Here is a 115,343-nt window from a genome sequence, read left to right as displayed (position 1 = left end):
CAGTTCCAGATCGCTGACTTCATCGACCGTGCCGCCACGGTCTACGGCGACCGTGTCGGGGTCGTTGACGAACCCGACCAGCCCGCCCCTTCGCAGGGCACGCTCAGCTATGCGGAGATCGCGGCGCGCGCCAAGCGCCAGGCAGCGAAGCTCGACGAGCTGGGCATCGGTTTCGGTGACCGGGTCGCGGTGGTCTCCCACAACAGCGCCCGCCTGCTGACCTCGTTCTTCGGCGTGGCCGGCCACGGTCGCGTGCTGGTGCCGATCAACTTCCGGCTGCGGCCCGACGAGGTCTCCTACATCGTGGAGCACTCCGGTGCCCGCATGCTGCTGGTCGACCCCGAGCTGGAGGAGACCCTTGCCGACGTCAAGGCCGAGTTCAAGCTCGTGATCGGTGACGACGACGAGATCTATGCCGGCGAGGGCGTCGAGCCGAAGCCGTGGGAGCCCGACGAGAACGCCACCGCGTGCATCAACTACACGTCCGGCACCACGGCTCGGCCGAAGGGCGTGCAGATCACCCACCGCAACATCTGGGTCAACGCGGTGACCTTCGGGCTGCATGCCGGCGTGACCGACCGGGACGTCTATCTGCACACGCTCCCGATGTTCCACGCCAACGGCTGGGGCATGCCGTTCGCGATGGCCGGTCTCGGCGTGCCGCAGGTGGTGATCCGGAAGATCGACGGTGCCGAGATCCTGCGCCGGGTCGAGGAGCACGGCGTCACCGTGATGTGTGCCGCCCCGGCCGTCGTGGCCGCCGTCCTCGAGGCCGCGGCCGACTGGGAGGGCGAGATCCCCGGTCGCGACAAGGTGCGCATCATCGTGGCCGGCGCCCCGCCGCCCACCAAGACCGTCGCGCGGGTCGAGACCGAGCTGGGTTGGGAGTTCATCCAGATCTACGGCCTCACCGAGACCTCGCCCCTGCTCACCATCAACCGGACCCGCGCCGAGTGGGACGACCTGTCCACCGAGGAACGCGCCGGCAAGCTGGTGCGCGCCGGCGCGCCCGCGATCGGCGTACGCCTGTCGACCGACGACCAGGGCGAGGTGCTGGCCCGGTCGAACGTCGTGCTGCAGGGCTACTGGCAGAACCCCGAGGAGACCGAGCGGTGCCTGGCCGGGGACTGGTTCCACACCGGAGACGGGGGAGTGGTCGGTGACGACGGCTACCTCACCATCGCCGACCGGAAGAAGGACGTGATCATCACCGGCGGTGAGAACGTCAGCTCCATCGAGGTCGAGGACGTGCTCTTCTCCCACCCGGCCGTCGCCGAGGTCGCGGTGATCGGCGTGCCCAGCGAGAAGTGGGGCGAGACGATCAAGGCGCTCGTGGTGCTGGCCCCCGACACGGAGGCCACCGAGGCGGACCTGATCGCCTGGTGCAAGGACAAGGCCGCCGGCTACAAGGCCCCGACCTCCATCGAGTTCCGCGACGAGCTGGCCCGGACGGCGACCGGCAAGCTGCAGAAGTTCAAGCTGCGCGCGCCCTACTGGGAGGGCCAGGACCGCCAGGTCAACTGACCCGGCCGCGCAGGCCCGGATGAGACAGCCCGGATGAGACAGCCCGGGTGAGACAGCCCGGATGAGACAGCTCTCATCCGGGCCTCACGCCCGGCTCACCGGCGCCCGGCAACGTTCCTCTCGTCAACCGAAGCGGACTCTCGTTCCTCACCGGAGAGTCCTCGATGAGAGGAACAGCGATGAACGTCAAGAAGACCTTCTCCGTGACCGCAGCCGGCCTGGCGGGCGTGGTGGCCGGGGGCCTGATCGCGATGCAGGCGCCGGCGGTGTCGATGGGCTCCGACCAGCGCGACGACAAGGGTGGCGACAAGGGTGGCGACCAGGTCGTCGCCAAGCGCGACGACGACATGCCCGACCTGGTGCTCGTCTCCGACGACGATGACGACGACGACACCAACGACCGCGACACCCGCTCGCAGGTGTCGCGCCAGTCCCGCAACACGGGCCTCAGCCGCGCCACCAACGACAACACCCGCAGCAACTTCACCAGGATGAGCCGCGATCGCGACCACAGCCGCAGCGACAAGACCCGCGACTGGACGCGCGACGGCGTGAAGCAGGGCCAGGCGTCCGACCGTGACTGGTCGGCGAACCGCACCAACGACCGTTCGCGCCACGACAGCCGCCGCTGAGACGGGTGACGACGATGGATGAGCGACGCGACAGCTGGCACCTGGGCGAGGGCGAGCCGATCACCGAGGACCTGACCGCCATGCGGTTGCTCGGCGGCGGCGAGGCCTACGAGGCCTACCTCGCCTTCGACGAGATCACCTTCTCGCCGGTCGTGGTCAAGGTGCTGCGGCCGGGGCAGGTCGAGGACAGCTCGGCGCAGCGTGGCCTGCGCCGAGAGGTGGCCGCCCTGGCCCGCGTCAATCATCCGGTGGTGGTGCGGGGCCTGCGCCACGAGCACGAGGGGCCCCGCCCGCACGTCGTCCTGGAGCACATCGACGGACCAAGGCTCTCCAGCCTGATTCGTCGCTACGGCCCCTTGCAGGAGGCGCAGTACCTGCCGCTCGCGATCGACGTCGCCTCCGCCCTGCACTACCTGCGCCACATCGGCCATGTGCACCTCGACATCAAGCCGAGCAACATCATCATGGGGGCGCCGGCCCGCCTGATCGACCTCTCGGTGGCGCGCACGATCGATGCGGCCGCCGAGCTCGGACACCCCATCGGGACCGACGCCTACATGGCGCCCGAGCAGTGCACGCCGCGTGACGACGTACGCCCCGGACCGGACAGTGATGTCTGGGGCCTGGGTGCCACCCTGTTCGAGGCGGTCAGTGGGCGCCTGCCGTTCAGCCGGGGAGACCGACGCTCACCGGTGCCGGAGGAGACCTGGCCGCAGTTGGTCGAGGAACCGGGCGCCTTGCCCGAGCGGGTGCCCGACGAGCTGGCCAAGGTCGTGTACGCCGCCCTGGAGCGGCGTCCGCAGGACCGGCCGCTTCCGCACGAGATCGCCGAGACGTTGCAGCCGGTCCTCGAGCGCCAGCCGCGGGGGCACCTGGCTGGCTTCAGGGTCCGCTGACCGGGTGCGGTGCCCGGTTGCGCCGGCCAGTCGCGCTGGCCGGTGCGCTGACTTGTCGCGGTGCCCCGGTCGGCTGCGCGGTTCTCACGATCGTGCACGTGCGCCGGATGAGGTCGTGGCGTGGTCGCGACCCGGTGGCTGCACCGCGAGCGCTCAGGGGACGAGCCGGTAGCCCATCCCTCGCACCGTCGCGATGCGTGCAGCGCCGAGCTTCTTGCGCAGGTAGCCGACGTAGACGTCGACCACGTTGGAGCCGGGGTCGAAGTCGAAGCCCCACACGTGGTCCAGCAGCTGCTCGCGCGAGAGCACCTGCCCGGGGTTGAGCAGGAAGATCTCCAGCAGGGTGAACTCGCGTGCCGACAGCTCGATGTCGGTGTTGTCGACCGAGGCCCGTCGGGTGCGCAGGTCGAGGCGTACGCCGCCCGCCTCCAGCAGGTCCTCCAGACCGGGCCCCTGGTCGTTGCCCTGGCGCAGGCGCAGCCTGACCCGGGCCAGCAGCTCGGCGAAGCGGAACGGCTTCGGCATGTAGTCGTCGGCCCCGCCCTCGAGGGCGGAGACCGTGTCCGTCACCGAGTCCCGCGCGGTCAGCACGATCACCGGCACCCGGGATCCCTGCGACCGCAGCTGGTCGAGCACCTCGAAGCCGTCCAGGCCGGGCAGCCCGATGTCGAGCACGACGAGGTCGAAGTCGTCGCCGAGGGCCAGGTCCAGGCCGTGGTGGCCGTCCCCGGCAACCGTGGTCTGGTGTCCCTCGGCGGTGAGTCCCTTGGCGACGAAGGAGGCGATGCGCGCCTCGTCCTCGATGATCAGGATGCGGGCCATGCGTGGTCCTCCTGGACGACGGTGTGGGAGCTGGTCGGGAGCGTGATGACGAAGCGGGCGCCGCGGGGCTCCGCGTCCTCGACGTGGACCGTGCCGTGGTGGGCGTCGACCACGGCACGCACGATGGAGAGCCCGAGGCCGAAGCCCTCGTCGCCCGGGAGCACGGTGCCGCGGGTGAACCGGTCGAAGATCACCTCGCGGTCCTCGGGAGGCACACCGTGGCCGGTGTCGCGGACCCAGATCCGGACCCGGTCGCCGTCGTCGGAGGAGCCGATCGCCACGGTGTCCCCGGGACGGGTGTGCTTGACCGCGTTGTCGGCCAGCTGCAGGAGCACCTGGGTGATTCGCTGCTCGTCGAGGTCGACCGGCTGGACGGGGGTGGTCTCGTCGACCCATTCGCGCACCCCGAGGGCCCGGGCCTTGGCCAGCACCGTGCCGGCGAGGACGGCCACCTCCGCCGGCCGTGGGGTGACGAAGTCCGGACGGGCACTCTTGCTCAGCAGGATCAGGTCACCCACGAGGCGTGACATCCGGTCGATCTCGTCGAGCAGCAGCGCCCGGGTCTCGGCGACCTCGCTCGGGTTGTCGGTGTCGAGCAGCTCCAGGTGGCCTTGGAGGATCGTCAACGGTGTCTTCAGCTCGTGTCCCGCGGCGTCGAGGAACTTCCGCTGGTGCGTGAAGGACTCCTCCAGGCGGGCCAGCATGTCGTTGACGGTGCGGGTCAGGGCGGTGATGTCGTCGTTGCCCTTCTCAGCCAGCCGTCGGGTGAGGTCGGTGCCGCTGATCTCGCGGGCGGTCTCGTTCATCTCCCGCAACGGTGCCAGCAACCGGCCGGCCTGCCACGCCGCCAGTGCGGTGATCAGCCCGAGGGAGAGCAGCGAGACGATCAGGTAGGTGCGGATCAGCTGGTTCAGCTCGGCGCGGGAGTCCTCGAGGAACGTCACCACCACGAGAGCCCCCTCGGACTGCTGGCCCCGCACCGGCTGCACCGTGAGGAGGAGCTCGCCGAAGGTGGACTCCAGGTGCTCCACCCCGCCCGTGTCCAGGTTCCGGCGCACGGCCGCCGCGAACTCCTCCGTCGAGGCGAACGTGCGATGCCGCGAGGTGGAGACGTAGACCGACCGGTCGGAGCTCCAGGCCACGAACAGCTCGTTGTCACCCGGCACGTTGCGCTCCAGGAAGACCCGCAGGAGGTCGCGCACCGAGCGGAAGCCTTCCTGGCCCGGAGTCGGGGCCGACGATCCGGGGCCGGCCTCCTGGAGGGTGCGGAACTCGGCGACCTCCTGGTCGGCCTGGCTCTGGGCCGCGGCCTCGAGCCGCGCGGACTCCAGCGCATAGATGATGCCGCCGGCCGAGGCGAGCGCCAGGGCCACCAGCACGGCAACCGTGGCGGTGATGCGAACACGCACCGAGACGCCCGACGTTCGTCGGGCGTCTCGGGAGCGGAGCCGGGGTGTCGGTGTCATCCCACCTCACCGGGCACGGAGTCAGTCGTCATCGCCGTGGTCACCGTGGTCGTCGTCGTCATCGTCGCGATCACGGCCGCTGTCGTCGTCATCGTCGTCGAGGTCGTCGGGGCTGACGGTGATCGTGTCCGGCCCGTCGTCGTCATCGTCGTCGTCGTGCTCGGTCGGCTTCTGCGTCGGCTTCTGGCTCGGCCTCGGCTTCGTGGGCTCGCCGGACGGGGAGGGGCCGGTGGACTGCTCCACGATCCGGATCGGGGAGTGGTCGCCGGGCTCGTCGCCGGCCGCGACCAGCGACCCCGCGACGTACGCCACCATCGGCAGCGCCAGGGCCAGCCCGATGATCGCCATCCATGTCTTCCTCATGCGGACCAGCATTCCGCACGTGTGTGGGTGATCGATGAGACGGACATGAGAGAACCCTCATCCGGCCGTGGAGCGGGCGGTCTGCCACTCGTCGTAGAGGCGCGGCAGGGCCTGGACCATGAAGTCGAAGAAGTCGCGGGTCTCGTCGACCCGGTCGGCGGCGACGCCGGTGACGGCGCCGTCCGCCAGTGCCTTGTCGAGCACGCCGACCATCGCCGCATAGCCCTCGAGCTCCATCGTCACCGGGCCCAGCCACAGGTCGCTGCCCAAGGAGAACCGGTCGACTCGCTCGCCGGGCTCACGACGTCGGTGGATGAGCCGGATCCTGGCCAGGAAGTTGACCGCCCCGCTGATCGCGGCAGGGCTCACCTTGAGGCTGGTGGACAGATCGCGCGCGGTCAGGTCGTCGCTGTCGGCACACAGGAGCGCAGCGAACACCCGGGAGGGCATCCTCGGGAAGCCCATGCCGGTCAGCATGGCGGCAAGGTCCTCCACGAAGCGGGCCTTGGTCTCCTGGCTCATGGGGGCAGCATAGTCGAAGTTTCACAGATTTTGGAGAGTTCACGAATCTGTGAATTCGGAGTAGCGTCGGGAGCATGGGCAACGTCATCGACATCGCCGGCCTCGTGAAGAAGTTCGGCCACACCACGGCCCTCGACGGACTCGACCTGCAGGTGGCGGTCGGCGAGGTGCACGGCTTCCTCGGACCCAACGGGGCGGGCAAGTCGACCACGATCCGGGTGCTGCTCGGTCTGCTGCGCGCGGATGCCGGCTCGGTCTCGCTGCTGGGCGGAGACCCGTGGGGCCAGGCCGCCGAGCTCCACCGACGGCTGGCCTACGTCCCGGGCGACGTGAACCTCTGGCCGAACCTGACCGGTGGCGAGGTGATCGACCTGCTGGGCAGGCTGCGCGGGGGGCTCGACGAGAAGCGTCGCGCCGACCTCCTCGAGCGCTTCGAGCTCGACCCGACGAAGAAGGGGCGCACCTACTCCAAGGGCAACCGGCAGAAGGTCGCCCTGGTCGCAGCCCTGGCCTCCGACGTCGAGCTGCTCATGCTCGACGAGCCGACCTCCGGCCTGGACCCGATCATGGAGTCGGGCTTCCAGGCCTGCATCGACGAGTTCCGCGAGGAGGGCCGCAGTGTCCTGCTGTCGAGCCACATCCTCGCCGAGGTGGAGCGACTGTGCGACCGAGTCAGCATCATCCGCTCCGGGAGGGTGGTCGAGTCCGGGACGCTGGCCGACCTCAGGCACCTGACCCGGACGGCGGTCTCGGCCCAGCTCGCTGCCGAGCCCAAGGGGTTGGACCGACTCGACGGCATCCACGCACTGGTCGTGGAGGGCACCAGGGTCGAGTTCGAGGTCGACTCCGAGCGGCTCGGCGAGGCCCTGGCCAGGCTCGGCCAGTTCGGCATCCTCACCCTCACCAGCCAGCCACCCACCCTGGAGGAGCTGTTCCTGCGCCACTACGGCGACGAGGTCGACGTCTCGGAGGAGCCGGCGGAGGCAGACCAGTGAGAGCGGTCACCGGAGCAGCCGTCCTGGTGCGCACGTTCCTGGCCCGCGACCTGCTGACGATCGCCTGCTGGACCGCCGGGGTCACGCTGCTCTACTGGTCCCAGGCGATCAGCGTCGACGGGCTCTACTCCTCCCAGGCGGAGTTCGACAGGGCGGCGGCCAGCATGGAGCAGAACGCGGCCTTCGTGGCGATGGCCGGCCCGGCGCGGGCCCTGAACACCACCGGGGGCCAGGTCGCGTGGCAGGCGACCGCGTTCGGCGCGGTGCTCGTCGGACTGATGAGCATGTTCCTGGTCGGCCGCCACACCCGGGTCGAGGAGGAGACCGGGCGCGACGAGCTCGTTCGCTCCGCAGCGATCGGCCGCCACGCGCCGATGACCGCAGCGTTGGCCGTGACCCTGCTGGCCAACGCCGTCGTCGGTCTCGTCACCTCGGCCTCCCTGCTGGGCTACGGACTCCCGGCGGCCGGTTCGTGGGCCATCGGCGTCGGTCTGTTCCTGGTCGGTGCCTGCTTCACCGGAGTGGCACTGGTCGCCGCGCAGCTCACGCAGGGGGCCCGTGCGATGTACGGCATCGTCGGCGCCGTCCTCGGTGCGGCCTACGCGCTGCGTGCGATCGGTGACGTCGCCGGGAACGGGCTCTCGTGGCTCTCGCCGATCGGGTGGTACCAAGCCATGCGGCCCTACGCCGACGAACGCTGGTGGCCGGCGTCGGTGCTGCTGGTGGCGGCCGCAGTGACCGTCGGGGCGGCGTACGCCGTCTTCGGGCGCCGTGACGTGGGTTCCGGCGTGTGGGCCTCTCGACCGGGTCCGGCCCGGGCGTCGGGCGGCTTGGCCGGGTGGGGGGTCCCCGGCGCGCTCGGCCTGGCCTGGCGCCTCCACCGGGGCAGCCTCATCGGGTGGACCGTCGGGCTGTTCCTCGGAGGCCTCGGCTACGGCACCATCGGTGACGACATCGGCGACCTGATCGGTGACTCGGAGGCGACGCGTGAGGTGCTGGCCGCCGGCGCCGCCGACCTGGTCGACGGCTTCTACGGTGCGGCGGGGCTGATGCTGGCACTGATCGCGGGTGGGTACGCCGTCTCCGCGGCACTGCGGGCCCGGGGTGAGGAGGACGCCGGCCGGATCGAGGCGCTGCTGTCCACGGGGCTCTCGCGCACCGGTTGGATCCTGGCCCACATCCTCGTCACCGTGGCCGGCTCCGTGGTGGTCGTGATCGCGTCCGGGGCCGGGCTGGGCGCCGGCTATGGCCTCGTCACCGGGAAGTGGGACCAGTTCGCCCGGCTGGCGGTGGCACCGGCCTCCGCGGGTGCCGGGGTGCTCGTCCTGATCGGGTTGGGCGTCGTGCTGGTCGGCCTGGTGCCGCGCTGGGCGGGCCTGGCCTGGTTGGCGCTCGGCTTCTGCGCCGTGGTGATGATGTTCGGACAGCTGCTGGAGTTCCCCGACTGGCTGGTCGACCTGTCTCCCTTCTCCCACCTGGCCCTGGTTCCCGCCCAGCCCTTCGAGGCCGGTTCCTACGCCGGCGTCCTCGCGGTGGGGGCGCTCCTGCTGCTGGTCGGGGTGCTCGGGCTGCGCCGTCGCGACCTGCGCTGATCACGCGCGCCTCACTGAACTGCCCGTGGGTCGGGCCGGTGAGCCGGGCCGCCCGTGGGCCGTGGGCCGCCTCCCCACTAGCCTGAGCCCCATGACGACTCTGGGTGACGTGGTCAATCTCCTGCACGACTGGTATCCGCCGCACACGGCCGACGGCTGGGACGCCGTCGGACTCGTCCACGGGGATCCGACGGCGACCGTGAAGAAGGTGATGTTCGCGGTCGACCCCACCGAGGAGGTGGCCAAGGAGGCCGTCGCGTGGGGCGCCGACCTGCTCGTCTGCCACCACCCGTTGTTCCTCAAGCCGGTGCACGGCTTCCCGGCGACCACGGCCAAGGGCCGCACGCTGGCCACCCTGGTCAAGGGTGACTGTGCGCTGCTGACTGCGCACACCAACGCCGACCAGGCCGCGTCCGGGGTCTCCGAGGCCCTCGCGACCGTGCTCGGTCTGCAGGACCTCACCCCGATCCTGGCCGCGCCCGCGGAGCCGCTCGACAAGATCGTGGTCTTCGCTCCGGCCGACGGGGCGGCGCCGGTCCGGGCCGCGATGTCCGATGCCGGCGCGGGCGCCATCGGCAACTACGACCACTGCAACTTCACCACCACCGGCCAGGGTCGGTTCCGCCCGTTGGAGGGCGCCGAGCCCACCATCGGCACGATCGGTGACGTGACGATCGTCGACGAGCACCGCATCGAGGCCGTGCTGCCCCGCCACCGGCGCACGGCGGTGGTCGAGGCGATGTTGGCCAACCACCCCTACGAGACGCCCGCCTACGACGTGTTCGAGCTCGCCGACCCGGGCCACTCCGCCACCGGCACCGGTCGCATCGGCACCATCGACGAGACCACGCTGCGCGACTTCGCCCAAGTCGTCTCCGAGGCCCTGCCCGAGACCGAGCAGGGGGTGCGCGTGGGCGGTGACCCCGACCGCGTCGTACGCCGGGTCGCAGTCTGCGGGGGAGCCGGTGACTTCCTGCTCGACCGGATGGCGGGCGCCGACGTCGACGTCTACCTGACCAGCGACCTGCGCCACCACCCGGCCGCCGAGTTCCTCGAGAAGGACGGTCCGGCACTGATCGACGTCGCCCACTGGGCTGCGGAGTCGACGTGGCTTCCGGTGGTCCAGTCGCGACTGGCCGAGGCGTTGGGGGATACGGTGGACTCCCGTGTGAGCGAGATTCGCACGGATCCCTGGACCTTCCGCATCTGACCCAAACGCCGCCCACACCTGATCCACCTGCGATCCGCATTCGAGGAGCCCACGCTGAAAGCCGATCCGTCCGCCCAACTGCAGCTGCTCGACGTCGCCGAGCTCGACTCACGGGTCGCCCAGCTGCGCCACCAGCTGTCCTCGTTGCCGGAGATCCGTGAGATCGCTGCGATCGAGTCGACGCAGCGTGCCCTCAACGACCGGGTGCGCGACGCCCGGATCCTGGTCGACGACCTGACCCGTGAGCAGAAGAAGGCCGATCGCGACGTGGAGCAGGTCAGGACCCGTCGCGAGCGAGACCGTGGCCGGATCGAGCAGGGGCTGATCTCCAACCCCAAGGACCTGCAGCGGATGAACCACGAGCTGGAGTCGCTCGACCGACGCATCACCGACCTCGAGGACGCCGAGCTCGAAGTGATGGAGAAGCTCGAGGAGGCCCAGGCCGAGCTGGTCCGCTCCGAGGCCGAGGAGGCCGGTGTCGTGGAGAAGCTGGCCGCGCTGGCCGCGACGCGTGACGAGAAGGCGGGCGAGACGGGGGTCGCGTTGAAGGCGGCGATCGCCGCGCGTGAGGCCGCCGTCGTCGGGCTGCCCGAGGACCTGCTCGGTCTCTATGAACGCATCCGTGAGAAGCAGGGTGTCGGCGCCGCAGCGCTCCGCGCTCGTCAGTGCGGTGGTTGCAACATGCGTCTCAACGCTGCCGACCTCGGCGTGATCGCCAAGGCGCCGGTCGACGACGTGGTGCGCTGTGAGGAGTGCTCGCGGATCCTGGTCCGCACCAGCGAGTCCGGCCTGTGACCCAGCCGCCCGGCGCCCCGGAGTCGGGCCGTGCCGAGCCCACGGGAACGCAAGAGCCCGACTCGGTCATCGAGGAGGTCGAGGACCCGACACGGTCACCGGGGTCGACCCGGACCTCCGGTCAGCCAACAGCCCACGGTGAGTCGTCCGCAGGCACGAGCGCGACCACTGCCGATGCCGGACACCGCGGCTGGTCGGGCCCGGGCGGCCCACCCACCACGGTGATCCTGGTCCGTCACGGGGTCACGCCCCACACCAAGCACAAGCGCTTCTCCGGCGGACTGGCCAGCTCCAACCCCGGGCTGAGTGATGAGGGCCGCGAGCAGGTCAGCGCCGCCGCAGCCTGGCTGAAGCCGATCGCCGCCGACATCGACGCAGTGATCGCCTCACCCGTCCGCCGCACCCTCGAGTCCGCGGAGATCATCGCCGCCGAGCTGGGTCACGAGATCGAGGTCGAGCCCGGGTTCGCCGAGATGGAGTTCGGCACCTGGGACGGCCTGACCTTCAGCGAGGTCGCCGAGAAGTACCAGGACGACCTCGACGCCTGGTTGGGCTCGCTCGACGTGGCTGCAGGCGGTGGCGAGTCGTTCCGCGAGGTCCAGGTGCGCGTGCTGGCCGGCCTGGACCGGCTGCTGGACTCTCACGCCGGTCAGACCGTGGTGGTGGTCAGCCACGTCACCCCGATCAAGACGCTGGTCTCGCACGTGGTCGGTGCGCCGCTCGAAGCGGTCTACCGGATGGAGCTGACCCCCGCGTCGGTCACCGTGCTGTCGTTCTTCGCAGGCGGCCCCGCCGGTGATGAGCCGATGGGCTCGATGCGCCTCTACAACGCCCGCCCGGGGGCTGACGTCCTCCCACCCTCGCGGTCCTGACTGCCTGTTGCGGGCGTGGTCGGTGTCTGCTGACTGCCAGCTCCGACCGTGCATCGGGTGCCATCCCCGTCCGGCCGACCCCGTCCGGCCAACCCTCTCCGGCCAACCTCGCCCGGCAACCCCGCCCGGCTAACCCTCTCCGGCCGACCTTCTCCGGCCGACCGCTCGGCAGTCTGCTCAGAGCTCGTCGACGACCACGTCGAGCTGGACGCCCTTGGCCGTCTGCGCCGACTCCTCGACCTTCCAGCCGAGCTCGCGCAGGAGGTCGGCGAACTGCGCCGGGGTCCGCGGGTTCGCGCCGTTCTCGAGCACCTCGCGGACGATGCGGCCCTTGGTGGCCTTGTTGAAGTGACTGACCACCTTGCGGGTGCCGTTGTGCTCGTGCAGCACCCGCACCGTGGCGACGCGCGGGGCCAGGTCGCGCGCAGGGCGCCAGAACGCGGCGTACATGCCGGAGCGCAGGTCGACCAGCAGCCCGGAGCCGAGCGCCTCGAGGGCGGCGGTCTCGAGGTGCTCGCGCCAGAACCCGGCAACGGACCCGATCCGGGGCAGCACGGCGTCGCCGGAGAGCCGGTAGGCCGGGATCCGGTCCCCGGGGCCGACCAGGCCGAACAGCGACGACATGATGCCGACCCGTGAGGTGGCGCGGCGCTTGGCGGCCGCGGAGAGCGAGGCGAAGTCGAGGGCGTCGTAGAGGACACCGGTGTAGATGCGATCGGCGCGCGCCGTGGCCGCCGTCATGAGGCCGGCGTTCTGGGCGACCAGGTCGAGCTGGGTGCTGCCGAGGCCGAGCGTCGCAGCCGCACGCTCGACGATCATCGCGTCCTGGACCGGGGTGGTGGGGTCCTGGTCGCCGTGGCACAGCTCGACCAGGGCGCCGAGCATGAGCGCGCGGGCCGGGGACAGGCCGGGGGAGGAGAGACGACCGAGGTCCAGGGGGTTGCCGCGTCTCGGCGCGGCCTTGCCCTCACTGGGCGGGAGCAGGATCAACACGTGGACAGGGTAGGGACTGGTGGCGGTTTCCGCCGAACCCAGGGTCGCCGCGCGCCCGGCGACGCTCGACACGGTTAGGGTGGCGACATGCCGAGCAGAGTTGTCAGGGTCCGGTCCGATGAGGGCGTCGCTGCGGAGAGCCTGCGCACGGGGATCGCCAAGATCCAGCAGGAGCTGAACGTGACGGCGGACTTCCCGCCGGAGGTCGAGGAGGCGGCCGCCGCGGCCGCGGCCAACCCCCGGCTCCCCGAGCTGGATCGCACCGACATCCCCTTCGTGACGATCGACCCCGAGTCTGCGATGGACCTTGACCAGGCGCTCCACATCGAGCGCAACGGTGACGGCTACCGGGTCTTCTACGCGATCGCCGACCTCGCCGCCTTCATCACTCCCGGCGACCCGATCGACATCGAGGCCAACCGCCGCGGCGAGACGCTCTACGGTGCGGACTCCAAGATTCCGCTGCACCCCAAGGCGATCTCCGAGGACGCCGGTTCCTTGCTGCCCGACCAGGTGCGTCCGTCGCTGCTGTGGACCATCGAGGTCGACCGGACCGGGGAGGGGACCGAGGTCGACGTGAAGCGTGCGCTGGTCAAGTCGCGCGCCAAGCTCAACTACGCCGATGTCCAGGAGTCGATCGACAACGGCAGTGCCGACGAGGTCTTCACCCTGCTGCGGGAGGTGGGCGAGCTGCGGATGGAGCGCGAGGCCGCGCGTGGCGGTGTCTCGCTGCCGCTGCCCGAGCAGGAGATCGACATCAAGGGGGAGACCTGGCACCTCGCGTTCCGGGCCCAGCACCCGGTGGAGCAGTGGAACGCCCAGATCTCCCTGCTCACCGGCATGGCTGCCGCCTCCTTGATGGTCTACGCCCGCGTCGGGCTGCTGCGCACCCTGCCGCCGGCCGACCCGCGTGCCGTCAAGCGCCTGCACCGCACTGCCAAGGCGCTGGGCATCGAGTGGCCGGCCGAGCAGGACTACCCCCAGTTCATCCGCTCTCTCGACCCGACCCGGCCCAACCACGCCGCCATGGTGGTGGCGTGCACGTCGCTGCTGCGCGGCAGCGGCTACGTCGGGTTCAACGGCGAGCTTCCCGAGCAGCCGATGCACTCCGCGATCGCAGCCGAGTACGCCCACGTCACGGCGCCGCTGCGTCGCCTGGTCGACCGCTACGCCGGCGAGATCTGTGTCGCGTTGTGCGCCGACGAGGAGGTCCCGGACTGGGTGATCGCCAAGCTCACGGACGTGCCCGAGACGATGCGCGACACCGGCCGCCGGGCCAACCAGTACGAGAACGCCGTGCTCAACCTCGTCGAGGCCGCCGTGCTCCAGCCGCGGGTGGGAGAAGACTTCGAAGCGGTCGTGGTGGACATCGACGACAAGGACGACCACAAGGGCGACATCACCGTCCAGGACCCAGCGATCGAGTCGAGCGTCACCTCGACGTCCGGCCCGTTGCCGCTGGGTGAGCAGGTCACCGTCACGCTGGAGTCCGTGGACCTGGACACCCGCGCGATCCGGTTCACCGCCACCTGACGAACAGAGGATTCCCGACGGCGTACGTCGGTCGACGACACGCGGTCCGCGCGCCGAGAATCCCACGGTTCGTGGGGCGGACGGGCTGGCTCATAGGCCGGATTCTGTTCGCCGGGGTTCCTTGCGTTGCCCCGGTTGGCGACCATCCATCTAGGGTTGCCGTTGCCGACAACCTCGAGCGATCCACCCGCACACTCGGGCGAGCAGCCCTCGGACATGTGCGCACCGCTCCTCCGAAGAGGCACGGCTTCTTGATCTTGCTCCAGGTGGGGTTTACCTAGCCGCGCCGGTCACCCGGCACGCTGGTGGTCTCTTACACCACCGTTTCACCCTTACCTCCTCCGCCCGAGTGAACGGGTGGGGGAGGCGGTCTGTTTTCTGTGGCACTGTCCCGCGGGTCACCCCGGGTGGCTGTTGGCCACCACCTTGCTCTTCGGAGCCCGGACCTTCCTCGGCCGCCTCCGTGTGGAGACGAACGCGGTCGCCCGGCCAGCCCGTCCGCAGGCCCAGCGTAGTGGAATGTCCTGCCGATGGGAGATGTTGGGTTGGATGACGACCACGGATGAAGGAGGCAGTGCGATGAACGACCAGGAGATCCCGGTCCCGCCGATCGTCTTCCCGGGGCAGGTCGACCACCCCTCCGGTGCCTACCGACGGGCCTGGGAGCTGCTCGAGCAGCGCGCACCCAAGGAGGCGCTGGAGATCCTGGAACCGGCCGTCGAGGCCGAGCCGGAGGCCAACTCGCTGTTGTCGCTGCGTGCCTGGGCCTACTTCATGCGGGTGCAGCTGCAGAAGGCCGAGGCCGACCTGCGCCTGCTGGTCGAGCGCGACCCCTCCGACGTCTGGGCCCGCCACACCCTCGGACGGACGCTCGAACGCCAGTCTCGCACGGCAGACGCGTTGCCACACCTGAAGCTGGCTGCCGCGATGAGTGGCGACCCCGAGCACGAGGTCGCCGTGCTCCGCGTCGAACGACAGCTCGCCGAGGCCGGCGTGACGTCGTACGACGACCTGACCTGAGCGGACGGTCAGCACGCCACAGAGCGAGTCGGGGCCGCACGAGTCGGGGCCGCACGAGTCGGGGCAGCACGCACCAGACGACGCACGGTCGAGCCGGTCGGGCGTCCGGGGTTCAGGCTTCCCGCGCTCAGGGCAGGGTCAGCACCTCGGCGCCGTCCTCGGTGACCAGCAGGGTGTGCTCGAACTGGGCGCTGCGGCGGCGGTCCTTGGTCACCACGGTCCAGTCGTCCTCCCACATGTCCCACTCGTGGGTGCCGAGGTTGAGCATCGGCTCGATCGTGAACGTCATGCCGACCCGGATCTCGTCGTCGTAGCTCGGGTCGTCGTAGTGGGGCACCACCAGCCCACTGTGGAAGTGGGTGCCGATGCCGTGGCCGGTGAACTCGCGCACGACGCCGTAGCCGAAGCGGGCGGCGTAGGCCTCGATGACCCGGCCGATGATGTTGATCCGGCGACCGGGCTTGACGGCCTTGATGCCGCGCTCGAGGGCGGTCCTCGTGCGCTCGACCAGCAGCCGCGTCTCCTCGTCGGGCTCGCCGGCGAAGAAGGTGGCGTTGGTGTCGCCGTGCACGCCGTCGAGGTACGCGGTGATGTCGATGTTCACGATGTCGCCGTCCTGGACGACCGTGCTGTCGGGGATGCCGTGGCAGACCACCTCGTTGACGCTCGAGCACAACGACTTCGGGAAGCCGCGGTAGCCGAGCGTGGAGGGGTAGGCGCCGTGGTCGCAGAGGAACTCGTGTCCGATCCGGTCGAGCTCGTCGGTGGTCACACCCGGGACCACGTGCTCACCGACCAGCTCCCGGGCCTGCGCGGCCAGCTTTCCCGCGGCACGCATCCGCTCGATGGTGTCGGCGTCCTTGACCTCGCTGCCGGTGAACGGGCTCGGCGCCGGCTGGCCGACGTACTCCGGGCGGGTGATCGAGGCGGGCACGGGACGTCGGGGCGAAATGGTTCCAGGGGTTACAGCGGGCATGGCTGTGAGTGTAGTTTCGGCGTCATGAGCGACGAGTACTGGTTCTGCCTGAAGCACCACGCCGTCGAGGGCGAGGACGGTTGCCGCGCTGCGGACCGCCTCGGCCCCTACGCCTCCGCGGCCGAGGCCTCACGCGCCTTGGAGAAGGTCGAGGAGCGCAACGAGTCGTGGGACAACGACCCGAAGTGGAACGACGACGCGCTGGAGGACTGAGACCCCTCAGCTCGGTGGGGGAGCTCCGGCGCGGCCGCCGGGACTCCCACACACATCGCTTCGCAACAGGTAGGTTCTTCGCCGTGTCCCGCAACGTTCCTGCCTCGCCGTGGCCCTTCGTGGGGATGGGCGGCCTGGCCTGCGCCTTCTTCCTCTACGGCGCCAGCGCGTTGGTGGCTCCCTGGTGGGCGGTGGCACTGCTGATGCTGGTCTGGGTGGGCTTCCTGGTCACCGCGTGCCGGTGGTGGACGCCGTACCCGAAGCGGCTTCCGTGGCTGGCAGCCGGCGCCGTCGTTCTCTGGTTCGTCGCCCTGCTGGGCGGCAGCATCCTCTTCGACTGGTCCTGATCGCGCACGGGCGGGCCCGACGCTCCGGGCGGTGCGCCGTCGCGGTCCGGCGGTGCGCCGTCGCGGTCCGGCGGTGCGCCGTCGCGGTCCGGCGGTGCGGTCCGGCGATGCGTCAGTGGCGGAAGTCGATGACGAGTCGCTGGGGGCTGTGCAGGACGAAGATGCGGTACGCCGCTCGGTGCCGCAGTGCGAACGCGAAGTTGACCTGGCCCTCGAAGTCACCGGTCATCGCGAGAGCCTTGAGGGTGTCGAACCTCGGACGCGCAATGCGTGGGCCGGTGTAGACGTTCCGCCCCGCGCTGTCGTGCGCCGCTCCGCTCAGGGTGAGGGAGAGCCCGGACCGGGCGCGGATCGGCACCCGTGCACCGCTGCCCTCGTAGTGGAAGATGCGCTGGTAGCGGGTGCTCCAGTCAGGGATCACCCCGCGGACGTCGATCACCACACGGTCGAAGCTGGGGTGGGTGGCGTAGCGCAGGCCGACGACCCGCGTGGTGCCGTCGACCGGGTTCTGCCACGACGCACCCGAGTCGCGCCAAGCAGGAAGAGCGTGTGCAGTGGGTGTGCCGAGACCGGTGAGGACGAGGGCGAACATCGTGGCGAGCAGGGCTGACAAGCGAGCGGTCCGGCGTGCTGCGGACCGGTGGTGCGGGCGGGTGGGCGACATGGCGATCTCCAGAGTGGGTGGTGCTCATGGGACGCCCGAGCGGCTTGCCCGGTTGTCCCCTCCGCACACAGGAGTCCCTACGGCCCCGCCACGTACCGGTTCCAGCCCGGCAGTCGACGGGGCCGCCTCTCGGCAGGGTCGCGGCAGGGTCGCGGCAGCGTCGCGAACTGAATCGCGAACAGCGTCGCGGCGGCGCCCGCTGGAGGTCGCGTCAGAAGGTGTGGTCGGGACCCGGGAAGGTCGTGGCACGTACGTCGGCGACGTACTCCTGCGCCGCGGAGAGCAGGACGCCGTGGAGGTCGGCGTACTGCTTGACGAACTTGGCCATCCGGCCGGTGCGCAGGCCGAAGGCGTCCTGCCAGACCAGCACCTGGCCGTCACACTGGTTGCCGGCACCGATGCCGATCGTGGGGATGACCAGCTCCTTGCTGATCTGCCCGGCCACGTCGCCGGGCACCATCTCCATGACCACCGCGAACGCGCCCGCCTCCTGCACGGCGTGGGCGTCGGCGATCACCCGGTCGGAGCTCTCGCCGCGGCCCTGCACGCGGTAGCCGCCCAGTGTGTGCTCGCTCTGCGGGGTGAAGCCGATGTGTGCCATCACCGGGATGCCGCCCTGGGTGAGCTTCTCGATCACCGGCACCATCTCGGCGCCGCCCTCGAGCTTCACGGCGTGCGCGCCGGCCTCCTTCATGAAGCGGACGGCGGTGAGGTAGCCCTGCTCGGGGGAGGCCTGGTAGGACCCGAACGGCAGGTCACCGACCACCAGCGCACGCTTGACCGAGCGGCTGACCGCGCGGGTCAGGGGGAGCAGCTCGTCGACCGTGATCGGCAGCGAGGTCTCGTTGCCCAGCACGTTGTTGGAGGCCGAGTCGCCGACCAGCAGCAGCTCACAACCGGCCTCGTCGAAGGTCTGCGCGGTGTACATGTCGTAGGCGGTGAGCATCGAGATCTTCTCGCCGCGCTCCTTCATCTCCCGCAGGTGGTGGGTGCGGACCCGCTTGGCCGGCGCGCCCTGGCCGGCTGCCGGCTTGGCCTCCGTGGCCCCGCCGCCGTACGGCGCGGCGACTTCCTGGCCCTGCTCGGTCGCGTTCTGCTCGCTCATGGTGCAGCTCCTGTGTGCTCTCGAGGCTCCCTGGTGAAGTCCCCGGACCAGGACCAAGGCTAGTCCCGCACAGCAGTTCTGCACTGTGGTGCCAGTCACCCTCGATCCCACCCGGCTCCGAACCGGATGGCCGCGTCGCACCACGTGGCGGGAGACTCGGCACATGACACCTGTGCATGCCCTGGCCACGGCCTCCTACGCGGCGATCGGGGCGGTGGCGTTCGCCCGCCCGTCGATGGTTCCTGAGATCTTCGGCGGTTCGGCGCCGACCGCGGACTCGCGCAACGAGATCCGAGCGGTGTACGGCGGACTCACGTTCGCCATCGCCGCGGTCGGGCTGGCGTCGCCCGCCGCGGTCGGCGTACTCAGCGCAGGCATGGCCTCCGGCCGGGCGGCCTCCGCGCTGGTGGAGCCGGGGAGCGGTCCCGTGACCAAGGTGTTCGTCGGGGTGGAGCTGGCGCTGGCGGGCGCCTACTTCCTGGCTGCCCGGTCCCGGAGCCGCCGGGTCGGCTGAGCCCACCGGAGACCGCAGGAACACGCGGTTCGAAGCCCAAGAATCCACCGTTCGCGCATCAAGAATCCACCGTTCGCGGCGCAGGCCCGCCCCGCGCTTGGTCGCGGGACGGGCCTGGGTCGGTGGATCGGTCAGCTACTGGCAGCCGGCCTCCTTCAGGTCGAAGTCGCCGTTGGAGGTCTTGCCGTTGCGCAGCTTCACCCGCTTCGTGGCCGGGACGAAGCCGTCCTTGGCCGCGATCAGCTGCAGCGGGCTGTAGTAGGTGTCGAACCACCGTGCGTAGGTGCCGTCCGCGTCGGTCTCGAAGGTCCAGGCGAGACCGTCGGAGTTCGCCTGCACGGTGGCACCGGGAATCGCCGCGTCCTCGTCCTGGCACGACGTGCCCGTGACGGTGCCGGCCAGCTTGCCCCAGCGCCTCGGCGGGTCGACCACCATGGTCACCGCGACGGGCTCGACGGAGAACGGGGTGTCCTCCTTGATCCCGACGGATGCGGTGTACGTGCCCGGCTGGGCGACGTTCGGGTCCAGGGTGACCTTCAGGGTGACCGTCTGGCCGGGGGCCAGGGTGGCCGTGGCCGGCGAGATCGACAACCACTCGACGTCCGCGGCAGCAGCGCCACAGTCCTCCAGGCCGGGCAGCATCTCGCTGTCGGGCGCGGCGTTGAAGCTGCCGGAGGATCCACCCACCTTGTAGACGCCGCACGAGGCGGAGCCCCGGTAGCGCGGCGTGTTCGAGTTCGGCAGGTCGATCCAGGCTCCCTCGGCCGCGTCGAAGGCGAAGGTGCGGTTGCTGATCGCACCTGCCTGGACGCCACCGTTGACGACCAGGGTGCCGTTGGCCACGGCGTACTGGCTGGCCCAGGTGTCGATCGGAGCGTCACCGATCGCCGTCCAGGAGTCGGCCGCCGGGTCGTAGACGTAGCTGGCGGCCGTGCCGCCACCACCGTCGTTGCCACCCGTGCAGTAGACCTTGCCGTCGATCCCACCGCACGACGCGAACGCCACCGCGCTGGGGTAGCTGGCCAGGGTCTCCCAGCTGTCGCTGGCCGGGTCGTACGCCGCCACCGCGTCGGACATCGGCGTGCAGGCCGCGGTCGTGCAGCCACCGACGACGTAGAGCTTGCCGTCGACGACGGCCTGGCCGGACGCCGCCAGCTCGACCGGTGCGTCGGCCACCGCCGTCCACGCGTCAGCGCTCGGGTCGTAGGCCCAGGTCGACGGCGAGGGTCCCGCCGCAGCCCAACCACCGGTGACGATGACCTGTCCGCCCACCGCACCGGCTGCGACCGCGTTGCGGGCATCCGGCAGCGGGGCCTTCGAGGTCCAGGCCAGGGTGGCCGGGTCGTAGGCGTTGACCTCCGACGTCGACGCCGATCCGTCGCCACCGGCGATGGAGTAGGCGATCCCGTCGACGCGGACGGCGCGGTTGTCCATGATGTTGGACGGGTAGTCCGCGATGTCGGTCCACGGGTCGTCGTGCGGGCCGTTGACGGCGGGCGCCCGGTTGGTGCCCATCCGGGACTTCGGGGCCTGCTTGCCGAACGACGTGTCGACGGCGAGTCGGCGCAGCGGTGCTCCCTCGGCCGCCATCAGCTGCTTCTTCGTGGTGCGGGAGCCGTCGGCGGAGAGGATCTCGAAGCCACCCTTGCGCTCGAAGAACTCGAGCTGCACCGCACCGTCGCCGTCGTTGGTCACCTCGACGTTGCGCGTCACCGGGCTCTTGCCCAGCTGCCGGGTCGCCGACACCTCGCCGGGCGTCACGACCAGGTGGCCGGACCCGAGTGCGAAGTCCTGGCGGACCGTCCCGTTCGCCGCCACGGCCACGGTCGCGGTGCCGGTCTCGAAGCCGCTCGAGGCGGCTTGGAGCTCGACGTCGCCGACCTGAGGCGAGAACAGCGAGTAGAAGCCGTCGGCGAGGTTCTCGTCGTCGGGCGTCGGCCTCGTGGTCGTCTTGACCTCCGGGTCCTCCGTGCTGGAGATGGCGGCTCCGTTGATGCCCTCGCCGGTGTTCGTGGCGGTGACGTTGCCGACCACGAGCCCACCCTCGACGGGGTCGCAGGTGCGGCTGCCGAGGAACACGTCGTCGACCTGCCACCACCAGTCGTAGTCGGCCTCGTAGTAGTGGAACCGGACCTGCACCGCCGCCTGGCCGGCGGCCGTCGGCAGCTCGAGGATGTCCTCGCGCGGGCCGCGGACGTCGGTGGTCTGGCTGAGCACCGTCTCCCAGGTGGCGCCGCCGTCGATGCTGACGTCGACGTCGGCGACGTCGCCGAGGTTGTTGTAGTCCTGCTTGAAGCCGACCACGGGGCTGTCGACCGACGACATGTCGACCACGGGGCTCACCAGCGAGGTGTCCTGCGTGCCGCCGCTGCCGAAGTAGTCGCTGTCGGCGATGGCGAAGCCGTCGGTGCCGCCGGTCAGGTTGTCCCGACCGTCGGGGTTGTCGAAGAGCCAGGTCTGCTCGGTGCCGGCCTCGTCGGTGACCGTCCATCCGTCGGGAAGGCTGCCCGAGTCGAAGTCCTCGGTCGTCCCCTCGACGTTGAACGCATAGCCGCGCGCCTCGCAGGTGGAGGAGTTGACCTCCACCGCGAAGTCGGCGGTGGTGTCACTGCCGCCGACCTCGACGGCCCGGGTGGCACCCAGGTAGCCGGGGTACTGCGCCTCGACCGAGACGTCGTACGTCGCGTTGCCGGGCACGCTGATCTCGTAGGAGCCGGTCTCCGGGTCCGTGAAGACGGGCTCGGCACCGGGGACGGTGACCTTGGCGTGGAGCGGCCAGTCGTGACCGCTCCCGTCGGTGACCGTCCCGCTGAGGTTCACCGACGCGGCCGGGGTCAGCGCGAAGTCCTGCGTGGTGGTGGTCTCGGCGGTGATGGTGACGTCGGCGGTGGCGGTCTCGAAGCCGAACTTCGAGACCGTTGCGGTGTAGTCACCGGCCGTGAGTCGGGCGTTGTAGGTGCCGTCCGCGCCGGTGGTGATGGTGCGGCCGGTCTCACCGACCAGCTCGACGGTGGCGCCGTTGATGACGTCGCCGCTCGCGGAGTCGGTGACGGTGCCGGTCACGGTGCCGGTCTCGCCGACGGGTGCCGCCGCGATCAGGGCCAGGGCGTCCAGACGGCCCTCGCCGTAGACGTTGTTGTCGGCTTCGGTGCCACCGCACTGGGCATCGGCCCGGTCGGTGGCGGAGTCGTCGAGCAGGGCACGGGTGGCGTCGATGTCACCGACGAGCGACGGTGCCGCCGACCACAGCAACGCGATGGAGCCCGCGAGGTGCGGTGCGGCCATCGACGTGCCGTTGTAGGAGGCGTAGCCACCACCGGGCACGCTGGAGCGCACGTTCACGCCGGGTGCGGAGATGTTCGGCTTGATCTCGCCGTCCTGTCCGGCACCACGGCTGGAGAAGCCGGCGATGTCGTTGTTCACGTCGTAGGCGCCGACGGAGTAGTTCAGGATGCGGCTGCCCGGTGAGCCGGACGTCTCGCAACCACTGCCGTTGTTGCCGTTGGACCAGGTGCCGAAGATGCCGGAGGCGGCCCACGCCTCCTCGACGTCCTCCATGAACGGGTCGTTGCTGGGCGACTGGGTGCCCCACGAGTTGTTGATGATGTTGGGTCGCTTGGAGACGTCCGGGTTCTCCCCGTTCAGGTCCAGGGGCGCCAGCATCCACTGGCCGGACTCGATCAGCGCGGCGTCGGAGGGGCAGCAGCCGTTGGCCGCGATCCACGTCGCGCCCGGGGCGACTCCGATCTCGTTGTCGGCCCCGTCGCTGCCGACCATGGTGCCCATGGTGTGGCTGCCGTGGGCGTCGACATCACAGGGAGCATCGCCACACGTGCCGGCCGCGTCGAACCAGTTGTAGTTGTGGTCGAAGGTGCCGTCGCCGTTGTTGCCGCGGTACTGGTTGACCAACGCCGGGTGCTCGAAGTCGACACCGGTGTCGATGTTGGCGATCACCATGCCTTCACCGCGGTCGCCGTACTGGTCCCAGACGTCGTTGGCGTTGATGTTGTCCACGCCCCACTCGATGGACTGCTTGGCGTGGATGACCTTCCCCTTGGTCGGCTTCTCGAGGCGGTACTCGAAGGTGGGGTAGAGCCCCTTGACCTCCGTCATCGCCGAGAGGTCCGTGACCAGGGCCTCGTCGCCGGCCTGGACCCGGATCGCGTTGCTGGCCCAGAACGTCCGGTAGTCCGCGCCCTCCTGCTCGAGCAGGGCCACGGCGTCCTTCTGGCTGGACTCGGCGGCCCGGGTCAACGTGTCGTAGACCTCCTGACCGCGCTTGTCCCAGTCCTTGATCTTCGACGCCGCGCTCAGGTCCGGCATGGCGAAGCGGACCCAGAAGGTGGCCTCGCCCTTGTTGTCGAGCTGCTTGGAGAGCTTCGCGTTGATCTTGTCCTTGCCCGTGGACGGATCGGCCGAGACCGGTGATCCGGTGAGGCTCAGGGTGGTGGCAACCACGGCAATGGTCGCCAGCCCGGAGGCCAGGGCGCGGATCGATCCCTTCCGCCACAAGCGCGGAGAGCGGGATCGACGTCGTGTCGATGACATGTGCTTCCTCCCGAGAAGTGAACCGGGAGCATGAGCATGACCCCGGGTGCTGGTGCGCCGACGAAGATTGGTCGGTCCAAGTGACGGTAGGGACGTGCGAGGGTGCCCACAACGCGACGACGTGGGCAGGTCATGGTCAGATCCGGGCAGGACCTGGGCAATCCGCGGGCGACGACCGGATATCGGATGACCGGCCGACCTCCTTGACTTCCAGCGGGGCTGGGGCAAGGCTGAGCCAACACACCCGGGCCGACGCGCTCGGCGTGTGTGACGAACGAAAGGCTGGAGATGCCTCTCTCTCGGGGAGAAGGGCCGATCCGGGTGGAGGGGGCAGGTTCCTCGTCACCAGCTGGCGGTCCTGAGGTTCATGGCAATCAGGTTGGCGGTGCCCTCGACACGGGCGTGCCCGATGGTGCGCAAGCCGTCGTGATCGCGATCGCCGGCTCCATCGAGGAACGCCTGCGGATAGCCGAGATGGTCGGCAGCTCGGCCGCCGTGGTGATGGTCTCCTCCCGGGCGGAGGCGATGGACATCCTGGCCGGCAGCCCGGGTGTGCGTTCGGAGCCGGAACGACCGCGGCCCGGACTCGCTGTCGCCGAGCAGAGCTCGGGTCTCGAGGTGGACTCCGACTGGCGGGTGGCCACGGTGGGCGACCGTGAGGTCGGCCTGTCGCCGCTCGAGCACGACCTGCTGGTCTGCCTGCTCGCCGAGGTCGGCCACATCCACACCTTCGAGTCGATCCAGCGCAGTGTCTGGGGCAACGACCACCTCGGCGGTCGTTCCCACGTGCAGTCGGTGGTCAAGCGTCTGCGCCGCAAGCTGGGCGACCTCGACAGCCCCGTGCAGATCGACGCCGTCCGCGGGGTCGGCCTGCGCCTGGTCGACGTCGGTCGAACCCGCGCACCCGAGGGTGCCGCCGCGCCGCTGCCCGTCCCCGTCCCGCTGCCGCGGAAGCTGCCGCCCTCACCCACGGACCCTCGACTGGTACGCCGATCCGCCTCGCGCTGAGTCCTGGCCGTTGCCGCATGATTTCTCCGCGGACCAGCCAACCTTTCGTGTCGCTTCCGCGTTGATGGGTGCAGAGCGACGGAGGAGTCAACACGTGGATGACGCAGAGTTCACCCAGTGGGCGGCCGGCTGCCAACGGCAGCTGTTGGGCACCGCCTACCTGATCAGCGGCGACCTCCAACGTGCCGAGGACCTGGTCCAAGAAGCGCTCACCAAGGTGGCGCTGCGCTGGCACAGGCTGCGGCACACCAACCCGGACGCCTACGTGCGCACGATCCTGGTGCACGACAACATCTCGTGGTGGCGCCGCCACCGGCGGGAGTCCGTCGTCGGGTCGGTCCGGGAGTCGGGGGTGCGCCCGGCTGACACGGAGACCTCGTTGGTGGTCCGTTCCTCCTTGGCCCGCCTCACCGAGAAGCAACGCGCGGTCGTCGTGCTGCGCCACTTCGAGGACCGGTCCGAGCGCGAGACGGCCGAGATACTCGGGGTCTCCGTCGGCACCGTCAAGAGCCAGAACTCCGCCGCCCTGGCGCGGCTCCGTGAGGGCGCCCCCGAGCTCCTCGACCTGATCGGAAGGACCTGATGAGCGAGCAGCAGATCGGCGATCTCCTTCGCCGCGGCACCGAGCACCTGCCCGATCCGGACCTGGTCACGGTCGCCCTCGAGGGTGCGCATCGGCATCGCCGGCGCCGGACGGTGCTGGTCGGCGGTGTCGCCGCCCTCGCGGTGGCCGCCGCGATCGGCGTACCGCTGGCGTGGTCGGGTGCGGGCGGTCCGGGCGACCGGCCGCCTGCGGCTCCCGGGCCGGCGCCGGGCCCGGTTCCCGCGGCGGCCACGGGACGGCTCGTGGCGCCGGCGCCGGAGCAGTCGGTGGTGGCACCGGTCCTCGACCCGGAGGACATCGCCGCGTTGCCGGCGTACGACGCGGGGTTGCCGCAGGTGCTCGAGCCCGACGAGGAGTCGGCCGTGGACCTTGCCGACGACCCGATCGACCGCGCCGTGGCCGCGGTCAAGGCCGACGGGCTCTACCTCGACGACTTCGACCTCGAGCAGGACGTGTTCTTCGTGCTCGGCACCGACGGAGACTGGCGCCGGGTCCACGTCGACGCACCCGCCGACCTGACCGGCGACCGTGGCCCGGCCCTGTTGCCGGAGTCGCTGTCGCCCGACGGCACCAAGGTGGCGCTCAAGGGGAACACCGCGGTCTACGTCGTCGACCTGGACGACGGGTCGACGACCGAGGTCACCACCGGCCGCTGGGCAGGGATGACGGCCTGGCAGCCCGACAGCAAGCACCTCCTGGTCCCTCTGGGCAAGCAGGGCTTCGTCGTCGACGTGACCGACGGCACGCGCACCCCGGCTGGTTGGGCGGCCGACACCGGAGCCGGTCCGTTCACCGGCGCCTACGAGCCGGGCGGGCGCCTGGTCAGTGTCGCCGACGACAGCCATGGACAAGGCCTCGAGGACATCGTGGAGAGCAACGGAGGGAATCGGGCCCTGGAGGTGGAGGCCGACGACCTCGGTCAACCGCTCTACCTCCTGCCGAGCGCACACGACCTGGCGATGAGCACCTACCCGATGATCGCCACCGACCGGGGCCTGCGCGGCAAGCACGACGGACTGCTGGTCGTCGACCGGGAGTCGTACCGGACCGCGGCCTTCCTGCCGGTCGCCGGGATCGAGGGCTACTACACCAACATCGACGCCCTGCGACCGCGTGCCTGGCTCGACGAGCACACCCTCCTGTTCTCGATCCGGCCCTACGGCACGAAGCAGGACGAGTCCGACATCGGGCAGTACTTCCTGGTCTGGGACACCCGGACGGGACAGGTCAGTCGGGCCGCGCACACCACGCTGCTCTGGCGGTCGGTGAGCCTGCTCCCGGACCCCGCCGGGTAGCAGTCGGGGCAGCGGCCCTGCCCATCGGGCCTGCTGCCGGGGTGCCTGCCGTGCTTTCGCCGGGCCACAGGGTCCCCCCGCGCCGGCCACCGTCACCCTAGACTCACGAACGTGGACTTCTACTCGGCCTATGCCCATGGTTTCGCCCGTGTCGCTGCCTGCACGATCCCGGTGGCGATCGCAGATCCCGCTGCCAACGCCGCCTCGGTGCTTGCCGAGGCCCGCGCGTGTCACGACGACTGCGTGGCGGTCGCGGTGTTCCCGGAGCTGTGCCTGACCGGCTACTCGGTCGACGACCTGTTCCTCCAGGACGTGCTGCTCGACGCCACCCAGGAGGCGATCGAGGAGATCGTGGAGGCCAGCCTGGAGCTGCTGCCTGTGCTGGTCGTCGGTGCCCCGATCGTGCACGGCACCCGGGTGCTCAACTGCGCCGTCGTGATCCACCGCGGCTCGATCCTCGGTGTGGCGCCGAAGTCCTACCTGCCGACCTATCGCGAGTTCTACGAACGCCGTTGGTTCGCCCCAGGCGACGACCGCCGCGACCAGTGGATCAGCCTCGGCGGCGAGGACGTCCCGTTCGGGCCCGACCTGATCTTCAGTGCCCTCGACGTCCCCGGCCTCGACCTCCACGTCGAGGTCTGTGAGGACATGTGGGTGCCGATCCCACCGAGCGCGGAAGCTGCCCTGGCCGGTGCCACGGTCCTGGCCAACCTGTCCGGGTCGCCGATCACCATCGGGCGCGCCGAGGAGCGTCGGATGCTGGTCCGCTCGGCCAGCGCGCGCTGCTCGGCGGCGTACGTCTATGCCGCCGCAGGCGAGGGCGAGTCGACCACCGACCTCAGCTGGGACGGCCAGACGATGGTCTACGAGATGGGTGACCTGCTCGCCGAGTCCGAGCGGTTCCCGACGGGGTCGCGGCGGTCGGTGACCGACGTGGACCTCGACCGTCTGTCGCAGGAGCGACTGCGGCAGGGCACCTTCGACGACAACCGGCGCACGCACGACGGTCGGGCGCAGGACTTCCGCAGGGTCGAGTTCGTCCTGGAGGCCCCCGAGGGCGACATCGGCCTGCGTCGCAACGTCGACCGGTTCCCCTTCGTCCCCGACGATCCCGAGCGACTCGCCCTCGACTGCTACGAGGCCTACAACATCCAGGTCTCCGGCCTGGAGCAGCGGTTGCGTGCAATCGGCGGGGAGAGCTGGCAGCCCAAGGTGGTGATCGGGGTCTCCGGGGGGTTGGACTCCACGCATGCGCTCATCGTGGCGGCCAAGGCGATGGACCGGCTCGGTCGTCCCCGCAGCGACATCCATGCGATCACGATGCCCGGCTTCGCGACCGGCGACACCACCAAGTCCTACGCCACCAAGCTGGCCACCTCGCTGGGGACGACCTTCGAGGAGATCGACATCCGGCCCGCCGCCACCCAGATGCTCGACGACCTCGACCACCCCTTCGCCCAGGGTGAGAAGGTCTACGACGTCACCTTCGAGAACGTGCAGGCTGGGCTGCGCACCGACTACCTCTTCCGGCTGGCCAACCACCGCGGCGGCATCGTGCTCGGCACCGGTGACCTCTCCGAGCTCGCCCTGGGCTGGTGCACGTACGGCGTGGGTGACCAGATGTCGCACTACAACGTGAACCCGGGCGTTCCGAAGACCCTCGTGCAGCACCTGATCCGCTGGGTGATCGACTCCGGGCAGTTCGACTCCGACCAGGCCGCCGAGGGCATCAACGAGGTGCTCGGCCAGATCCTCGAGCAGGAGATCACCCCGGAGCTGATCCCCACCGAGGAGGGCGAGAAGCCCCAGTCCACCCAGGACTCGGTCGGGCCCTACTCGCTGCAGGACTTCACCCTCCACCACGTGATCCGGTTGGGCTACCGACCCAGCAAGATCGCCTTCCTGGCCTGGCACGCCTGGCGCGACGTCGAGGTGGGGGAGTGGCCTCCCGGTTTCCCCGAGGAGCGCCGTGCGGCCTACGACCTGGCCACCGTGCGCAGGTGGCTCGAGGTGTTCATCAAGCGGTTCTTCGCCTCGCAGTTCAAGCGCTCCGCGCTGCCCAACGGTCCCAAGGTGTCAGCGGGCGGAACCATGTCGCCGCGCGGGGACTGGCGGATGCCCTCCGATGCCGCACCGACCGCGTGGCTGGCCGAGCTGGAGAACGTTCCTCGCGACGACTCCTGACCCTGTGTCGGTGGTTTCGAGACAGGCGCTGGCGCGCCTTCCTCAACCACCGTCGGGTGCCGGTGGTTTCGAGACAGGCGCTGGCGCGCCTTCCTCAACCTCCGTCGGGGGTGCCGGTGGTTGAGGAGCGAGGTACGAGCGTCTCGAAACCAACCATCGTCGGGTGGCGGTGGTTTCGAGACAGGCGCTGGGGCGCCTTCCTCAACCTCCGTCGGGACAGGCGCTGGGGCGCCTTCCTCAACCACCGTCGGGTGGCGCTGGGGCGCCTTCCTCAACCACCGTCGGGTGGCGCTGGGGCGCCTTCCTCAACCACCGTCGGGTGTCGGTGGTTTCGAGACAGGCGCTGGCGCGCCTTCCTCAACCACCGTCGGGTGTCGGTGGTTTCGAGACAGGCGCTGGCGCGCCTTCCTCAACCACCGTCGGGTGTCGGTGGTTTCGAGACAGGCGCTGGCGCGCCTTCTTCAACCTCCGTCGGGTGGCGGTGGCGGGGCTTCCTCAACCACCGTGGGCATGGGCGCGTCACACGGATGTAACAGGACATGCGCCATAGTTGGGGCATGGGTAAGCAGGAAGACTTCGTGCTGCGCGCACTCGAAGAACGCGACGTCCGGTTCGTCCGACTCTGGTTCACCGACGTGCTCGGGTCCCTCAAGTCCGTGGCGGTCGCCCCGGCGGAGCTGGAGGGGGCCTTCACCGAGGGCATCGGGTTCGACGGCTCGGCGATCGAGGGCTTCGCCCGGGTCTATGAGGCCGACATGCTCGCCAAGCCGGACCCGTCGACCTTCCAGATCCTGCCCTGGCGTGGGGAGGGCCCGTCCACGGCCCGGATGTTCTGCGACATCGTGATGCCGGACGGCAGCCCGTCGTACGCCGATCCGCGCTTCGTGCTCAAGCGCACGCTGAGCGCCGCGGCCGACAAGGGATTCACTTTCTACACCCACCCCGAGATCGAGTTCTACCTCTTCAAGGACACCCCGAACTCCGGGGACGACCCGGTGCCGGTCGACCGCAGTGGCTACTTCGACCACACCGCCCAGTCCCACGGCTCCGACTTCCGACGCGAGGCGATCACGATGCTCGAGGCGATGGGCATCTCGGTGGAGTTCAGCCACCACGAGGGTGGGCCCGGCCAGCAGGAGATCGACCTGCGCTACGCCGATGCGCTGAGCACCGCCGACAACATCATGACCTTCCGCACCGTCGTGCGAGAGGTGGCGCTGAGCCAGGGGATCTGGGCGACCTTCATGCCGAAGCCGTTCACCACCCACCCCGGCTCGGGCATGCACACGCACGTGTCGCTCTTCGAGGGCGACCGCAACGCGTTCTTCGAGGCGGGGTCGGAGTACCAGCTGAGCAAGACCGGTCGACAGTTCATCGCCGGCATGCTCAAGCACGCCTCCGAGATCACCTGTGTGACCAACCAGTGGGTCAACTCCTACAAGCGGCTGATCGGCGGCGGTGAGGCCCCGTCCTACATCACCTGGGGTCACAACAACCGCTCCGCGATGGTGCGGGTGCCGATGTACAAGCCCAACAAGGGCCAGTCCACCCGCATCGAGCTGCGCACCATCGACGCGGCCTGCAACCCCTACCTGGCCTTCGCGGTGATCCTGGCCGCCGGCATGAAGGGCATCGAGGAGGACTACGAGCTGCCTCGCGAGGCCGAGGACGACGTGTGGTCGCTCAACGAGCGCGAACGCAACGCCCTGGGCATGGAGCCCCTGCCCAAGACGCTGGCCGAGGCGATCAAGGTCGCGGAGAACTCCGAGCTCCTCGCCGAGACGTTGGGGGAGCACGTCTACGACTACTTCCTGCGCAACAAGCGCGCCGAGTGGGAGGCCTACCGCGGCCAGGTCTCGGCCTGGGAACGGGACCAGATGCTGCCGGTGATCTGACGTGGCAGAGCCGAGGCCGCGTGTCGTCGTCATCGAGCACGAGGCGAAGTGTCCGCCGGCCCACGTCGGCCGGTGGCTGACCGAGGCCGGCGCCGTGGTCGAGGTGTGCCGTCCGTATGCCGGCGACCCACTCCCGGAGCCCACGGCGTACGACGCGCTCGTGGTGCTCGGCGGCACCATGGGAGCCAACGACGACGCCGACCACCACTGGCTCGCTCCGCTGAAGCAGCTGGTCCGCGAGGCTGCCTCGACCGGGGTGCCGACCCTGGGCATCTGCCTGGGCCACCAGGTGATCGCGACCGCGCTCGGTGGCACCGTCACGGTGAACCCGCTGGGACAGCAGCTGGGACTGCTCGAGGTCGGCTGGCTGCCGACGGCCGCCGACGATCCCGTCTTCACCCCGACCCCCGGACTGCGCGGCATCCAGTGGAACAACGACATCGTGACCAGCCTCCCCGACGGGGCGGTGCTGCTGGCCGCCACCGAGCAGGAGGAGGCGCAGGTGGTGCGGTTCGCCGAGACCGTGTGGGGCGTGCAGCTGCACCCCGAGGCCGACGAGCTGGTCGTGGCGGCGTGGGCCGACGGTGACCGTGACGACCACGCCCTGCGTGGGATCGACCAGGTCGCCCTGATCCGCGACATCACCGAGGCACGCGCCGAGCTGGACGCCGCGTGGCGTCCTGTGGCGCAGCGCTTCCTCCGACTGGTCGCCCCGCGCGCCTCGACCCAGCGAGGACCAGGCGACGGGCCGGCGCGATGAGTGGGCGCAGGATCGGTCGAGGTGAGCTGATCCGCCTCGGCTTCACCGATCCGGAGGCCACCGCGGACCACCTGGTGGAGCTGGGCAGGCCGGGCCAGGAGCTGGTCGCGATCCTCACGCAGACCGCTGATCCCGACGCCGCAGCGGCAGCCCTGGTCGACCTGGCCGACGCCGTCGACGACCGCGACTCCTTCCTCGAGGAGCTGGTCGACGACGAGGGCACCGCCATGCGACTCCTCTGCGTGCTGGGCGCCAGCAGCGCACTGGCTGACCACCTCACCACCCACCCGGCGCACTGGCGCGAGCTGGCAGACCCCACCCTGGGCACCACCCGCCCCGCGGCGTACGCCGTTCGCGAGTCGCTGCTGCGCGCGGTCGGCGCCGATCCGGGCGAACCGCTCCCGGTGTCGACCAGCGATGACCACGCGGCGACCGACGCGTTGCGCGTCGAGTACCGCCGGGTGCTGCTCCGGATGGCGGCGCGCGACCTGGCCCACGGCGTCGGTGTCGACGACATCGCCGCGGAGCTCTCCGACCTGGCCGCCGGCACCCTCGACGCGGCCCTGGCCATCGCCCGCGCACGCGTCGGGGAGAGCGCGGCCACGGCGCGGCTCTCGGTGATCGCGATGGGCAAGTGCGGCGGCCACGAGCTCAACTACGTCAGTGACGTCGACGTGATCTTCGTTTTCGAGCCGGTGGAGGGGGCCGACGAGAACGAGGCCAACCGCGCGGCCACCCAGCTGGCCTCGCAGATGATCCAGATCTGCTCCGACCACACCTCCGAGGGCACGATCTGGCCGGTCGACGCCAATCTGCGACCGGAGGGCAAGTCCGGCCCACTGGTGCGCACGCTGGCCAGCCACCAGGGCTACTACGACCGGTGGGCGAAGACCTGGGAGTTCCAGGCGCTGCTCAAGGCCCGCCCGGTGGCCGGCGACCTCGAGCTCGGCGCCGACTACATGGAGATGATCGCGCCGCTGGTGTGGTCGGCGGCCAGCCGCGACGGCTTCGTCGAGGACGTCCAGTCGATGCGCCGACGCGTGCTAGACCACATCCCCGCCCACCACGCGGAGCGCCAGCTGAAGCTCGGCTCGGGGGGCCTGCGCGACGTCGAGTTCGCCATCCAGCTGCTGCAGATGGTGCACGGCCGGGCCGACGAGACGGTCCGGGCGCCGACCACGTTGAGCGCCCTGGCCCAGCTGACCCGCGGTGGCTACGTGGGCCGCGAGGACGGCCAGGCGCTGCACGAGGCCTACGCGTTCCTGCGCAAGCTCGAGCACCGCATCCAGCTCCACCAGCTGCGCCGTACGCATGTGCTGCCCGAGGACGACGCGTCGCTGCGGCGTCTGGGCCGGTCCATCGGCTACCTGAAGGACCCGATGAAGCAGCTCGACCAGGAGTGGAGGCACCACCGGCGGGAGGTGCGTCGACTGCACGAGAAGCTCTTCTACCGCCCGCTGCTCAGTGCCGTCGCAGCGATTCCCGGGGAGCAGACCCGCCTGTCGACCGACGCGGCCAAGCAGCGTCTCTCCGCCCTGGGCTACCTCGATCCGACGGCGGCGCTGCGCCACCTCGAGTACCTCACCAAGGGGGTCTCCCGAACGGCGGCGATCCAGCGCCAGCTGCTGCCGGCGATGCTGGCCTGGTTCGCGGACGCTCCGGACCCGGACGCCGGGCTGTTCGGCTTCCGCCGGATCAGCGAGACGCTCGGCTCCACCCACTGGTACCTCTCGATGCTGCGCGACGAGGGGGAGGTGGCCCAGCGCCTGGCCTCGATCCTGGCCACGTCGCGCTACGCCACCGACCTGCTCGAGCGGGAACCCACCGGCGTGAAGCTGCTCGGCAGCGACCTGGCCCCGCTCACCTCCGAGGCCCTCACCCAGGAGATGCTGGCCTCGGCGAGCCGTCAGGACAACCCCGATGCGGCGGCGCTGGCGATCCGGGCGATCCGCCGGCGCGAGCTGCTGCGGATCGCGGCCGGGGAGCTGGTCGGCGTGCTCGACGTGGTGACCGTGGGCGCCGGGCTGAGCAACCTCACCGATGCGACCCTCGAGGCAACCCTGGACGTGGCGCACCGCGCCGTGCGTGCGGCTCGCGGGCTCGACGAGTCGTCGAGCGTGCTGGCGATCATCGGCATGGGACGTTACGGCGGCTTCGAGCTGTCCTACGGCAGCGATGCCGACGTGATGTTCGTGCACGAGGCCAAGCCCGGGGTCGAGGCGCAGCAGGCGGCCTCCTATGCCAGGGCAGTGGCCGAGGAGCTGCGTCGCATGCTGGCCCTGCCCGCCTCCGACCCGCCCCTCGAGGTGGATGCGGGCCTGCGCCCCGAGGGCAAGCAGGGGCCGCTGGTGCGCACCCTCGAGTCCTACGCCGGCTACTACGCCAAGTGGTCGCAGGTGTGGGAGTTCCAGGCTCTCCTGCGGGCTGATGCGGTGGTCGGGGACGCCGACCTGCGCGCGCGGTTCACCGAGCTCATCAACCCGCTCCGGTTCCCGGCGGACGGGCTCGACGAGGAGGGCGTGATCGAGGTGCGCCGGATCAAGGCACGGGTCGACGAGGAGAGGCTCCCGCGCGGGGCCGATCCCAACACCCACCTCAAGCTCGGTCGCGGGGGACTGTCCGACATCGAGTGGACCGTCCAGCTGCTGCAGATGCTCCACGCCGGGAGACAGCCGGAGCTGCAGACGCCGCGCACCCTGAAGGCGTTGCGCGCCGCCACGGAGGCCGGCCTGCTCGACGCCGAGGACTCCGAGGCGCTCAACGCCGCCTGGCGACTGGTCAGCTCGATGCGCAACGCGGTCACCCTGGTGCGCGGCAAGGCGTCCGACCAGATCCCCCGCTCGCCCAGGGAGCGTGCCGCCGTCGCTGCGGTGCTGGGCTACTCTGCCGGGGAGTCCGACGCGATGGTCAACGACTACCTTCGCACCACGCGGCGAGCCCGCAGTGTGGTCGAGCGGATCTTCTGGGGCTGACCAGCCGCCCGGACCTGGGGGAGTGCAGTGAGTTCAAGCGTCGACGGTCGCGCGGCCACGGCTGCCACTCCCGACGTCGCCGCTTCCTCCACCCGGCTGTCCTTCCTCCGGCGCCACTGGCCGTTGTGGGTGGCGCTGGCCGTGGTCCTGGCCGGCCGAGTCGCCTTGCTCGACTGGACGTTCTCCCCGGACGAGTCGGGTTTCTACATGGTTGCCGACGATCTGCTGCACCACGGAGGCGACGGTCTCTACGGGCACTACTGGGTCGATCGTCCGCCGCTGCTGATCTGGATCTTCATGATCGCCGCCGGAGTCGGTGACATCGCCGCAGTGCGTTGGTTGGTGGCACTGTTCCTTCTCGGGTTCGTGGTGCTGGCCTACCTGGCGAGCCGCCGGCTGGGCGGTTCCGGTGGCTGGGCTGCCGCCGTTGCCGCAGCCTTCACGATCACGCCTGAGGTCGGTGCGCAGCTGGCCAACGGCGAGGCATTCGCGATCCCGTTCGTGCTGGCCTCGGTCCTGTGCACCGCCGTCTCCCTGAGCCACGGCGGCCGACGGGCCCTGCTGTGGTCGTTCGCGGCGGGCCTCCTCGGCCTGCTCGCGATGGCAGTGAAGCAGAACTTCGTCGACGGACTCGTCTTCGCCCTCGTCCTGCTGGTGGCCAGCGGTCTGCGCGGTGAGCTGCCCTGGCCCGACGTCGTACGTCGCCTCGTGGCGGGAGTCGTCGGGATCGTGGCCGGCACCGCGGTGATGGTCGCCTACGCGCTGACCACCGGTGCCGGGATCGCCGGCCTGTGGTTGGCGTCCGTGAGCTTCCGGGGTGACGCCTCACGAGTGATCCGAGCCGGCTACCGGACCGGGATCGAGAGCCGCGAGGACGCGATGGTCGTCTCGGCCCTGGTCACCGGGATCGTTCCGCTGGTGCTCGCCCTGCTCCTGGTGGCACTGCTCGCGAAGCTCCGCGGTGGCGCGATCGCTTGGGCGCTGGCGGTGACGGTCGGGGTGGAGACTCTCTCCATCGTCGTGGGTGGCAACTACTGGGACCACTACCTGCTGGGTCTGGCGCCCGGGCTCGCCCTGGCCGTCGGGTGGGTCGCGGGGCACCGGCCCGGCGAGGACCGGACTCCCGTGAGCCTGTCGCGGGCACGTGTCGTGGCGCGCTGGCTGGTGCTGCCCACGGCCGGCTACCTCGTGTGCTCGGCGCTGGTGTCGATGCCGCTGGCCCTGGCGGAGCAGAACTCCGTGACGAGCGTCAGGTCCGAACGTCTCGGGGGCTTCGTGGCCGCCTCGGCCGAGCCGGGTGACACCGCGACCACGATCTTCGGCCGGGCCGACATCCAGTTCCAGAGCGGCCTCCCCTCGCCGTACCAGCACCTGTGGAGCCTCCCGATCCGCGTGCTCGACCCGGACCTGGTGGAGCTCACCGCGATCCTCGAGGGCGATGACGCACCGACCTGGCTCATGCAGGTCTTCTCGTTCCACGAGTGGGGGCTCGACCCCGAGGGAAACATCGACCCCGTGCTGGCGCGTCGCTACGAGCTGGTCTACGACGACTGCGCGAGCCGGGTCTACAAGCTCAGGTCCGCCGAGCGTGACCTGGCGCCCCTGCCCACCTGCTGATCCGGTCCCGCGGTTCCGTCCGGGGCGGCTCAGCGATCCCCGCCGGCTCTGACATGATGGCGCCCGTGAATGGGACCGCGGGGCCGCTGCTGCGGCAGGTGCGCGGTGCGGTGCTGGCCTTCGTGGTGATGAGCACGGGCGTCGTCGCCCACGTCACCGCAGACGGGTTGCTCCCGTCGATCCCCGGGCTCGTCGCCATCTACGTCGGGTGTGCCGTGGGGTTCAGCTGGCTGCTGTCGCGACCGGCCACCGCCACCCGCATCGTGCTGCTGACCATCGGTGGCCAGACCCTCGTGCACGCCGTGCTGACGATGTCCTCCGGCCACGTCGGTGACGCGCCGGCCACCTCGACCACGGCAGCGCCGCCCCCACCGCCGGTGCCGACCGGCACATCGGGCTCGTTGATGGAGCAGTACGAGGCCTCACGTCCCCAGGTGGACGCCCAGCTGGCCGTCCCCGAGGGCGTGCAGCACCTGTTCCACGACATGACCGGTGCCCACGCGCCGATGATGGCCCTGCACCTCGCGGCCGCGGCGGTCGTGGGGCTGTGGCTCGCGGTCGGCGAGCGGGCGCTGTGGACGCTGGTCGCCCTCGCCGCCACCGTGGTGATACCGGCGCTCGGCGCCCTGCTGGCCGGACTCCGGCTGCCCGCCCCCACCCCTGCTGTTCCTGCTGCCCTCGCGCGCTCGGCGCCTGCCCACCTGTCGGCGTTGGCGCGCAGCGTCGTACGCCGTGGTCCGCCTGCTCTCCTCCCTACCTGAACCCTTCCTTCCGCACCGCACGTTCCCGACGCGACGGCGCCCGCTCGGCATGACGGCGCCCGCTCGGCATGACGGCGCCCGCTCGGCATGACGGCGGTCGCTTGACGCGCCGGCGCACGCCGGGCGTGACGACGGCCTGCTCACGTGATGGCGGCAGTCCTCGGGCTGCCCACCCTCGAGTCGTTGGCTCGAGCGGTGTCGTCGCGTGGCACGGCAGACCGGCACGATCGCGCGGCACGGTCGCGGGCCGTTGCCCGGTCCCGGGAGACGCTCGCGTGGCGTTGCCCGGTCCCGGGAGACGCTCGCGTGGCGTCCTGGCGATGCACGCGAGCGACACCTGGTCACCCGGCCGCGGTGCGGTGATCCCTTCACATGTCCTTGAGGAGTGACATGACCCTGCAGACCGAACCTGCAGCGCGCCCGAACCCGGGCGACCGCAATCGACCGACGATGCGCGCTGCCAAGCCCGGGTGGTTCCGGGCGTTCTGGAGGTGGCACTTCTATGCTGCCTTCCTCGTCGTACCCGTCCTGCTGGTGCTCTCGACCACCGGCCTGATCTACCTGTTCCGGTTCCAGCTGGAACCACTCATGCACGGCGACCAGATGTTGGTCGAGAAGCCCGCCGACATGGACTTCGCCCAGCCCTACTCGGCACAGCTGGCGGCGGTGGAACGGGCCCATCCCGACGCCACCGTCGTGTCGATGACGGAGCCGAGGAACGAGGGCCGCAGCACGATGTTCTCCGTGGTCACGGAGTCGGGCGAGCCCCGCGACGTCTACGTGAACCCCTGGGGTGCGGAGGTGCTCGGCGAGGTCAATCCCGACACCACCCTGAGTGGCTATGCCGTCCGCCTCCACCGCGACCTGATGGCGGGGCGCTGGGGTGACCACGTGATGGAGCTGGGCGCCTGCTGGGCACTGGTGATGGCGCTGACCGGCTACTACCTCTACTGGAAGGGCCGTACGGCGCGCCGGCGGCGGCCGAAGTCCCTGCGCTCACGGCACGGCCGGATCGGGCTCGTGGCCGGCGTGGGGCTGTTGCTCCTGCTGATCACCGGGCTCCCGTGGACCGGCGTGTGGGGCGAGAAGGTGCAGACCCTGGCCACCGATCGCGGATCGTCGCTGTGGAGCACGGATCCCGGCGCCCTGTCGGACCCGACGTCCACGCTCGACGAGTCACTGCCGCACTCGCACCAGCAGGAGGTGCCCTGGGGCAGCGGCAAGTCGGAGGTGCCCAGGTCCTCGGGCCACGCGGGCTCCAGCGTCGCCAACATCGACACCGCCATCGAGGTCGCCGACGAGCAGGGGCTGCGGCACCCGATGACCGTGGCCCTGCCCACCACCGAGGACGGGGTGTTCTCGGTGATCGGCTACGCCTTCGACGCGCCCTCGGACGAGAAGACCGTCCACGTCGGACGCTTCGGCGGCGAGGTCGAGTCGACCTACGGCTACGACGACTACCCGGGCCTGGCCAAGGTGGTCGCCCAAGGCATCGGGCTCCACGAGGGCCGCAGCCTCGGACTGTGGTCCTTCTGGGGGGCGGCGTTGATGTGCCTGACGGTGATGGCCTCGTGCATCACCGGTCCGCTGATGTGGTGGCGCCGCCGTCCCCGGCGGAGCGCCCGGTCCGGTGGCGCCGCTGACCGCACCCTCACGACGCCCGCCGCACCCGTGCACGATCCGGCCACCGAGTTCCGACGACCGCGAGTGTCGATGCGCGCCCCCCGCGGCCGGATGCCGCTGCGGACCACGCCGACGCTGGTGCTGGCCCTCGTGGCGCTGGGAGTCCTCCTCCCGCTCTTCGGGCTGTCCCTGCTCGCGGTGCTGGCGCTCGACCACCTGCTGATCCGCAGGGTCCCGGCCCTGTCGCACTTCTTCGACAGTCGCTGACCGCCCTCGGTGGAGGCGTGGGGCTAGTGTCGGATCATGACCGACATTGCCAGCAAGGGCGCGGAGCTGCTGCGCCTCCACCAGGACTCCAAGCTGCTCACCGTCGTGAACGTGTGGGACGTGATCAGCGCCAAGGCCGTTGCGGGGGTCGCGGGCACCGCAGCCCTCGCGACGGCCAGCCACTCCATCGCTGCCTCACGCGGCTACGAGGACGGCGAGAACATCCCCGTCGACGAGATGGTCGAGGAGTGTCGGCGCATCGTCGAGGCCACCGACCTCCCGGTCTCCGCTGACCTCGAGGGCGGGTACGGCGACCCGGCCGGCACGATCCGCAAGGCCATCGGTGTGGGAGTCGTGGGCGCGAACCTCGAGGACCAGATGCGCCCGGTGGCCGAGGCCGCGAGCAACGTCGAGGCGATCATGCAGGTCGCCTCGAAGGAGGGCATCGACTTCGTCCTGAACGCCCGCACCGACGCGTTCGTGCGGGCCGCCGACCGGGACCCGGCCGAGGTGCTGGCCGATGCGATCGAGCGGTGCCGGGCCTACCTGGACGCCGGCGCACCGGTGGTCTTCGTGCCCGGCAAGCTCGACGAGGAGCAGGTTTCTGCCCTGGTGGACGCGCTCGGGCCGCAGAAGCTCACCCTGATCGGCCTGCCCGGGGTCCCGTCGCTGGCCAGGCTCGAGGAGCTCGGGGTCGCCCGGGTCTCCTACGGGCCGATGTCGCAACGGGTCGCACTCACCGCCCTGCAGGAGCTGGTCGAGTCCGTGCACGCTGGCGGGGGAGTGCCGTCCACGATGCGTCCGCTCAACTGACGTCACGTGAAGCCACATGCTGCATTCTGACAATATGAAGGTATAGTCTTCATATGGCCGGAATGAAGCGAGACCCCACGGTCGCCCTGATCGGAGACGTGGTCGGCTCACGAATCCCTGACGACCGGGCGGACGTGCACGCCCGGCTCGAGGCTGCTCTGGCCCGGGTCAACGCGGAGCTCGCCCCGCAGGGACCGTTGTGGATCACGGCCGGCGACGAGTACCAAGCGGTCTTCGAGCGGGTGGGTGACGCGATCGCCGCCACCCTGCGGTTGCGCCTGGCCCTGCTTCCCGACCTCGACGTGCGCCACGGACTCGGCTGGGGCGAGGTCACCGTTCTTTCCGAGACCCCCAGGATCGAGGACGGTCCCGGTTGGTGGGCTGCCCGCGCCGGCATCAACCGGGTGGCCGCCGACGCCGACCGGGCGTCACTGAGCCGCGTCCGCACGGCCTTCACGGTCGCGGACGGCGTCGACCGGCGCGACGCCGCAGCGATCAACGCCGCCCTGCTCGGGCGGGACGGGCTGGTCGGGGCGATGTCCGCCCGCTCGCTGTCGGTGCTCCGTGGTCTGCTGTCAGGACAGACCCAACGGGAGGTCGCCGAGGCGGAGGGCATCTCTGCGTCGGCCGTCTCCCAGCGGGTGCGCAACGACGGCGTCGCCCTGGTGATCGCCATCGACGAACAACTGAGGGGGATCGAGTGAGCTGGCTGGGACTTCTGCTCGTGGGCATCGCGCTCACCGACCTCGTCTTCTCGATCCGCCCACGTGCGTGGCTTCCGCAGTGCATCGCCGCGGTGGCGGTGATCGGCCTCGGGCTCGTCGCCGGGCTCACCGACGCGCTCGACCTCGTCGCGCTCGTGGTCATCGTCGGGGTGGTGCTGACCTGGGGCCGAGCGGTCACCCACGGCTTCGGTCGCGACCGACCGGGCGTGCCGTTGCTGCTCCTCGGCTGCGCGCTGACCGCTGCCGTCCTCCTCTCGGGGCTGGCCGGTGAAGCCGACGGGCCCCTGCAGACCTGGCTCGACGACGTCGACCTGCCGCCCCTGGCCGGCACGGATGCCGACCGTGCCCTGCTGCTCCTCGGCGCACTCGGCATCCAGCTGAGCACCGGCAACGTGCTGGTCCGCTTGGTGCTCGCGGTGACCGGCACCCTCAATCCCGCCAAGCACGGCACCTCCGCCGACCCGGAGGTCCAGCTCAAGGGTGGCCGGCTGCTCGGCCCCATGGAGCGGGTGTTCATCCTGTCCCTGGGCCTGGCCGGCCAGGTCACCGCGGCCAGCATCGTCGTCGCGGCCAAGGGCCTCCTGCGCTTCCCGGAGCTCTCCTCGCGCCGCGAGCAGGAGCGCATCCACCAGCTCACCGAGTACTTCCTGGTCGGCAGCTTCGCGAGCTGGTTGATCGCCCTCGCCGGCGTGGTGGTGCTGTCGACCTGATGGTCGCGATCAGCGCCAGTGGGACGGACGCGCCAACGCCTCGCTGATCCCGGTGTCGGCGTCGCCGTGTGCGGCGTTCACCTGCATCTGGGTCAGGAAGAGTGCGTGGGTGAGGTCCGCTCCGCGTACGTCGCACGCGCGCAGGTCTGCGCCGAGCAGGTCGGCCCATCGCAGGTCCGCGTGCGACAGGTCGGCACCGATCAGCAAGGCCCCGCGCAGGTCCGCCGAGCGCAGGTCGAGCGTCGCGAGGTCGTGTCCGGCAAGGTCGCTGCGGCGGACGTGTGCCAGGTCGACGCCGGCCGGAGTCGCTTCCCGGATCACCGCACTCGCCTCGCGCAGCACCGGCGCGACCTCCATTCGGTGGGCGTCCACGTCGACGCCGAGCACGTCGTACGGCGTCCCTCGGGCGAGCGCAGCGGTCTGGTCGCGCAGCGTCGTCAGCCGTGCGTGCAGGGCGCCGGCGTGAGTGTCTCGTCGGGCATCGATGGTGGCTCGGGCCTCGGGTCTGGCTGCGGGCCTGGCTGCGGGTCTGGCTTCGGGTCTGGCTGCGGCCAGCTGGTCGATCGCGGCGGTGAGGTGGAAGAGCATCTCGTGCAGGCGACGCACGCTGCCGAAGACCTCGAACATCTCCGAGGCGCGCTCCCGGTCGGCACCAGCTGACCCAGCGCTGCCGGGCCCAGCACCCGCTGCTTGGTCTCCAGAACCGTCCCCCGCGGGGCCGTCCACGGGGCCACGCCAGCTGTGGCCGTCGTACATCCCTCGGGAAACCGCCTGCCCGGCGCCGAAGCAGTCATAGACCGTGCACCCGGGCATGCCCAGGTCGCGCAGCGAGGAGTGCACGCCACACCCGAAGTCCTGCGTCAGGTTGTGGCACGGCTCGCCACCGGCCTTGCTGAAGGCGAAGTCGGCCGACCGGGTGAACGGCAGCGCGACACAGCAGAGGCCGAAGCAGCTGCCACAGTCCGCCACGAGGTCGGGAGAAGGCGTCGGCATGCCCCCATTCAACGCCGAGTCCTGCGAACGCGAGCAATCGTGACCACCAGGAGGAACGTCCCGTCCGGGGACGGGGTGCGGGCGGCGGCCTACCAGGCGGTGGCGGCCGACGCCGGAGCTCCGGTGAGCACCCTCATCGCCATCACCGTCGTCTCGGGAACATTGAGGTGCCCGAGCACCCGCGCCACCCGGTCGACCTCGAGGGGGAGCAGCCCGGGAGTCCCGGGCACGTCGGGCGTGAGCCGGAGGTCGAGGTCGTCACGCCCACCCATCAGCTGCAGGTTGAACGCGTAGCGTTCCCGCGCCCCGGGTGCGGTCAGTCGCTTCAGCAGCGTGGCACCGAGGCGGCGTACGCCGTTCTCCGCGGCCCACGAGTCGAGCGCGGCGACCATCGTCGCGCCGCCACAGTGGTCGATGTCTGCCCACACCGCGGCCATCGAGCCCATCTGGTCGAGCAGGACGGGCGCGGTCTTCTCGCCGATGCCGGGCACGCCGGGCAGGTTGTCGCTGGCGTCTCCGCGCAGCGCCGCGAAGTCGAGGTAGTTGGTCGCGTCGACACCGTAGAGCGCCCGCAGCCGAGCCGGGTTCAGCAGGGGAGAGCTGGCCATGCCGCCGTTGATCAGGCGCAGCACCTGGGTGTGGTCGCTGATGTGGGCGAAGGAGTCGCGGTCGGAGGTGATGATGACGCAGTTCCAGTCGTTGCGCTTCGCCCAGGTCGCGGCGGACGCGTTGACGTCGTCGGCCTCGAGGCCCGGGGGAGTGAGCGTGGCCATGCCCAGCGCGTCCAGCAGTGCGCCGGCCCGCTCGAGCTGGTCGACCAACGCGGCGTCCTTCGGTGCGCGACCGGCCTTGTAGCCGGGGTAGATCGACTCGCGCCAGGACTCGGCACGGTCGTCGATGCCGAAGATCACCGCATCGGGCGCGAACATCTCGATCGCTTCGATGATCTGGCGCAACATGCCGTGCAGGGCCCAGGCCGGCCGCCCGCCGCGGTCGAGCAACCCGCTCTCGAGGCGAGCGTGATGGTTGCGGTGCAGCAACGAGGGCGCGTCGACGGCGAGCAGCAGCTTGCGCTCGCGGTCGGTGGAGTCTGGAGGTGGCATGGGCTTGCCCGACATCCTACGTACGCCGGCCCGCCGTCGATGGCACGGCTGTCGTGCTGCGCCACAGCCAGCGCCGGCATCGACGTCGCCGGCGTGTTCCGTGGCACGGGGCCCGCCCGAGTCAGGGACGCGAGCGGGGCCAGGAGCGCCCTTCGCGCCGCTCGATGACCTCGTTGAAGCGGGTGAGCAGGGTGGCCAGCGCGGCCACGTCCTCGGGGCTCCAGTCCTGGAGGACGTTCTGCAGGCCGGTGACGTTGCTCGCGCGCTCGGCGTCGAGCTTCTTCGACCCCGCCTCGGTGACCAGGAACTTGCGGGCCAGGCCGCCGTCGGGATCGGGGATCCGCTCGACGAGCCCCGAGCGCATCATGGCTGCGGTCTGGCGGTTGAGGGTCGAGGCGTCGAGGCCGAACGCCTCACTGAGCTGGCCGATCGACATCGGTCCCTGCGCCTGCAGACGGGTGAGCAGTGTGTAGGCGCTGCGGTCGAGGTAGCTCTCGCCGTCGGCGGCGCGACGGACGGGGGAGAGGTGGCGCCCGAGCAGCATGGTCTCGAACTCGATGTCCCGGAACCGGTCGGTCACGTCCTCGCTCATTCTCCTGCCCCAGTCGTGCCCCAGTCGTGCCGCAGTCCTGCTGCGTCCTGCCGCTGCCTGCTGCCCCCGGACCCGTTCTCCGCGATCCTCCTTGAGAAAGTGTAACGTACACGATGTGTGCAAGATACACAGAATGTGTATAGTGCATACCTGTGCCCACTGAATCTTCTGCCCGCCTCGCTCCGGCCCACCCGCCCGAGGTCTCCACCCCTGCCATCGTCTGGGTGCTGTCGGTCGCCGGCATCACCGGCGCCCTCATGCAGACCCTGGTGGTCCCGCTGATCCAGGACCTCCCGCAGCTGCTGAGCACCACGGCGTCCAACGCCAGCTGGGTGATCACCGCGACGCTGCTGACCGCGGCCGTGGCCACACCGGTCAGCGGCCGCCTCGGCGACCTCTACGGCAAGCGCCGGCTGATGCTCGTCTGCGCCGCCTCGCTCATCGTCGGCTCGGCCGTGTGCGCCCTGGCTGCCTCCGTGGTGCCGATGATCGTCGGCCGGGGCCTCCAGGGGATCGGCATGGGGATGATCCCGCTCGGCATCAGTGCGATGCGCGACCTGCTCCCTCCGGAGAAGCTCGGCACGTCGATCGCGCTGATGTCCGCCTCGATGGGTGTCGGCGGTGCGCTCGGCCTGCCGACCGCCGCAGCGGTCGCCGAGATCGACTGGCGGCTGCTGTTCTGGGGATCGACCGTGCTGGCCGTGATGATCACCTTCCTGATCTTCAAGTTCGTCCCGGCCACGCCCACGTCCGTAGACCCTGAACCCTTCGACTTCGTCGGTGCGGTCGGGCTCGGTGCCGGGCTGGTCGCGTTGCTCCTCGGCGTGTCCAAGGGTGCCGACTGGGGCTGGGACAGCGCGCTCACCGTGGGCCTGCTGGCCGGCTCGGTCGTCGTCTTCGTGGCCTGGGGGTGGTTCGAGCTCGGGCAGGCCGCACCCCTGGTCGACCTGCGGGTCACCGCGCGCCCCGTCGTGCTCCTGACCAACATCGCCTCGCTGGTGGTCGGGTTCGCGATGTATGCGCAGTCGCTGATCATCCCGCAGCTGATGCAGATGCCCGTCGAGACCGGCTACGGCCTCGGCAAGTCCATGCTCGAGATGGGCCTGTGGATGATGCCCGGTGGCCTGTTCATGATGCTGGTCTCGCCGTTGGGCGCCAAGATCTCCCGAGCCCGCGGCCCGAAGATCACCCTGGCCCTGGGAGCCTTCGTCGTCTCGATGGGCTACCTTGCCGCCGTCCTGCTGATGGGCTCCGCGGTCGGCCTGATGGTCGGCGTGATCATCGCCAGCTCCGGTGTCGGCCTGGCGTACGGCGCGATGCCGGCGCTGATCATGGGCTCGGTGCCGGTCTCGGAGACGGCATCGGCCAACAGCTTCAACACCCTGACCCGCTCCGTCGGCACCTCGATCGCGGCCGCGGTGGTAGGCGTCGTGCTCGCCCAGATGACCATGGACCTGGGCCCCGTCCAGGTGCCCACCGAGAACGGCTTCAGGACCGGGCTGCTGCTCGGCGCGGGCGTGGCCCTGCTCGCCTCACTGATCGCGATGGCCATCCCGAGCAAGGCCAGCCGGGCTGCCGAGGAGAGCATCGAGCACGAGGTCGCCACGGTCTGATCGTGCCGTCGGGCGCGCGCCGTCGGGCTCGCGCAGCAGGCTGCCTGCCGGAGGCTCAGCCGACGCTGCGGTGGCAGCGCACGCACCGGTCGGCCGCCCACTCCTCCGGAGGCGTGTGCGTCCAGCACTGCGGGCACCAGCGGAACTGGCGACGACGACTCGTCAGCATCCACTTCACGATCTCCGGGCCCTGGTGGGCCAGCTGCTCGAAGGCGACGTACTCCTGGGCGGACTCGTGGAACTCGACACGTCCGTCGTCGCGACGAAGACCCGCGGGCCGCGCGATGAAGATGCCGTGGTGGAACACCCGCAGCATCAGCTGGGGCGGATCCCCCTTCAGGTGCCACGGGGTCACCGGGTGCCCCTCGCCGCCACTCGGATCACTGTCGTAGTCGTGCCACGGCTCGCTGTCGTTGAGGCGCCACCCCCGGCCGAACAACTCGTCCCACACGTCGATCGGCAGACCGATCCTGTCGGCCAGCTCCTCTGACCGGTCCCACTCGGGACCCTGCATCACTGATTTCATCTCGACCCCCTGTGAGAGACACCCAACCACCGGGCACCGACACTGATGACGGTCGCGCCCCTGGACCCCGCCGGCAGCTGTCCTCGATCGGCTGCTGGGACCTCCACCGCAGCGCTTCGAGCGACGGAGTGGGAGGATGTCCTCGAGCAACGACCAGGAGGCTTTGGATGTCGGGCGAGGATGACTACTGCGAACTCTGCGACTTGCCGAGGAGCACGTGCATCCACGGGATGCCCAAGCCCGTGGCGCCTCCCGAGCCGCCGGCACCGGTGCGCAAGCCGCGCAAGGCAGCCGCACCCAGGACCCCGAAGGCGGCCAAGGCCGCGGCCCCGGTGACCACGCGTACGTCGGCAGCGCCGCGCCGCTGGTCCGCTCCGGCCGACTTCGTTCCCCACATCGTGGCGATGCTCGACGAGGCGGACGGTGGACTGCGCACCGACGACGCCCTGGCCCGACTCGAGGAACGCGTCGCCGACGAGCTGCGTCCCGGCGACCGGGAGAAGTCACCCCAGGGTGAGCAGCGCTGGCGCACCGCGGCCCGCAAGGCCCGGCGGGAGCTGGTCACCTCCGGCATCCTGAGCGACGCGCAGCCAGGCGTCTGGCAGCTCAGGAGCTGACCCGCGTCCTCGAGAGGGCGCTACGCGCGTCATCTGACCCGTCTGACCCTCTCTGACCCGTCGTGCCCGCCCGGGCCCGCGCATACGCGGCGACGACCCGGGTACGGAAGGGGTATGCAATTCGCGATCGTCCTCGTCGTCGTGCTCGCGATCTTCGGCGCACTCGTCATCACCGGACTGTTGTGGGTGATCCGGGGCCGGGAGAGGTCTGCCGCCGAGGTCGCCCGGCTCGGTGATGACCGGACGCTGACCTACACGGTCCCGGTGGGGCAGGATCCCGCCCCGGTCCTGGGCGCCCTGCGCAGCGAGGGCTACGAGGCCGTGCTGCAGGGATCGGAGATCACCGTCGCCTGCCCCGCCGGTGCGGATCGGGAACGGGCCCGGGTCCGAGCGGTGATCAGCAGCTCACCGCTCGACATGGAGGGCGACCCCTCGCCGACGAGGGACGTCCGGTTCCCCGACGAGGACCCCGACGAGGGCCCTGACGAGCGCCCTGACGAGGCCCGCGGATCCTGACGTGGCGCAGGAGACCCAGCGACAACGCGCTGAGCGGTTGATCCGCGAGCACGGCACGACGTACGCCGCCGAGGCCGGCATCACCCTGCGGGACAAGCCGTCACCGCTCTACCAGCTGCTCGTCCTGACCACCTTGTCCGCGACCCGGATCTCCGCCGACATCGCCGTGGCGGCGGCCCGGGAGCTCTTCGCCGCTGGCTGGCGGACCCCCGAGGGGATGCGGAAGGCCACCTGGCAGCAACGGGTCGACGCGCTCGGTCGCGGGCACTACCGTCGCTACGACGAGAGCACGTCGACCGCGCTCTCCGACGCCGCGGCCCACCTGCTCGACGAGTACGACGGCGACCTGCGCCGGATCCGGCCGGAGAGCCACGACGACGTGCCCGCCCTGCGCGACGCGCTCACCGGCTTCCCCCGGATCGGACCGACCGGCGCCGACATCTTCTGCAGGGAGGTCCAGGAGGTCTGGCCGGAGGTGTGCCCGTTCTTCGACAAGCGGGCGCTGCGTGGCGCCGCGGCGTACGACCTTCCGACGGAGGTCGATCGCCTGGCCGAGCTGGCGCCGGCGGGCCGGATGGCGCAGTTCTCGGCGGCGTTGGCGCGCGTCGCCTGAGGGCCTGCTCTCCGGGCCTGCTCATCGGGCATGCTCGTCGCGCGGGCGGGTACCGCCACGAGAATGGATGACCCTTCTCGTATGGACCCCGACCGCCACCCGCACGTGGATCCCGATCATGCAGCAGACCTCAAGGGCCAGATGCTGCGGAACCGCGACCGGTTCGGCATCAGTGCGCTCTTCCTCACCTTGGTCGGCCTGCTCGTCGTGCTCCTCATCTTCTGGCTGATCGTGCAGTGGCAGCGTTGAGCTGACGACCCGACGACCCTCAGCTGCTGATCGGCTCCCGCGCCCACGGGCGATCGGGGGCCTCCTCGCGGAGCTTCTCCAGGAGGGGCTCGGCGGCCTGCTCCAGGAAGGCCTCCTGGGTGTCGCCCCCGATCTGGACGAGTGCCACGTCGGTGAAGCCCGCCTCCCAGAACGGCCGGACCGCGTCCACGATCGCGTCCAGGTCCGGTCCGCAGGGGATGCTCTCGGCGACGTCCCCGGGGCGGACGTACTTCGACGCCCCTTCGAACCCGGCCGTCGTGGGCAGGTCGGAGTTCACGCTCCAGCCGCCGGCGAACCAGCGGAACTGGTCGTGCGCCCGCTCGGTCGCCGCCTCCACGCTGGACGGGTCCCAGCTGATCGGGATCTGCCCGACGGCGCGGGTGCCGTTGCCGATCACGTGCGCACCATCGGTGGCGTTCCACGCATCCACCAGCTCCGGCTTCGGCTCGGTGGCCACCAGGTGGTCGGCCAGGGCCGCACACCGCTCGATCACGGCCGGCCCACCGACCGCGAGACCGATCGGCACACCGTCGTCGGGGAGGTCCCAGATGCGGGCGGCATCCACCTGGAAGTGCTCGCCGTCATAGTCCACCAGCCCCCCGTCGAGCAGGGCACGGATGATCTCGAGCGCTTCCTCGAGCATGGCGTGGCGGGTGCTGACGTGCGGCCACCCGGCACCCACGGTGTGCTCGTTGAGGTTCTCACCGCTGCCCAGGCCCAGGGTGAAGCGGCCCCGGCTCAGCAGCTGCAGGGTTGCCGCCTTCTGCGCGACCACCGCCGGGTGGTAGCGCATCGTCGGGCAGGTCACGTAGGTCATCAGGGGAAGCTCGCTGGTGGCTTGGGCGACCGCGCCCAGCACGCTCCACGCGTACGGCGCGTGACCCTGTGACTCCAGCCAAGGGGAGTAGTGGTCGCTCATCACCGCGAAGTCGAACCCGTGGGACTCCGCGCCGACCGCGTGGTCCACGAGCGAGCGCGGACCGGCTTGTTCGGTCATCAGGGTGTAGCCGAAGGACGTCATGTGCCGCGCGGTACCCACACCTCCGCGACTGATCCGTGACGGAGCGCGGGGGCGTGCCCCCGCGCGTGCCGAGGCACGCGTCGACACGCGGTTCGCGCGCACCCGTCTGGCGATCCCGTGGCTGGGTACCCGAAGGACATCTCCCACAAGGAACGGAGGCCATCATGGTCGATCGGGACATGACAGACCCCGTGCTCACGGACGCACCCAACAGGCCCACGGCACCTGTCGCGACGGCTGCCTCGACGCCGTCGACGGCGGACCTGCTGCGGCAGATGTCCGACGACACGCGGCGGCTCATCAAGGACGAGATCGGGCTGGCCCAGCTCGAGATGAAGGACAAGGCCAAGCACGTCGGTGTGGGCGCCGGGCTCTTCGGCACGGCCGGCATCCTGGGCCTGTTCGGATTCGGTGCCCTGGTGGCGACCGCCATCATCGCGCTGGCACTGGTCATGGACGCATGGCTGGCCGCGCTCATCGTCACGGTCGTGCTCTTCGTGGCCGCGGCGGTGGCGGGCCTGGTCGGCAAGAAGCAGGTCACCGAAGGGACGCCACCCAAGCCCGAGCAGGCGCTCGCGAACGTCAAGAAGGACGTCAACACGTTGAAGGGAGCAGGAAATGACTGACCCCCGTGGCCTCACCGGCCAGCACACCGTTCCCGCGAACGGACGTGACCTGAGCGACCCCCACGAGCTCCAGAGGGACATCAAGGAGACCCGGGAGCGTCTGGGCGAGACGGTGGACCTGCTGAGCGAGAAGCTGGACCCCCGCAAGCAGGCGGCCCAGCACAAGCAGCAGCTGGTGATCGCCGGCTCCGCGGCACTGGTGGCGATCATTGCCCTCGTGGTCTGGCGTCGCCGGAGCTCGTGACCGTCGCCGTCGTCTCCGCGCTCAGCTCAGTTGCTGCGGCTCCACGTCGGTCTTGTGGCCCCGGTCGGACCCGATCGGGGCCCCGCGGCCCTCGGAGCTGGCGCCGCCACCGGAGGGGCGCTGCAACCTGATCACCACCGACTTCGACGTCGGGCAGTTGCTGCCCTCGGCCGTCGAGTCGAGCGGCACCAGCGGATTCGCCTCCGGGTAGTACGCCGCCGCGCAGCCACGCGGGGTGTCGTACTCGACGATCCGAAACGCGGGCGCCGAGCGCTCGGTGCCGTCCGTCCACTCGCTGACCAGGTCGACGATGTCGCCGTCCTCGTGGCCGAGAGCAGCGATGTCGTCGCGGTGCATGAACACCACGCGCCGGCCGCGTGAGATCCCGCGGTAGCGGTCGTCGAGGCCGTAGATCGTGGTGTTGAACTGGTCGTGGCTGCGCAGGCTCTGCAGCAGCAGACGGCCCTCGGGGACGTCGATGACCTCCAGCGGCACGGGCGTGAAGATCGCCTTGCCGGTCTCGGTCGGGAACGTGCGCGAGTCGCGGGGCGGGTGGGGGAGGACGAAGCCACCGGGGCGGTCGACCTTCTCGTCGTACGCCGCACAGCCGGGCACCACACGGGAGATGGCCCGGCGGATGTTGCGGTAGTCGGCGCGGTAGTCCGACCACGGGACGGGCCCGTCGGTGCCCAACGTGGCCTCGGCGATCGAGCAGATGATGTCGACCTCCGAGCGCAGGTGTCCGCTGGCCGGGGTGAGCGGGCCGCGCGAGGCGTGCACGGCCGACATCGAGTCCTCGACGGTGACTCGCTGGTCGATGCCGCCGGTGCGGTCCTTCTCGCTGCGACCGAGCGGGGGAAGGATCAACGCGGTCCGTCCGCAGCGCACGTGCGAGCGGTTCAGCTTGGTCGACACCTGCACGGTGAGATCGGCGTTCATCATCGCCTCCTCGGTGACCACCGTGTCCGGGGCGGCCGAGACGAAGTTGCCGCCCATGCCGACGAACACCTTGGCCTTGCCGTCGCGCAGGGCCCGGATCGAGTCGACGGTGTCCCAGCCGTCCTCCTGGGGCGGCCTGAAGCCGTACTCCTCCTCCAGCGCGTCGAGGAAGTGCTGGGGGACCCGTTCCCAGATGCCCATGGTCCGGTCGCCCTGCACGTTGGAGTGGCCGCGCACCGGGCACAGGCCGGCGCCGGGCTTGCCGATGTTGCCCTGCAGGAGGGCGACGTTGGTGAACTCCTTGATCGTGGCCACCGCGTTGCGGTGCTGGGTGATGCCCATCGCCCAGCAGTTCACGGTCGCGCCGGAGTCCATCAGCATCCGCGCGGCCTCCTCGATCCGGGCCCGCTCGAGCCCGGTCGCGCGCTCGACGAGTGCCCAGTCGAGGGCACGGATCTGCTCGGCCCACTCGGCGAACCCCGAGGTGTGCTGCTCGATGAAGTCGCGGTCGAGCACGCCACCCCCGCGGCGCTCGTCCTCCTCCAGGAGCAGCAGCCCGAAGGCCTGCCAGAGGGCGAGGTCACCGTTGATGCGCACCGGCAGGTGCAGGTCGGCAAGGGCAGTGCCGACACCGCTCAGCCCGCGTGGCGTCTGGGGATTGTCGAACTTGAGCAGGCCTGCCTCGGGCAGCGGGTTGATGGCCAGGATCTTCGCGCCGTTGCTCTTGGCGATCTCCAGGGCGCTCAGCATCCGCGGGTGGTTGGTGCCGGGATTCTGCCCGCTGATCACGATCAGCTCGGCCTCGTGGATGTCCTGGAGGCTCACCGAGCCCTTGCCGATCCCGATCGCCTCGGCGAGCGCCGTCCCGGTGGACTCGTGGCACATGTTGGAGCAGTCGGGCAGGTTGTTCGTGCCGAGCTGGCGGGCGAAGAGCTGATAGGCGAAGGCCGCCTCGTTCGACGTACGCCCGGAGGTGTAGAAGATCGCCTCGTCCGGGTCGTCGAGCCCGTTCAGCGTCTCGCCGATCAGGGCGAAGGCGTCGTCCCAGCTGATCGGCTCGTAGTGCGTCGCGTCGCGCCGGCGTACGACGGGGTGGACCAGGCGCCCCTGCTGGCCGAGCCAGTAGTCGGTGTGCTGCTCGAGCTCGTCGATGCTGTGGGTGGCGAAGAACTCCGGCAGCACGTGTCGGTTGGTGGCCTCCTCGGCCACCGCCTTCGCGCCGTTCTCGCAGAACTCCGCCGTGTGCCGGTGCCCCGGCTCGGGGTCCGGCCACGCGCACCCCTGGCAGTCGAAGCCGTCCGCGTGGTTGAGCTTCAGCAGCGACTTGGCGGTGCGGACCGGTCCCATGCTCCCGATCGTCCGCTTCATCGCGACGGCGATGCCCGGGATGCCCACGGCGGAGTCCTTGGGCGGGCGGACGCGCAGGTCGTCCTCGTCGATGTCATGGATGGGGTGCTGCCGCTTGCGTGCCATGGTTCCGATCGTACGCATCTGGGTGACGCAGCGGGGGCCGACCCGAGGAGGGCTCAGGCGGACTCGAACCACGGGTGGTGCAGGTCGAGGAACGTCGCGCCGCGCATCGCCTCGTCCAGGGCAGCCCGGACGTCGGCCGGCGGCTCCACGGCCTCGCCGGTGCGGGCACTGGCCTCGTCGGTGAAGGCGACGGTCTCGGTGAAGGTGCCGTCGTCCTCGATGGCCAGGGTGGCGCCGATGATGTCCGGTCGCATCCGGTGCAGCAGGTCGGTGTCGGCCATCATCGCCTGGAGCCGGCTCGGGTCGTCGACCTTGCCCCTGATCACCTGGACGAATCCGGCGGTGTCGGAGCCACCGTCCAGCATCACCGTGACGTCGTCACAGTCGTGGAACTCGACCGGACCGTCCATGAGCGCCATCATCCGGCCCGCCCAGGCGTCCTGCTCCGGGCGTGCGGAGTTCTCCATGGCGGCCTCACGGGACTCGAAACGCACGACGCCGACGAACATGTCGTCGTCCGTGAAGCCGTAGGTGCCGCCGAGGAAGCCGCGGGCGGTCGGTCCCAGCTCGCTGCGCCACTGGTCTGCCACGGCGCGCAGCTCGTCCTGCTTGGTGCACTTTCCCTGAATGACCTGGATGAACATGGCCGTGCCTCCACGGGTTCTGAGATGCGGGCCCCGATCGTCGTCCAGCCTAGGTTCGGCGGGGCGCGACGGCATCTCCGAAAAAGATGGTTTTCGCGACGCCCCGGGCGGTCGTGCGCTGAGCGGCAGCAAGGTCGGGAGCGTCCGGGGTCGCCGTCGCAAGCGATGACCGGCCACCACGGAACGACCGGGCGGCCTGCGAGGATGCCTCCATGCCCGCCGCCGTCCCGCCACCGTTGCGGCGACACCAGCGCGAGGCCCTCGACGTCCTCGAGGCGGCGTGGGCCGCGGGCCGCACGCGCACGTGGGTGGTGCTGCCACCCGGTGCAGGGAAGACCCGGGTCGGCCTGGAAGCCGTTCGTCGCGCCCCCGGCACGGGCCGCGCCGTCGTCTTCGGCCCGAACACCGCGATCCAGTCGCAGTGGGAGCGGCAGGCGCACGACTTCGGGCTGGAGGCCGGGACCGGCCGTGACCTCGGGCACGAGCTGTCGGCGCTGACCTATCAGTCGCTCGCGGTGTTCGACGCCGACCAGGAGGTGGACGACGAGGGCGAGGAGGCATCGCTGCTGGCGCGTCTGCACGACAACGGACGCGCGCTGGTCGGACGCCTTCGTGAGGCCGGGCCGATCCTGCTGGTCCTGGACGAGTGCCACCACCTGCTCGAGGTCTGGGGGCGGCTGCTCGAGGAGCTGCTGGCCGAGCTTCCCGAGGCCCGGGTCCTGGGCCTGACGGCCACACCGCCCGATGCGTTGACCCGTGACCAGGCCGCGCTGGTGCGCGGCATGTTCGGTGAGAGCCTCTACCAGGCCTCCATCCCGGCGGTGGTCCGCGAGGGTGACCTGGCGCCGTACGCCGAGATGGTCTGGCTCACGACGCCGACCGCCGTCGAGCGTGAGTGGCTGCGCAGTGAGGCGGAGCGGTTCACCGGGCTGGTCACAGACCTGCTCGATCCGGAGTTCGCCAGCATCGGCTTCCTGACTTGGCTGGACCTGCGCTTCCTCAGTGAGCAGGTTGCGTGGCACAGCCTGCAGAAGCGGGATCAGGAGCTCTGTGATGCCGCGTTGAGGATGCACCACAAGGGGTTGCTCGCCCTGCCGATCGGCGCCCGCATGGGAGAGCAGCACCGCCGCGATCCGACGCCCGACGACTGGGTGACCCTGATCGAGGACTGGATCACGAAGGCGCTCAGGCCCGGGGAGGACGATCGTGACGCCGCCGCGGTCCGGGCGGTCCGTCGCGCGCTGCCGTCCGTGGGCTTCGTCTGGACCCGGCGCGGCATCAGGCGTGGGCGTACGCCGGTCGACCGGGTGCTGGCCCGCTCGGCGGCGAAGATGCGTGCCGCGGTGGAGATCGTCACCCACGAGCATGCGGCGCTGGGGGAGCGGATGCGCACCCTGGTCCTGTGCGACCACGAGCGGGCGAGTGCGATGCTGCCCGCCGACCTCACCGGTGTCCTCGACCAGCAGTCGGGGTCGGCGCACGCCGTGCTGGCAGGGCTCGTCGCCGACCCGACCACGGCCGTGATGCATCCGTTGATGGTCACCGGGAGCACGGTTGCCGGTGGCGCCGAGACGCTGCAGCACCTGCGCGAGCACGCGATCGCGGAAGGCATCACCGGCCTGCAGATCGAGGAGGTGGCCGACGGTGCCTGCCAGCTGGCCGGTGCGTGGACGAGTCGCACCTGGGTCCGGGTGGTCACCCACTTCTTCCAGGCCGGGCACTGCCAGGTCCTGGTCGGCACCCGCGCGCTGCTCGGCGAGGGCTGGGACGCCCGCCGGATCACGGGTCTGGTCGACCTGACAGCCGTCACCACGACGACCGCCGTGGTGCAGACCCGGGGCCGGGCGTTGCGGGTGGACCCGCAATGGGGCGGCAAGGTGGCGATCAACTGGTCCGTGGTCTGCGTGGCCGACGACCACCCCAAGGCCCACAACGACTGGGACCGACTGGTCCGCAAGCATCGTGGCTTCCTCGCGATCGACGACGACGGGGACATCGTCGACGGGGTGGCCCACATCGATCCGGAGCTGTCCCCGTTCGCGCCGCCGGCGCCGGACGACTTCGACGCGGTGAACGCGCGGATGCTGGTGCGGGCACAGGGACGAGCCGACCTGCGTGCCCAGTGGAGGGTGGGCGAGCCCTACCAGGACGTCTTCGCGCACACCGTGCGGATCCTGCCCGACCCCTCTCGTCTGGGAGGTGCCGTCGAGCCGGTGCCCGTGGCCCTCACTGCGGAGTCGATCACGCCCTTGGCCAACGGCCCGCTCCGTCCGTCATCGACGCCGGTGCACGTCGGACTCGTCCTGGCCGGGTTGACCTTCGCGGCCGGGTTGCTGACGCAGAGCCTGCTCCCGGTGGCCGTCGGTCTGGTGCTGGGAGTGGTCGCCTGGCTGGTCGGTGACCACCGCACCACGACGTACGGGCGCCAGCTGCTGGCTGCCGCCTCACGCCCACCGGGCGTCAGCCAGATCGCCTGTGCGGTGGCGGAGACGATGCGTGCGCTGGGCCGTGCGTCCGTCGGGGCCGACGGGGTGGTCGTCGAGATCGACCACCGGGGCAGGTACCGCTGTCACCTCTCCGGCGTCGCGGAGCCCGAGTCTGCGGCGTTCGCCACGGCGCTGGACGAGGCGGTCTCGCCGATCGCGGATCCGCGCTACGTCGTACCCCGCTGGGTGGTGGCGCCCGGCCGGACCGATCGGGGACGCGCACGCCTTGCCGTGCTCGGCGGCCTGCAGGCCGATGGTGTCGTCTGGCACGCCGTGCCGACTGCCTTCGGCCGTCGGGCCAAGGACGCACGGGCGTACGCCGACGCGTGGGCGCACTGGGTCGGCGGCGGCGATCCGGTCTTCACCCGGTCGCCCGAGGGCGTCGGCATCCTCGCCGCCCAGCGTGGCGCCGATCCCTTCAACGCGGCCACCGTCATTCGCCGCCACTGGGGGTGAACGCCGCTCCTGGCGGTCACCGCATCTCCGGTGTCGGTGCACGGTGGCATGCTCTTTCCCAGGCGGGCAGGGGCTCGCCGCACAGAGGGGGAAGCATGAAGATCAACGCACTGCTCGACGTCAACCTGGTCGCCCACGAGACGGAGGACGAGGTCGCCGTCCTCCTCGAGCTCGAGGCGCCGCCGGCGGTGGCCGACGAGGCCCGGCCACAGGCCTCCTTCCAGGTGGTGCTCGACCGCAGCGGGTCGATGGATGGTGCGCCGTTGGAAGGCGCGAAGCAGGCCCTCGTGGCGCTCGTGCGCCGTCTCGAGCCGACCGACAACTTCGGTCTGGTCACGTTCGAGAACGAGGCCCAGGTGGTGGTCCCGGCCGGTCCGCTGACCGACAAGGAAGCCACCATCGAGCGCATCATGGCGGTCCGCACGGGCGGGATGACCGACCTCGGCGCCGGCGTCCTGCGCGGCCTGCGCGAGCTGCGTCGCGTCGTCGGTGAGTCCGGCGGCACGGTGCTGGTGGTCTCCGACGGCCACGTGAACTCCGGCATCAAGAGCGCCGACGAGTTCGCCACGCTCGCCGCCAAGGCCTACGCAGAGGGCATCGTCACCTCGACCCTCGGCTACGGCCGCGGCTACGACGAGACGTTGCTGGCGGCCATCGCCCGGTCCGGCAACGGCAACCACGTCTTCGCCGACAACCCCGACGCGGCCGGTGCCGCGATCGCGGGTGAGGTCGACGGGTTGTTGAGCAAGACCGTGCAGGGCGCGGCGCTGACGATCCGGTTCGAGCCGGCCGTCGAGATGCTGCGGCTCTACAACGACCTGCCGGCCCAGCAGATCGGTGACGGCACGGTGATGGTCGAGCTCGGTGACCTGTTCGCCGCCGAGTCGCGCAAGCTGCTGCTGAAGTTCCGGGTGCCGGCGTTGGCGAGTCTCGGCCTCGCCCACATCGCCACGCTCGAGCTGGCCTACGTCGAGCTGCCCGCCCTGGTCGAGCAGACGGTCAGCCTGCCGATCAACGTGAACGTGGTTCCCGGTGACGAGGCCGCGGCCCGCGTCCCCCACCCCACGGTGCACTCGGAGGTGCTGTTCCAGGAGGCACAGGACGCCAAGCGCCAGGCATCGGAGGCCTTCGAGCGCGGTGACGTGCAGGAGGGTCGCAAGCACCTGCGGGAGACCAAGCACCAGCTGGGCCTGGCCCTCGAGGGTGCCCCTGCCGACGTGGCCTCCGGGATCAGGGCCGATCTCGACGAGGTCGACGGGCTCGACGTCAGCGTGCAGGCGATGGGGTCGGCCTACGCCTCCAAGATGAGTCGGGAGTCCTACCACCGCGGCAACCGCAAGCGCGGCCGCACGCCGCGTCCCGACGCGTCCTGACGGGGTCCGGGCGGGGTCCGGGCGGTGGTCCTCGCCCACGAGAACGGTGTGGTCGGACCTCGACGGTGATCTGCCTTGCCCATGAGCCCGGCGACCGCGACGCTGTGGTGACCACGACGCTTTGGTGACCACGCCGCCCGAGGAGACCCGATGAGTCGTTTCGAACTGCCCGCCGAAGCCGTGCTGCGCGCCCGCGAGAAGCTGGTCCTCGACCACTTCCACGACGAGGTGGCCCGGGACTGGGACGCGACACTGTCCACCTTCCCGCATCCGCACTACGAGCTGATCCCGATGATGCGGGTGCACGACGGTGACAGCGAGGTGCGCGAGTACTACCACGACACCCGCGTCGCGTTTCCCGACCAGGACCACGAGATCATCGCGTTCCGTCACACCGTCGATGCGGTGGTCGTCGAGTTCTGGTTGCTCGGCACCCACCTCGGCCCGCTCGGGAAGATCCCGGCGACCGGGTCGAAGCATCGCACCCGGATGACGGCGTACTTCGTCTTCGACGAGCAGGAGAACTTGGTCACCGAGCGGATCTACTTCGACCAGCTGTCGATCCTCAAGCAGCTGATCGGCGGCCTGGACAAGAAGAACCCGAAGGACCTGCTCACCATCGGCCGGGCGGTGGTTGGGCTCCTCGCGATGTCCGGGGGAGAGACCGACCCGAGGTTGGAGAACACGACGCCGCCCGACTTCATCGAGTAGCGGGTGCTCAGCCACCCGCCGGCTCGGTCACCCGACGACTCAGCCACCCGACGGCATCAACAAGGCGCCAGGCTCAGCCGGCAACGTGTCGGACGCGAAGGCGTGGCTGGTGGCCACGATCCCGGCCACGACCTCGAGCTCGGCCTCGTCGCGCGGGCCGAACACCATCGTGAAGCCGAGGCTCAGGCGGCTGCCGGCCCACGGGTGCGGCGTGCCCCAACCCTTGGCGACCACGTCGGCGGCGAGTGCGGCGGGCAGGGCCAGGTGCAAGGAGCCGTCGTACTCGGGGTGCAGGTGGGCGAACTCGCGGACCTCGGGGACCAGGAACGCCTCGTCGGGTCCGGTCGAGCCGCCGAGCACCAGGCCACGGGCGCCGGGGACGGAGATCTGCGAGGGACCGTTGCCGACACCGGGGAGCGTCGAGATCCGGGCCCAGAGCTGCTCCTGGATGGCGGCGGGGGAGGTGTCGCTCAGCTGCTGCTGCGGGATGCTCCACGCCACCTCGGGGCGGGCTCCGGACCGCGGGTGGAGCTGGCCGCCGGGGAGCGTCGGCCACGAGGTCGGGGAGTCGGACGCCGGGTGGGCGGCGACGTACGAGACCCGGGCGCCCAGCCACATGATCAGCTGGTGCAGCGCACCCTGGGTGATGCCGTGGCCGCCCGGGTCGCGGTGCCCCTGCGTGGGCGCGCCGGACTCGGTGTGCAGGTAGCTCCACGTGCGGTCCAGCAGCTCGCGCGGGATCACGTGGTCGTTGTCGCCCTGGGCGACGAACATCGGCACGAGCGAGAGCCGGGAAGGGGTCGTCGGCACGCCGGCCTCGAACGGCAGCGTGCCGTAGAGGATCGCCGCTCCGGCGTAGCGCGACGGGTCGCGCAGCACCAGCCCGCCGGCGAACGCGGCGCCGCCGCTGAAGCCGGCCAGGATCACCGGGCGACCGACGGGTGCGACCTCGTCGAGCCAGGTGGTGAACCACGACATCACGGACTCGAGCGACTCGGCGACGGGCCGGCCGATCCCACGGTTCTGGAACCACGCGTAGCCGCCGCCCTCGGCGATCGGTGCGCGCACGGCGGCGTACGACGCACTGTCGGGCAGGTGCTGGGCGAGCGAGATGATGTCGCGCTCGTTCGAGCCGCGCCCATGGAGGAGCACGACGAGGGGCTGCTCGGGATCGTCGGTGCCGTGGAAGGCGACGACGGGGGAGTCGAAGCTGCTCATGGTCAGGCCTCCTGGGGGACGAGCTCGGATGCGGTGCGGGTGCCGCCCCAGCGGGCGACGTCGGTGGCCAGATCGAGACGCTCGACGGGGGCTGCGTTCTCGAACTCGCCCCAGCTGGCGCGGGGAAGCATCCACATGACCTCGAACTCGTTGCCGTCGGGGTCCTTGCCGTAGATGCTCTTCGTGGCACCGTGGCTCGACTCGCCGGTGTAGGCGTCGAGCTCGGCCAGCGTCATCCGGGCCGCCTCGAGGTCGTCGATGGTGTCGACCTGCCAGGCCAGGTGGTAGAGGCCGATGGCGCCGGGACGACGGGGCGGCTGGTGGCCGACCCCGAAGAGTCCGAGGTCGTGGTGGTTGCCCGAGCGCGGCATCCGCAGGAAGGCCGCGTTCGCGCGCGGCTCACGCGCGACGATCTCCGTGCCGAAGGCGGCCTGGTAGAAGGCGATGCTGCGCTCGAGGTCGGCGACGTAGAGCACGGCGTGGTTGAGGCGAACGGCGGGGATGGTCATGGCGCTTCCTGTGGTCGTGGGTGGCGAGTGCGGGTCCGGTGGTCCGGAGGCGCGGAGGGCTGGTGCGGAGGAATGCTGGTGTGGACGGCTGGAGTGGAGGGCTGGAGTGGAGGGCTGGAGTGGACTGGGGGAGTGGACTGGGGGGCCGATCAGTGGATGACGCCGAAGCCCTCGGTCCAGGCGAGCTTCTCGCGCGCGGCGAGGGAGATCTGCAGGAAGCCGATGGCCTCGAGCTCACGGGCCCGCTTGAGCGCGCCGGCGTCGATGGCCTTGAGTCCGCCGGAGGTGAGCACCTCGGTCAGGGCCGACTTCGCGTCATCGTCGTCACCGGCGATCAGGACGGTGGTGTCCAGCGGACCGACGGTGCCTTCGGCCAGGGTGCTGGCGAAGTTGGTGTTGAACGCCTTGACCACCTTGGCGTCGGGGAGCGCGGCGGCGATCTCGGCGGCCTTGGAGCTGTCGGCCGCGACGACCAGCGAGTCCATCGTGGTGAAGTCGACCGGGTTGGTGATGTCGACGACGACCTTGCCCGCCAGCGAGTCGCCGCGCAGGGCGAGGATCTCCTCGACCGCGGTGTGCGGGACGGCGAGGACGACGATGTCACCGGTGACGGCGACGTCGTTGTCGCTGTGCTGCAGGACCTGGACGTCGTGGTTGCCGCGGGTGGCGACGGCGGCAATCGCCTGGCCCATGTTGCCGCTGCCGATGATCGAGATGTTCGCCATGAGGTGCTCCTTCGGATTTGGTTGTTGTTTTAACTAATAGTGGAACGTTCTCACGAGAATGGTTGTTCCGTCAACTATCTTGTTAGGGTGTGACCATGGCGACATCGCGCTCGACCGAGACACAGTGGCTCACTGACCAGGAACGCGAGACCTGGGTGAGGCTGGTGGCAGTGACCGAGCTGCTGCCCGGACTCCTCGACTCGCAGCTGCGGCGTGACGCGCAGCTGACCCACTTCGAGTACTTCGTGCTGGCGATGCTCTCCGAGGCGAAGGACCTGACCCTGCGGATGACCTCGCTCGCGAATCTCACCAGCGCCACGCTGCCGCGCCTCTCCCACGTCGTACGTCGCCTCGAGGACAAGGGCCTGGTACGTCGCACCCCCTGCCCCGAGGACAAGCGCGCCAGCAACGCCGTGCTGACCGAGGCCGGTCAGGCGCGGATCCGCGACGCTGCCCCCGGGCACGTCACCAACGTGCGCGAGAACGTGTTCGACGCCCTCACGGCCGAGCAGGTCGAGCAGCTGCACGACATCGCCGACGCCCTGCTGGTGAAGCTCGATCCGCACGGACGGCTCACGGCGCTCTATGCCCCGGACACGACGGAGCCAGAGGCCCTGTAGGCCGGAGGACCGGAAGCCCAAGGCCACGAAGGCGGGGGACCGGGAGCCAGAGGCCCTGTAGGCCGGGGACCGGAAGCCCAAGGCCACGAAGGCGGGGGACGGGGAGCCAGGGGCCCGGTGCGTCAGAGGCCCGGTGAGCCGGAGACCCGGGAGCACCAGGCCGTCAGGAACGCCGCCAGGAATGCCGTCAGGAGTCCGCGGCCGGGTCGAGCACCGTCAGGGCTGGACGTGTCGCCGGGGGACGCCACGCAGTGCCAGCATCAGCGCGCCGCCCCACGCGAGGAGCCCCGCGCTCCACCACGTCGTACGCAGGTCCGCAGTCCACGCCTCCACGGGGTACGGCGAGCGGAGCTCCAGGAGCATGCTGAGCACCAGCGGCATCAGTCCCAGCAGCACGACGGCGGCCGCGATCCCACTGCCGGGCCGCGGCACCTGACGTCGACCGAACGCCATCGCGACGAGAGCTGCCCCGCCACCGAGCGCCAGGGCCAGCACTGCCCAGTCGGACCGATCCGAGACGGCCTCGTCTGCGGCCAGCGCCACCAGGCCGGCTCCGCCGATGGCCACGGCCACCGCCACCACCAGGCGCGCCAGTGGCGCCCAGCGTGTGCCGCGGGCGGTCACCGACGTCACCCGCACGGCGGCTTCGTCGAATGCGAAGCCGGCTGCCACCCCGGTCAGCAGGGCGATCAGCGTCAGGCCGATCCCGGTCAGCGTGGACCACTCTGTGATCGCGGCGATCAGCATGACCGTCCCGGCCAAGCACCCCAGTGTGGTCGCCCAGGGGACGGCCCGGCGCAGGTACCAGCCGGTCACCGGATCGGCCCGGAGATGATCATCTCCGGGATGCCGGTGAGGGCGGTGACCAGGAAGAGCACCAGGGCAGCAATCACCAGGCTCCAGTTGATCAGCCGCAATCGCGGCGTGCGCGCGGACCGGTCGTGCCACAGCGCGCCGCCCACGGCGAGCGCACACAGCACCAGCAGGTAGAGCAGATAGGTGGCCGGGTTGCCGGTGAGGATCGCCTGGCAGTGGCCGGGGATGCCCTGCCACTCCTTCCCGTCCGACATCGTGCCGGTGTGGAACATCGACCACGGCACCCAGTTGCGGAAGCTGCCCGCGTCACCGTAGGCGTAGGGCAGTGACGCTGCCTGGTCGCCGAAGGCCAGCACCACTACCGCGACCGCGGTGGCTCCGCGGAACCGCAGCCACCGCCCGATGAGGACTCCGAGCAGTCCCCCTCCCAGGCAGGCAACCGGACCGAGCGCGATCAGGATGCTCCACACCCAGACGTCGTTGACGGTGGAGAACCAGAGCTCGTTGGGGTGCGGCTCGACGATCTGCACCAGCACCAGCGTCGTCACCAGCTGGGCGATCCCGGCCAGGAAGGGGACGACGCAGGCACCGGCGACGGCCAAGGTACGCCGGGACTCGGTGCCCGGAGCCGTGCCCACCGCCTCGACCGCGGCCTCCGTCGAGCGGGTCAGGTGTGCGGCCACGATCAGGCTGGGAAGGCCGAGGAAGAAGGCCGGGATGATCGGCTGGGACAGCAGGTCGTGGGAGTGGTTCACGCCGTCGACGCTCGACTCCGCTGCCGTCGCGAAGAACACCCAGAACAGCGCCACGAACGACGCCACGACAGCCACCAGGAACAGTGGGTGGCGAGCGAAGCGTCGGGCCTCGATGCCGATCATCGACGTGAGGCTGGCAGAGCTCGCGGGTCTGTTTCCGGTGCTCTCGGGCAGGGTGGTGGCCATCGGTTTCTCCTCGGGCGAGATTCGGGTGCGGGTCCGTGACCCGGGGCGGGTGGTCGGCGGGTCAGGTGGTCAGGTGGTCGGGTGGTCGGTGGGGCCGGTGGTCAGGTGGTCGGTGGGTCGGTGGGTCAGGTGGTCGGCAGGGGACTGCCTGCCTGCGGCCCGAGCATCAGCAGGTAGGCGTCTTCGAGTGTCGGTTCGGTGGCGTCGGCGCCGGGTGGGCGGATCCCGCCGACCACGCGGTGACGTCCGGTGCCGGTGCGCCAGGTGACGGCCGCGTCGGGCACTTCGGTGTCGCTCAGCCAGACCTGTCCGGCGGCGGTGTTGACGAGGTCGACGACCGTTCCGTCGAAGCGGACCTCCCCGGCGGCCAGCACCACCACGCGCTCGCAGAGCGCGGCGACGTCCTCGGTCTGGTGGGTCGATATCAGCACGGTGGCGTCGTGCGCGACGACGGACAGGGTGCGCCGCAGCTGCGCGCGCTGGGCGGGGTCGAGTCCGTTGGTGGGCTCGTCGAGCACCAGCAGGGCGGGCGTGCCGATCAGTGCCTGGGCGAGACCGACCCGCCGCCGTTGGCCGCCGCTGAGCTTGGCGATCCGCTTGCCGGCCAGGTCGGCCAATCCGACGAGGTCCAGCACCCGGCGTACTTCCGTCGTGCGGGCGCGCTTGTCGTTCCACTCCTTCAGCACCGCGACGTACTCGACGAAGCCGAAGGTGGTCATGTCGCTGGGATAGCCGAGCTCCTGGGGCAGGTAGCCCAGCCGACGACGGATGTCGGTCAGCTCGGAGTGGCTGGCGTGCGGGTCGCGTTCGAGCAGCCGTACGCCGCCCCGGTCTGCGGCGATGCTGGTGGAGACGATCCGCAGCAGCGTGGTCTTGCCGGCGCCGTTGGGTCCGAGCAGCCCGGTCACGCCCGTGCCGAGGACGAGGTCGATCTCGTTGAGTGCGGGGGTGCCGCCATAGTTCTTTCCGACGCCGGTCAGCTCGATGTTCACAGGACTGCTCCGATCTTGTGGGTCAGCACCGAGCGGACCTTGAGGACGACGACGGCGGCCACGGCCAGTCCGAGGTAGGCGAGCTGCTGGGTGGTCTCCACCGGCCAGGTCGGCGGAAGACCGCGGGAGGCCCCGAGCACCAGCCCGATCCACAGGACCGCCACCACGGGTGCCGCGAGCCGCGGGCCGACGAAGCTGGCCAGCGCGAGCAGGGTCGGGATCATCGCGAGCGCGGGCCCCAGCCAGCTGGCCGCAACCCACACCGGACCGGGCAGGCTCAGCCCGAGCAGCATGGCGATCGGCACGGTCAGTGTCAGCACGGCGATCGTGCGGGCCAGGATCAGTCGGGTCCGGCCGTACGGTGTGGTGACGGCCAGCGCCTCGAAGGGCTCGTCGGCCGGCCCGTAGGAGGTGGCGACACCGATCACCGGGACCAGTGGGGCCACGACCAGGAACGGCCACAGTGCCGTGTCGTGGGCGATCTGGCTGGCCAGCGCGGCGAACGCCAGGGCGATGATGCCGCCGATCACCCAAGCCCAGCGCAGGCTCGCGGTGGCCGCCAGCAGGATGGTCGTGGGCTCTCCGAGACCCAGCCTGCGGGCGACGCGGAACAGGCGGGGGAGCGGCGGACTCTCCACGCCTGCCCGCACACCTGCCCAGCCCTGCTCGAGCATCGGTCGTTCGACAAGGGGGCGCAGCTTTCCACGACAGGTCGCGCAACGGTCGACGTGCCGTTCCAGTGAGGCACCCAGGATCGCGTCCAGACGGCCGTCCACATAGGCGCTCAGCAGCTCCGGGTCGGCGTGCCAGGTCGAGGTGCTCATTGCCATCCCTCCAGGCGTACGTCGGCGAGCGATCCGCGCAGCTGGGCCTTGGCCCGGTGCAACCGGGTCTTCACGGTGTTCGCACGGACCCCCAGCAGTCGGCTGGCCTCACGGGTGGTGAGGCCGTCCAGGACGCAAGCCTGGACGACCGCGCGGAACTCGGGAGAAAGCCGACGCAGCGCCGCGCCGAGGTCGCCGTACTCGACGTCGAGCAACACCTCGTCCTCTGCCGCAGGCACCGCTTGGTCGTTGCCGGTGTCCCACTCGGGCAGCAGCACGAGCTGCTTGCGTTGTCTCAGCCGGGAGACCATCCGGCGGAAGGCGATGCCCCAGAGCCAGCCGGCGACGTCGCCGTCGTTGCGCCACTTCTTGGCGTCCCGCCACATGGCGAGGAACGTGTCCTGGACGACGTCGACGACGACTTCGCGGTCGTTGCAGCGGCGCATCAACCGCGCGGTGAGCCACGGTGCGTGCCGGTCATAGAGCTCACGGACCGCGCTGAGGTCACCATCTGCTGCTTGGTGCAGCAGGACGGCGTCCTCGAGGACTTCGGCGTTGGTCTCCACATCCTCACTGTCGCAGCGGAGAGTGCGAAAGGTTCCCGAAACGGACAAAACGTTCGGACGCACTGGTCCCATGTCGACCAGTCAGGTGCCCCGGTCCGTGCGCTGAGCTGAGCAACGTCGTTCGGGTGCCGGTCGCACCGTCCACGGGTCGCAGGGAGCTCGGCCTACGTCCGCTTGTTGAACCGGACGTCGCCGTTGGCGAGGTGTTTCACCCGATAGGCGTCGTCGTGGATGCGTTGGTGGTGGAACGAACACAGCAACATGCCGTTGGCCAGATCCGTCGGTCCACCCTGGGACCATGCGGTGCGGTGGTGGGCCTCGCACCAGGTGCTGGGGATCGAGCAGCCAGCGGCCTGACAGCTGGGGTGCGCCCGAGCCAACGCGAGTCGTTGCTCGACGGAGAAGAGTCGACGACTCGAGCCGAGATCGAGGACCGCAGAGTCGCCGCCGAGAACTGCGGGAAGGATCTGTGCGGTGCAGGCGAGTCGGCGTACGTCGCTGGCGGCGAGCCGACTTCCGTCGGGCAGGGTGCCGATGCCGAGCTGTTGGGTGAGGGTGTCGAACTCGGTGGTGATCACCAGGGTGGTGGCCATGCCACCGTGCTTGGGGAGCCGGTTGGGGTCCTGGCCCTCGAGGAAGGCGCACAGTGCTTCGCCCAGCAGGCGTTCGCGGGGGAGTCGTTCGCCGGTGTCGGGGTCGCGGTAGCGCGATGAGATCGCGCCGTCGGCCAGGTTGCCGAGGGACCGGTCGCCCACGGATCCAGGCGATCCTGGTGGTGAGCCAGCGCTGTTGGCCTCGTGGCGCGGCGAGGTGTAGGCGTCGAGGATGGTCTTGAGTCGCACGGCCAAGGAGTCGGGGACGCGCGCCCGGATGTCGGTGGAGCCGTCACCCCGCTTGCGCATGCTGAGCCGCGCCTCGGCGCGGGCCTTGCGGAGCTCGGTCTCGAGCTTCTTCAGCTCGGCGTCGTCGAAGCCGTCAGGGTCGATGACTTCGAGGATGCGGTCGCTCAGGTTCTTGATGCCGCTGGGGTCGAAGTTGGGGCATTCTCCGACCAGGTGTTCTTCGGCCTGCACGAGGACCTCGGGTGTCATGTCCTCGAGTCGGCGCAGCTCGTTGAGGCAGCGGACGATGAGCTTGGCCTGGGCCAGGTTGGCGTCGCCGCGGGTGATGGCATCGGCCAGGATCGGGTAGTGCAGGTTGAGGTCGCAGGCGAGGTGCTCGGCGGCCTGCTCGGTGGCGGGAGTGTTGCGGGTGTGGGGTGCGAGCCAGGAACCGACGCTGCGTGCACCGTCGGCCTCGGCCACGTCGTGGGAGTTGGCCATCACCGACATCCGGAGCGCTTCGGCCTGGTCGATCGCCCGGGTGAGCTCGATCAGGACCTCGCGCTTGACCTGGACCGGCGCGAACAACGGGTCGATGCCCTCGACGTCCTTCAGTGCCGACCTGATGTCGTCGACGCAGCGCAGCAGCGGGTGACGGACCGGACCGGGTCCGTCCTGCGGTGGCGCGTCGTCGAGCATCGTCATGGAACCGACGCTATGCCGGATCCGCGACCGTTTCCCGGGCCGGTCGCCCTGCTGTGGACAGGGCGAGGACCCGACAGAGCTGTGCACGGAAACCGGCGCTCGACGGGCGCAGACAGGGCTGGCGTGGACCAATGACCGGCGACTTCCGGCTACCGCAGCGCGGTCTCTTCTTCACCCCGGGGTGGTGGCGTACGCCGATCGCGCGTCAGCGGCGGGCGAGCAGGAGCGCGAAGTCGCCGGCCGGGTCGGTCCACCAACGCTCCGGGTGCAGGCCGGCCGCGACCAGCTCGGGCTCGATCCGCTCCCGACGGAACTTCGCGGAGATCTCGGTGCGCAGCTGCTCGCCCTCGTCGAAGGTCACCTTCAGGTCGAGGGCGGACAGGCAGGCACTGATCGGGCGCCGGGCCCGCAGCCGCATCTCGATCCACTCGTTCTCTGCGTCCCACAACGCGATGTGCTCGAAGTCGCCGGGGTCCAGGTCGCCGTCGAGCTCGCGGTTCAGCACCGTGATCACGTTGCGGTTGAACTCGGCCGTGACGCCGGCCGCGTCGTCGTACGCCGTCATCAGACGGCTCGGATCCTTGACCAGGTCGATGCCGAGCAGGAAGGTCTCGCCGGGGCGCATGGCGGCGGCGAGGTTGGCCAGGAAGACCCGACGCTGCTCCGGCGGATAGTTGCCGAGGGTGCCACCCAGCAGCGCGATCAGCCGGCGCCCGGGGGCGGGGAGCTGGTCGAGGTGGTGGTCGAAGTCTGCGACCGCGCCGTGCAGGTCGAGGTCGGGGTAGTCGCGTCGGAGCCCGGTCATCGCGTCCTCCAGTGCGCCGGCGCTCACGTCCACCGGGACGTACGCCGACAACCCGCCGCTGCGCGTCATCGCGTTCAGCAGCATCCGGGTCTTCTCGCTCGACCCCGACCCGAGCTCGAGCAGCGCCTCGGCGTCGGCGACCTCCGCGATCGAGTCGGAGCTCGCCACGAGGATCGCGTGCTCGGTGCGGGTCTGGTAGTACTCCGGCAGCCGGGTGATGTCCTCGAAGAGCTTGCTGCCGCGGTCGTCGTAGAAGTACTTCGGTGGCAGCCACTTCGGTGTCGCGCTCAGCCCGGCACGGGCGTCGGTCTCGAGCCCGGCTCGCAGGTCCGCCGGGGTGAGCAGGACGTCGAGGCTCGCCTCAGAGCTGGCGTGATCGGTGGACACGGTGCCTCCTCAGGCATTCTCATGTGGGCTGGTAGAGCCGGTGTTGGCGACCCGGTGCGGCGTACTCCCAGATACCCAGATCGAGTGGTGTCAGCCGGAGCACCCTCACCGTGGTTGCGGGGCACCGCCGTCCGCGAGGCGTACGCCGGTCAGCGGCCACCGCGCGCCGGGTGGGAAGAAGTTCCGGTACGACGCCCGGGCGTGGCCCGGTGGGGTCAGCGCACAGCCACCGCGCAGCACCATCTGGCTGGACATGAACTTGCCGTTGTACTCACCCAGTGCACCGGCGGTGGGGTGGAAGCCGGGGAAGGGCAGGTAGGCCGAGGAGGTCCACTCCCAGCAGTCGCCGAAGAGCTGGCGCAGCTCGCCGTCACGAGGTTCACCTGCCGCGCGGGGGTGCCACGACTCGGTGTCGGCCAGGTTCGCGGTCAGCCCCGAGGAGCGTTCCTGCAGCCGCGCGGCGTTCTCCCACTCCGCCTCGGTGGGCAGTCGTTTGCCGGCCCAGGTGGCATACGCGTCGGCCTCGTAGTGGCTCACGTGGCACGCCGGCAGCTCCGGGTCGACCGGGCGGGTGCCGGTCAGCGTGTGCTCGAACCAGACGCCGTCCCGGTCGCTCCAGTACGAGGGCGCGGTCCAGTCGTCGGCCTGCACCCGGGCCCACCCGTCGCTGAGCCACAGCTCGGGCCGCTGATAGCCGCCGTCCGCCATGAACGCCAGCCAGTCGCCGTTGGTGACCAGGCGGTCGGCGAGGCGGTAGGGCTCGAGCCACTGCTGGTGGCGGGGGAGCTCGTTGTCGAAGCAGAAGTCACCGTCGAGGGAGCCCTCGTGACCGATCTCGACCAGCCCGCCGTCGTAGTCGCGCCAGTTGAGGGCGCCCGAGACACCGCCGCCGGCGGGACTGCTGGCGGGACTGCCGTTGGGGTTGCCGGTGGCACTGCTGGTGGCACTGCCGGCGGGACTGCTGGCGGGGTTGCCGGTGGCACTGCTGGTGGGACTGCTGGCGGGGCCGACGGCGTACGCCGGATCGAGCGGGTTCAGCGAGAGGACGTGCTTGATGTCCATCAGCAACAGCTCCTGGTGCTGCTGCTCGTGGTGGAAGCCGAGCTCGATCGTCGGCGCCAGCTTGGTCAGCGTGCCCTCGTCGAGGGTGGCGATCAGGTCCCGCATCCGATCGTCGACGTTGCCGCGGTAGACGCCGACGTCGTGGGCGCCCGGACGGCTGAGCACGCCGCGGATGGGTCGCGACCAGCGCGGGCCGACGGCTTCGTAGTAGCTGTTGAAGAGGAACCAGTACGTGTCCTGGAACGGTGCGAAGCGCGGCTCGTTCTCGGCGAGCACGAACGTCTCGAAGAACCAGGTGACGTGCGCCCGGTGCCACTTGGTCGGCGACGTGTCCGGCATCGACTGAACGGTCTGGTCCTCCGGTGAGAGAGGGGCAGCCAGTCGCTCTGTGTGAGCCCGCACGTCGTCGTAGCGGGTAGCCAGTGAGGTCACGTCGATGCTCGCGGCGTCGCTCATGTTTCCACTCTGGCACGTCCCGCCAAGTCTGGCACGTGTCATGTGGCCGCGGGAAAGGGTCAAGGTCGCGACGGGGCGGGCCTGATCGCCGTGCTTGCCTCGCGCTCGGCCCGCGCGCTCAACGCGTAGCGCAGCAGCACGACATCGCCGATCGGGCGGCTCTCCATCAGGCAGGCGCGGTGATCCCCGTTGAAGGGGAACGGCCCCGGGCCGACGAACCTGGTCGCACCCGGCTTCCCGACGAAGATCGGTGCGACCACCAGCTGCAGCTCGTCGGCGAGACGGCCCGCGAGGAACTGGGTGTGCACGTCACCGCCACCCTCGACCATCAGTCGTCGGACGCCGCGTGCGTGCAGGTCCTCGCTCACCCAGCGCAGCGCGACCGGCCGCCCGGCGTCGATGACGGTGGCCCGCGGCAGCTGCTGGGAGGCCATGTCGCAGGTGTCGCTCGCGCAGTAGACGAGCTTCGGTGCCGATCCGACGGTGAAGAACCGTGACTCCGGGTCGAGCTTGGCGCGGTTGGTGACGGTCACCTTCATCGGCTGCTCGGGCAGCCCGGCCGCACGACGGCGTACCACGCGTTCCGGCGACCGCACGAGCAGGCGCGGGTCGTCGTGGCGGACGGTCGCGGCGCCGACCAGGATCGCGTCGCACCCGGCGCGCACCTCGTCGACCCGGTCCAGGTCAGCGGGGTTGGACAGCACCAGTCGCTCGTCCGAGGCGTCGTCGAGGAAGCCGTCGAGCGAGACGCCGCAGGACAGCACGGTGTAGGGCCGCCGCCGGTCAGTCACGTCGACCACCTCGTCGTGCACGTCGTCGCCACCCCGTCGACCACCACGAGGATCAGCCACGTCGACCACCTCGTCGTCCACCTCGTCGACAGCTTTGTCGACCGCCTCGTCGTCCACCTGGCAGCACGAAGAGGCCGGGCAGCGTGGCGACCGTCGACATCACGCCGAGGGTCACCGCGACGGTCAGGCCGGTGGCCGCGCTGGCGCCGTACGTCGTGAACGCAAGCGCCGCGATGCCCTCGCGCGGGCCCCAACCGGCGAGGTTCAACGGGATCGAGGAGCCGAGCAGCACCAGCGCGCCGACCGGGACGAGAGTGGCGAGCGGCAGGTCGACGCCGACCGTCGCCGCGGCGACCAGGAAGAGCAGCAGGTGCCCGCTGGTGCTCAGCACGGACATCAGCGCGACACGTCCGCCGGCCACGACGGCCGGGGTGAGTGCCGCCAACCCGGCCCAACGCCACGCGCCCGGGAGCACCAGGGCGCCGACCAGGCCGATCTGCACGACCTGGCCGATGACGCGTTCGGTGAGCACCGGGCGCCAGCCGAACACCCATCCCCGATGGACGTCGCCGACCACACCGCCCGGGACGGTCGCGTTGACCAGCTGCGAGCGGTAGTAGGCGCGGAACGCGACGTCGACCGGGATGCGCTCGTCGAACCAGCCGGCGACCAGCGACCAGCGCAGGGCGCAGCACCACGTCGTACCTGCGGTCACCACCAGCGCGAGCGCCAGTGCCCACGGCCGGATCGCCAACAACCCGTCGAGGAACGGGCCGGTGCCGAACTGCACTGCCAGGAGGGCCAGGAGCGCGACGCCGCCCGCGACCTGCCACCACCTGCGGCGGTTGGTGACCGGTTCGGGCGCGGCCCGTGTCGGGCCCTGTGTCGCGGCCAGTGCCGCGGAGCGTGTCGCCGCCACTGACGAGGATCGTGCCGCGGCCTGGGTCGAGAAACGTGTCGCGTGCCGTGAGACGCGGGTGGCCAGCTGCATCGTCATCGCGCAGACTCCAGAGCCCGGGCGACGTGGGCCGCCGTGAGTGACCAGCGGTGGAGGCTCGGTCGGCGGTCGCCGGCCGCGCGACGCAACCACCGCCGCAACGGCTCGTCCTCCAGCCAGCGGCGCAGCGCGACGGAGAGCGCGAACGGATCGTCGGGCCGCACCAGCATCCCCGGATGCCTGCCGTCGACGAGCTCCCCGAGCGCCTCCGGCACACCGCCGACGGCACTGGCCACCACCGGGACGCCGCGTGCGAGGGCCTCGGTGACGACCATCGCGTAGGTCTCCGCGCGGGACGGCAGGACCAGCAGGTCGGTCCTCGACCAGGCTTCGCTGAGCTCCTCGCCGACCAGCTCTCCGACGAAGTCGACCCGTTCGTTGATGCCCTGATCGGCAGCCTGCTTGCGGAGGGTGTCGACGTGCTCGGGGTCGACGTCGAGCGACCCGACCACGGAGCAGCGCCAGTCCAGGTCGGTGAGCATCGCCAGGGCGTCGAGCAGCACGTCGTGTCCCTTGGTCGGGGTCAGGGCCGCAACGCACGCCAGCTCGGTGCCCGCGACGGAGCCGGGGGAGTGTGGGGCCAGGTCGACGCCGGGGGTGGCCACGTGCACCCGGCGGGGGTCGACGCCGAGCCGGGTGACCAGGTGATCGGCAGTCCAGGCACTGGTGGCGACCACGGCCGGTGCCTCGGTCAACAGCTCGCGCTCCAAGGGCGTGCCGAACACCATGTGCACCAAGGGAACGACCCGTGCGGCGGAGGCCAGCAGCACCGCGGCCGTCCGGGATGCGACCAGGCTGTCGACCAGCACCAGCGAGTGGTGGGGGAGCCTCGCAAGCACCCGACTCACCTCCGCGACGGCCGCATCGCCCCGCTTCGGCTCGACCGGCCGGGTGTCGCCCTGTGCCGGCGCGAGTGGCCGGCTGTCGCCCCGTGCCCGCTCGAGTGGCCGGCTGTCGCCTCGCGTCGACTCGACGTCCACCTCGTGGGCGACCACCTGCCAGCCACCCGTGACGAGACCGGCGAGGACGTGCCGGTCATAGATGTTCCCGCCACTCGGTCGGGTGGAGAAGCCCTTCGGCACAAGGAGATGGAGCATCAGAGCGACCTCTCGAAGCTGGCCCACGCGATGTGCGACTCGTGCAGTGTGACCACCAGCCCGCTGAGTCGTCCGTCCCCGGAGAACCTCGCGGCGAGCTGGTCGGCGACCCACCGGGCCAGTGCTTCGGTCGAGGTGTTCATCCCGGCGAAGGCGTCGTCGTCATCGAGGTTGCGGTAGTTCACCGTGGCCAGCACCTCGTGCAGCTCGGAGGCAACCAGACCGATGTCGACCAGGATCCCGTCCGGTCCGAGCTCGGGCCCGCGAAACGTGGCGTCCACGACATACGTGGCGCCGTGCAGTCGTTGCGCCGGCCCGAAGACCTCACCCTCGAAGCTGTGCGCCACCATCACGTGGTCGCGGACGTTCACGCTGAACATCAGGCCTCCTGCTGGTCCGTGGTCCGGTGGGTTGGGCTCTGGTGGTCCGTGGTCTGGTGGGTCGTGGTCGGCGGGTAGGTGATCGTGTGGCACAGCGCCTTCCGGCGCCCCGTGCTCAGCTCCGCCATCAGCTCGGGCAGCTCCTCGAACGCCGACGACCCGCTGAGCAGGGCGTCGTACGCCGGGTCGCGCAGCAGCGACAGGGCCAGCTCGAGTCGCTCGCGATGCGTGCGCCGGTGACGGCGGCGCAGTGCCACCTCGCCGACCTGGCTGCCGCGCAGGCGCAACCGGCCGGAGTGGAAGGCGCTGCCCAGGTCGAGCCGGACCGGGACGTCGCCGTACCAGCTGAGGTCGACCACGGTGCCGTCCGGCGCGAGCAGGTCCAACGAGCGCTGCAGTCCGGCCTCGGTGGCGCTGGCGTGCAGCACCAGGTCGCATCCCTCCGGAGCCCTGGCCGGGTGGGCGAAGCCGACGCCGAGCGCGGCCGCGACCTCCGCCCGGCTCGCATCCGTGTCGACGAGGGTGACCTCGACGCCGGGGATTCCGGCCAACAGACGCGACACACAACAGCCCACCATCCCCGCCCCGACCACCGCGACCCGATCGCCCACCAGGGGAGCGGCGTCCCACAGCGCGTTGACCGCGGTCTCGAGGGTGCCGGCCAGCACGGCCCGCTCGGCCGGTACGTCGGCCGGCACGACGCTCACCTCAGCGACCGGGACGACGTACGCCGTCTGGTGCGGGTGCAGGCAGAACACGGTCTGTCCCAGCAGCGTCGGATCGCCGGCCTCGACCGTGCCGACGTTGAGGTAGCCGTACTTCACCGGCCCCGGGAAGTCGCCCTCCTGGTGTGGTGCGCGCATCCGCTCGTGCTGGTCACGCGGCACCCCACCCCGGAAGACCAGGGTCTCGGTCCCGCGACTGATCCCGGATCGCAGGGTGCGCACCCGGACCTCGCCGGCGCCCGGGTCCGGCACTTCGACCGGACGGATCTCGCCGAGGCCGGGACGCACCCAGAAGGCCCGTTCGTGCGTGTGGTGCACCTGCTGCTCCTCGCCCGGCGATCCCGGTCGCCCCGGTCTCGGTTGCCCGGTCTCCGTTGCTCGATCCCGGTTGCTCGATCCCGGTCGCCCGATCTGGTTCGTCCGACCTGGTTCGTTCGATCCGGTCCGTCCCGTTCGGCCGCCCGGGTCGGGGAGGGCTGAGCCGGACGGGCCGAACCGGAAAGGGCCGGACCAGGAGGGCCGGACCAGAAGGTGTTGAACCGGGGTGGTTCGCCGTTCGTGCTGGTAGTGACACCCAGAGACACGGAGGCGCGGTGGATCAGGTTCAGACGCACGCGGATCACTTGCCGGCAGATCCGCCGTCGGTACAGGGGTCGCCTGCGGATCCGTCGCCTGCGGATCCGTCGCCGGCAGTTCCGTCGCTGGCAGATCGCTCGCTGGCAGATCGCTTGCTGGCAGGACGCTTGCTGGAGGAGGAGCTGACCCGGGCCGACCTGGTCACCGGCTCGCGGTTCGTCCTCGCCGCGGCCCTCGCCGTCGCCGCTGCCTCGGGTGGGCCACGCTGGCTGATCGCTGCGCTGGCCGCCGCAGCGCTGCTCACCGACTTCGTCGACGGACGCCTGGCCCGCGCCACCGGCACCGTGACCGCGCTGGGTGCCCGCCTCGACGCAGAAGCAGACGCCGTCCTGATCCTCGTGCTCAGCGCCATCGTGGCCAGCGACCAGGGCTGGTGGGTGCTCGGCATCGGGCTGGCCCGCTACGCGTTCGGCCTGCTGTTCTGGGCGGTCCCGAAGCTCTCGACCCCGCCGCTGCGTGCGCGTCCGTGGAACCGGGTCGTCGCCGCAACCGTCGGCATCACCTTGGCTGCGGTCGCCGGGTTGTCCTCACCCGGGCTGGCGATACCCGGGTTGTCCTCACCCGGGCTGGCGCTGCCCGGGCTGGCGCTGCCAGGGTCGGCAGCGGGCGGGCTGGTCATCCCCGGGCTGGTCATCCCCGAGCTGGTCGCCCGGGTCGCGCTCATCGCCGTGGCGGTGCTCCTCGCCGAGTCGTTCCTCCACGAGACGGTGGATCGTTGGCGGTCGCCGCGGCCAGGGGTCACGGTCCGATTCGGCACGCTGGTCGCGCTCGCGGCGTGCTGGATCGCCCTGTCGGCACCGGCACTCGCCGAGCACGGATCCGTCAGCGCGCTGTTCCGGCTCCCGGTGGAGGTCGTGGTGGTGCTCGCTCTCGCGCTGGTGCCGCTTCGACGCCTCCGCACCGGATTGGCGGCCGTCGCCGGGGCACTCCTCGCCATCCTCCTGCTGGTCAAGGTGCTCAACTGGTCGTTCACCGCCGTCCTCGACCGCGACTTCGACCCGATCGGGGACTGGTCGCTTCTCGGGCCGGGCATCGACGTGCTCGGCGACTCGATCGGCATCGGCTGGGCCCGGGTGGTCGCGGTGCTGGCCGCGGTCGGCGTACTCCTCGTGCTCGTCGGCCTGCCCCTCGCCGTCGTTCGCCTGGTCCAGGTCGCGCGCGACCTCCGCCCGCGGCCGTTCCGGGCCGTGGCCGTGGTGGTCACCGTCGGACTGCTCTGCGCAGCGGCGGGCGTTCCCGTCGTGGGCGCGGGCACCACCGCCCTGGCGATCAGCGAGGTGGCCTTGGTCCGGGCCAACGTCGCCGACCACCGCGCCTTCGCCCGGGCGATCGCCGATGACCCGCTCGCCGCCCGCGCCGCGTCCGACCCGCGCGCACTGCTCGCCGGGCTCCAGGGCAAGGACGTGCTCGTGGTGTTCGTGGAGAGCTACGGCCGGGTGGCCGTCCAGGACACGACGTACTCCCACGGCATCAACCGGGTGCTCGACTCGGGCACGAAGCAGCTGACCGCGGCTGGCTACCGGAGCCGAAGTGCCTTCATGACCTCACCGACCTTCGGCGCCGGCTCGTGGCTGGCGCACGCGACTCTCCAGTCGGGTCTCTGGGTGGACAGTCAGACCAACTACCGCCAGCTCCTCGGCGCCGAACGGATGACACTGACCAGCCTGTTCGGCGCGGCCGGCTGGGAGACCGTCTTCGACGTCCCGGCGGACACCGAGGACTGGCCCGAAGGGCAGGACTTCTACGGATTCGAGCAGTACGCCGACTCCCGCAACGTCGACTACGCCGGCCCCAAGCTCGGCTACGCACCGGTCCCGGACCAGTACACGTTGGAGCACTTCCGGCGCACCTTCCTGGCGCCGACCGATCGTCGACCGGTGATGGCAGAGATCGACCTGGTCTCCAGCCACCACCCGTGGACCCCACTGCCGCGGATGGTGCCGTGGCGACGGATCGGCGACGGCTCCATCTACCACCACGCTCGTGGGCAGGGTCCGTCCGCCGGGAGCCTTCCCGACGCCGCGACGATCCGACGGATGTACGGCCAGTCGATCGAGTACTCCTGGCGGGCGCTGACCTCCTTCCTGACGACGTACCCGGATCCGAACCTGGTCCTGGTCGTCGTCGGTGACCACCAGCCGCACTCCTACGTGAGCGGTGACGACGTCGGGCACGACGTGCCGATCAGCGTGATCGCCCAGGACCCGGCCGTGCTCCGCCGGATCGCCGGCTGGCGCTGGGAGGCCGGCCTTCGACCCGCGCCGGACGCCGTCGTCTGGCCGATGGACGCCTTCCGGGACCGGTTCCTGGCGGCGTTCAGCCGCTGACCAGCCGCATCACCGGCCGGCCGTCCGACGTGCGTACGACGACGCGCGCGATGTCCGCCTTCGGTGCGGAGGTGGCAGCAGAGAGGTTCACCGTGCGACCGGAGCTGGCGGTCCAGGAGGCCACCTCCTCGGTGCTGCCGTCGCGCCGGACGATCTCCATCGTGTATCCGCGGGCCGATCCGTGATCTGCCTGTCCCGAGCCGTTTCCTGCACGCCCCGCGCCGTTGCCGGATCCTGGCTCGTAGCCCGGCCCTGCGTCGTACGAGCAGGTCAGGTCGAGCCGGGTGCCCCACGGCACCGACGTCAACGACACCCACCCGGAGATCGGTGCGGTGCCGACGGTGGTGAACTCCCTCGCCGCGGCCGTGGGTGGCGCAGAGGTCGGCGCAGAGGGTTGCGGTGTGGACGGCTGTTGGGACGGCTGGTCGGTGGTCCGGGTCGTCTCCTCGCCGTTGGCCGCGAGGTGGCCGTCACCGTTGCCGTCGCCATTGTGGTGACCGATGGCGACACCGACCGAGAGCGCGATCACCGTGACGGCGGCGGCGACTCCGCCGGCGTACCAGCCCTGACGGCGCCGTCGGGCGCGCACCCGGCGCAGCAGCGAGGGGAGCAGCGTGTCCGGCACCGGCATCGGCTGCTCGTCGGCGTCGAGGCTTGGCGCCGGCACCCGGGAGAGGAGTCCGGGGAGCCCGGCCAGCTCGCGCACCGAGGTCGCGCAGGCGGCGCAACCGGGCAGGTGCTTCTCGAACGCGATCCGGTCCTCGGGACTCAGCGCACCGAGGACGTAGGCGCCGTCCTCGTGCTCGAAGCCGCACCCGGTGCCGGGTCCACGCGTCGACCGGGTCACAGGCCGACCCCCATCTCTTCCAGGGCCAGCCGCAGGGCGCGCAGCGCATAGTGCGAGCGCGACTTGACGGTTCCCTCGGGGATGCCGAGCTGGCGGGCGGCCTCGGCCACCGACCGACCCCGGTAGTAGCACTCGACGAGCACCGCGCGGTGCTCCCTGCTCAGGTGACTGATCGCCTCCGCCATCGCCCACGACTGCAGGAGAGTGTCGGTCTCGTCGACCGGTTCCCGGGGCTCGGGCACCTCACCGGTGCTGCGCTCGCTCTGGTGGCGCTTGCTGCGCCACTCGTCGATGACCAGGTTGCGGGCGACCGTGAACAGCCATCCCCGCGACGACCCGCGCGAGGCGTCGAGGACCTCCGGGTGCTGCCAGGCCCGCAGGAGCGTCTCCTGGACGACGTCCTCGGCGCGCACCGGGTCTCCGGTCAGGTGCAGGCAGAAGCCCCAGAGCGCCGCGGCGTGCTCGTCGTGCAGCTTGCGCATGAGCTCGGTCGACACGTCGGCCATCTTCCACCTCCGACCGTGACACGGAGAACGGTGACGATTGGTTCAGATGATTGCTTCCGGCGGTTGCTTCCGCCGACCTGTTCCGGCGGTTGCTTGCGGCGGTTGGTCCCGGCGGTTCGGCCGGTGGAGCAATTGTCTCGCAGGTACGTCGAACCCGCGTGAGCTTCATCGAACCGGTGCCGATCTCCAACCGTGTAGTGGGTATCCGAGGAACGGAGAGAACCGTGACCAATCGAGTGATCGGTGCCCTGGCCGCTGTGGTGTCGGCCATCGTGCACCTCTATCTGTGGTTCGACGGCGTCAAGGACCAAGGCACCGTGGGAGACCTGTTCGTGGTCAACGTCATCGCCGGTCTGGTGATCGCCGCGTTGCTGCTGCGCTGGCACCACTGGATCCCGCTGATCCTGTTGGCCGGCTTCGGCGCCAGCACTCTTGGCGCCTTCCTGATCGCGGTCAACGGCGAGCTGTTCGGCATCCACACCGGCTGGAGCTGGTACGCGTGGCTGGCCGCCGCTTCCGAGGTCGTCGCCATCGTCTGCGGAGTGTGGGGCCTCTACCGCGAAGGTGCCGTGAGTGGCGGCCGCGTCGACCAAGGGCACAGGTCAGCTCAGCGCTGAGCCTCCAGCCTCCCGGCCGGCCGTCCGGTCAGGCTCCGGGCGTGCCTCCAAGCCCAAACGCGAACAGTCCGGGGGAGCACACACCGCACAGGTCGCAGAGCAAAAGACAGAGCGCGCCGGCCACAGCGCGCAGCCCACTGCGCACACAGGGCGCGCAGAGCTCAGCGCGCAGAGCTCAGAGCGCAGCGCACAACACAGAGCGCGCAGAGCTCAGGACGCAGAGCAGGGCGCAACGCGAGGTTCTTCCACTGACAGATCGCGAGCAGCCGGACGGAGCTCGGCCTACGTCCGCTTGTTGAACCGGACATCGCCCTTGGCGAGGTGTTTCACCCGGTAGCTGTCGTCGTGGATGCGTTGGTGGTGGTAGGAGCACAGGAGCATGCCGTTGGCGAGGTCGGTCGGTCCACCCTGGGACCATGCGGTGCGGTGGTGGGCTTCGCACCAGGCGCTGGGGATCGAGCAGCCGGCGGCCTGACAGGTGGGGTGCGCCTGGGCCAGGGCGAGTCGTTGCTCGACGGAGAAGAGTCGTCGGCGGGTGCCGAGGTCGAGGACGGCGGAGTCGCCGCCGAGAACTGCGGGAAGGATCTGTGCGGTGCAGGCGAGTCGGCGTACATCGCTGGCGGCGAGCCGACTTCCGTCCGGCAGGGTGCCGATGCCGAGTTGCCCGGTGAGGGTGTCGAACTCGGTGGTGATCACCAGGGTGGTGGCCATGCCACCGTGCTTGGGGAGCCGGTTGGGGTCCTGGCCCTCGAGGAAGGCGCACAGGGCTTCGCCCAGCAGGCGTTCGCGGGGGAGTCGTTCGCCGGTGTCGGGGTCGCGGTAGCGCGATGAGATCGCGCCGTCGGCCAAGGACCCGGCAGATCCGGTCGCACCATCTGGCCCACCCGCTCCTGAGGAGCCGCTGCCGTTCGCCTCGTGGCGCGGCGAGGTGTAGGCGTCGAGGATGGTCTTGAGTCGTACGGCCAAGGAGTCGGGGACGCGCGCCCGGATGTCGGTGGAGCCGTCACCCCGCTTGCGCATGCTGAGCCGCGCCTCGGCGCGGGCCTTGCGGAGCTCGGTCTCGAGCTTCTTCAGCTCGGCGTCGTCGAAGCCGTCGGGGTCGAGAACTTCGAGGATGCGGTCGCTCAGGTTCTTCATGTCGCTCGGGTCGAAATGGGGGCACTCGGTGACCAGGTGCTCCTCGGCCTGGTGGAGCAGCTCGGGGGTCATGTGCTCAAGGCGGCGCAGCTCGTTGAGACAGCGCACGATGACCTTGGCCTGGGCGACGTTCGCGGTTCCGCGAGCCAAGGCACTGCTGAGGATCGGGTAGTGCTGTTGGAGGTCGACCGCGAGGTGCTCGGCTGTTTGTTCGGCGGCGGGGTTGTTGCGGGTGTGGGGTGCGAGCCAGGAACCGACGCTGCGTGCACCGTCGGCCTCGGCCACGTCGTGGGAGTTGGCCATCACCGACATCCGGAGCGCTTCGGCCTGGTCGATCGCCCGGGTGAGCTCGATCAGGACCTCGCGCTTGACCTCGACCGGCGCGAACAACGGGTCGATGCCCTCGACGTCCTTCAATGCCGAGGAGATGTCGTCGACGCAGCGCAGCAGCGGGTGACGGACCGGACCGGGTCCGTCCTGCTGAGGCGCATCGTCGAGCATCGTCATGGAACCGACGCTATGCCGGATCCGCGACCGTTTCCCGAGCCGGTCGCCCTGCTGTGGACAGAGCGAGAACCCCACAGAGCTGTGCACGGAAACCGGCGCAGAAAGGTGCCGTCCGCCCCTGCCCGGGCGGCGTCGCACGGCGCTAGCTTCGGCGGGCTCGTCCGCCCCTGCCGGGCACCTCCGGGCAACACCCCGAGCAGCAGCCCCGACAGCCCCGAGCAACCCGTTACCTTCTTCATGGCCCCGCGAGGCACAGCACCGAGCAGCAGCCCCGACAGCCCCGGGCAACCCCCCCGGGGCAACCCCCCGGGCAACACCCCGAGCAGCCAGCCCCGGGCCCCGCGCCACGACGGGTCACCCCGGTCACCCCAGTCACCCCAGTCACCCCAGTCACCCCAGTCACCCCAGGGCGGACCGACCAGCCTCCAGCCGAGCGACCGGCACCCGGAACGGCGAGCACGACACGTAGTCGAGACCGACCTCGTCGAAGAAGTGGATCGAGGCCGGGTCACCGCCGTGCTCGCCACAGACTCCGAGGTGCAGCTCGGGGTTCGCCTCGCGACCCTTCGCGGCCGCCGTACGCACGAGCGTGCCCACGCCCTCGGTGTCCAGCGACTCGAACGGCGAGACCGGGAAGACGCCCTGCTCGAGATAGGTCGAGAAGAACGACGCCTCCACGTCGTCGCGCGAGAAGCCCCAGGTCATCTGGGTGAGGTCGTTGGTGCCGAAGGAGAAGAAGTCGGCAGAGCCGGCGATCTGGTCAGCAGTCAGCGCGGCCCGGGGGAGCTCGATCATGGTGCCGACGCTGAAGTCGATCGCCACGCCGGCCTCCTCCTGCACGTCGGCAGCGACGTCCATGATCCGCTGCTTGACCAGGTCGAGCTCACGCACGGAGCCGACCAGCGGGATCATGATCTCCGGGTGCGGGTCGCCGCCGGCCTTGATCCGCTCGGCCGCGGCCTCCAGCACCGCTCGCGCCTGCATGGTGAACAGGCCGGGGATCACGATGCCGAGGCGTACGCCGCGCAGGCCCAGCATCGGGTTCGCCTCGTGCAGGCGCTGGACCGCGGCGAGCAGCTTGCGCTGGCGCTTCTTGCGGTGTCCGTGCACGTCGGCCACGGCCATCGCCACCGACAGGTCGGTCAGGTCGGGCAGGAACTCGTGCAGCGGCGGGTCGATCAGCCGGATGGTGACCGGCAGGCCGTCCATCGATTCCAGGATCTCGAGGAAGTCGGAGCGCTGCTGGGGGAGTAGCGCGTCCAGTGCCTTCTCCTGGCCGGCCTCGTCGTCGGCGATGATCAGGTGCTCGACGAGCTCGCGGCGCTCGCCGAGGAACATGTGCTCGGTGCGGCACAGGCCGATGCCCTGGGCGCCGAACCTGCGGGCGCGGGCGGCGTCCTCTCCGGTGTCGGCGTTGGTGCGGACCTGCAGCCGTCGGGTCTGGTCGGCGTGCTCGACGAGGCGGGCGACCGCCTGCACGAGCGGGTTGTCGGTGATCTCCGGGTCCTTGTCGCCCTCGAACCAGCGCACCACGGCGGAGTCGGTCACCGGCACCGCACCCTCGAAGACCTCGCCGGTCGTGCCGTCGATCGAGATGACGTCGCCCTCGCGGATCGTCGTACCTCCTCGCACGGTGAACTCGGCGTTCTTCGTGTCGACGTCCAGCGCCTCGGCACCGCAGACGCAGGTGCGTCCCATGCCGCGTGCGACGACGGCGGCGTGGGAGGTCTTGCCGCCGCGGCTGGTCAGGATGCCCTTCGCGACCACCATGCCGTGCAGGTCGTCGGGGCTGGTCTCCTTGCGGACGAGGATGACGTCCTCTCCGCGCTCGGCCCACTCGACGGCGGTGGCCCAGTCGAAGACCGCCTTGCCGACGGCGGCACCGGGGGAGGCGTTCATCCCCTTGGCGAGCAGGTTGCGCTCGGAGGAGTAGTCGAAGCGCGGGAACATCAGCTGCGCGAGCTGGGCTCCGGTGACCCGGCGCAGCGCCTCGTCGAGGTCGATCAGGCCCTCGTCGACCATGTGGCCGGCGATCCGGAACGCCGCCTCGGGGGTGCGCTTGCCGACGCGCGTCTGCAGCATCCAGAGCTTGCCGTCCTCGACGGTGAACTCGATGTCGCACATGTCGTGGTAGTGCTTCTCGAGCTTCTCCATGATCTCGAGAAGCTCGTCGTGGGACGTCCGGTCGACCTCCGCCATGTCAGCCAGCGACACGGTGTTGCGGATGCCGGCGACGACGTCCTCGCCCTGCGCGTTCTGCAGGTAGTCGCCGTAGACGCCCTGGTTGCCGGTCGCCGGGTCGCGGGTGAAGGCGACGCCGGAGCCGGAGTCCATGCCGCGGTTGCCGAAGACCATCGCCTGCACGTTGACCGCCGTGCCGAGGTCGTCGGGGATCTGCTCCTGGCGGCGGTAGAGCGCCGCGCGGTCGGTGTTCCACGAGTCGAAGACCGCGTTGACCGCGAGGTCCAGCTGCTCGCGCGGGTCCTGCGGGAACGCACGACCGGCGTGCTCCTCGATCAACTGCTTGTACGTCGCCACAAGGTCGCGCAGGTCGTCGGTGTCGAGGTCGAGGTCCTCGTCGGTTCCCTTGGCCTTCTTCGCCGCGTCGAGGGCCTCGGAGAACACCGCGCTCTCGATGCCGAGCACCGTGGCGCCGAACATCTGCAGCAGCCGGCGGTAGGAGTCCTGGGCGAAGCGGGAGTCGTCGCTCTGACGGGCCAGGCCCTCGACGGACTCGTCGTTGAGGCCCACGTTGAGGACCGTCTCCATCATCCCGGGCATCGAGAACTTCGCGCCGCTGCGCACGCTGACCAGCAGGGGGTCGCCGGCGTCACCGAGCTTGCGTTCCATCGTCTCCTCCAGCGCGACGAGGCGCTCGGAGACCTGCTCCGCGAGTCCGGCGGGGTCGCCGCCCTCCTGCAGGTAGGCACGGCAGGCTTCGGTGGTGATGGTGAAGCCGGGCGGCACCGGGAGACCGAGGTTGGTCATCTCGGCAAGGTTGGCGCCCTTGCCCCCGAGGAGGTCCTTCTGGTCCTTGCTGCCCTGGCTGAAGTCGAACACATACGCGGTCATGAACCGATCATCCCGCGTCCGCCCCGCGGCGCAACAGCGGGTCGTTCCACTGCCCGGCTCGTCACCCGCTTGTCGAATGCTCGCCGAGGCTCCGCCCCCTTCGTTGGTCGAGTGCCGCCGAGGCTCCGCCCCCTTCGTTGGTCGAGTGCCGCCGAGGCTCAGCCCCCTTCGTTGGTCGAGTGCCGCCGAGGCTCCGCCCCCTTCGCTGGTCGAGTGCCGCCGAGGCACGAGGCGGTGTATCGAGACCAGCCCCGCCGAGGCACGAGGCGGTGTATCGAGACCAGCGCCCCAACTCGCGTGGCCCACTCGGTCTCGACTGCCCACGCGCTGCGCTTCTTGCTCGATCAGCCGCGACCTCGATCAGCGGTGGACTCGATCAGCGGCGGATCGCGCGATCGATCGCCGCCACGATCTCGTCGTACCCACGATCGGCGGCCAGCTGCCGGGGGAGTACGCCGTCCCCGTCCCTGATGGAAGGATCAGCACCGGCCTCGAGCAGCATCTCGACGACCTTCACGTGGTCGTCGGATCCGTTGCCGAGCACGATCGCCTCGTGCATCGCAGTCCAGCCGAGATTGTTGATGTGGTTCACCGGTGACCTGGCCTTCAACAGGATCCGCACCGTGGCCACATGTGCGTGCTCGCTGGCCGGGATCAGCGCCGTACCGCCATACCGATTCGTGCTCTTCACGTCGGCGCCCTTCTCCAAGGTCATCCGCAGGATCTCGTTGAGACCCTCGGCGCCGGCATACAGGAAGGCGGAGTCCTCCATGTCGTCCTTGGCGTCCGGGTCGGCCCCCGCGTCCAACAGGGCACGGGCGATCTCGATCCGGTTCGTCTTGGTGGCCACCACCAGAGGCGTACGTCCCTCGTCGTTGCGCACCTCGAGGTCGGCGCGATGGGCGATCGCCTCCTGCACGCCCTCGAGGTCGCCGCGAGCCGTGGCGCGGGTGAGCAGGGCGGTGGCCTGGCGCCGGTTCATGGTTGGCTCCGTGGCGGTCGGCGATGCGGAGGAGGAAGCGGCAGCAGAGTCGGATGCCGGAGATGAGGACGAAGCAGAGGCCGTCGGGCTCGAGGAATCGTCCGAGGAGTTCTCCGAAGGATCCGCCGGGGACGACTCGCTTCCGCACGCCGCCAGAATGAACCCCAGGACGAGTACGCCGGCAGCGACACCGACGCGCGCGGTGCGATGCGGTTCCATGGTCGCGATGGTAGCCAGTGGCTCTGCGTCCGTTGGCCGATCTGGCTGCGGGCGTGCTGACGGCCACCAAGCTCACGAGCGGGTCAAGGCAGGCTCAGGTGCTGGGTGGTGTGGTGGAACGGAGGGTCGCGACCACTCGGGTCGGCCTACGTCCGCCTGACGATCTTGAGCTTCCCGTCATCGAGCTTCTTCGTGTCATAGCGCGGGTTGTGCACCATGCGGTGATGCTGTGGGCAGAGCAGTCTGCCGTTGCTCAGGTCAGTGGGGCCGCCCCTGGACCACGGATCGTCGTGATGGGCGTGGCAGATGCTGGACGGCATCGCACATCCCTCGACGCTGCAGCCCTTGTCGCGCAGGGCGAGTGCCTTGAACTGGGATGCGGAGAACAGCCGGCGAGTGCGGCCCAGGTCGAGCACCTCGCCCTTGCCGTCGAGCACGGCGGGAACCATGCCTGCTCGGCAGGCCAACCGTCGGGCCTCGGTGGCCGAGATCTTGTGACCGTTGTTCAGGGTGGCTGTGCCGAGGCCCTGCTTGAGGCGGTCGAAGTCGATGGTGACCGTCACGGCGACGGTGCTGGCTGCGTGGCTCGGCAGCTTGTCTGCGGGGAACGACTCGATCAGTTCCATGAACGCCTGGCCGAGCTTCTCGGGGGTGATCGAGAAGTTCCGCGGCCGGTCGTCGTCATCGCCGGAGTCGGAGCCGGAATCGCCGCGGCGCGGATCGGCGAACTTCATCAGGAAGCTGCGGAACAACTCGCCGTGCACCTCGGGGATGGAGAACTTGCCGCGCACCTTGCCGTGGCCGTCGTTGCCGATGGTGATGCGGGCAGTGGCGGCCGCCTCCTCTTCTTCCTTCTGGAGCCGCTTCTCCTCCTCGTTCTCGAATCGCTCGGGGTCGAGGGCTTCGAGGAGGCCCTTGCTGAGCTTGCGCAGTTCGTCGGCGTCGAACTGGGTGGCGAGGTCGAGCATGTGGTCGCGAGCCTTCTCGAGCATGGCCGGCTCGAGGTCGTCGGGGAGCTCGTCGATGGCCCTGATGATCACGTCGGCCTGCTCGGTGCGCAGGTCTCCTTCGGACAACGCATCTGCCACGGGTGAGAAGAACGGCTTCTCGAGATGGTGGGATCGGGCGAGGTGCTTGCGGGTGTCGCTGCTCTTGAGGCGGGTCTTCCTCGCCCACCAGTGGGCCGTGCTGCTGGCGCCGACTCGGTCGCCGAGCTCGCGCTCTCCGGCGGCAGTCGCGACTCGACCGAGGGCGTGCTGCAGACGATCGGACATGCCGGTCACGGTCTTGAGCAGGGTCTCGAGCTCGGCATTGGAGAGGGGTGAGAAGGGGAGCGCGCTCAAGTCGGTGAGGGCCTCGTCGAGACGAGCGGTGACGTCTTCGTGGAACTGGAGTGCGGACACGGTCAAAGGCTCCTCTCGACCAGCAGACCCGCATGGGTCATCGGTTTCCTTGAAGCCCTTGAGTCCCCGCCCGATCAAGGCGTACCCCCAAAGGGTCGTGCGCTCATGTTGCCCAGGACGAGACCTTGAGCGAGCCCGACACACATTCCCAGTTGCCCGGCATCTCCGAGGAGATGAGCCCCGACCGGTGAGTGCCGGTGTATTCGATCGGGACGTAGTGAGATCGTACCTTTGTTCGAAAGCCCTGCGCAACCCCTCTCGTCAGATTGTGGAGAAGAATTTCGGGCTCGACGTCGACCGAGTGGTCGGCGGTGCCAGCGGCTCCAATTTCACCGGGCGCGAGGCGTCCAGGTTCATGCCCCGTTCCCTGCTCCGGGTTCGGCAGTCACAACTGCGGTGGCCGGGCCAGGTTGGCCCTACGATCTGCTCACCATCAACAACCCGAGGTGACCACATGAAGCTGTCCGAACTCACCTGGCCGATGCGTGCCGTGGCGTATCTGTTCATCGGGCTCGTCGGTTCGGTGGTGGCGTTCCATGCAGGCATGCAGTTCGAGACGTCGAGACACTGCAGCGCGCCCAACTTCGACGGTGAGTGCGACTTGGCCGGACTGGCCGGCCCCGTCTGGACCGCCGCCTTCATCCCGGCCGCGGCGCTCCTGGTGCTCGTCACTGAACTGATGCTGCTGCGAGCCAGTAGGCGGTAGCCCAGTCACGGAGTCGAGACCACGTGCGCGGCTTTCCGGTGGTCGAGGATCCACGTCGACCAGTCACCGATCGGGCGGACACCGCCCTCATCTCGTTGGTCGAGTAGGTCGCTCTGCGACCGTATCGAGACCCCTGAGACCACATGCCACCATGAACAGCATGGACACCGAGACCCGCACCTACGTCACCGGCGACCGCGAGGTCGTGCTCGACCTGACCCGCGACTGCGCCGACTTCGTCAGAGGCCGCGGCGACGGCCTGCTCAACCTGTTCGTCCCGCACGCCACCGCCGGCGTCGCGATCCTCGAGACCGGTGCCGGCAGCGACGACGACCTGCTGGCTGCCTTGGCCGACCTGCTGCCCAAGGACGACCGCTGGAAGCACCGGCACGGCAGTCCCGGCCACGGCCGCTCCCACGTGATGCCGGCGCTGATCCCGCCGTACGCCTCGGTCCCGGTCCTGGGCGGCCGTACGGCGTTGGGCACGTGGCAGAGCATCTGCCTGGTCGACCTCAACGTCGACAACCACGAGCGCGAGGTGCGGTTCAGCTTCCTGGCATGAGCGGGAGGATGTCGTCCTGGCATGAGCGGGAGTACGCCGCGTGCTGGACCCGCATCAGCTGTGAACACGGGCTCAAGCCGTCGGGTCCGGTGACCACGCAGCGCTGGTCGCGATGAGCTGGCCGGTGAGGACGACCACGAACACCAGGCCGAGCAGAGGCAGCGCGCCAGGGGCGGTGAGCCCGGCAGCGGCCAACGCATGGACTCGTCGCGGCGGGGTACCCGAGTCCGGGTGTCGTCAGGAGCGGAGGCCCCATGGGCGACACGCTCACCGACACCACTGCGAGGCGATGACATGCCGGACCGGATAGCCGACATCTGGGGCGAACGGACCCCCCATGCCAAGGGCACGGTCTGGCCGGCGCGGGTCGATCTTCATCTCGACGAAGGCGTCGAGGAGCAGGACGTGGACCGCTGGGTCCAGTCGGCGTGCCTGCTGTGCAGCAACGGCTGCGGCTGCGACATCGCGGTCAAGGACGGCCGGATGGTCGGCGTACGAGGTCGGGGGACCGACGTGGTCAACCACGGACGGATGGGCCCCAAGGGGCTCTACGGGAGCACGCCCTGGGCGTCGTCGCCCGATCGGCTGACCCGGCCGCTGGTCCACGAGGGCGGTCGCCTGGTGGAGACCGACTGGCAGACCGCGATGGGACGCATCGTCGACGAGTCCAAGCGGCTGCTCGACGAGAACGGCCCGCTCACGCACGGCTTCTACACCTCCGGCCAGATGTTCATCGAGGAGTACTACACCCTCGCGGTCATCGGGAAAGCCGGCTTGGGCACGCCCCACATGGACGGCAACACCCGCCTGTGCACCGCGACCAGTGCTGCGGCGTTCAAGGAGTCGTTCGGGGCCGACGGGCAGCCGGGGTCCTACACCGACATCGAGCACTGCGACGCGATCTTCCTCTACGGCCACAACATGGCCGAGACCCAGACCGTGCTGTGGATGCGGATCCTCGACCGCACCCGCGGCGAAGATCCGCCCAAGGTCGTGTGCGTCGACCCACGACGTACGCCGGTCGCGGAGGAGGCCGAACGGACCGGGGGAGTGCACCTGGCTCCGCGCGTGGGCACCAACCTTGCGCTGATGAACGGGCTGACCCGCGAGCTGTTCCACAACGGCTGGACCGCCGACGTGTGGGTCGCCGAGCACACCATCGGCGTCGACGACCTGCGCAAGGTCGTGGAGCCCTACACGCCGGAGAAGGTGGCCGAGATCTGCGGCGTCGAGCCCCACGACCTCCGCCGCGCCGCCGCCATCTTCGGGCAGAGCAAGAGCGTGCTCTCCACGGTGCTCCAGGGCTTCTACCAGTCGCACCAGGCGACCGCGGCCTCCGTCGCGGTGCACAACCTCCACCTGCTCCGCGGACTGATCGGCCGTCCGGGCAGCGGGGTGCTGCAGATGAACGGTCAGCCCACTGCACAGAACAATCGCGAGTGCGGAGCCGACGGTGACCTGCCGGGCTTCCGCAATTGGAACAACCAGAAGCACGTGCAGGAGCTGGCCGACCTGTGGAACGTCGACCCGCTCACGATCCCGCACTGGGCGCCGCCGACGAACGCGATGCAGATCTTCAACTACGCCGAGAAGGGCTCGATCGAGCTGCTGTGGATCTCGGCGACCAACCCCGCCGTCTCGATGCCCGAGTCGTCGCACATCCGCAAGATCCTCTCCGGTGACCAGTGCTTCGTCGTGGTCCAGGACCTGTTCCTCACCGAAACCGCACAACTGGCCGACGTGGTGCTTCCCGCGGCCGGGTGGGGCGAGAAGACCGGCACCTTCACCAACGTCAACCGCACGGTCCACCTCTCCGACAAGGCGGTCGACCCGCCCGGGGAGGCGAAGAGCGACCTCGACATCTTCCTCATGTACTCCGAAGCGATGGGGTTCACCGACCGCGACGGCGCACCACTTCCGACCTGGTCGACACCGGAGGAGGCGTTCGACGCGTGGCGCGCTGCCACGGCGGGTCGGCCGGTCGACTACACCGGCCTGTCCTACGACAAGCTGCGTGGACCGACCGGCATACCGTGGCCGGTCAACGAGGAGGCCCCGGAGGGGACTGACCGGCTCTACACCGACCCGGTGTTCCCCACCGACACCGACCAGTGCGAGACCTACGGCCACGACCTGCTCACCGGCGGCACGGTGACCGAGCAGGAGCACCGTGCGATGGCTCCGAACGGGCGGGCCTTCCTCAAGGGTGCTCCCTACACCCCGGCCCACGAGCTGCCCAGCGACGACTACCCGCTGCTCTACACCACCGGTCGCACGGTCTACCAGTTCCACACCCGCACCAAGACGGGGCGGTCCTCATCCCTCCACGAGGCTGCACCTGATGCTTGGGTCGAGCTCTCCGAGCAGGACGCCGACAACCTCGGGATCAGGGAGGGCGACGTGGTGAGCGTCGAGTCTCCGCGCGGAGCCATCGAGGTCCGCGCGCGGGTGGGCAACGTGATGCCGGGCGCGGTGTTCGCGCCCTTCCACTACGGATCGTGGGACCTGGAGGACGTTGCTCCCGACCAGCAGCACCGGCTGGCCAACGAGCTCACCATGACCGTGTGGGACCCGGTGTCGAAGCAGCCCTGCTTCAAGACCGCCGCGTGCCGGGTCACCAAGGTGAGGGCGGGCGACGGACCGGCGCCGGCTCCCACCACCGCCGCGTCGGCCCCGGCCCGGAAGGGATCCGTGCCGGAGACGGCAGGCGGGGAACCGACCACCTCGGAGGTGCTCACGGAGACCCCCGACTATCCCAACGACCCCGCTGCCGGCACCGCGCACCCGGCGCCCACCGGCACGATCGCAGGGAGGTCCTGATGCCGCACCTCAGCACGTACGTCGGCCTGGCCGATCACAGTGAGAAGACGCTGGCGGAGTCGTTCCGTGCCGTCGCCGACGGTCACGCGCAGGCTGCCGACGTCTTCCACACCTGCCACATGCTGGCCCAGTGGAGCGAGAACCATCGCGAGGGGTTGAAGCCCATCGTCGAGCGGTACGGCGAGGACGCCGACGTGGACGAGCCCGAGCGCCTCCACGCCGACGGACTCGCCGAGGTCCGGCCGGGAGAGATCGGGCTCCTGCGCGACCTGCAGGACCTGCACGTGCTCGCGGACCTGGTGCAGACCACGTGGACCGTGGTGCTCCAGGGCGCTCAAGGACTGCGCGACCACGAGCTGCTCGACGTGGCGATCTCCGCGAACGCGGAGACCTCCCGCCAGCTGTCCTGGCTCAACACGCGGATGAAGGCCGCTGCTCCCCAGGCCCTCATCGTCGACCCGAAGGAATGAGCCGCGACCTCGGTCGCGGCCCTTTCTCTCGGTGGTCGAGTAGGTCGCGCGGCCCTTTCTCTCGGTGGTCGAGTAGGTCGCGCAGCCCTTTCTCTCGGTGGTCGAGTAGGTCGCGCAGCCCTTTCTCTCGGTGGTCGAGTAGGTCGCGCAGCCCTTTCTCTCGGTGGTCGAGTAGGTCGCGCAGCGACCGTATCGAGACCAGATCAAACAACCCCACGGCGGCGCAGTCGGCTCCCCCTCCCCGTCGTCCGTGGTCGGCGTCGCCAACCCAGACGCACGCATCCTCCAAGGGGGTTCTCCAGGAAGCGGAAGGCGCGCCTGATTCTGCTCGGTGTCGGTGGCGCCGGGCATGCTGGCGCCATGCCTGAACAGCCTGCTTCATTCGAGATCATCCCCGGCGACGATGCATCGTCGGTGGTGCTGCACGTCCCACATTCGTCGACCCACCTGCCTGACGACGTTCGGCGAGGCCTCCGGCTCAACGACTCGGCGCTCGCGGCGGAGTTGCACGCGATCACCGATGCGGACACCGACGTGGTAGCCGACGGCGCCGCGATGCGAGCAGCAGTGCGGCCGTGGATCTTCGTGAACAGGGCCTCGCGCCTGGTCGTGGATCCGGAGCGGTTCCCCGATGACCGAGAAGAGATGAACAGCGTCGGCATGGGCGCGGTCTACGAGAAGACCACGCAACTTGAGACCCTGCGCACTCCGACGGAAGAGGAGCGGAGGCAGCTGATCGAGCGGTTCTATGTGCCCTACTCCCAAGCCTTCGCCGCGTTGGTGCGTCGACGCCTCGCCGCGGTGGGCCGGGTGACGATCGTCGACGTTCACTCGTTTCCGGTCGATGCGCTGCCGTATGAGCTGCACGGTGACGGCGCGCGTCCGGAGGTCTGCATCGGCACGGATGAGTTCCACACCTCGGCCGAGCTCTCCTCCGCGGCCGTGGAGGCAATGCGTGCTGCGGCTCCGACGGGTGACGTCGGGCTCGACTCGCCATTCAATGGCTGCTACGTCCCGCTTGAGCAGCACGGCAAGAACCCTCGGGTTCAGGCGGTGATGCTGGAGATGAGGCGCGACGTGGTGCGCGATGACGCAGGTGGTCTCTCACTGGCCATGGCTACCCTGGTCGACGTCATTGACGCGACGTTGCCCTGAATCTGTTGTGAAGGCGGCCCCGTGACGAGGCGACCGTGATCCCGCCGGACGCCTCGCTTGCGCTGCTCGGAGCCCGGATGGCACCGGGCACCTGGCAGAGCGTCTGCCTGGTCGACCTCAACGTCGACAACGCCGAGCGTGAGGTCCGCTTCAGCTTCCTGGTCGGCTGGGTGACGCCCGGCTGTCACGTCTCTTGCACAGTGGCGACGTCGGAGCAGCGCAGATCGCTCGGCGATTCCGGACGGTGTCGGCCGCCTCAGGTCGACGACCAACGGACCGGCGCTGGCTCCACGCCGTCACAAGCGCGGGCACGAGGGCCAGTGCGATCAGGCCGAGGGTGATCAGCTCGATGTTCCCCGCGATGAAGGGGATCCCCCCGAGCAACGACCCGGCCAACACCATCACCACAGACCACCCGACGGAAGGTGCCCTACGAGATCGCCGAGCAGGCCACGCCGACGCTGGCGATCCCGACGGTGATCCCGACGAGTGCGAAGGAGTTGACCTTCGACTTCGCGACCACGACCGGGGTGGCGAAGTCGACCACGCTCCCTGTGCAGCGGTAGGAAGGCAGGGTCGCAGCCGGTCAGCCGCTACTCGTCTAGCCGAGGTGGCCGTTCTGCCCGAGCCGACGCAGCGCCAAGGCGAGCGTCAAACGGGTCAGCCCCGGCGGAGTCGTGATCGAGTAGCCGAGCTCGGCCTCGGCGCGGGCGACCCTGGCCGCCACGGAGTTGTGGTGGATGTGCAATTGACGAGCCGTTTCCCGCAGAGAGCCGACCCAGAGCAGGATCTCGAGGGTCCGCACCACGTCCTTTCCCGCCGAGTTCTGGCTCAGCCGCTCCAGTGCCTGCACGTCCGCCACCTCGCTGATGTCCTCGGGGCGCAGCTTGGCGGCGAGGAGCTCGTAGGGCCCGAGGTCGGCCTGGAACACCAGGTTTCGATCGGCGGGACCGTCCGCCGCGTAGCGCAACGCATTGACCGCCCCCTGCCAGGCCTCGTGCACCGCGGCCGCGCGGAACGGACGGCTCACGCCCACGTGGGTTCCCTGGGGGATTGTCGCGGTGCGTTCGGGCGGAGCGTCGGTCGCGATGGCCGTCATGCCATCGATCTGGGCAAGCCGACGCCAGGCAGCTTTCGGCAGGTGGTCCATGACCTTCGCTGCGGCCGCACGATCGCCGCGCACCGCGAGCATGGTGAGGGGAGTCGAGGGAGTGGTGCCGAGGAGTTGGAGTGCTCGGCAGCGGTCGGCACTCGAGGCCAATCGTCCGAGGATCAGCTCGAGCAGGGCGGGGTCATCCATGCGCAGGGTGGACGCAGCCGGGCTGCCCAGTGCGGCGATGCAGGCCAGGCCGAACCGTTCGAGCAGTACGTCGTCGAGCGGGTACGCCCGTTGCGGACTGCGTGAGATCCACACCGTGTGACCCGACACGAGGGTGCGGGTCAGGGCGTGTCGTGGGGCGGCTCGCCGCTCGAGGGCGCCGGCCCGGGTCGCGACCATGCCGACCGTCTCGCCGGGCTCGGCCAGGCCGACCGAGCCCTCGGCGAAGCGGCCAGCCTGGGCGAGGACGGTCTGGAGGTCAGAGCGTTGCTCGATGAGGGCATCGAAGAACCCCACGACTCGCATGGCGTTCTCGGCCCTGGCGTCCAAGGACGACAACCTCAACAACAACCCCTGCATGGGCGCACCCGCTCTCTTGCTCAGTCCAGAGAACTCAGTAGACACTAGGTCTACTGAGTTCTCAAGAGGTGCGCCCGGTCGGTCAGGGGATGAGCACGAAGCCTTCGTAGTCGGCTTCGACCTGCTCCCGACAGCGGCGTGAGTAGTTGTCGTAGCCGCCGACGTACACCATGAACGACTTCGGCTTGCCCTCGATGTTGGAGCCCTTGTACCAGGAGTCGGTGCCGCCGAACAGCGTGTACGACGCAGCGGCTTCCACCTCGGCGTCCCACTTGTTCTCCCACTCCGCGGTGGTGTCGATCCGCTCGACCCCTCGCGCGTCCAGGTCGCGGATGATGTCGAGCACGAACTGCACCTGCCACTCGGCGCCGGCGATCATCTGCGCCAGGACCCCGGGGCTGCCCGGGCCGTGAATCATGAAGAGGTTCGGGAATCCCGCGACGAACATGCCGAGGTAGTTGGTGGCCCCGTCCTTCCACTTGTCACGCAGGTCCTGACCGCCGACCCCGGTGACGTTGAGTCGAGTCAGGGAGCCACTCACCGCGTCGAAGCCCGTCGCGAGGACGAGGATGTCGAGTTCGTGCTCTCCGCTGCTGGTGCGGATCCCTCGCGGTGTGATCTCCTCGATCGGCGACTCCCGGACGTCGACGAGCGTCACGTTCTCCCGGTTGTACGTCGCGTGGTAGCCGCTGTCGAGGCACACCCGCTTGGTGCCGATCGCGTAGCGAGGGCACAGTTTCTCGGCCACCTCGGGATCCGTGACGATCGAGCGGATCTTGTTCCGCACGAACTCACCCAGGATCTCGTTGGCCTCCGTGCTCACCGCGGTGTCGCTGAAGGCCACCAGCAGGTTGAACCCAGCCTGCGAGGCCCACAGGTCCTCCATCAGCGCCTCGCGATCGGCGGGATCCATCTCGAGGATCGGGCCGTGAGGCGGTGGGAACCGGGTGAGGCCGTAGTTGCTGCGCGTCGCCTCGCGTCGTTCCGCGTAGTTCTCCTTCCATTCGCGTTCGTAGTCCGGATCGAGCGCCTGATTGTTGTTGGGCATGGTGAATGCCGGGGTGCGTTGGAAGACCTGGAGGGACGCGGCGGTCTTGGCGATCTCGGGGATGATCTGGACGCCGGATGAGCCCGTGCCGATGACCCCGACCCGCTTGCCGTCGAAGGAGACGCCCTCCTCCGGCCACTGTGAGGTGTGGTGCCAATCGCCCTCGAACGAGTCGAGGCCGGCGAAGTTGGGCACGTTGGTGGCGTCGAGGCTTCCGGTCGCGGAGATCACGAAGCGGGCGGTCACCTCGTCCCCACGCTCGGTGGTCAGGTGCCAGAAATGGGTGTCCTCGTCGAACCGCAGGGAGTCGACCCTGGCGTTGAAGGCGATGTCCTCCCGAAGCCCGAAGCGGTCGGCGACGTGGTTCGCATACCTCTCGATGTCGGGCTGGGCGGAGAAGTTCTCGGGCCAGCTCCAATCCTGCTGGAGCTCTTCGTCGAAGCTGTAGGAGTACTGCATGCTCTCGATGTCCACGCGGGCGCCCGGGTAGCGGTTCCAGTACCAGGTGCCTCCCACTCCACCGCCGGCCTCGAAGCAGATCGTCGGGATGCCTTCGCTGCGCAGCTGGTGCAGGGCGTACATCCCGCCGAACCCGGCGCCGATCACGACCACCTTGTAGTGCCCGGTGACGTTCGTGTCTGTTGCGGTCATGTTCCGGTCCTCCCTGGACGTCGTCACGGCTGAAGGTTGGTCGTGCTGGCAGGGGCGGGCCGAAGTCCGAGCTTGAGCGCGGAGAGCGCCTCGGCACGCATCCGCTGCGAGACCGCGGCGTCGGGGATGGCGCCTCCCGAGCCGTGGAAGGTCCCGGGGAACAGGTGGAGCTCGGTGGGAACCCCGGCTGCCAGGAGCCGTCGCGCGTAGTCGATGCCCTCGTCGCGAAGCGAGTCGTACTCCGCGACCACGACGTACGCCGGTGGCAGGCCCGTCAGGTCCTGCGCCCGGGCAGGGGCGGCGTACGCCGGAACGTCCTGGCTCGCCTCGGCGCCCAAGTAGTGCTGCCAACTGTCACGGGCGCTGTTCGGGGTCCAGATGGGGGCGTCCGGGTAGTCGTGCATCGACGGTGTGTCGCACCGGTCGTCGAGAACCGGGATGTCGAGCATCTGGAAGCACACCTGCGGACCGTTGCGGTCCCGAGCCATCAGGGTCATCGCGGCCGCGAAGCAGGCCCCGGCGCTCACGCCAGCGACGGCGATCCGCGCGGGGTCGGTGCCCAGTGACTCACTGTTCTTCTCCACCCAGAGCAGGACGGCGTAGCAGTCCTCCACGGGTCCGGGGAACTGGGTCTCGGGGGCGAGTCGGTAGTTGACGGAGATGACGACGGCTCCCGTCGCGGCCGCCATCTGCGCAGGCAGGGCGAGGTCGCCCTCGGCGCTGCCGGTGACGAAACCGCCACCGTGCGCGTAGACCACCACCGGCCTGTCGGACTCGTCACCGATGGGGGAGAAGATCACCACCGAGACGTCAGGTTCTCCGTCAGGGCCGGGGACCTCTGCTTCGGTGATGGTGATTCCCTCCGGCGCCTCGAACGGCGGGATGCTGGCACTCATCTGGGCGAGCAGCTCCCTGGCCACGACGGGATCCGAGACGTCGAGGATGGGGAGCATTGACACCCAGGGCTGCAGCTCGATGTCGAACGTGTACGTCATTGGTGGGACCTCCGCGTGGCTGATGGACGGTCCACCTAGCCAGTCGGCTCGCTCAGGTCAGCAGCGCGACCCACGCATCGAGGAGGGCCTTGTGGACGGTTGGTCGCCCGTGCACCCACCCATCAGTCGCATAGTGGTCGAAGAGGTCGTGGAGCAACCCCCACGCGGCCCGGGCCCGCACCTGCTTCTCAGCCTCGGTCAGTGCGGATCCGGAACCGAGCCCTTGGATGATGCCGCGCACGGTGTCGTCGCGAATCGTGGAGATCTCTTCGGGGAGTTCCCTCTCGATCTGGTCGGCCTGCTGGATGGCCCAGAAGGCGGGGGCGAATGACTCCCAGCGGTCCAGCGCCAGGTCCAACCACTCCGACATCCCGGCCGGACCGCGGGAAACAGCGCCCGGGAGCAGCTCCGACAGCTCGCTGGTGCTCTGCACGATCGGCACCCGGATCGCGACGATCACATCCAGCTTCGAGGCGAAGTGCAGGTAGAACGTCGCTCGAGAGACTCCGGCCTCCGCCACGATGTCGTTGATGGTCGCAGCGGCGTATCCCTCGGTGTGGAAGACGACAAGGGACGCCTCGATGAGCCGAGCTCGAGTGAGGGCCTTCTGGTCCTCACGCTGGCTCGGGACGGATGTCTGCGTTCCAAGTCGTCTGCTGCGGCCCATTCGCGCATGCTACGTCTCGTGATCCTGCGGCGAGGGGCGGACTTCCGCCGGGTAACGCTTGGCCGGCTGCAGCACAGCCGCACGCGTCTTCGCCCGTCACTGTCGACCAGCCGACGTCGTAGCATGACGTCATGGAACGCACGGATGCCGCCAGCGCAACGATCGCGGCTACGCCCGAAGTGGTCTTCACCGCACTCACCGATCCCGACGCCCGAGCTCAGTGGTTGCCGCCGGAGGGCATGACCGGCCACTTCGAGTGGTTCGACGCCAGCCCGGGCGGCGGCTATCGACTCGTCCTTGCGTACGACGACCCTGCCGCGGCCGGGAAGTCGGCCGAGAACCGGGATGTGGTCGACGTCCGGTTCGTCGACGTCGAGCCACCGAACCGGATCGTGGAGGAGTGTGACTTCGAGTCCGACGACCCACAGTTCGCAGGCACGATGACAATGACGTGGACCATCGAGGCCGCAGAGGGTGCCTCGATGGTGACGATCACCGCGATGGATGTGCCGCCCGGGATCAACCCGGCGGACCACGCGGCCGGCATGCAATCGAGCTTGGAGAACCTCGTTCGCCGCCTGTCGTAGATCATCCGATCGCGGAATGAAGGAGACAGGGCTGAGCCCCCAAACGGGCTATTGACCGGCACCGTGGTCAGGATCAATCTGAATCATGGCGGTGCAGGAGGCCGACTACCTGGTGGTCGGCGCGGGTGCGATGGGGATGGCCTTCGTCGACGCCCTCATCGACCACGCCGACGTCTCGGTGGTCATGGTCGACCGTCGACACGGTGTCGGCGGGCACTGGCTCGACGCCTACCCGTTCGTCCGCCTCCACCAGGCCTCGGCGCTCTACGGCGTGGCCTCGACGCCGTTCGGTGGCGGGCGGATCCAGGAGCGCGGGCCCGAGGCCGGTCTGCACGAGCGGGCCACCGCCCCGGAGATCTGCGCCTACTTCGACCGCATCATGCGTGACCGCCTGATCGCCTCCGGCAAGGTGACCTTCCACCCCAACTGCGACTACGTCGGCGAGGGCCGCTTCGTCTCCCGGGTCACCGGGCGCGAGCACGAGGTGCGGGTCCGCCGCAGCGTGGTCGACGCCCGCTATCTGGCGCCCGACATCCCCTCCGTCGTGCCACCCCCGTTCGAGGTGGCCGAGGGCGCCCACGTCATCCCGATCAACGACCTGGTCAAGCTCGAGGATGCCCCGTCGCAGTTCGTCGTCGTGGGCTCGGGCAAGACCGCGACGGATGCCTGTGTGTGGCTGATCGACAACGGTCTCGACCCCGACGCGATCTGCTGGGTGCGGCCCCGCGACCCGTGGATGCTCAACCGGGCGGTGATCCAGCCCGAGCCGGCCACCTTCATCGGTGCCGCCGCCGACACGATGCGGGCTGCTTCGGAGTCGGCCTCGGCGGAGGAGATGTTCCTGCGGATGGAGGAGGCCGGCGTGGTGCTGCGGGTCGACCGCTCGGTGACGCCGACGATGGCCCGGACCCCGACGCTCGCGCAGTGGGAGCTCGACAGGTTGCGGACGATCGACAACGTCCTCCGGCTCGGTCACGTGCGCTGTGCCGCTCCCGGGCGACTGTCCCTCGAGGACGGCGAGGTGGCCATCGCACCCGACGCGGTGGTCGTGCACTGCGCCGCCCGAGGTCTGCGCACCCAGCCGCAGGTGCCGATCTGGGGGAGCGGCACGATCACGCTGCAGCCGGTGCGCGCGGGCTTCCCGGTCTTCGGCGCTGCGGTGAGCGGCTTCGTCGAGGCGACGGTCGCAGTCGGGCTGGATCCTGACCAGGCGATCGTCGCGAAGAACGCGGTGTGCCCGTCGTCGACCTATCCCAACGGGCTGCCCGAGTGGTCCCGGATGCAGGTCACCGGCGGCCGTGCGGCCGCGGCCTTCGGCGCCAACCCCGAGATCAAGGCCTGGGCCGACCAGGTCGCGCTCAACCCGGCGCGTACCTCACCCGAGCTGATGCGCTCCGACGGTGTCGCCGCTTCGGTCGAGCGGCTCAAGGCGTACGCCGGTCCGGGGATGGGGAGGCTTGCGGAGTTCGCCGGGATGTCTGCGTAGCGCCCGCCGAAGTACCTTGATTGCTGAATCGAGAATTCTTCAAGTGCATCGCCAGAGCGACGTACTCAACAGCCGGTCCAGTCAATGCATCAGCTTTCGAAGGCGTCGTCCAGGACGAGGACTTCCTTGGAATGGATGAGCATGTCGATGATGGCCCGTGATCCTTCCACATAGGCGTCGTCGGCCGGGTTCTGGGTGAACTTGGCCCCTTTTTCCTGCATGCTGACGAACTCGTCGAACTGCGCGATCATGTAGTCCATATCCATAAACACGCGCCCGTCGTTCGAAAAGATTGCGCGCCTCTCGGCGGGCACATCAATGTGGTTTGTCATGAGCGATCCCTTGGTGAGTGGTTGAACGGTCCTATGGAGCGGAACAAACATGCAGTGGTCGTTTCACTCACCTTCACCCTGCAGGCGTCGGGGGAGGCGTTTGGGAGTCTGCCGGGTTTGGAGCATGATCTTGAATCGTTCGTACCAGATGAATGAGATGCTCGACCTCGGAAAAGGTCGGCGACAACTTGAAGGCATGTTGATGGCAGGACTCGGATAACCGTGACCATGCGTACTGGGCTTTCGACGGAAGTCCTGTTCCTTCGAAAGCCACCTCGAGGCAACTGAGTTTGCTTCGCGTGCTGCTGCGTTCGCCGGCCTCGATCTTCTTGATCGCGAGAAGTTCGTCGATCGACTCCTCGAGAGCCGATCGAGCCAGCCAGCAGGCCATCCGGTTGCCATGTGAACCCGGGGAAGCGAGTTGGGCTTCCGCCAGATCCAACAAGTTGCTCATGACGCGCCTTCGCGAATGTCCTATATGAGCTTCTGTACCTCACGTGCTGAGTCACGCGGGTCCAGCTTCTCCTTCAATCCGGTGTGCATTCTCGAGCCGACGGTCCTCAACGCGAACTTGCGGTAGGGAGCCCTTGCCCAGTTGTCGAGCTCGTGGTTTTCGCGTGGCTCGCCGAAGATGGCGAGCGCTAACTTGGCGCGGGTCGTGTTGGCGTCCTCCCAGGTGGATTCCACGTCGGCAATGGTCGCTCCATGCTTCAGCGCCTGAGTGAAGTACCTGTCCTTGCCGGCTGCCTCGGCTGCGAATCGTAGTAGCCCCGGCAGAGTGCGACGCAGGGCCGCCTCCGACAGACGTTCGTGGTCTTGCTCAGTGATCATGGCGAACGCATCGTCCAGATATCGGTTCACGGGATCAGTCGACGTCTGGATTGTCACGTTCGAGTCCTTGCCACGGTTCACCTCGAGGATCGTCGCGTCCACTTCGGCACGGCGCACGGCAGCGGCCAGACGATCGTCGTGGGACAACACGATGACTTGACTGGTTTCGGCGAGTTCACTCAGCAGCTCCACCAGACCGTCGACCTTTGCCGGGTCCATGGCCTGCACAGGGTCGTCAAGCACGACGAATCTGAAGGGTGACTGGGCCATGGTGGCGCGAGGAAGGAACAACGCCAATGCGAGCGCATGCAACTCGCCCTGACTCAGCACGGCCATGCTGCTTGTCTGAGAGCCGTCGATCTGAGCTTCGATGCTCACCTTTCGACGTGTACCGAGCCCGTCGAGGGTGAGGTTTCCGATCTCAACGTTGCTCTCCTGACGCAACTTTGCCCACGCTGCCTTTGCCCCGTCACGAATCGGCGCCAAAAGGTCGTTCTTGAGCTCCAGCTCGTTTTCCTTCAGCCACCTCTCGGCCGCACTCAGGACATCGGCTGAATCCTTCTGAAGCAGCCACTCCGCCCAGATGCTGCACCAAGCACTGATGTCGGTGGCAAGGGGCTGCCAACGATCATCCAGTTCCGTGAGTTTCTGCCCGGCAGCCTTCTTCAGGTCCGCGACGCGGGCAATGACCTCGGCCTCATACAACTCGAGGTGTTCGGCAAGCTCGTTGGCTGCGGACGCTGTGTTTCCTTGGGGAGCCTTGGCCCACTCATCCCATGCGCTACGAGCTTCGCGAATCTTGTCCTCGAGGTCGGGTAATGACGTGTAGCTCAAGATGGCTGGCCTGGGTGTGATCAGGCGTCGGGCTTCGGCGAGAGCAAGTTCGAACGTTTGTCGTGCCTGCGCGTGATCCGTCAGCTCGGCTCGTTGTTGGGTCACCAAGTTACTGCTGGCTGCTGCCCAATCCTCGTCCAACGTTGCGCTCCTGCACACAGGACATGACATGTCGCCATGATCCGCGTGCACGTTGATGGCTGCCTCGAGCAGTTTCAATCTCGCCAGATTGCGCTCGGACACATTTGATCCCGCATCGGCGAGACCTGCCATTGCGCCGCGGAGTCGTTCGACCACGACGGCAGAGGTCTCACTGGTGAAGGGAACTTCCAGTGAACTGAGTCCTCGCAGTTCAGCGATCGGCCCATGGCCAAGAGTGTTCGAACCCGTGACAAGGTGGCGGATCGCGTCCAAGTCAGGCGAGGTCTTCTTCAGCAGCGCGGCGACCTGTTGGGCCCGTTCATCGTCGGACGTGGAAGCTGCCGTCTGTAGATCCTTGCGCCGCTTGGTCGCTGCGTCGCCCGGGGCTTTCCGTTGCTTGAGCCGAACTTGGATTCGCTTGAGCGCATCTCCGAGCTGCTCAGTGCCGAGCACCTTGGCGAGCGCATCGTGAAGTTCGCTGGGGCTGCCTTCCAACATGCCGCCGAGTTCCTCATAGGACAGGATCGGCCGGAATTGTTCGAGTGGGCGTTCCCAGCCGAGATCGCCAAGACCCGACTGCTTCTTGTCACCTTGTCGTTGGCTCACTGTGGTGCTGCGCGCGGCACTTGTTTCCTGGTCGTCCCAGTCCCGGGTGACTGTGGTCGGCCCGCGGCCCTCCTCCACAACGGTGACGCTGATCTGTGCCTTGTCGTGATGGAGGTTGCGCCAGTGTTCCTTCCACTGTGAGACACGATTCTTCCAGCGGTAGGTGTCGCCGGTGAGCACGAACTCGAGCGCCTCGGAAATGCTCGACTTCCCGGATCCATTGCGTCCGGCGACGATGGTCAGGCCTGGCCGCGGGGTCAGTTCAAGAGTGTCGCTGGACCGATGCCTCGGAAACCTTCGACAGTGACTGACGCCAGAAACGTGCCGCCAGCATCGGGTACTTCCTGGGCGACTGCTCGTTCACGGACTTCTGACTTGCCAGTGTTGAGCAGATCCTCAAGCTCAGAGTCACCTTCCAGAGCGACCATGACGATGAGTTTGGCTTCATCTGCCAATGCGGATTTGTCGAGTCGGGCGTTGATCCAGGCCACGAGATCTGTGCTCACGCTGTGAGCCTAGGACACCAGATGTGTCACGGGTGGAGGAATGCGAACATGCGGCATCGACGGTGATGTAGACCTGAATGATCACAGCTAGTCCAATCCCGACGTCAGTTGTCCCCACTAGGGTGTGAGCATGGTGAAGCCTCCGGATTGAGTGCAGCCAGACGCGTTTCCTGAACGCGGGATCCGCAGCGAAACACGGAGCCCGGTGACAAGCCTCGCCGATCTTGCGGCGTTGCTTCACGTGGAAGAAGCCGATGACACCAGCCAGGGTCCCTGACCTGAACCCAACACGAGGAGCCACGACAATGGGCCAGAAGCCTTCGGAGACCCTGCCGGACGGCTGGCGGAACGAGCTGGCCGACGAGCTCGACAAGGACTACTGGCCGAAGTTGATGGACTTCGTTGCCCAGGAGCGGGCCTCATACGAGGTATTTCCTCCGCAGCACCAGACGTTCGCCGCATTCGATCTCACACCAGTCGAGAAAGTCCGTGTTGTCATTCTGGGACAGGATCCTTACCACGGCCTTGGCCAGGCTCATGGGCTGTCCTTCTCAGTGCCGCCGGGAGTCTCCATTCCGCCATCTCTGCGGAACATTCATCGGCAACTCAACTTCGACCTTGGCATCGAGGCTCCCAGTCATGGTTGCTTGGACGGTTGGGCACGCCAGGGTGTTCTGCTCCTCAACACCACACTGACCGTGCGTCGTGGGGAAGCCAATTCGCATCGGCGCTCCGACTGGAAGCGGTTCACGGACGCGGTGATTTCGAGACTGAGTGAGAGTTCGGCTCCCACTGTCTTCATGCTCTGGGGCAACCCTGCGCGCAAGAAGAGGAGGCTCATAGACACAGATCGACACCTCGTCATTGAGTCGTCCCACCCGTCAGGGTTGTCCGCCTACAAGGGGTTCAACACGAGCAAGCCATTCTCCGAAGCCGATGCATTCCTCGCCAAGGCTGGTCGAGGGCAGATCGACTGGTCTGCGTTTCAGGCCAGCTAGAGCAATGCCACCCGAAAAGACCGAAGCCCACGCTGCCGCCGTGCCAACCCTCAGTCGTCTGTGGATACCTTCCACACCCCACGCCTGAACGCACCAAGAATCCGCTGATGCGTCTGGCGTGGGAGGGCTCGTGTCCCGGGCTCACCGAAGGGTGTTCCGGGACGAGCGGGGGAGTCGGCCAGCAGGTCGTCGAGACCAGCACGAGCAATCATCAACAACCCGTGAGTCGCGCGTGTGCAGGTGACCGCAAGCCGACCGAATGCCGAGTTGAACTCATCGAGGCCGGCCGCGCCCGACAGCGGATGGATCGCCACAGTGATGGTGTTGGTCTGCCCTTGCCACTTGTCGACGGTGGAAGCGTGCACGAGTCCGGGAGGCAGTTCCAGATCCGCAGTGATCTGGTCGGCCATCTCCGCGGCGTCATCGACGGCTTGGTTGCGCGTGGCCAGGATGACCACCAGAGGTTTTCCAGTTGCATCGTCTGACGAGTGGGTTATAACGGGTCCAGGAGCACCGGTGTCGTCGTACTTGCGTTCTGTGAAGGTGAAGCCGTCCGTCAGCAGTGAGCGCAGCAGGTCCTCGAGCACGCCGAGCAAGGGTTGGTCGATGTCGGCTGCTTCCGGGTCCTCGAGCCCGTCCACCTCGAGCAAGGTTGGATAGCCACTGGCGACCGAGCCCCATACGTCTGCCGACGCGCCACTCATGGGCGGCAGCTCCATTGAGCGGTCCCCGGGTGCGGCCACGCAGTCGAGTTGGTCCCAGGAGTCGTAGAACGAACGCCACAGACCCAGTTGCTCGCCGGTCGGTCGCCATACAGCGGGCAGGTCGATGGCAAACGTCGTTGACCTGTTCTCGAACTCGGTCGGCCAAGCGCGGTAGGGGTTGTAGCCGGGGTCGCCTCGCCAAGGATTCTGAGTATGGTCGATCGGCGGAAGCTGCCCGACGTCGCCGACTCCTACAGCGATCGGGGCTAGCTTCTCCACCTTGTTGAACAGGTGCAGTGCCATCTCCCACGCCTCGTCGACGAAGAGAACGTCGAATGGGACGTCACCGTTTGCGCCTGCGCCCAGACGATCGAGAAGACGCTTCGGTTCTCCGAATACTCCGAGTTTGTGTGACGTGCCGATCACCAGACTCACACCCTCAGGAATCCCGCTGGTCGAGGTGGCCACCGTGACGTCTGAGAGCACGTTGTCCGGGACCTCATCGACTCGCTTGGCCGAGACGAAGAGACACACCTTCTCCTTGCCCAGCTCCTCGCCGAGTCGCCTCGCGAGTGGGTAGATCTGGCGGTTCTTGAAGGCCGTGACCGCGACCCGGAGGCAATTGGGGTTGGCCAGAGCCTCTTTGACCATCGTCACCAGGGCATAGGACTTGCCCGCGCCGGCCGCCGCTCGCAGCAGGACCTTGTCGTAGTCCTTGACTGCATTGAGGGCCTGCATCAGCGCTTGTGTGGCCTGACCAGCGGCAGCGACGTTTCCCGCAGCCGCAAAAGAGTGGTGTCCGGCACTTGTCACCGACAGAGCAGGTTGGGTGAAGGAGATCGTCATGGGCTCAGTCCACATCGTCCGCCGTCAGGCCTTCAGGGATGGGCACGTCTTCGACCATGTCTGCCGGGTCATCGTCGAGTGCGATGTCAAAGCGGTCTTGGTCGACGATGGGCGGCCAGGTTTCTGGGTTCAGTTCTCCACGCTCGCGTCGCTCCGCGAGCTCGTCGGAGAACTCGGCTTCGCCGGCGGCGTGTGACCGACAGCACCACCGGTGCACATCCGGATCCTGGGCATAGGAATCGGGAGTGCAGGCCTGCTTCGGTGCTGCCTGCTGGTCGAGGCTCGGCCGCTTCACCGCCAGCTCATGGCCCGACCTGAACCCGCCACCGAACCACTCCATGTTGGCCAGCACCAGTTCGTCGTTCACCTTCAGCTGCGGATCAACGCCCGGGTGCCACAGCAGGCCGTCGTCATCGTCAGCTTCGAGTCGACCGATTGACACTTCGCCGAACTTGAAGCTCCCTGCTTGCACTTTCAGGGTCACGTCGTCACTCTCAAAGGAAGCCGTGCCGTTCACGTGCAGGAGCGCGACCTCGACTCCGTCCGTAAGACTCCGGGACGCAACGGACAGGCGGAGTGGCGACGTGGAGATCACGCGCGCTTTGGCCAGGTGGCGCATGCCGGCATCTGCTGCACGGTCGGCGGCATACTCGGCATCAGCGAGTACGGCGAGCTGCTCGCGGCACGTTTCATCGGCGTCGAGCATGTCCACCTGGGCGTTGCGCCAGTAGCGGAAGGTGCGCGAGAAGCGCACGAGGTCGGACGCTTCCAGAGCCAGTCGACGACCCCAGACGACCTGCGCGTCCCCCTCAAGCGTGCGGTGAACGTCGCGGAGTCGCGACTCCGGCAACTCTTCGAGCACGGCGAGCGCTCGACACAAGGTGTCGATGCGGTACTCGAGCTCGTTCGTGACCATCTCGCGATAACGCTCCGGGTCACCCTTGCCGGGTCGACCGGCACGGTGAATCTCGTCCGAGGATGCGTTGGTCAGCCGTGCGCCCGGGCTGTGCGTGCGCGAAGTGATGTCATCCGTCACCGCGCGATGCTCGAGAGGGCTGGTGGCCTCTGCCCACTCGACCAGGTAGTCGAGACGTCCAGCATCGACGGAGGGCCCACCGGGCACCAGATGGGCGGCCAGGACATCGCGCAGGACGATGACCGGCTGGCGCAGGCTGAAAGCACGCGCTCGGTCCTCCTCGAGCAGGAAACTCACCGCGAGACGCGCATCGTCGCTGAGCGGCTCGGGGATCGTGGCCTCCTCACCATCGAAGGTGAGCACGGGGCGTCCCTGCTCGATGTCGCGTTCCCAGCGGATGCGGCTGAGCTCCACACCGGCGAGTGAGTCTGCCATCGTGACGAGCAGGTCTGCGGAGGGCTTGTCGGGCACCACGATGTGTAGCGGCAGATGCCCGGACGAGAGCCCTTCACGGATGGACTTCCCCAGCAGCTCCATCACGGTGTGCCGGGTCTCGGTGGCGTTGGTTCGTTCGAAGCATTCGAACGCCCACTCCTCGTTGCCGGAGCCGTCCAGTCGTTGTACGGCGACCCCGTGGACGCCGAGCGCAGCGGAGTCTGATTTCACGACGAGAACGTTGATGGAGCCTGGTAGACCCGCAGCGTCCAAGCGTCGTCGACCAGTCCAGTGGGGGAGGCCGCTGAGGGTGGCAGTCACATTGGCGACCACTGAGTTCGGTGCGACGCCGATCTCACCTGTGCCGTTGAGCAATCCGATCAACGCCGGCCGGGTCGGCTCCGGAATGCCGAGCTCGATCAGAAGTGACTCGGGATCGGATGAGGTGCGCAACTCGGAGCGGCAGTAGTTGAAGAGGCTGCACGACTGACATGATCGCGGGTCGAAGGTTGCCACGAGGTGGGCCAGATGGCTGGGCAGCTCGACTTCCGCAATCACGTCATCGCCCAACTCCTCCAGCTGAGCCAGTCGTTCCTGCGCTCGGCCGCGGACTTCGCGGCGGTGGTCGGCCAGGTCCTCGACGATTGCTTCGGGGCGCAGGTAGACGTTGCGAGGCACAGCAAGTGCACCGAAGCTGTGAACTTCCATGCCGGACGGCAGACGACTCCAGGCCGCTGCAGACTCCGCGCCCAGAGCAACTTGGAGGAATCCCTTGAGGATGCGTTGATCGTCGATGCGCGAGCGAACCCGTTCGTAGTCCTTCGCATCGCCCATGATCAACCACGAACCGACGACCCGCTCGCCGTCCTTGCGCGCCGCGACGATGGCGAAGTCAGGCTTGATCGCCGTCGCATGGTCCTCACGCTCGAGGCTGAGGAAGGGGACGGCAAGCTTGGTGAGCATGGTTGCCTCACCGGCGTACTCAGCCGCCAGATGAGCCTGAGCCAGCTCCTTGGCGGTAGTGTCCGCCTGCTCGTGCCCGGACCTGATGCGGACGGCAGCGGGGCGATCGAGCTCGAGGAGCCCTACGGCACGCGTCAGCAGCTCAGCGACGAAGGCTTGGTCGTTGACCGCCCGCTCAAAGGCCATAGCTCGCACCCAGCGCGCTTCGGGGATGCCAGCGCTCGTGTCAGGCTTCCCAACCTTCGCGGCCAGGGCACGCCGTGACATGGCGGTCAACAATGGATCGGTGCGGCGGAAGCGCACGCATACGGCGTGCGAGGAAGCGGCGACTGCGCCACTGCCGCCTCCGGCGATCAGAGTTCCCAAGATGCCCCCTTCGCCTCTGACCATATGGCTCAAGACGATGGATGTCACCGAAACGCGGCAAGAGGGAGCGACTGTCACTGCAGTGCGATAGAAACAACACATGGGGTCGACGATCTATGACGTTCTGGACGAGCTGCGCGCAGCCGCCACCTCCGAGTCCGACAAGGGCACACAGTTCGAGAAGTTGGTGCAGGCCTATCTTCGGACTGATCCGGTCTTCGCCGATCAGTACGACGAGGTCTGGATGTGGGGAGAGTGGCCCGGCAATCAGGGGAAACACGACACGGGCATCGATCTCGTCGCGCGTCACCGTTCCACGGGCGACCTGACGGCGATTCAGTGCAAGTTCTTCGCGCCCACGACGACAGTCTCGAAGCCGATGATTGACAGCTTCCTGTCGGCCTCCGGAACCAATGCCTTCGCCGACCGGATCATCGTCTCCACGACCGAGAAGTGGAACTCCAACGCCGAGCAGGCGCTGAAGGACCAGACCAAGCCTGTTCGACGCATCGGCCTGAGCGAGCTCGAGCACTCGCGCGTCGACTGGGGGCTCTTGGATCCGACGAAGATGGTCATCGAGCTGGAGCTCCAGACCAAGAAGAAGCCGCGTCCGCATCAGGCCACGGCGATCGAGAAGGTCACCGCTGGGTTCGGAGAGACCGACCGCGGGCGTCTGATCATGGCGTGCGGCACCGGCAAGACTTTCACCTCACTGCGGCTCGCTGAGCAGAACGTGGGCGCGGGTGGCACGGTGCTGTTCCTGGTCCCCTCCATCTCGCTGCTCTCGCAGACGGTTCGCGAGTGGGTTGCGGAGTCCGAGGTGCCGATCCGCCCGTTGGCGGTCTGTTCGGACGCGAAGTCGACGAAACGTTCGATCAACGACGAGGACATCTCTGCCATCGATCTCGCGCTTCCGGCGACCACGAATGTCGATGTTCTCCGCGCCCGGCTGGACGCCGCTGGGAAGGACACGGATGCGATGACGGTGGTGTTCTCCACCTACCAGTCGATCGATGTGGTCGCCCAGGTTCAACAGGGGCGTGATCCGTTCGACCTGGTCGTGTGCGACGAGGCCCACCGCACCACCGGTACGACGCTTGCCGGTGATGACGAGTCGGCGTTCGTCCGGGTGCACAACGACGACTACCTTCCGGCGACCAAGCGTCTCTACATGACCGCCACACCACGGATCTACGACGACAACTCCCGCGCCAAAGCTGGCCAGGCCAACGCGGTCCTCGCTTCGATGGACGACGAGGACCTCTACGGGCCTGAGTTCCACCGGCTCGGCTTCGGCGAGGCCGTGCGGGCCGACCTGCTGGCCGACTACAAGGTGCTGGTGCTCACCGTCGACGAGGAGGCCGTCGCCCGGACCTTCCAAGCGCAGCTCTCCGACGACAACCACGAGCTCGACCTCGACGATGCCGCCAAGATCGTCGGCTGCTGGAACGGCCTGGCCAAGCGTGGCCGAACCGAGCACGACTTTGCTGCCGACCCCGGGCCGATGAAGCGCGCGGTCGCGTTCGCCGGCAACATCAAGGCGTCGAAGCGCATCGAGGAACTCTTCACCGATGTCACCCGCTACTACGTCGACCAGTCGAACCTCGAGGACAAGAGTGGGGCCTCGCCGCTGAGCTGCACGGTCCGCCACGTCGACGGCACCTTCAACGCACTCGAGCGCAACACCCGCATCGACTGGCTTCAGGACGAGCCGAAGCCCAACCACGCCCGCATCCTGACCAATGCGCGCTGCCTTTCCGAGGGTGTCGACGTGCCAGCCCTCGACGCGGTGATGTTCCTGTCGCCCCGCAAGTCTGTGGTCGACATCGTCCAATCGGTCGGCCGTGTGATGCGCAAAGCGCCCGGCAAGAAGTTCGGCTACATCATCCTGCCAGTCGGCGTCCCGTCCGGGATGTCGCCGGAGGAGGCATTGCGCGACAACAAGAAGTACGCCGCGGTTTGGGAGGTGCTCCAGGCCCTGCGTGCCCACGACGAGCGCTTTGATGCAATGGTCAACCGGATCGATCTGACCTCCAAGCGCGACGACAAGATCAACGTGATCGGCATTGGCGACGGCTGGAACGACGACACGACTCAGGGCACGCTCAACCTCGCCTTCGGCGACCTCGATGCCTGGCGCGACGCGATCTACTCCAAGATCGTCGCCAAGGTCGGCACTCGTCGCTACTGGCAGGACTGGGCCAAGTCGGTCGCCGACATCGCCACCCGCCAGACGACCCGGATCAACGCGTTGCTCTCCGACCCCAACTCGGAGGTGGCGAAGGAGTTCGACGTCTTCCTGAGCGGCCTGCGCGGTAACCTCAACGAGGGAATCAGCCAGACTGACGCCGTCGACATGCTGGCCCAGCACCTGATCACCCGACCGGTCTTCAACGCGCTCTTCGAGGGCTCGCGGTTCCTGGACCACAACCCGGTCGCCAAGGCGATGGAGCGGATGCTCGCCGCGCTCGACGAGCACAACGTCGACGACGAGAACAAGACGCTCGAGAAGTTCTACGAGTCCGTCCGGATGCGCGTGCAGGGAGTCGACACCGCCGAGGGTCGTCAGCGCATCATCATCGAGCTCTACGACACCTTCTTCGCCACCGCGTTCAGGAAGACCGTCGACAAGCTCGGCATCGTCTACACCCCGGTCGAGATCGTCGACTTCATCCTCAAGTCCGCCGACGACGTGATGCGCCAGGAGTTCGGCCAGGGCCTCACCGACGACGGTGTCCACGTCCTCGACGGCTTCACCGGCACCGGCACCTTCATGGTCCGGCTGCTCCAGTCCGGCCTGATCAAGCCCGAGGACCTCGCCCGCAAGTACGCCAACGAGCTGCACGCCAACGAGATCCTGCTGCTGGCCTACTACATCGCCGCGGTCAACATCGAGACCACCTACTACGACGTGATGACCCAGGTCTCGGCGCCCGGCGGCGGCAAGCGGGCGGCCAGGCCGGGGCATGAGTACGTCGAGTTCCCCGGCCTGATCCTCACCGACACCTTCCAGTCCTGGGAGGCCGACGACCGCCAGGACCTTGACGTCTTCCCGGAGAACAACGAGCGGCTCGAGCGGCTCAAGAAGCTGCCGATCACGGTGATCGTGGGCAACCCGCCCTACTCAGTCGGGCAGGACTCCGCCAATGACGACAACGCCAACGAAAGCTATCCAGGGTTGGATGCAGCGATCCGCACCACGTACGCGGCGCGGTCAGCCTCCAAATCGGTGCGGATGCTCTATGACTCGTATGTCCGTGCAATCACATGGGCCACCCTGCGGGTCGGCGACAAAGGGATTATCGCGTTCGTGACCAACGGTGGCTTTCTCGACTCCAACGGTGCTGATGGCATGCGCAAGACCTTGGCAGAGGAGTTCGACGCGATCCACGTCTACAACCTCCGTGGCAACGCGCGGACGGCCGGTGAGCAGCGAAAGAAGGAGGGCGGCACAGTCTTCGACGCCGGTAGCCGCGCGACTGTCGCCGTCACAGTTCTTGTGAAGAACCCGACGTCCGACTCTGTGGATGGGCACGCGACCATTCACTACACCGACATCGGTGACTACCTCACCCGTGAACAGAAACTGGCGATGCTTTCTGATGCCGGGTCCGTGCTAGGACTTCTTCCTCAATCAGTAATCATCAAACCCAACGAGCATGGGGACTGGCTCAACCAGCGGCGCGACGACTTCGGGGTCTTCGCAGCAATCTCCGGCGATGGAGGGCTCTTCGGACTCGCATCACGCGGGCTCACCACGAACAGGGATGCTTGGGTCACCAACTCAGGTCTTGGGAACCTTCGAGAGAGTGTTGAGCTGACCGTTCACACGTACAACTCAGATCTGGGGTTGCGGCACTCCGAGGCGACCAAAGATCCGAGGCGGATCAGCTGGTCGCGGAGACTCATCAGTCGCTTCGAATCCGGAGAGCGGCTAGTGCTGATGGAGACTGGCTTCCGCACAACGACCTATCGGGCCTTCTCCAAAGAGCACACGTACTTCGATCCTCAACTTAATGAGGATCGACGTCAACTACCGCGACTCTTCCCGACCGCAGAGACGCTCAACCAGGGCATCTACCAAGTCGGCGCCGCGTCCGAAGTGCCCTTCTCGGTGTTGATGGTCGACACAATTCCGAATCTGCACGTCACAGGAGCAGGCTCTGGGGGCAGTTTCTTCACGCGGTGGCAATACCAGCCAGTGGCCCAAGACGGCGTCCTCGATCTGGGTGGCGAAGGGGAGGTCGTCGACGGGTACCGCCGCGTCGACAACATCACCGACGAGGCTCTTAGACGTTATGAGGCGGCGTACGGGGGCAAGGTCACCAAGGACGACATCTTTTTCTATGTCTACGGCCTGCTTCACTCGCCGGAGTACCGCGAGACCTACGCCGCTGACCTGAAGAAGATGCTGCCGCGCATCCCGTTGGTCGAGGATCCATGGCCGTTCGTCGAGGCTGGCCGGAAGCTGTCAGAGCTCCACTTGGGCTACGAGTCGGTGACGCCGTACCCGCTCGACGGGCTCGACGTGGAGCCTGATGGGTTCGAGGATCGCAAGCTCGCACCTCGACCAGCGGACTATGACTTCTTCCGGGTCCAGAAGATGGCCTTCCCCAAGGTCCGCGACCCCGAGACCAAGAAGCTTGTCGCCGACAAGACGCGTGTCGTCTACAACTCCCACATCGAGCTGAGCGGCATCCCCGCGGCGGCGTACCGCTACATGCTCGGCTCCCGCTCGGCGGTGGAGTGGATCCTCGACCGCTACCGGGTCAAGACCGACAAGGCCTCCGGCATCGTCAACGACCCCAACGACTGGAGTCGTGAGGTCGAAGATCCCCGCTACATCATCGATCTTCTCGCCCGCATCGTCACGGTGAGCCTCGAGACGACGAAAATCGTCGACAACCTGCCCGCCCTCGCCATCCGAGAGGACCAGAACCCCTTATGAGTGCTTCCCAACAAGACGGTTTCGGCGCGATGTCGTCGTACGAGCAAAAGGCGTGGGATCGAGCGGTGCGCCGTCTCAACGCGCCCCCAACCGAGACCCGAAAGATGTTGAACCGGGCAACCGGGTCGATCTCGAGTGCTGCCGGCAAGGTATGGAAGCGGGTTCCCTTGCACGCCGACATGGAGCAGCAGCTTGAGAAGGCATTAGAAGGCCTTGTCGCCGTGACCCTCGAGCCCGCCATGAAATCAGTCAGTGTGGAGCGTGTAGCCAATCGAGTCGGGACGTCCTTCGCTGATTTTGGAACTTTGGACCTTGAACGTCTCGACCGAGCTTCGCCACGCACTCGTGGCTTCTACACCGTCACTGCCTTGGCCGAAGGCAGCGCCAGTGCCCTTGCGGTGACGGGCGCCACCGTCGCGACCACTGTGTCTGGTGGCACCACGGCGGGCGTTGCTATAGGAGCGGTTGCCGCTGACGTGGCAAGCAGCATTGCGCTTTTGGGGCGCATTGTTGCGGTAGCGGCCGCTGAGTACGGCTACGACGTCCGTATGCCCGACGAAGAAGTGTTCGCGTTGGGGACGATCTCGGTCGGTTCCGCCGGCTCTCCAGCCGCTAAGGTGGCCGCTCTCACGTCACTGTCGCGGCTCACCCAGCAGATGATGCGGAAGGCGACATGGGCACAACTCAACCAGAACGGTCTGGTGAAGTTGATCGACGCCATATTCAAGGCGCTCGGCCTAAGGCTGACCCACCAGAAGCTGGGACAGGCGGTGCCATTCGCCGGGGTTCTGATCAATGGTGGATTGTCGGCGCAGATGGCGGATCACACCTACCGAAGCGCACGTGATGTGTATCGCCTCCGGTTTCTTTCCGACAAGTACGGCATTGACCCGGAATCCTGGGTCACCGTCGCTGAAACGCTGGCCGATGACGTAGTCCTAGGTGCGGCTCTAGATGACATCGAACTGATATCCAACGACGAGAACGATGATGATGAATCCGGGGAAGGTGACGAGCAGCGGGAAGGCGACGAGCTATGACGAATAATGAAGCCCTCGACCCGAACCGGCATTCGGTTTCCCTTGAGCAGATGCTGGAGCACAGGTTCCTAGCCGACCTCACTGCGCAAATGTGGTTTGGTCGTGGGCAATTGGTTGATGTTCTTTCATCCAAGGTTGACGCCTTCGGGTATGACTTGGTGCTCGAAACGTCGGAGCAAGTTCGGCACGTACAGCTCAAGACCAAACGCCAGGGCGGCAAAACCGGGTATCAGAAAGTGAGCACGTTGTTGACGCAGCGGCCAGCAGGGTGCGTCATAGTGATTGGCTGGCAATCCTTAGGCGAAAGCCCTTGGTTGGAGATCAGTTATCAGTGGTTCGGATCCGGCCCGGGAGAGGCCATACCCGAACTCGGCGATCGGGTCGCCAAGCATGCGAAAGGGAATGCGAGCGGCACCAAGCTCGAACGTGCGGGGATTCGTGAAGTGGCGATGGGCCGCTTCGCCAGGGTTGAGTCGATAGGCGAACTGTGCGACCTGCTATTTGGCCCGATCGCAGCAGAATAGACCGTTATTTTCATCTCGTGAGGAGGGCTCAATTCATGGCCGGCCACAATCCAAATCCCATTCGTATCGACGTCCCTGACGACAACCGTGTTGTCTTCGGCAATGATGGGCGACTGTTCATGGACATGGGATACATGATCGACATGCTTGATGATTTTGTCGGCAATGTCGAAAAAGGTGCAGGTTTCAACCACAACAGCAGTGACAAGGATTTCGCAGAAGGGGCACGAATGGTCGTAAGTCTCCTTGTTGCTTCCCGCGACGAGATCTCGATCGAGGATTCGTATCTCAATTAACCGATCGCACATTCGCCGCGGCGCGCTATGTGCGGTCCGCTAGTGCGATAGATGCATGACGGTGCGGCAGGACTGCCCGTCCGCCACCACACAGAGGAGCTGGTGATGTCGGCACCGACCTGGCATCAATACATGGCACCTTCGTTGCAAGTGCTGCTTGATGGTGAGATCCACCGAGCACGAAGCCTTGTGGAAGGCGCTGCGGAGCTGCTCGAGCTCACCCAGGAACAGCGACGGATTCTCGTCCGTCAGATCAGGAGCAGTGGGTCAATCGTGGCGACTGGGCCTTATCCTAGTCGCGCGGTCGTTGGCGACCCAACGCACGAGCCGGGGGCATGCCCGGATCACCAACGTGGGAAGGAAGTTGCTCGCTGATCATCCGGACGGCATCACGGAGCGTCATCTGCGTGCACTGTCCGGGGGTGTGAACGCGCCGCACACGTTTAAGGCATTTCCGAGTCACGCTGAGTCGACTTCCGTCGCGGCTCCGGAGATCGAGACCGCGTTGGATCCCCCAGGAACAGATCGAAGGTGGAATCGCACGCATTCATGCCGATGTTGCAGACCAGCTGCTGACCCGCATCCATGAGCAGGAGCCAGCCTTCTTCGAGCAGGCCGTGCTCGATCTGCTCATTGCCATGGGATACGGCGGAGCTGAGGGCAGGGCGGCGCGCACCCAACTGTCGGACGACGGGGGTATCGACGGAGTCGTCGACCAAGACGCACTCGGACTAAGTCGGATCTATGTCCAGGCAAATCGCTACGCCCCTGATTCATCCGTCCGCCGACCCGAGATCCAGGCATTTGTTGGTGCTCTGCAGGAGAACCAAGCGAATCAAGGTGTTTTCATCACCTCTGGACGGTTCAGTTCAGGTGCACGCGACTATTCAACAAACCTGTCCACCCGCGTGGTTCTGATCGACGACACCAGGCTGGCGGCGCTGATGATCCGCTATGGCGTGGGGGTGCAAGTGAAGCGCACTGTGCAGATCGTTGAGGTCGACGAGGACTTCTTCGAGTAGGGGAGATACAACCTCGTCTCATCACGGCGCGAGATCAATCTTGAACTCCTTCAGCGCTTCGGGATCAGCGTCAAGTCCGCGTCTGCGGAGCACATCGAGCACGTCCTCCTGACGCGGTTGCCCAAAAGTCAACCGGTAAAGCGCGACGTCACGCTTCATTAGGTCGTACCGCTCGAGGTCTGTACTGAAGGCGAACGGGGCGATGTGTCGTTCGATTCTGTGGGGTCCGGGATAGACCCAACCAGGCGAGAAGTCCCCGAGTTCCTCTTGATGATCCTTCGCCAGCTCATACAGCTGATCCCACGGATGCATGGCAGTCTGCGAGAGGGCGACGCGTCCGTGTGCGTACGCAACGTTCTTCCGGACGGCGTGGCCGCGGTAGCGATCGACCCGTCCCTCGCGCTGTTCGAAGTCGACCGGGTTCGGCGGCGTATTCCAGTGGAACACCGCGTGACACCACCAGTGGAAGTCGATGCCTTCCTGCCCGACCGACGTTGACGCAAGCACGAATGGCCAGAAGGGGCTGTTGAACGCACGTCGCACTTCGGGTTGACGAGCGTCCTCGGCGTCTTGTTGTCGCCCGCCATATCGGAGGGCGAACCGGGCGGCAAACGACAGACCTTCGGTGAGATTCCCGGCGTCCAACGCGCGGAGGGTTGGTGACCTCAGGCTGACGGCTTCGGCGACCTCATGTGCGACCTCGAGCAGCAACTCATCCGTCGCCGCCCCCGAGGCACGGTCGGAATACAACTGATGGACATACTCGTCCAAGACCGCCTCGAGGTTGCCCATCGCGATGTAGCGGAGCACCTTGCGCCAATACGGCATCTCCGCCGGGCCACCCAGACGTTCAACGAGTTGGATGGCA

The 115,343-nt window shown here is 68.9% G+C and carries 101 protein-coding genes and 1 other RNA gene (2 of these 102 running past the window's edge); 52 read left to right on the top strand and 50 right to left on the bottom strand.

Annotated elements, in window-relative coordinates; translation table 11 throughout:
• From ncot_RS12350 to ncot_RS12340, 3 genes are all read left to right on the top strand, one after another.
• Nucleotides 1-1,524 carry the 3' portion of an AMP-binding protein gene (locus tag ncot_RS12350; protein ID WP_168617882.1) on the top strand. Its footprint begins 9 nt before the window's first position, so the window shows 1,524 of its 1,533 coding nt (coding positions 10-1,533); its start codon lies off the left edge, out of view; it ends in the stop codon at nt 1,522-1,524.
• 179 nt (nt 1,525-1,703) lie between these two features.
• The gene (locus ncot_RS12345; protein WP_168617881.1) at nt 1,704-2,156 is read left to right on the top strand and encodes a hypothetical protein; all 453 of its coding nucleotides are present in this window, start codon (nt 1,704-1,706) and stop codon (nt 2,154-2,156) included.
• 14 nt (nt 2,157-2,170) lie between these two features.
• Nucleotides 2,171-3,052 carry a serine/threonine-protein kinase gene (locus tag ncot_RS12340; RefSeq protein ID WP_168617880.1) on the top strand — a complete coding sequence of 294 codons (882 nt, stop codon included), beginning with the start codon at nt 2,171-2,173 and terminating at the stop codon, nt 3,050-3,052.
• A 153-nt stretch (nt 3,053-3,205) separates the two neighbouring features.
• On the opposite strand, the gene ncot_RS12335 is transcribed toward ncot_RS12340, so the two are convergent.
• The 4 genes from ncot_RS12335 to ncot_RS12320 all read right to left on the bottom strand — a co-directional run bounded on the left by ncot_RS12335 (nt 3,206) and on the right by ncot_RS12320 (nt 6,225).
• Nucleotides 3,206-3,874, bottom strand: coding sequence for a response regulator transcription factor (locus tag ncot_RS12335; protein ID WP_168617879.1), 669 nt, complete (start codon nt 3,872-3,874; stop codon nt 3,206-3,208).
• Complete coding sequence (locus tag ncot_RS12330) at nt 3,859-5,283, bottom strand: HAMP domain-containing sensor histidine kinase (protein WP_240937889.1); 1,425 nt, start codon at nt 5,281-5,283, stop codon at nt 3,859-3,861. The genes ncot_RS12335 and ncot_RS12330 overlap by 16 nt, the downstream gene beginning before the upstream one ends.
• Before the next feature lie 78 nt (nt 5,284-5,361).
• Nucleotides 5,362-5,703 (bottom strand): hypothetical protein, encoded by a 342-nt coding sequence (locus ncot_RS12325; RefSeq protein ID WP_168617877.1) that lies wholly within the window; start codon nt 5,701-5,703, stop codon nt 5,362-5,364.
• 57 nt (nt 5,704-5,760) lie between these two features.
• On the bottom strand, nt 5,761-6,225 hold the full coding sequence (locus ncot_RS12320) for a MarR family transcriptional regulator (RefSeq protein WP_168617876.1): 465 nt from the start codon (nt 6,223-6,225) through the stop codon (nt 5,761-5,763).
• Between the two features lie 74 nt (nt 6,226-6,299).
• Here ncot_RS12320 and ncot_RS12315 point away from each other — a divergent pair, with 74 nt between their 5' ends.
• The 5 genes from ncot_RS12315 to ncot_RS12295 all read left to right on the top strand — a co-directional run bounded on the left by ncot_RS12315 (nt 6,300) and on the right by ncot_RS12295 (nt 11,689).
• On the top strand, nt 6,300-7,220 hold the full coding sequence (locus ncot_RS12315) for an ABC transporter ATP-binding protein (protein ID WP_168617875.1): 921 nt from the start codon (nt 6,300-6,302) through the stop codon (nt 7,218-7,220).
• A complete protein-coding gene (locus tag ncot_RS12310) occupies nt 7,217-8,812 on the top strand; it encodes an ABC transporter permease (protein ID WP_168617874.1) in 1,596 nt (531 codons plus the stop codon). Before ncot_RS12315 ends, ncot_RS12310 begins: the two co-directional genes overlap by 4 nt.
• A 91-nt stretch (nt 8,813-8,903) precedes the next feature.
• Nucleotides 8,904-10,022 carry a Nif3-like dinuclear metal center hexameric protein gene (locus ncot_RS12305; protein WP_168617873.1) on the top strand — a complete coding sequence of 373 codons (1,119 nt, stop codon included), beginning with the start codon at nt 8,904-8,906 and terminating at the stop codon, nt 10,020-10,022.
• A gap of 144 nt (nt 10,023-10,166) precedes the next feature.
• Nucleotides 10,167-10,817, top strand: coding sequence for a C4-type zinc ribbon domain-containing protein (locus ncot_RS12300; protein ID WP_240937888.1), 651 nt, complete (start codon nt 10,167-10,169; stop codon nt 10,815-10,817).
• The gene (locus tag ncot_RS12295; RefSeq protein WP_240937887.1) at nt 10,814-11,689 is read left to right on the top strand and encodes a histidine phosphatase family protein; all 876 of its coding nucleotides are present in this window, start codon (nt 10,814-10,816) and stop codon (nt 11,687-11,689) included. Before ncot_RS12300 ends, ncot_RS12295 begins: the two co-directional genes overlap by 4 nt.
• Nucleotides 11,690-11,866: 177 nt before the next feature.
• Here ncot_RS12295 and yaaA read toward each other — a convergent pair whose 3' ends face one another.
• Nucleotides 11,867-12,682 (bottom strand): peroxide stress protein YaaA, encoded by an 816-nt coding sequence (gene yaaA, locus ncot_RS12290; RefSeq protein WP_168617871.1) that lies wholly within the window; start codon nt 12,680-12,682, stop codon nt 11,867-11,869.
• Nucleotides 12,683-12,769: 87 nt separating this feature from the next.
• Between yaaA and ncot_RS12285 the strand changes: the two genes are divergently transcribed.
• Complete coding sequence (locus ncot_RS12285) at nt 12,770-14,215, top strand: RNB domain-containing ribonuclease (protein ID WP_168617870.1); 1,446 nt, start codon at nt 12,770-12,772, stop codon at nt 14,213-14,215.
• Between the two features lie 77 nt (nt 14,216-14,292).
• Here the strand turns inward: ncot_RS12285 and rnpB are convergent.
• Nucleotides 14,293-14,712: RNase P RNA component class A (gene rnpB, locus ncot_RS12280), an RNA gene on the bottom strand.
• An 82-nt stretch (nt 14,713-14,794) separates the two neighbouring features.
• On the opposite strand from rnpB, the gene ncot_RS12275 reads away from it, so the two are divergent.
• Nucleotides 14,795-15,235, top strand: a complete 441-nt coding sequence (locus ncot_RS12275; protein ID WP_168617869.1) for a tetratricopeptide repeat protein — start codon at nt 14,795-14,797, stop codon at nt 15,233-15,235.
• A 127-nt stretch (nt 15,236-15,362) separates the two neighbouring features.
• Here ncot_RS12275 and map read toward each other — a convergent pair whose 3' ends face one another.
• A complete protein-coding gene (gene map / locus ncot_RS12270; protein ID WP_168617868.1) occupies nt 15,363-16,211 on the bottom strand; it encodes a type I methionyl aminopeptidase in 849 nt (282 codons plus the stop codon).
• A 24-nt stretch (nt 16,212-16,235) separates the two neighbouring features.
• Here map and ncot_RS12265 point away from each other — a divergent pair, with 24 nt between their 5' ends.
• The gene (locus ncot_RS12265; protein WP_168617867.1) at nt 16,236-16,424 is read left to right on the top strand and encodes a hypothetical protein; all 189 of its coding nucleotides are present in this window, start codon (nt 16,236-16,238) and stop codon (nt 16,422-16,424) included.
• A gap of 83 nt (nt 16,425-16,507) precedes the next feature.
• A complete protein-coding gene (locus ncot_RS12260; protein ID WP_168617866.1) occupies nt 16,508-16,771 on the top strand; it encodes a hypothetical protein in 264 nt (87 codons plus the stop codon).
• A 112-nt stretch (nt 16,772-16,883) separates the two neighbouring features.
• Here ncot_RS12260 and ncot_RS12255 read toward each other — a convergent pair whose 3' ends face one another.
• Both ncot_RS12255 and panB read right to left on the bottom strand, forming a co-directional pair.
• Nucleotides 16,884-17,435: a hypothetical protein gene (locus tag ncot_RS12255; RefSeq protein WP_168617865.1), complete on the bottom strand. Its 552-nt coding sequence runs from the start codon at nt 17,433-17,435 to the stop codon at nt 16,884-16,886.
• Nucleotides 17,436-17,646: 211 nt separating this feature from the next.
• Nucleotides 17,647-18,540: a 3-methyl-2-oxobutanoate hydroxymethyltransferase gene (panB, locus tag ncot_RS12250; RefSeq protein WP_168617864.1), complete on the bottom strand. Its 894-nt coding sequence runs from the start codon at nt 18,538-18,540 to the stop codon at nt 17,647-17,649.
• 163 nt (nt 18,541-18,703) lie between these two features.
• Between panB and ncot_RS12245 the strand changes: the two genes are divergently transcribed.
• On the top strand, nt 18,704-19,054 hold the full coding sequence (locus tag ncot_RS12245; protein WP_168617863.1) for a DUF4345 family protein: 351 nt from the start codon (nt 18,704-18,706) through the stop codon (nt 19,052-19,054).
• A gap of 135 nt (nt 19,055-19,189) precedes the next feature.
• Here the strand turns inward: ncot_RS12245 and ncot_RS12240 are convergent, their stop codons facing one another.
• The gene (locus ncot_RS12240; protein ID WP_168617862.1) at nt 19,190-23,602 is read right to left on the bottom strand and encodes a S8 family serine peptidase; all 4,413 of its coding nucleotides are present in this window, start codon (nt 23,600-23,602) and stop codon (nt 19,190-19,192) included.
• Nucleotides 23,603-24,004: 402 nt separating this feature from the next.
• Between ncot_RS12240 and ncot_RS12235 the strand changes: the two genes are divergently transcribed.
• The 13 genes from ncot_RS12235 to ncot_RS12175 all read left to right on the top strand — a co-directional run bounded on the left by ncot_RS12235 (nt 24,005) and on the right by ncot_RS12175 (nt 40,836).
• Entirely contained in the window at nt 24,005-24,610 is a 606-nt protein-coding gene (locus ncot_RS12235; protein ID WP_168617861.1) for a winged helix-turn-helix domain-containing protein, read from the top strand.
• A 94-nt stretch (nt 24,611-24,704) separates the two neighbouring features.
• On the top strand, nt 24,705-25,193 hold the full coding sequence (locus tag ncot_RS12230) for a SigE family RNA polymerase sigma factor (RefSeq protein WP_240937886.1): 489 nt from the start codon (nt 24,705-24,707) through the stop codon (nt 25,191-25,193).
• Complete coding sequence (locus tag ncot_RS12225; protein ID WP_168617859.1) at nt 25,193-26,509, top strand: hypothetical protein; 1,317 nt, start codon at nt 25,193-25,195, stop codon at nt 26,507-26,509. Before ncot_RS12230 ends, ncot_RS12225 begins: the two co-directional genes overlap by 1 nt.
• Before the next feature lie 111 nt (nt 26,510-26,620).
• Nucleotides 26,621-28,693 carry an NAD(+) synthase gene (locus ncot_RS12220; protein ID WP_168617858.1) on the top strand — a complete coding sequence of 691 codons (2,073 nt, stop codon included), beginning with the start codon at nt 26,621-26,623 and terminating at the stop codon, nt 28,691-28,693.
• Between the two features lie 557 nt (nt 28,694-29,250).
• Nucleotides 29,251-30,588 (top strand): type I glutamate--ammonia ligase, encoded by a 1,338-nt coding sequence (gene glnA / locus ncot_RS12215; RefSeq protein ID WP_168617857.1) that lies wholly within the window; start codon nt 29,251-29,253, stop codon nt 30,586-30,588.
• Between the two features lies 1 nt (nt 30,589).
• Nucleotides 30,590-31,348: a type 1 glutamine amidotransferase gene (locus ncot_RS12210; RefSeq protein ID WP_168617856.1), complete on the top strand. Its 759-nt coding sequence runs from the start codon at nt 30,590-30,592 to the stop codon at nt 31,346-31,348.
• Nucleotides 31,345-34,320: a bifunctional [glutamine synthetase] adenylyltransferase/[glutamine synthetase]-adenylyl-L-tyrosine phosphorylase gene (locus tag ncot_RS12205; RefSeq protein WP_168617855.1), complete on the top strand. Its 2,976-nt coding sequence runs from the start codon at nt 31,345-31,347 to the stop codon at nt 34,318-34,320. The genes ncot_RS12210 and ncot_RS12205 overlap by 4 nt, the downstream gene beginning before the upstream one ends.
• A gap of 27 nt (nt 34,321-34,347) precedes the next feature.
• Entirely contained in the window at nt 34,348-35,937 is a 1,590-nt protein-coding gene (locus ncot_RS12200; RefSeq protein ID WP_168617854.1) for a hypothetical protein, read from the top strand.
• Nucleotides 35,938-36,002: 65 nt separating this feature from the next.
• Nucleotides 36,003-36,698: a hypothetical protein gene (locus ncot_RS12195; RefSeq protein WP_168617853.1), complete on the top strand. Its 696-nt coding sequence runs from the start codon at nt 36,003-36,005 to the stop codon at nt 36,696-36,698.
• 390 nt (nt 36,699-37,088) lie between these two features.
• The gene (locus ncot_RS12190; protein WP_240937885.1) at nt 37,089-38,588 is read left to right on the top strand and encodes a PepSY domain-containing protein; all 1,500 of its coding nucleotides are present in this window, start codon (nt 37,089-37,091) and stop codon (nt 38,586-38,588) included.
• Nucleotides 38,589-38,624: 36 nt separating this feature from the next.
• Complete coding sequence (locus tag ncot_RS12185; RefSeq protein WP_168617851.1) at nt 38,625-39,401, top strand: isocitrate lyase/phosphoenolpyruvate mutase family protein; 777 nt, start codon at nt 38,625-38,627, stop codon at nt 39,399-39,401.
• Between the two features lie 53 nt (nt 39,402-39,454).
• The gene (locus ncot_RS12180) at nt 39,455-40,105 is read left to right on the top strand and encodes a SatD family protein (RefSeq protein WP_168617850.1); all 651 of its coding nucleotides are present in this window, start codon (nt 39,455-39,457) and stop codon (nt 40,103-40,105) included.
• Nucleotides 40,102-40,836, top strand: a complete 735-nt coding sequence (locus ncot_RS12175) for a hypothetical protein (protein ID WP_168617849.1) — start codon at nt 40,102-40,104, stop codon at nt 40,834-40,836. The genes ncot_RS12180 and ncot_RS12175 overlap by 4 nt, the downstream gene beginning before the upstream one ends.
• Before the next feature lie 9 nt (nt 40,837-40,845).
• On the opposite strand, the gene ncot_RS12170 is transcribed toward ncot_RS12175, so the two are convergent.
• From ncot_RS12170 to ncot_RS12160, 3 genes are all read right to left on the bottom strand, one after another.
• Nucleotides 40,846-41,829: a pentapeptide repeat-containing protein gene (locus tag ncot_RS12170; protein ID WP_168617848.1), complete on the bottom strand. Its 984-nt coding sequence runs from the start codon at nt 41,827-41,829 to the stop codon at nt 40,846-40,848.
• Nucleotides 41,830-41,918: 89 nt separating this feature from the next.
• Complete coding sequence (locus tag ncot_RS12165; RefSeq protein ID WP_168617847.1) at nt 41,919-42,932, bottom strand: 5'-3' exonuclease H3TH domain-containing protein; 1,014 nt, start codon at nt 42,930-42,932, stop codon at nt 41,919-41,921.
• 121 nt (nt 42,933-43,053) lie between these two features.
• The gene (locus ncot_RS12160; protein WP_168617846.1) at nt 43,054-43,524 is read right to left on the bottom strand and encodes a MarR family winged helix-turn-helix transcriptional regulator; all 471 of its coding nucleotides are present in this window, start codon (nt 43,522-43,524) and stop codon (nt 43,054-43,056) included.
• A gap of 152 nt (nt 43,525-43,676) precedes the next feature.
• Here ncot_RS12160 and ncot_RS12155 point away from each other — a divergent pair, with 152 nt between their 5' ends.
• Nucleotides 43,677-45,137 (top strand): MFS transporter, encoded by a 1,461-nt coding sequence (locus tag ncot_RS12155; RefSeq protein WP_240937884.1) that lies wholly within the window; start codon nt 43,677-43,679, stop codon nt 45,135-45,137.
• Between the two features lie 55 nt (nt 45,138-45,192).
• On the opposite strand, the gene ncot_RS12150 is transcribed toward ncot_RS12155, so the two are convergent.
• On the bottom strand, nt 45,193-45,663 hold the full coding sequence (locus ncot_RS12150) for a hypothetical protein (RefSeq protein ID WP_168617845.1): 471 nt from the start codon (nt 45,661-45,663) through the stop codon (nt 45,193-45,195).
• A gap of 230 nt (nt 45,664-45,893) precedes the next feature.
• Here ncot_RS12150 and ncot_RS12145 point away from each other — a divergent pair, with 230 nt between their 5' ends.
• The 4 genes from ncot_RS12145 to ncot_RS12130 all read left to right on the top strand — a co-directional run bounded on the left by ncot_RS12145 (nt 45,894) and on the right by ncot_RS12130 (nt 47,658).
• Entirely contained in the window at nt 45,894-46,280 is a 387-nt protein-coding gene (locus ncot_RS12145) for a hypothetical protein (RefSeq protein ID WP_240937883.1), read from the top strand.
• A 114-nt stretch (nt 46,281-46,394) separates the two neighbouring features.
• Complete coding sequence (locus tag ncot_RS12140) at nt 46,395-46,796, top strand: hypothetical protein (protein WP_168617843.1); 402 nt, start codon at nt 46,395-46,397, stop codon at nt 46,794-46,796.
• Nucleotide 46,797: 1 nt separating this feature from the next.
• On the top strand, nt 46,798-47,409 hold the full coding sequence (locus ncot_RS12135) for an endonuclease (protein WP_168617842.1): 612 nt from the start codon (nt 46,798-46,800) through the stop codon (nt 47,407-47,409).
• A 63-nt stretch (nt 47,410-47,472) separates the two neighbouring features.
• Complete coding sequence (locus tag ncot_RS12130) at nt 47,473-47,658, top strand: hypothetical protein (protein WP_168617841.1); 186 nt, start codon at nt 47,473-47,475, stop codon at nt 47,656-47,658.
• Nucleotides 47,659-47,677: 19 nt separating this feature from the next.
• Here ncot_RS12130 and ncot_RS12125 read toward each other — a convergent pair whose 3' ends face one another.
• Complete coding sequence (locus ncot_RS12125; RefSeq protein ID WP_168617840.1) at nt 47,678-48,700, bottom strand: TIGR03557 family F420-dependent LLM class oxidoreductase; 1,023 nt, start codon at nt 48,698-48,700, stop codon at nt 47,678-47,680.
• A 179-nt stretch (nt 48,701-48,879) separates the two neighbouring features.
• On the opposite strand from ncot_RS12125, the gene ncot_RS12120 reads away from it, so the two are divergent.
• Nucleotides 48,880-49,326 carry a phage holin family protein gene (locus ncot_RS12120; protein WP_168617839.1) on the top strand — a complete coding sequence of 149 codons (447 nt, stop codon included), beginning with the start codon at nt 48,880-48,882 and terminating at the stop codon, nt 49,324-49,326.
• On the top strand, nt 49,319-49,570 hold the full coding sequence (locus ncot_RS12115; RefSeq protein ID WP_168617838.1) for a DUF3618 domain-containing protein: 252 nt from the start codon (nt 49,319-49,321) through the stop codon (nt 49,568-49,570). The genes ncot_RS12120 and ncot_RS12115 overlap by 8 nt, the downstream gene beginning before the upstream one ends.
• A gap of 21 nt (nt 49,571-49,591) precedes the next feature.
• Here ncot_RS12115 and ncot_RS12110 read toward each other — a convergent pair whose 3' ends face one another.
• Nucleotides 49,592-51,982, bottom strand: a complete 2,391-nt coding sequence (locus ncot_RS12110; protein ID WP_168617837.1) for an FdhF/YdeP family oxidoreductase — start codon at nt 51,980-51,982, stop codon at nt 49,592-49,594.
• 53 nt (nt 51,983-52,035) lie between these two features.
• Complete coding sequence (locus ncot_RS12105) at nt 52,036-52,626, bottom strand: hypothetical protein (RefSeq protein ID WP_168617836.1); 591 nt, start codon at nt 52,624-52,626, stop codon at nt 52,036-52,038.
• Between the two features lie 212 nt (nt 52,627-52,838).
• Here ncot_RS12105 and ncot_RS12100 point away from each other — a divergent pair, with 212 nt between their 5' ends.
• The 3 genes from ncot_RS12100 to ncot_RS12090 all read left to right on the top strand — a co-directional run bounded on the left by ncot_RS12100 (nt 52,839) and on the right by ncot_RS12090 (nt 57,652).
• The gene (locus ncot_RS12100) at nt 52,839-55,568 is read left to right on the top strand and encodes a DEAD/DEAH box helicase family protein (protein ID WP_168617835.1); all 2,730 of its coding nucleotides are present in this window, start codon (nt 52,839-52,841) and stop codon (nt 55,566-55,568) included.
• A gap of 95 nt (nt 55,569-55,663) precedes the next feature.
• On the top strand, nt 55,664-56,941 hold the full coding sequence (locus ncot_RS12095) for a VWA domain-containing protein (RefSeq protein ID WP_168617834.1): 1,278 nt from the start codon (nt 55,664-55,666) through the stop codon (nt 56,939-56,941).
• 150 nt (nt 56,942-57,091) lie between these two features.
• Nucleotides 57,092-57,652, top strand: coding sequence for an ester cyclase (locus tag ncot_RS12090; RefSeq protein WP_168617833.1), 561 nt, complete (start codon nt 57,092-57,094; stop codon nt 57,650-57,652).
• Nucleotides 57,653-57,691: 39 nt separating this feature from the next.
• On the opposite strand, the gene ncot_RS12085 is transcribed toward ncot_RS12090, so the two are convergent.
• The 3 genes from ncot_RS12085 to ncot_RS12075 form a co-directional block, all read right to left on the bottom strand.
• A complete protein-coding gene (locus ncot_RS12085; RefSeq protein WP_168617832.1) occupies nt 57,692-58,870 on the bottom strand; it encodes a luciferase family protein in 1,179 nt (392 codons plus the stop codon).
• A 2-nt stretch (nt 58,871-58,872) separates the two neighbouring features.
• Nucleotides 58,873-59,379: a VOC family protein gene (locus ncot_RS12080; protein ID WP_168617831.1), complete on the bottom strand. Its 507-nt coding sequence runs from the start codon at nt 59,377-59,379 to the stop codon at nt 58,873-58,875.
• A 149-nt stretch (nt 59,380-59,528) separates the two neighbouring features.
• Nucleotides 59,529-60,104, bottom strand: coding sequence for an NADPH-dependent F420 reductase (locus ncot_RS12075; protein WP_168617830.1), 576 nt, complete (start codon nt 60,102-60,104; stop codon nt 59,529-59,531).
• Between the two features lie 95 nt (nt 60,105-60,199).
• Between ncot_RS12075 and ncot_RS12070 the strand changes: the two genes are divergently transcribed.
• A complete protein-coding gene (locus tag ncot_RS12070) occupies nt 60,200-60,724 on the top strand; it encodes a MarR family transcriptional regulator (RefSeq protein ID WP_168617829.1) in 525 nt (174 codons plus the stop codon).
• A gap of 216 nt (nt 60,725-60,940) precedes the next feature.
• Here ncot_RS12070 and ncot_RS12065 read toward each other — a convergent pair whose 3' ends face one another.
• The 13 genes from ncot_RS12065 to ncot_RS12005 form a co-directional block, all read right to left on the bottom strand.
• Entirely contained in the window at nt 60,941-61,486 is a 546-nt protein-coding gene (locus ncot_RS12065) for a hypothetical protein (RefSeq protein ID WP_168617828.1), read from the bottom strand.
• Between the two features lie 50 nt (nt 61,487-61,536).
• A complete protein-coding gene (locus ncot_RS12060; RefSeq protein ID WP_168617827.1) occupies nt 61,537-62,481 on the bottom strand; it encodes a hypothetical protein in 945 nt (314 codons plus the stop codon).
• Between the two features lie 125 nt (nt 62,482-62,606).
• A complete protein-coding gene (locus ncot_RS12055; RefSeq protein WP_168617826.1) occupies nt 62,607-63,473 on the bottom strand; it encodes an ATP-binding cassette domain-containing protein in 867 nt (288 codons plus the stop codon).
• The gene (locus ncot_RS12050) at nt 63,470-64,297 is read right to left on the bottom strand and encodes a zf-HC2 domain-containing protein (RefSeq protein ID WP_168617825.1); all 828 of its coding nucleotides are present in this window, start codon (nt 64,295-64,297) and stop codon (nt 63,470-63,472) included. The genes ncot_RS12055 and ncot_RS12050 overlap by 4 nt, the downstream gene beginning before the upstream one ends.
• The gene (locus ncot_RS12045) at nt 64,294-64,863 is read right to left on the bottom strand and encodes an RNA polymerase sigma factor (protein ID WP_206064957.1); all 570 of its coding nucleotides are present in this window, start codon (nt 64,861-64,863) and stop codon (nt 64,294-64,296) included. The genes ncot_RS12050 and ncot_RS12045 overlap by 4 nt, the downstream gene beginning before the upstream one ends.
• A 164-nt stretch (nt 64,864-65,027) precedes the next feature.
• Entirely contained in the window at nt 65,028-66,389 is a 1,362-nt protein-coding gene (locus ncot_RS12040) for an HNH endonuclease signature motif containing protein (protein WP_168617823.1), read from the bottom strand.
• A 205-nt stretch (nt 66,390-66,594) separates the two neighbouring features.
• Nucleotides 66,595-67,581, bottom strand: coding sequence for an L-histidine N(alpha)-methyltransferase (gene egtD, locus ncot_RS12035; RefSeq protein ID WP_206064956.1), 987 nt, complete (start codon nt 67,579-67,581; stop codon nt 66,595-66,597).
• 105 nt (nt 67,582-67,686) lie between these two features.
• A complete protein-coding gene (gene egtB, locus ncot_RS12030) occupies nt 67,687-69,099 on the bottom strand; it encodes an ergothioneine biosynthesis protein EgtB (protein ID WP_168617822.1) in 1,413 nt (470 codons plus the stop codon).
• A 59-nt stretch (nt 69,100-69,158) separates the two neighbouring features.
• Nucleotides 69,159-69,950, bottom strand: a complete 792-nt coding sequence (locus ncot_RS12025) for a dihydrofolate reductase family protein (RefSeq protein ID WP_240937882.1) — start codon at nt 69,948-69,950, stop codon at nt 69,159-69,161.
• On the bottom strand, nt 69,943-70,887 hold the full coding sequence (locus ncot_RS12020) for a lysylphosphatidylglycerol synthase domain-containing protein (RefSeq protein WP_240937881.1): 945 nt from the start codon (nt 70,885-70,887) through the stop codon (nt 69,943-69,945). Before ncot_RS12020 ends, ncot_RS12025 begins: the two co-directional genes overlap by 8 nt.
• Nucleotides 70,884-71,984, bottom strand: coding sequence for a glycosyltransferase family 4 protein (locus ncot_RS12015; RefSeq protein ID WP_168617821.1), 1,101 nt, complete (start codon nt 71,982-71,984; stop codon nt 70,884-70,886). Before ncot_RS12015 ends, ncot_RS12020 begins: the two co-directional genes overlap by 4 nt.
• Complete coding sequence (locus ncot_RS12010; protein ID WP_168617820.1) at nt 71,984-72,364, bottom strand: 6-carboxytetrahydropterin synthase; 381 nt, start codon at nt 72,362-72,364, stop codon at nt 71,984-71,986. Before ncot_RS12010 ends, ncot_RS12015 begins: the two co-directional genes overlap by 1 nt.
• Complete coding sequence (locus tag ncot_RS12005) at nt 72,364-73,407, bottom strand: zinc-binding alcohol dehydrogenase (protein WP_240937880.1); 1,044 nt, start codon at nt 73,405-73,407, stop codon at nt 72,364-72,366. The genes ncot_RS12010 and ncot_RS12005 overlap by 1 nt, the downstream gene beginning before the upstream one ends.
• A gap of 410 nt (nt 73,408-73,817) precedes the next feature.
• Between ncot_RS12005 and ncot_RS19530 the strand changes: the two genes are divergently transcribed.
• Nucleotides 73,818-76,052 (top strand): CDP-alcohol phosphatidyltransferase family protein, encoded by a 2,235-nt coding sequence (locus ncot_RS19530; RefSeq protein WP_206064955.1) that lies wholly within the window; start codon nt 73,818-73,820, stop codon nt 76,050-76,052.
• On the opposite strand, the gene ncot_RS19525 is transcribed toward ncot_RS19530, so the two are convergent.
• Nucleotides 76,042-76,899 (bottom strand): zf-HC2 domain-containing protein, encoded by an 858-nt coding sequence (locus tag ncot_RS19525; protein ID WP_206064954.1) that lies wholly within the window; start codon nt 76,897-76,899, stop codon nt 76,042-76,044. The genes ncot_RS19530 and ncot_RS19525 overlap by 11 nt on opposite strands.
• The gene (locus tag ncot_RS11990) at nt 76,896-77,405 is read right to left on the bottom strand and encodes a sigma-70 family RNA polymerase sigma factor (protein WP_168617819.1); all 510 of its coding nucleotides are present in this window, start codon (nt 77,403-77,405) and stop codon (nt 76,896-76,898) included. The genes ncot_RS19525 and ncot_RS11990 overlap by 4 nt, the downstream gene beginning before the upstream one ends.
• A gap of 224 nt (nt 77,406-77,629) precedes the next feature.
• On the opposite strand from ncot_RS11990, the gene ncot_RS11985 reads away from it, so the two are divergent.
• Nucleotides 77,630-78,022, top strand: coding sequence for a hypothetical protein (locus ncot_RS11985; protein WP_168617818.1), 393 nt, complete (start codon nt 77,630-77,632; stop codon nt 78,020-78,022).
• A 282-nt stretch (nt 78,023-78,304) separates the two neighbouring features.
• Here ncot_RS11985 and ncot_RS11980 read toward each other — a convergent pair whose 3' ends face one another.
• The 4 genes from ncot_RS11980 to ncot_RS11965 form a co-directional block, all read right to left on the bottom strand.
• A complete protein-coding gene (locus tag ncot_RS11980) occupies nt 78,305-79,666 on the bottom strand; it encodes an HNH endonuclease signature motif containing protein (protein WP_168617817.1) in 1,362 nt (453 codons plus the stop codon).
• A gap of 399 nt (nt 79,667-80,065) precedes the next feature.
• Nucleotides 80,066-82,738, bottom strand: coding sequence for a pyruvate, phosphate dikinase (ppdK, locus tag ncot_RS11975; protein WP_168617816.1), 2,673 nt, complete (start codon nt 82,736-82,738; stop codon nt 80,066-80,068).
• A gap of 376 nt (nt 82,739-83,114) precedes the next feature.
• A complete protein-coding gene (locus ncot_RS11970) occupies nt 83,115-83,720 on the bottom strand; it encodes an ankyrin repeat domain-containing protein (protein ID WP_206064953.1) in 606 nt (201 codons plus the stop codon).
• 365 nt (nt 83,721-84,085) lie between these two features.
• On the bottom strand, nt 84,086-85,342 hold the full coding sequence (locus ncot_RS11965; protein ID WP_168617814.1) for an HNH endonuclease signature motif containing protein: 1,257 nt from the start codon (nt 85,340-85,342) through the stop codon (nt 84,086-84,088).
• 454 nt (nt 85,343-85,796) lie between these two features.
• Between ncot_RS11965 and ncot_RS11960 the strand changes: the two genes are divergently transcribed.
• From ncot_RS11960 to ncot_RS11940, 5 genes are all read left to right on the top strand, one after another.
• Complete coding sequence (locus ncot_RS11960; protein WP_168617813.1) at nt 85,797-86,048, top strand: hypothetical protein; 252 nt, start codon at nt 85,797-85,799, stop codon at nt 86,046-86,048.
• A gap of 160 nt (nt 86,049-86,208) precedes the next feature.
• Nucleotides 86,209-86,610: a YjbQ family protein gene (locus tag ncot_RS11955; protein ID WP_206064952.1), complete on the top strand. Its 402-nt coding sequence runs from the start codon at nt 86,209-86,211 to the stop codon at nt 86,608-86,610.
• A 294-nt stretch (nt 86,611-86,904) separates the two neighbouring features.
• A complete protein-coding gene (locus ncot_RS11950; RefSeq protein ID WP_168617811.1) occupies nt 86,905-89,430 on the top strand; it encodes a molybdopterin oxidoreductase family protein in 2,526 nt (841 codons plus the stop codon).
• On the top strand, nt 89,430-89,900 hold the full coding sequence (locus ncot_RS11945) for a hypothetical protein (RefSeq protein ID WP_168617810.1): 471 nt from the start codon (nt 89,430-89,432) through the stop codon (nt 89,898-89,900). Before ncot_RS11950 ends, ncot_RS11945 begins: the two co-directional genes overlap by 1 nt.
• Nucleotides 89,901-90,260: 360 nt before the next feature.
• Nucleotides 90,261-91,055 (top strand): N-formylglutamate amidohydrolase, encoded by a 795-nt coding sequence (locus ncot_RS11940; RefSeq protein ID WP_168617809.1) that lies wholly within the window; start codon nt 90,261-90,263, stop codon nt 91,053-91,055.
• Between the two features lie 601 nt (nt 91,056-91,656).
• Here ncot_RS11940 and ncot_RS11935 read toward each other — a convergent pair.
• The 4 genes from ncot_RS11935 to ncot_RS11920 form a co-directional block, all read right to left on the bottom strand.
• Entirely contained in the window at nt 91,657-92,703 is a 1,047-nt protein-coding gene (locus tag ncot_RS11935; RefSeq protein WP_168617808.1) for a helix-turn-helix domain-containing protein, read from the bottom strand.
• Nucleotides 92,704-92,815: 112 nt separating this feature from the next.
• The gene (locus ncot_RS11930) at nt 92,816-94,432 is read right to left on the bottom strand and encodes an NAD(P)/FAD-dependent oxidoreductase (protein ID WP_168617807.1); all 1,617 of its coding nucleotides are present in this window, start codon (nt 94,430-94,432) and stop codon (nt 92,816-92,818) included.
• 23 nt (nt 94,433-94,455) lie between these two features.
• Complete coding sequence (locus ncot_RS11925) at nt 94,456-95,427, bottom strand: alpha/beta hydrolase (RefSeq protein WP_168617806.1); 972 nt, start codon at nt 95,425-95,427, stop codon at nt 94,456-94,458.
• Nucleotides 95,428-95,479: 52 nt separating this feature from the next.
• Nucleotides 95,480-96,094, bottom strand: coding sequence for a TetR/AcrR family transcriptional regulator (locus tag ncot_RS11920; RefSeq protein WP_168617805.1), 615 nt, complete (start codon nt 96,092-96,094; stop codon nt 95,480-95,482).
• A 131-nt stretch (nt 96,095-96,225) separates the two neighbouring features.
• Between ncot_RS11920 and ncot_RS11915 the strand changes: the two genes are divergently transcribed.
• Nucleotides 96,226-96,681, top strand: a complete 456-nt coding sequence (locus ncot_RS11915; RefSeq protein ID WP_168617804.1) for an SRPBCC domain-containing protein — start codon at nt 96,226-96,228, stop codon at nt 96,679-96,681.
• Between the two features lie 85 nt (nt 96,682-96,766).
• Complete coding sequence (locus ncot_RS11910) at nt 96,767-98,167, top strand: pyridine nucleotide-disulfide oxidoreductase (RefSeq protein WP_168617803.1); 1,401 nt, start codon at nt 96,767-96,769, stop codon at nt 98,165-98,167.
• Between the two features lie 89 nt (nt 98,168-98,256).
• Here the strand turns inward: ncot_RS11910 and ncot_RS11905 are convergent, their stop codons facing one another.
• From ncot_RS11905 to ncot_RS11890, 4 genes are all read right to left on the bottom strand, one after another.
• A complete protein-coding gene (locus tag ncot_RS11905; protein WP_168617802.1) occupies nt 98,257-98,499 on the bottom strand; it encodes a hypothetical protein in 243 nt (80 codons plus the stop codon).
• Between the two features lie 73 nt (nt 98,500-98,572).
• Nucleotides 98,573-98,953, bottom strand: coding sequence for a hypothetical protein (locus ncot_RS11900; RefSeq protein WP_168617801.1), 381 nt, complete (start codon nt 98,951-98,953; stop codon nt 98,573-98,575).
• Between the two features lie 20 nt (nt 98,954-98,973).
• Nucleotides 98,974-101,148 carry an AAA family ATPase gene (locus tag ncot_RS11895; protein WP_240938187.1) on the bottom strand — a complete coding sequence of 725 codons (2,175 nt, stop codon included), beginning with the start codon at nt 101,146-101,148 and terminating at the stop codon, nt 98,974-98,976.
• Nucleotides 101,149-101,168: 20 nt separating this feature from the next.
• Complete coding sequence (locus tag ncot_RS11890; protein ID WP_168617800.1) at nt 101,169-101,417, bottom strand: hypothetical protein; 249 nt, start codon at nt 101,415-101,417, stop codon at nt 101,169-101,171.
• Between the two features lie 305 nt (nt 101,418-101,722).
• On the opposite strand from ncot_RS11890, the gene ung reads away from it, so the two are divergent.
• Nucleotides 101,723-102,415, top strand: coding sequence for a uracil-DNA glycosylase (gene ung, locus ncot_RS11885; RefSeq protein WP_168617799.1), 693 nt, complete (start codon nt 101,723-101,725; stop codon nt 102,413-102,415).
• A gap of 50 nt (nt 102,416-102,465) precedes the next feature.
• Here the strand turns inward: ung and ncot_RS11880 are convergent, their stop codons facing one another.
• Entirely contained in the window at nt 102,466-103,965 is a 1,500-nt protein-coding gene (locus ncot_RS11880) for a hypothetical protein (protein ID WP_168617798.1), read from the bottom strand.
• Nucleotides 103,966-103,969: 4 nt separating this feature from the next.
• Nucleotides 103,970-106,645, bottom strand: coding sequence for a hypothetical protein (locus tag ncot_RS11875; protein ID WP_206064951.1), 2,676 nt, complete (start codon nt 106,643-106,645; stop codon nt 103,970-103,972).
• A gap of 100 nt (nt 106,646-106,745) precedes the next feature.
• Between ncot_RS11875 and ncot_RS11870 the strand changes: the two genes are divergently transcribed.
• From ncot_RS11870 to ncot_RS19520, 5 genes are all read left to right on the top strand, one after another.
• Entirely contained in the window at nt 106,746-111,593 is a 4,848-nt protein-coding gene (locus ncot_RS11870; RefSeq protein ID WP_168617797.1) for a type ISP restriction/modification enzyme, read from the top strand.
• Nucleotides 111,590-112,633, top strand: coding sequence for an EcsC family protein (locus ncot_RS11865; RefSeq protein WP_168617796.1), 1,044 nt, complete (start codon nt 111,590-111,592; stop codon nt 112,631-112,633). The genes ncot_RS11870 and ncot_RS11865 overlap by 4 nt, the downstream gene beginning before the upstream one ends.
• Nucleotides 112,630-113,157: a hypothetical protein gene (locus ncot_RS11860; protein WP_168617795.1), complete on the top strand. Its 528-nt coding sequence runs from the start codon at nt 112,630-112,632 to the stop codon at nt 113,155-113,157. Before ncot_RS11865 ends, ncot_RS11860 begins: the two co-directional genes overlap by 4 nt.
• A 35-nt stretch (nt 113,158-113,192) precedes the next feature.
• Nucleotides 113,193-113,453 (top strand): hypothetical protein, encoded by a 261-nt coding sequence (locus ncot_RS11855; protein ID WP_168617794.1) that lies wholly within the window; start codon nt 113,193-113,195, stop codon nt 113,451-113,453.
• A 464-nt stretch (nt 113,454-113,917) separates the two neighbouring features.
• Entirely contained in the window at nt 113,918-114,475 is a 558-nt protein-coding gene (locus ncot_RS19520; protein ID WP_206065381.1) for a restriction endonuclease, read from the top strand.
• A gap of 21 nt (nt 114,476-114,496) precedes the next feature.
• Here the strand turns inward: ncot_RS19520 and ncot_RS11845 are convergent, their stop codons facing one another.
• Nucleotides 114,497-115,343: the 3' portion of a DEAD/DEAH box helicase gene (locus ncot_RS11845; RefSeq protein ID WP_168617793.1), read on the bottom strand. Its footprint extends 2,333 nt past the window's final position; the window shows 847 of its 3,180 coding nt (coding positions 2,334-3,180); the start codon falls outside the window, past its right edge; the stop codon is at nt 114,497-114,499.

This window comes from Nocardioides sp. JQ2195 (genome assembly GCF_012272695.1).
Taxonomy (GTDB): Bacteria; Actinomycetota; Actinomycetes; order Propionibacteriales; family Nocardioidaceae; genus Nocardioides.
The sequence above is the reverse complement of the archived record's forward strand: the minus strand, read 5'-3'. Positions and strand labels throughout refer to the sequence as shown.

Bases quoted from the DNA above. Each gene is read 5' to 3' on its own strand.
- ncot_RS12205 (WP_168617855.1), top strand. From the start codon at position 31,345: ATGAGTGGGCGCAGGATCGGTCGAGGTGAGCTGATCCGCCTCGGCTTC.
- ncot_RS12010 (WP_168617820.1), bottom strand. From the start codon at position 72,364: ATGTTCAGCGTGAACGTCCGCGACCACGTGATGGTGGCGCACAGCTTC.
- ncot_RS12265 (WP_168617867.1), top strand. From the start codon at position 16,236: ATGAGCGACGAGTACTGGTTCTGCCTGAAGCACCACGCCGTCGAGGGC.
- ncot_RS12340 (WP_168617880.1), top strand. From the start codon at position 2,171: ATGGATGAGCGACGCGACAGCTGGCACCTGGGCGAGGGCGAGCCGATC.
- ncot_RS12120 (WP_168617839.1), top strand. From the start codon at position 48,880: ATGACAGACCCCGTGCTCACGGACGCACCCAACAGGCCCACGGCACCT.
- ncot_RS11990 (WP_168617819.1), bottom strand. From the start codon at position 77,405: ATGGCCGACGTGTCGACCGAGCTCATGCGCAAGCTGCACGACGAGCAC.
- ncot_RS11970 (WP_206064953.1), bottom strand. From the start codon at position 83,720: ATGAACCGGCGCCAGGCCACCGCCCTGCTCACCCGCGCCACGGCTCGC.
- ncot_RS12125 (WP_168617840.1), bottom strand. From the start codon at position 48,700: ATGACGTCCTTCGGCTACACCCTGATGACCGAACAAGCCGGTCCGCGC.
- ppdK (WP_168617816.1), bottom strand. From the start codon at position 82,738: ATGACCGCGTATGTGTTCGACTTCAGCCAGGGCAGCAAGGACCAGAAG.
- ncot_RS11980 (WP_168617817.1), bottom strand. From the start codon at position 79,666: ATGACGATGCTCGACGATGCGCCTCAGCAGGACGGACCCGGTCCGGTC.
- egtB (WP_168617822.1), bottom strand. From the start codon at position 69,099: ATGAGCGACGCCGCGAGCATCGACGTGACCTCACTGGCTACCCGCTAC.
- ncot_RS11930 (WP_168617807.1), bottom strand. From the start codon at position 94,432: ATGACCGCAACAGACACGAACGTCACCGGGCACTACAAGGTGGTCGTG.
- ncot_RS11860 (WP_168617795.1), top strand. From the start codon at position 112,630: ATGACGAATAATGAAGCCCTCGACCCGAACCGGCATTCGGTTTCCCTT.
- ncot_RS11880 (WP_168617798.1), bottom strand. From the start codon at position 103,965: ATGACGATCTCCTTCACCCAACCTGCTCTGTCGGTGACAAGTGCCGGA.
- ncot_RS11915 (WP_168617804.1), top strand. From the start codon at position 96,226: ATGGAACGCACGGATGCCGCCAGCGCAACGATCGCGGCTACGCCCGAA.
- ncot_RS12150 (WP_168617845.1), bottom strand. From the start codon at position 45,663: ATGAAATCAGTGATGCAGGGTCCCGAGTGGGACCGGTCAGAGGAGCTG.
- ncot_RS12320 (WP_168617876.1), bottom strand. From the start codon at position 6,225: ATGAGCCAGGAGACCAAGGCCCGCTTCGTGGAGGACCTTGCCGCCATG.
- panB (WP_168617864.1), bottom strand. From the start codon at position 18,540: ATGAGCGAGCAGAACGCGACCGAGCAGGGCCAGGAAGTCGCCGCGCCG.
- ncot_RS11955 (WP_206064952.1), top strand. From the start codon at position 86,209: ATGGACACCGAGACCCGCACCTACGTCACCGGCGACCGCGAGGTCGTG.
- ncot_RS11905 (WP_168617802.1), bottom strand. From the start codon at position 98,499: ATGACAAACCACATTGATGTGCCCGCCGAGAGGCGCGCAATCTTTTCG.
- ncot_RS12240 (WP_168617862.1), bottom strand. From the start codon at position 23,602: ATGTCATCGACACGACGTCGATCCCGCTCTCCGCGCTTGTGGCGGAAG.
- ncot_RS11960 (WP_168617813.1), top strand. From the start codon at position 85,797: ATGAAGCTGTCCGAACTCACCTGGCCGATGCGTGCCGTGGCGTATCTG.
- ung (WP_168617799.1), top strand. From the start codon at position 101,723: ATGGGCCAGAAGCCTTCGGAGACCCTGCCGGACGGCTGGCGGAACGAG.
- ncot_RS12275 (WP_168617869.1), top strand. From the start codon at position 14,795: ATGAACGACCAGGAGATCCCGGTCCCGCCGATCGTCTTCCCGGGGCAG.
- ncot_RS12090 (WP_168617833.1), top strand. From the start codon at position 57,092: ATGAGTCGTTTCGAACTGCCCGCCGAAGCCGTGCTGCGCGCCCGCGAG.
- ncot_RS11900 (WP_168617801.1), bottom strand. From the start codon at position 98,953: ATGAGCAACTTGTTGGATCTGGCGGAAGCCCAACTCGCTTCCCCGGGT.
- ncot_RS12145 (WP_240937883.1), top strand. From the start codon at position 45,894: ATGCCCAAGCCCGTGGCGCCTCCCGAGCCGCCGGCACCGGTGCGCAAG.
- ncot_RS11950 (WP_168617811.1), top strand. From the start codon at position 86,905: ATGCCGGACCGGATAGCCGACATCTGGGGCGAACGGACCCCCCATGCC.
- ncot_RS12095 (WP_168617834.1), top strand. From the start codon at position 55,664: ATGAAGATCAACGCACTGCTCGACGTCAACCTGGTCGCCCACGAGACG.
- ncot_RS12305 (WP_168617873.1), top strand. From the start codon at position 8,904: ATGACGACTCTGGGTGACGTGGTCAATCTCCTGCACGACTGGTATCCG.
- map (WP_168617868.1), bottom strand. From the start codon at position 16,211: ATGCCCGCTGTAACCCCTGGAACCATTTCGCCCCGACGTCCCGTGCCC.
- ncot_RS11940 (WP_168617809.1), top strand. From the start codon at position 90,261: ATGCCTGAACAGCCTGCTTCATTCGAGATCATCCCCGGCGACGATGCA.
- ncot_RS12040 (WP_168617823.1), bottom strand. From the start codon at position 66,389: ATGACGATGCTCGACGACGCGCCACCGCAGGACGGACCCGGTCCGGTC.
- ncot_RS11920 (WP_168617805.1), bottom strand. From the start codon at position 96,094: ATGGGCCGCAGCAGACGACTTGGAACGCAGACATCCGTCCCGAGCCAG.
- ncot_RS12315 (WP_168617875.1), top strand. From the start codon at position 6,300: ATGGGCAACGTCATCGACATCGCCGGCCTCGTGAAGAAGTTCGGCCAC.
- ncot_RS12185 (WP_168617851.1), top strand. From the start codon at position 38,625: ATGACCGACATTGCCAGCAAGGGCGCGGAGCTGCTGCGCCTCCACCAG.
- ncot_RS11945 (WP_168617810.1), top strand. From the start codon at position 89,430: ATGCCGCACCTCAGCACGTACGTCGGCCTGGCCGATCACAGTGAGAAG.
- ncot_RS12085 (WP_168617832.1), bottom strand. From the start codon at position 58,870: ATGAGCAGCTTCGACTCCCCCGTCGTCGCCTTCCACGGCACCGACGAT.
- ncot_RS12020 (WP_240937881.1), bottom strand. From the start codon at position 70,887: ATGACGATGCAGCTGGCCACCCGCGTCTCACGGCACGCGACACGTTTC.
- ncot_RS12100 (WP_168617835.1), top strand. From the start codon at position 52,839: ATGCCCGCCGCCGTCCCGCCACCGTTGCGGCGACACCAGCGCGAGGCC.
- ncot_RS12050 (WP_168617825.1), bottom strand. From the start codon at position 64,297: ATGAGCACCTCGACCTGGCACGCCGACCCGGAGCTGCTGAGCGCCTAT.
- ncot_RS11925 (WP_168617806.1), bottom strand. From the start codon at position 95,427: ATGACGTACACGTTCGACATCGAGCTGCAGCCCTGGGTGTCAATGCTC.
- ncot_RS12170 (WP_168617848.1), bottom strand. From the start codon at position 41,829: ATGCCGACGCCTTCTCCCGACCTCGTGGCGGACTGTGGCAGCTGCTTC.
- ncot_RS12225 (WP_168617859.1), top strand. From the start codon at position 25,193: ATGAGCGAGCAGCAGATCGGCGATCTCCTTCGCCGCGGCACCGAGCAC.
- ncot_RS12345 (WP_168617881.1), top strand. From the start codon at position 1,704: ATGAACGTCAAGAAGACCTTCTCCGTGACCGCAGCCGGCCTGGCGGGC.
- ncot_RS12115 (WP_168617838.1), top strand. From the start codon at position 49,319: ATGACTGACCCCCGTGGCCTCACCGGCCAGCACACCGTTCCCGCGAAC.
- ncot_RS12140 (WP_168617843.1), top strand. From the start codon at position 46,395: ATGCAATTCGCGATCGTCCTCGTCGTCGTGCTCGCGATCTTCGGCGCA.
- ncot_RS12165 (WP_168617847.1), bottom strand. From the start codon at position 42,932: ATGCCACCTCCAGACTCCACCGACCGCGAGCGCAAGCTGCTGCTCGCC.
- ncot_RS12180 (WP_168617850.1), top strand. From the start codon at position 39,455: ATGGCCGGAATGAAGCGAGACCCCACGGTCGCCCTGATCGGAGACGTG.
- ncot_RS12190 (WP_240937885.1), top strand. From the start codon at position 37,089: ATGACCCTGCAGACCGAACCTGCAGCGCGCCCGAACCCGGGCGACCGC.
- ncot_RS11865 (WP_168617796.1), top strand. From the start codon at position 111,590: ATGAGTGCTTCCCAACAAGACGGTTTCGGCGCGATGTCGTCGTACGAG.
- ncot_RS12105 (WP_168617836.1), bottom strand. From the start codon at position 52,626: ATGTTCATCCAGGTCATTCAGGGAAAGTGCACCAAGCAGGACGAGCTG.
- ncot_RS12015 (WP_168617821.1), bottom strand. From the start codon at position 71,984: ATGCTCCATCTCCTTGTGCCGAAGGGCTTCTCCACCCGACCGAGTGGC.
- ncot_RS12255 (WP_168617865.1), bottom strand. From the start codon at position 17,435: ATGTCGCCCACCCGCCCGCACCACCGGTCCGCAGCACGCCGGACCGCT.
- ncot_RS12080 (WP_168617831.1), bottom strand. From the start codon at position 59,379: ATGACCATCCCCGCCGTTCGCCTCAACCACGCCGTGCTCTACGTCGCC.
- ncot_RS12060 (WP_168617827.1), bottom strand. From the start codon at position 62,481: ATGGCCACCACCCTGCCCGAGAGCACCGGAAACAGACCCGCGAGCTCT.
- ncot_RS12325 (WP_168617877.1), bottom strand. From the start codon at position 5,703: ATGAGGAAGACATGGATGGCGATCATCGGGCTGGCCCTGGCGCTGCCG.
- ncot_RS12335 (WP_168617879.1), bottom strand. From the start codon at position 3,874: ATGGCCCGCATCCTGATCATCGAGGACGAGGCGCGCATCGCCTCCTTC.
- ncot_RS12245 (WP_168617863.1), top strand. From the start codon at position 18,704: ATGACACCTGTGCATGCCCTGGCCACGGCCTCCTACGCGGCGATCGGG.
- ncot_RS12070 (WP_168617829.1), top strand. From the start codon at position 60,200: ATGGCGACATCGCGCTCGACCGAGACACAGTGGCTCACTGACCAGGAA.
- ncot_RS12130 (WP_168617841.1), top strand. From the start codon at position 47,473: ATGGATGACCCTTCTCGTATGGACCCCGACCGCCACCCGCACGTGGAT.
- ncot_RS12075 (WP_168617830.1), bottom strand. From the start codon at position 60,104: ATGGCGAACATCTCGATCATCGGCAGCGGCAACATGGGCCAGGCGATT.
- ncot_RS12285 (WP_168617870.1), top strand. From the start codon at position 12,770: ATGCCGAGCAGAGTTGTCAGGGTCCGGTCCGATGAGGGCGTCGCTGCG.
- ncot_RS11910 (WP_168617803.1), top strand. From the start codon at position 96,767: ATGGCGGTGCAGGAGGCCGACTACCTGGTGGTCGGCGCGGGTGCGATG.
- ncot_RS12110 (WP_168617837.1), bottom strand. From the start codon at position 51,982: ATGGCACGCAAGCGGCAGCACCCCATCCATGACATCGACGAGGACGAC.
- ncot_RS11870 (WP_168617797.1), top strand. From the start codon at position 106,746: ATGGGGTCGACGATCTATGACGTTCTGGACGAGCTGCGCGCAGCCGCC.
- glnA (WP_168617857.1), top strand. From the start codon at position 29,251: ATGGGTAAGCAGGAAGACTTCGTGCTGCGCGCACTCGAAGAACGCGAC.
- ncot_RS12160 (WP_168617846.1), bottom strand. From the start codon at position 43,524: ATGAGCGAGGACGTGACCGACCGGTTCCGGGACATCGAGTTCGAGACC.
- ncot_RS11855 (WP_168617794.1), top strand. From the start codon at position 113,193: ATGGCCGGCCACAATCCAAATCCCATTCGTATCGACGTCCCTGACGAC.